This window comes from Cupriavidus sp. GW823-FHT06D04 (assembly GCF_058795055.1).
The window spans coordinates 43004-127397 of record NZ_JBXAHL010000020.1 but is presented as its reverse complement, the minus strand read 5'-3'; the positions used below and the strand labels follow the sequence as shown (position 1 = coordinate 127397).

Sequence of the window (84394 nt, the reverse complement as noted above, 5' to 3'; positions counted from 1 at the left end):
AAGTAGGTCATCGCCAGGCTCTTATACCGCAGAACCCCCAGCCCCAAAAGGCTGGGGGTTTTTGCTTTGGCGCGGCGGAATATCGCACCCGCGCCACCTCATGCCGTCATCCGCCGGTCCGCGACAGTCAGTGCAACGCCGGCCAGGCAGCAGCCTCCAACCAGCAATGCGGCTGGGACGGTGCCGTGCACTGCCAGTGAGCCGGCCGCGATCGGTATCAGCATCAGCACAGCCAGGTTGTTGATGCTTTCCGAGACGGCCAGGACCTGTCCCTTTGCCGTCGCAGCCCGCCGAGCCAGTATGGCGGTGCTCGATGGTGCCGCGATGCCGAGTGCCGCGCCCCATGCCAGCAGGCAGCCAAGCGACCCGGGCAACCCCAGGATGGCTGTCGTGAACAGGGTCATCGCCACGGCGACAAGCGCGGTGGCTACCATCAGAACACTTTCCTCGCGCACGAAGCACTGGCTGGCACGCCCTGCCAGCAGATTGCCGACGCCCAGGCCGAGGCCGAACACTGACAGTGCCGCGCCGACACCGGCCACGCCGAGCCCGTAACGCAGTCGCAGCACTTCCCCCGCCAGTACATAGCCCGCCACGGCGCTTCCATTCCAGGCGCCTTTCGCGATCAATGGCAGCAAGATGCCTGAAGATGTCGCGGTGTTCCTGAGTTTTTCCTGGGAATCGCCGCTGCGCGGCAGATTGCACGGAAGTACGTGGCAGCCGGCAAGAAATGCGGCCAGGCAACCACCGGCAGTGACAAGGAAAGGTGCGCGCCAGCCCAATCCATCGGCCAGCACCCCAGCCACTGCCGGGCCTGCGGCAATGCCAGCGGTCATGCCCAGCATGACGCTGCCCATGGCGCCGGCCTGTCGCGCCGGGGGAACCAGATCTGCGATCAATGCAAAGACTGTGGGAATCGTGGCCGCGGCGGCGAGTCCGCCGAGGATACGCAGTGCCATGGCGACATGCAGCGTAGGCGCGAGCGTAAGGACGATGCCATCCAGCGCGAACAGCAGCAATGCAGCCAGCAGCACGCGGCGCCGACCGGCACGATCGGAGAACCAGCCTATCAGCGGCGCGGCGACGGCATAGGAAAGGGCATAGGCAGATACCAGTCCCGATGCGCGAGCCGGGGTGGTGGCAAAGGCGCCTGCAAGTGGCGCCAGCATCGGTGACAGCATGAATTCGGCAGCGCCGACCATGCACACGGCGAGGGCAAGCACGGGCAGCAGGCAGGGAGATGGCATGGGGAAGCCTCCTCGGACTTCAACATTGAGGGGACGTGGCGATACCGGCCGAGACGCGCAAAACGCGACGCAACAAGACGGCATTACCGCCTAACAGTGGGTAAATCCGGAAAATGAATGCGCCGCTGAGTCGGGCGCGAAGAGGCGGTGCGAGCTGGCACCGGCTACTGCGAGAATGGGCAATTCAGAACGATCGCCGGAGAAGTCGGGGATGATTCTATAACGTAATGCCAGCAATTAGGGCCACCGGTGCCTGGCACCGGCGGCATGACCGACAAGAAGCTTAGTCGGCTTCGATCTGCATCGACTTCAGTAGCGGCTGCCACTTGTCGCTCTCGGCCTTGAGCAGCGTGCGCAGGCCTTCCGGCGTCTGCTTGTCGATCGGCACGATTTCCGCGCCCAGGCCATCGAGCTTCTTGATCACCACGGGATCTTGCAGCCCCTTCTGTAGGGCCTTGGTCAGCCGCGCCACCACAGCGGGCGACGTGCCCTTGGGCGCGTAGATGCCATGCCAGACCTTGACGTCAAAGCCCTTGAGACCGCCTTCCTGCAGCGTTGGCGCACTGGGCAGCGCCTTGATCCGCGCCGGCGTGGTCACGCCGAACAGGCGTACGCGGTCGGCCTGGATATGCGGCAGCGTGGCCGTGGTCTGGTCGCACAGCAGGTCGACCTGGCCGCCCAGCAGCGCGGTCAGCGCGGGGCCGGCGCCCTGGTAAGGGATCGCATTGAGCTTTACGTGGACCGATTGCTCGAACAGCACGCCGCATAGCTGCGATACGGCGCCCAACCCGGCATTGGCCAGCGACACCTTGTCCTTGTTCTGCGTCACGTAGCGGATCAGTTCCGGTACGGTCTTGGCTGGCAGGTCCTTGCGGCCCATCAGGGTCATCGGCACGTCCGCCACCTGGCCGACATACTCGAAATCCTTCAGCGGCGCGTAGGACAGCTTCTTGTACAGTGCCGGCGCGGTCGCCATGCCGTTATGGTGGATCAGCAGCGTATAGCCGTCCGCCTGTGCGCGGGCGACAAAGGCGGCAGCCACAGTGCCGCCGGCGCCGGTGCGGTTTTCCACCACCACGCTCTGGCCGAGATCCTGCGACATCGCCTGCGCCAGTGTGCGTGCCACGACATCGGTCGGGCCGCCGGCGGAGTAGGGGACGACCAGCGTGATCGGCTTGCCGGGGTAGGCGTCAGCCGCCGCCGCGCCGCTTGTGCCAGCTAGCGCCGAAGCCATCACCATCACGCCCGCCAGCCATCGTGGCGCGGCGTGCAAATCCTTCGCATCCTTCATGCTGTCTCCAGATTGGTGCCGCACCGTGAGTCCGGGGCGGCTTGTCGGGGGGGGCGCGGCTAGCATGGGGGCATGCCGCGGCGACCACAATCTGGTTCTCGTGAAGGGTGCCTAATCCCTGATGAAAGATCAGGCCGGCTGGCTGCTAACCCAGTTGCCTCGCTACCGCACCGCTCAGGCGACTTCGGCCACGCGCACTTCCACCAGCAGCTTTTTCAGTTCCGGCACGCACGAGCCGCAGTTGCCGCCGGCCTTGACGCAGGCGGTGATCTCCGCAGGCGTCTTCAGGTCGTGCTTGCGCACGGCGTCGCAGATGGTGTTGCGGCCCACGCCAAAGCACGAGCACACCGTCGGGCCGGTGTCGGCGCCTTTCTCCATCGGCTGGCCGAGCAGCAGGCCGATGCGGTCGGCGTCTTCCAGCTGCTCGCGGCCGAACAGGCCGGCGAGCCACGCGCGCGAGGGCAGCTCGGGCCGCGTCGACACGTAGACGCACGCTTCAAGCCGGTCGTTGACGACATAGCCCGCATGGTAGACGCCGGCGGTGCGGTCCTCGTACTCGAGCCAGTCGGCGTCCGGGTCGGTCACGCCGAGCAGCGCTCGGGCCCAGGCGGTGCGGTCGGCCACGGTGTCGCGGCCGGCGAATTCATAGCGCTGGAACTGTCGGCCCTGCACGCGCGTCCAGTAGGTCAGCGCTTCGGCGGGCAGCGCGCCGCGGCTCAGCACGAAGCCATGCCAGTTCACGCCGAATGGCTCCACGCGTACCGGCGTGTGCTTGAATTCGGGCTCGCCGGAAACGGGATCGACCACAGGATTGACCAGCGCGCCGACGCGTGCGTCGGAGCTGAACTGGCCGTTCCAGTGGATCGGCACGAACACGCTGCCGCGCGGGATGCCACCGCCATGGCGCACGCGTGCCACCATCGCGCCCCAGCGCGTGCTGACGCGCGCGAGCTTGCCTTCGCCCACGCCGGACAGCAGCGCGTCCTGCGGGTGCATGTCGACGAAGGGCTCGGGCAGGTGGTCGGCCAGCTTGGCCGACTTGCCGGTGCGCGTCATGGTGTGCCACTGGTCGCGCACGCGGCCGGTGTTGAGGATCAGCGGGAAATCGTCGTCGGGCGCGTGGGCCGGCGAGCGCGGCGGCGTGGCGACAAAGCGGGCCAGGCCGTCGGCATGGGCGTAGCGGCCATCGGCAAACAGGCGCTGCGTGCCGGCGCCGGCCGGAGCGCCCGCGGGCAGCGGCCATTGCACGGGCTCCAGCGCGTCATAGTGCGCCTGGTCCAGCCCGGCCAGCGCGCCGATGTCGAACACGCGCGGTGCGGCATCGTTGCGCCAGGCGCTCAGGCGCGCGTGCTCGTCGAAAATTTCATGCACGCCCGCATAGTCGAAGCCGTCAAAGCCCATGCGGCGCGCGACGTCGCACAGGATCCGCCAGTCGGCGCGCGCCTCGCCAGGCGCGGGCAGGAAGGCGCGTTGACGGGAAATGCGCCGTTCCGAGTTGGTAACGGTGCCGTCTTTCTCGCCCCACCCCAGCGCGGGCAGCAGCACGTGCGCAGCGGCGTTGGTGTCGGTGCGCTCGATGATGTCGCTGGTGACCACCAGTTCGCACCTGGCCAGCGCGCGGCGCACCTGGTCGGCGTCGGGCAGGCTCACCACGGGGTTGGTGGCGATCACCCAGACCGCCTTGACGCGGCCGGCTTCGATGGCCTCGAACAGTTCCACCGCCTTCAGGCCCGGGCGGTCGGCCACCATCGGCGATTGCCAGAAGCTTTGCACGACGTCGCGATGCAGCGGGTTGGCCAGTTCCATGTGTGCGGCCAGCATGTTGGCCAGGCCGCCGACCTCGCGCCCGCCCATTGCATTGGGCTGGCCGGTGAGCGAAAACGGGCCCATTCCCGGGGCGCCGATGCGGCCGGTCAGCAGGTGGCAGTTGATGATGCTGTTGACCTTGTCGGTGCCGGCCGACGACTGGTTGACGCCTTGCGAGAAGGCGGTCACGGTCTTTTCGGTCTGCGCGAACAGCTGGTAGAACGCCAGCACGTCCTGCACGTTCAGCTTGCAGGCGCGGGCCACGGCAGCGGGATCGGCGCAGGCCGCATCCGCGGCCTGCAGGGCTTCGTCCAGCCCCGCGGTGCTGGCGGCGACGAAGGCGGCGCTGGTGCGGCCTTCGCGCGCGAGGTAGCTCAGCAGCCCGTTGAACAGCCACACGTCGGTGCCCGGGCGGATCGCCAGGTGCAGGTCGGCCAGTTCGCAGGTGGCGGTGCGGCGCGGGTCGATCGCCACGATCTTCATCTCGGGGCGCGCTTCCTTGGCCTGGGACAGGCGCTGGAACAGGATCGGATGGCACCACGCGGTGTTGGAGCCCACCAGCACCACCAGGTCGGCCAGTTCCAGGTCTTCGTAGTTGCCCGGCACCAGGTCTTCGCCGAAGGCGCGCTTGTGGCCGGCCACGGCCGACGACATGCACAGGCGCGAGTTGGTGTCGATATTGGCGCTGCCGATGAAGCCCTTCATCAGCTTGTTGGCGATGTAGTAGTCCTCGGTCAGCAGCTGGCCCGAGACATAGAGCGCGACCGAATCCGGGCCGTGGCGGCGGACGATGTCCGAGAAGCCTTGCGCTACGGTGTCCAGCGCATGGTCCCAGGAGACTTGCTGCAGCGAGCCGTCGGTGCCGCGCACCTTGGGGTGGAGCAGGCGGCCTTCCAGGTCCACGGTTTCACCGAGCGCCGAGCCTTTCACGCACAGCCGGCCGTGATTGGACGGGTGCTGCGCGTCGCCCGCGATCTCGACCTGGCCGTCGGCACGCACGGTGGCGCGCACGCCGCAGCCGACGCCGCAGTACGGGCAGGTGGTGGCGGTGGTGGTGGTCAGTGTCGCCGAGACGACCGGGATGTCGGACAGGTTCACGCGTTCTCCGTGCGGGGGCGTTGTATAGCTTACTTACGGTGATGCTTATGCGGCGAGCGCTTCGCACTGCGCCTGACCGAACAACAGGCGCTGGCGCAGCGCGCCCACCGGCGTGCGGCGTTGGATCATGTCGAAGTACCAGGGGCCGTCCTGCACGTCGCCGTACAGCACGGCGCCGACCAGATAACCGTCCTGCAGCACCAGGCGCTTGTAGACGCCGCGGCGCGGATCGCGCAGCACCAGGTCTTCACTGCCTTCGGCGCCGATGAAGTCGCCGGCAGAATACAGGTCGACGCCGGTCACTTTCAGTTTAGTCGCGGTGGCCTGCTGCACGTAACGGCGATGGCCGGCACCGGCGAGGTGCGCGGCGCACACGCGCGCCTGGTCCCAGATCGGCGCCACCAGGCCGAAGGTGGCCTGGCGATGCTGCACGCACTCGCCCACGGCGTAGATGCGCGGATCATAGGTCTGCAGCGTGTCGTCGACGACGATGGCGCGCTCGCAGTGCAGGCCGGCGCCGGTGGCCAGTTCGATATTGGGGCGCACGCCGGCGGTCATCACCACCAGGTCGGCGGGGATCTCGCTGCCGTCCTTGAAGCGCACGCCGGTGACGCGGTCGGTGCCGAGGATCTCCGCGGTCTGCGCGCCCAGCAGGAAGCGCAGGCCTTTGCGTTCGAGCGCGCTCTGGAGCAGCGTGGCGGCGGGCTTGTCGAGCTGGCGCTCCATCAGGCTGTCGGGCAGGTGCACCACGGTCACGTCCATGCCCTGGCGCAGCAGCCCGTTGGCCGCCTCCAGCCCAAGCAGGCCGCCGCCGATCACCACCGCATGGCGGTGGTCGCGCGCGGCTTGCTGCATGGTCTCCACGTCCTGGATATCGCGGAAGGCGATCACGCCGTCGAGCTGGTGACCCGGCACCGGCAGGATGAAGGGCTTGGAGCCGGTAGCCAGCAGCAGGCGGTCGTAGCGCACTTCGCGCCCCGAGGCTGAACGCACGATGCGGCGCGGGCGGTCGATGGCCACCACCGGATCGCCGGCAAGCAGTTCGATGCCACGCTCGGTGTACCACTCGCGCGTATTCAGCATGATGTCCGCCACCGACTTTTCGCCGGCCAGCACCGGCGACAGCAGGATGCGGTTGTAGTTGCCGTGCGGCTCGGCCCCGAACACCGTGATGTCGTACAGGTCCGGGGCGAGCCTGAGCAGCTCCTCCACAGTGCGCATGCCGGCCATGCCGTTGCCGACGACGACCAGGCGCGGGCGGGCTTGGGGGTTGGCGGAAGGCGTCATGCCGGCATCTCCGTTGGCGTGGCTTGAGGACAGGGGGAACATCAAATGGGCGCCGGTGTCAGGCGGCGAGTTCTTCCTCGGCCTCGCTCACGGCCACGCCGGCGGCAATCCAGATCTTGCCGTCATAGACGCGTGCGGCGTAGGCATTGACCGAATGCTCGGGGGCTTCCAGGCACTCGCCGGTGCGCAGGTCGAAGTGATGCTTGTAGATCGGCGAAGCCACCACCAGGCGCTCGCCCAGGTTGCCGACCAGCCCGCGCGACAGCACCGCGGCCTGCGAGTTGGGATCGAAGTTGTCGATGGCGTAGACCTCGTCGCCACGGCCGATGCGGAACACGGCGACCTGCTTGTCGTCCACCAGCGCGCACACACCAGTGTTGGGCACGATATCGCGCACGGTGCAGACGGCGGTCCAGGTCTCAGGATGGTGGGGATGGCTCATCACGTTCTCCTTGTTTGCGGGCACGGTCAGGCTGCTTTCGCGGGCATGGACACCACGGGAATGTGGCTCAGGCGGGAACGATGCAATTTCCGTTCCTCCGGCGTGGCCGGGCGGATCTGCCCGCGCTCTTCGATGAAGGCGACGTTGTCGTCGCGGCGGTCGCTGTTGACGAAGTGGCGGAAGCGCTTGCGTGTCTCGGGATCGGTCACGGCCTTCTTCCACTCGTCTTCGTAGGTGTCGACCACGTGCTGCATCTCGGCTTCCAGTTCGGCGGCGAGGCCCAGCTTGTCGTCCAGCACCACGGCCTTGAGGTAGTCCAGGCCGCCTTCCAGGTTGTCGCGCCAGACGCTGGTGCGCTGCAGGCGGTCGGCGGTGCGCACGTAGAACATCAGGAAGCGGTCGATGTAGCGCACCAGGGTGTCGTGGTCGAGGTCGCTGGCCAGCAGCTCTGCATGGCGCGGCTTCATGCCGCCGTTGCCGCACACGTACAGGTTCCAGCCCTTGTCCGTGGCGATCACGCCAACATCCTTGCCTTGCGCCTCGGCGCATTCGCGGGTGCAGCCGGACACGCCGAACTTGATCTTGTGCGGCGCGCGCAGGCCCTTGTAGCGGTTCTCCAGTTCGATCGCCAGGCCCACCGAATCGCCCACGCCATAGCGGCACCACGTGGAGCCCACGCACGACTTCACCGTGCGCAGCGCCTTGCCGTAGGCATGGCCCGATTCAAAGCCGGCGGCGATCAGTTCTTCCCAGATGAAAGGCAGTTCCTCGGCACGTGCACCAAAAAGGTCCACGCGCTGGCCGCCGGTGATCTTGGTGTAGAGACCATATTTCTTTGCCACCTGGCCGACCGCGATCAGGCCCTCGGGCGTGACTTCGCCACCCGGCATGCGCGGCACCACCGAGTAGGTGCCGTCCTTCTGGATGTTGGCCAGGTAGTAGTCGTTAGAGTCCTGCAGGCTGGCGTGCTCTTCCTTGAGCACGAACTCGTTCCAGCACGAGGCCAGGATGCTGCCCACTGCCGGCTTGCAGATATCGCAGCCCATGCCCTTGCCGTGCGCTTCCAGCAGCGCATCGAAGGTCTTGAACTTGCCCACGCGCACCAGGTGATACAGCTCCTGGCGCGAGTACGGGAAGTGCTCGCAGAGATGGTTGTTGACGGCCATGCCCTGCTTCTTCATCTCGGCCTTCATGATCTGCGTGACCAGCGGCACGCAGCCGCCGCAGGCGGTGCCGGCCTTGGTGCAGGTCTTGAGCGCGCCGATGCTGGTGGCGCCGTCGCACACGGCCGAACAGATCTCGCTCTTGGAGACGTTGTTGCACGAGCAGATCTGGGCAGTGTCGGGCAGGGCGTCGGCGCCCAGCGCGGGCTTGGCCTTGCCGCTGCTGTCGGGCAGGATCAGGAATTCGGGCGACTCGGGCAGCTCGATCTTGTTCAGCATCATCTGCAGCAGCGTGCCGTACTCGCTGGCGTCGCCGATCAGCACGCCGCCCAGCAGGTACTTGCCGCAGTCGGACACCACCAGCTTCTTGTAGACCTCCTTGCGGTCGTCGCAGAACTGGTAGAAGCGCGCGCCCGGCACGGTGCCGTGCGGGTCGCCGATGCTGGCCACGTCCACGCCCATCAGCTTGAGCTTGGTGCTCATGTCGGCGCCGGCAAACTCGGCGGCTTCGCCCTGCAGGTGGCGCGCGGCGACGCGGGCCATGTCATAGCCCGGCGCCACCAGGCCGTAGATCTTGCCTTGCCACAGCGCGCATTCGCCGATGGCGTAGATGTCGGGGTCCGAGGTGAGGCACTGGTTGTCCACCACGATGCCGCCGCGCTCGCCCACCGCCAGGCCGCTGGTGCGCGCCAGTTCGTCGCGCGGGCGGATGCCGGCCGAGAACACGATCATGTCGGTGTCGAGGTGGGTGCCGTCGGCAAACACCATGCGGTGGGTGCCGTCTTCGCCGTCGATGATCTCCACCGTGTTCTTGCCGGTATGCGCGGTCACGCCCAGGCCATGGATCTTCTGGCGCAGCATGCGGCCGCCGCCTTCGTCGACCTGCACCGCCATCAGGCGCGGCGCAAACTCCACCACGTGCGTCTGCAGGTCCATGTCGCGCAGCGCCTTGGCGCACTCCAGGCCAAGCAAACCACCGCCGACCACCACGCCGGTCTTCGAGCGCGCACCGCATTCGCGCATCGCTTCCAGGTCTTCGATGGTGCGATAGACAAAGCAGTCCTTGCGGTCCTTGCCCGGCACCGGCGGCACGAAGGGGTAGGAGCCGGTGGCCAGGATCAGCTTGTCATAGGACAGGGTCTCGCCGGTCGATACCTTCACCGTGCGCGCGGCGCGGTCGATCTCTACCGCACGCGCATTCAGGCGCAGCAGCATGTTGTTGTGCTGCTCGAAGAAGCCGGCGGGCACCAGCGACAGGTCCTCGGCTGACTTGCCGGCGAAGAACTCGGACAGGTGCACGCGATCGTAGGCGGGACGCGGTTCTTCGCACAGCACGGTCACTTCCACGTTCTGCGCGCCGGCTTCCGCCAGGCATTCCAGGAACTTGTGACCCACCATGCCGTGGCCGACGATGATCAGTTTCATGATGCTTTCCTTGTCCGGTAGTCAGTCTTTGCTGCTTGTTGTGCTGTGGGAGCGATGCTTCAAAATCAGTTGGCCATTGCGCTGTCGTACAGCGCCTGCTCCTGGGCCTTGTGCTCGGCGCTGAAGCGGATGGCGATGGCGCAAAGGGCGGCGATGGTGGCCAGCACGCCCAGCACCGTCAGCGTGTGCTGCAGGTCGCCCAGGCCCTTGAGCAGGAAGCCCGCGGCGACGGCGCCCACGTTGCCGCCAGCGCCGATGATGCCGGCCACGCCGCCCAGCGCCTTGCGGTCGATAAAGGGCACCAGGGCGTAGGTCGCGCCGCAGGCCATGTGGGTGAACAGGCCGAACAGCAGCATCGCGACCACCGCCAGCGTCACGTTGCCGGCCTGCGCGAACCACAGCAGGCCCAGGCCTTCGCCCAGAATCAGCACGAACAGCAGCGTGGCGCGTGCGTCCAGGCCGCGGCGGCGCGCCGCCTTGTCCGACAACCAGCCACCCAGGGCGCGGGCAAACAGCGCCAGCAGGCCGAAGCTCGCGGCGGCCATGCCGGCGGCCTTCAGGCTCAGGCCGAAGCGGTCGACGTAGTACGAGGCGGCGATGTTGTGGATGAAGATCTCCACGCCGAAGCAGGCGCCGTAGGTGATGAACAGCAGCCACACGCGATAGTTGGCGCTGGCGGCGCGGAAGCTGGCCCAGCCGCCGCCCTTGCCGCCGTCCTTGCCGGTGATGGCGATGCCGCGGGCGCGCAGGTCCGAGTAGTTGCCTTCCGGGCAGTCCTGGGTGAAGCGCCAGTAGACGACGGCCATGATCAGCATCAGCACGCCCGGCACCAGCAGGGCGAAGCGCCAGCCGAACGCGTGGTCGGCGCCGAGCATCAGCACGGCGGCCAGCAGCAGCGGCATGATGGCTTGCGCGGCGCCGCCGCCGGCATTGCCCCAGCCGGCCGCGGCTGCGTTGGCGGTGCCGACTACGTTGGGCGCGAACATCACCGATGTGTGGTACTGCGTGATCACAAAGCTGGCGCCGACTGCGCCGATCAGCAGGCGGAAGGTCAGGAAGGTCTCGTAGTTCTGTGCCAGCGCCACGCCCAGCACCGGCAGCGCGCCCAGCGCCAGCAGGCCGGTATAGGTCTTGCGCGGGCCGAAGCGGTCGCACATCGGGCCGATCACCAGGCGCACCAGGATGGTCACCGCCACCGCCGCGATATTGATGTTGGCGATCTGGCCCGGGGTCAGGCCGAACTCGCCCTTGAGCACCGGCATCAGCGGCGCGCAGGCAAACCACGCAAAGAAGCAGACGAAGAACGCCATCCAGGTCAGGTGGAAGGCGCGCATCTGCGGGGTCTTAAAGCTCAGCAGCTCGATGCGGGTGGCTTTGGCGGTCATCGTCCTTGGCTCCAAAAACAAATGGCGTCCCGCAAACCAGGCCGTTCAGGCCAGTTCAGGGGACGCCGTTGTCCTGACAGCCACTACATGGAATAGAGGCTGCGTATGTGGGGTGGGCCGGTCGCCGTTGACGGGCCCGTACCCTGTTACGCAAGGGGTGTGCCAGGCCGGTATGTGACGGTGAGTGGGGGTTTGTTGCGCTGAGGTGCGGTGGAGTGATGCCGGGATGCGCTGTGGTGGGGCGGCCGCCGGGCTGGCGGCACACTCATGGTGCAGTGCGGTGGGCTGCGCTGGTGCGGTGCAATACCGCGCTCGGTGCTACTGGTCCGAAGCCGGGGACTGGGCGTTGACGGGGACGATCCGCATATCTCGCGGCGATACTTCCGCGCCGTCCTCGTCGACCAGTGCCGCGCGTACCAGCTTGCCGCTGGCGCGCGAGCGGATCTGCACCGGGCCTTCGCCGGACGGGGCCATGTGGCTGTCGCCCCACTGCATCAGGCCGACCAGCACCGGCAGCAACTCCACGGCGGCGCGGGTGGGGCGGTATTCGGAGCGTTCGCGCTCGCCGGGCTCGCGGTAGCCGACCTTGCGCAGCAGACCGGCGTCGGTCAGCGTCTTGAGGCGCGCGGACAGCACCGCGGGCGAGCATTCCAGCCGGCGCAGGAAGTCGTCGAAGCGCGTCACGCCGTGGAAGACGTCGCGCAGGATCAGCATTGTCCACTTTTCGCCGATCAGCGACAGCGTGGCGGCAATCGAGCAGTGGCGGAGGTCGGACGCATTGGGGGTCATGATGCGGGCAAGCATAGCATGCTGACTTCATTTGCAAAAGTCAGGTTATCTCCTATACTCTGACTACAAATTTTGAATCCAGATGGTGCCAGGATGGATGATCAAAGCGAAGCCCGCACGGGCAAGGCGGAAAGCTGGATGGTGGGACGGGGCGTGCAGGTCACGCTGCGCCGTACGCGGCCACAGGATGGTGGGGCGCTGCGCGCGCTGGTGGACGGGCTTTCGCGTGAGAGCCGTTACTTCCGCTTCCTGAGCGGCGGGCGCGTGGTGGACGCGATTGTCGACGGCCTGGCCGCGCCAGGCCCTGGCGGGGTGGCGCTGGTGGTGGAGGCGGCGCCCGACGCAGAGGGCGTATCAGCCATTGTCGCCAGTGCGGAATACGTGGTGTCCGGGCAGGTCGGGGAATTTGCCGTGGTCGTTGCCGACGGCTGGCAAGGGCAGGGACTGGGGCGGCGCCTGATCGCCAGGCTGTGCGAGCTGGCCCGCGCGGCCGGCCTGCGCACCCTGCGCGGCGACGTGCTCAGCGAGAACCGCCGCATGCTGGCCATCCTGCGCGGCCTCGGTTTTGCCAGCCGCCGCAATCCGGAGGACAGCTACCTGCATGAAGTCACGCTGGCGCTTGGCCAGCCGGCGTGCAGCGAGCTGCGGCTGCCGGCGGACTGGTTCAGCGCGTCCTGAGCCCAGCGGTCAACCGGCTTCGCGCTTGCCGCGCGAGGTCATGGTGCAGCCGACCGAGGCCGTGATGATGCTGGCGATCGCCAGCCATTGCAGCGCGTTCAGCTGTTCATGCAGGAACGCCAGCCCGGCCAGCGCGCCCATCGCCGGCTCCATGCTCAGCAGGATGCCGAAGGTGCGCCGGTGCAGCCGCTTGAGCGCCACCATCTCCAGCGAATAGGGAATCGCGCTCGACAGGATGCCCACCGCCAGCCCGAACAGCAGCAGCGTCGGGCTGAACATCGCGGTGCCCGCATGCGCCAGCCCGAACGGCAGCACCACCAGGGCCGCTATGGTCAGCCCCAGCGAGGTGGCCTGCCCGCCGTGGGCGTTGCCCGCCATCTGCCCGAACACGATATACAGCGCCCAGCCCACCCCCGCGGCAAGCGCATAGCCGATGCCCACAGGATCCAGCGTGCCGGCGGCATCGCCCACCGGCAGCAACAGCAGCAGCCCGGCCACGGCAAAGGCGATCCACAGGAAATCGATCGCGCGCCGCGACGACAGCACCGCGACCGTCAGCGGCCCGGTGAACTCGATCGCGATCGCCAGCCCCAGCGGGATGGTGCGCAGCGACATGTAGAACAGCAGGTTGGTCGCGCCCAGCGCCGCACCGTACAGCGCGATCGCGCGCGCGTTGGCCCGCGTCAGCGGGATGCGCCACGGGCGCCAGACGCACAGCAGGATCAGCGCCGAGAAACTCACCCGCAGCGCCGTGGTGCCCTGTGCCCCGAGCGCCGAGAACAGGCTCTTGGCAAACGAGGTGCCGATGCACAGCGAGGCCATCGAGCCGGTCAGGGCCAGCACGGCGATCAGGGTCGAGCGACGGTGGGCGGCGGTTTGCGGCAATTTGGAGATCCTGTTTGATGGCGTGGCCTGTGCAATGCTGCCGCATCATGCGGCAAGCACGGCGCAAGCGCCATATACAGGTGTGGACCAGCGGCTCAGTACAGTTGGCCGTGCCCCGAACACGCCGCTGTTCAGTGGTCCCGCGCCGCCGCCTTGCGCCGCTTGCCGGACTTGCTGGCGCAGTCCGGGCAACGCCCCAGCAGCGTCAGCTCGTGGTGCTCCACCTCGAAGCCCGGCGGCGTGATCTCTTCCATGTGCCCGGGACACCCTTCCAGCGGAAATACGCGATCGCACGTCAGGCACTGGAAGTAGTGGCGGTGCGTCACGGCGCCGGGTTCGCCCGCCAGTTCATAGCGGTCGGGCTGGCCCGGCAGTTCCACCGCATGCACCTGCGCATCGTCCAGCAGGGTGCGGATGTTGCGATAGACCGTGGCCAGACCCAGGGACGGCACCTGGCGCTGTGCCGCGGCCAGGATTTCGGCCGGGCTCAGGGGCCGGCCAGCTTCGCGCAGCGCGTCGATGACGGCGCCGCGTTGACGGGTCATGCGTTCCATGCCTAAAATCTTAATGAGAAATTATTATCATTAGTGAGTCGCTGCGGTTTGCCAGTCGGATGGCCGCCGCCGCGACTCGTTTTTATTGGGGTGTTCCTTATGCTGCTTGCGCAGCCCAGCCGTGCCCGGCACCGCATGCCGTTTTCGTTCCTGCCTGCTGTACCAGACTTGCGCCCGGTCCAGGCGCGCTCATTGCGGCCGGTGGCCGCCCTGATGCTGGCGATGTCCGGCCTGGCCGAGGCGGCGGATACCGCCGAGGCCTCCGATATTACGCTGCCGGCGGTGTCGGTGGTCGGCACGGCCTCCGCATCATACAACCCACCCGACGCCTCCGGCGCGACCCGCACCGACACGCCGCTGCGCGAGATTCCGCAGTCAGTGCGCGTGGTGCCGCGCGCCATGCTGGACGACATCGCCGCGACCCGTTTCGACCAGTCCTTCGACTATGTCAGCGGCATCGCGCGCCAGAACAACTTCGGCGGCCTGTGGGACAACTTCGCCATGCGCGGCTTCACCGGCCATGAGAACACCGGCGCGGGCTACCTGGTCAACGGCTTTGCCGCCAACCGCGGCTATACCGCGCCGATGGATGCGGCCACCATCGAGCGCGTGGAAGTGCTCAAGGGCCCCACGTCATCGCTGTACGGCACCAGCGAGCCGGGCGGCACCTTCAACGTGGTCACGCGCCAGCCGCAGTTCCGGCCCGCGCAGCGCTATGGCTTCGAGCTTGGCACGCGCGACGGCTATCGTGTCACGGCCGACGTCAGCGGCCCGCTCGGCGAGAACGTGGCCGGCCGGCTGATCGCCGTGGCCGACCACCAGGGCAGCACGCGCGACTACATCAACAGCCAGCGCTACCTGGTGGCGCCGTCGTTCACCTGGACGCTCGGTAACGACACCGTGCTGCAGTACGCGGCTGAATTCCAGCGCTACACCACGCCGATGGACCGCGGCGTGGTGGCCGTCAACGGCCAGCTGGGGCGCATCCCGCGCTCGCGCTTCCTGGGCGAGCCCGGCGACGGCGACATGCGGCTGGACAGCCAGTCGCACCAGCTCAGCGTGGAGCACCAGTTCAATCCAAACTGGAAGGGCAGGCTCGGCCTGTCGTATCGCGGCGGCGCACTGACGGGGCACAGCAGCGAGGCGACTTCACTGGCCGCCGATGGCCGCACGCTCTGGCGCCAGCGCCGCTACCGCGACTTCCAGTCGGACGATGTCTCGCTGCAGGCCAGCGTGACCGGCAAGTTCAGCACCGGCCCGGTCGGGCATGAACTGCTGATGGGGGTGGATGCCTACCGTTTCGGCAATACCATGGCGATCCTGCGCAAGAACCCCAGCGCCGCGGCGCCGTACGCGATCGACATCTACGAGCCGGCCTATGGCCAGCCGGCGCCGCCGATACCGTGGAACATGGACACGTACGAGCGCCAGCGCAATCTCGGCGCCTACTTGCAGGACCAGCTGAGCCTGGGCGAGCGCTGGCGCGTGCTGGCCGGCGTGCGCTTCGACGCCGTCGACCAGTCGCTGGACAACCACCTGCGCGGCACGCGCACCACGCAGCACCAGAACGCGGTGTCGCCGCGCGTGGGCGTGAGCTACCTGGCCAGCCAGAACGTGTCGCTGTTTGCCAATGCCAGCCAGTCATTCCGCCCCAATGCCGGCGCCGACGCCGCGGGCCAGCCGTTCGACCCCGAGCGCGGCCGCGCCGTGGAGGCCGGCATCAAGTTCGACAGCGAGGACCGCCGCACCGGCGCCACGCTGGCGATCTTTGAGATCCGCAAGCGCAATGTGCTGGCCGCCGACCCGTCCGATCCGTCCTTCTATATCGCCGCCGGCGAAGCGCGCAGCCGCGGCCTGGAGCTGGACGTGGCCGGGCAGCTTGGCACCCACTGGCGCGTGTCGGGCAGCTTTGCGCTGACCGATGCCGAGATCACGCAGGACACGCGACTTGCCGCCGGCACGCCGCTGTCCAACGTGCCGCGCACCAGCGGCAGCTTGCTGGCGGTGTACGAGGATGCCGCGCCGGTGGGCCAGCGCTATGGCGTTGGTGCCGGCCTGCGTTACGTGGGGCGGCGTCCGGGCGATGTGCAGGACAGCTTCTCGCTGCCAGCCTATGTGCTGGTGGATCTGCATGGCTACTGGCAATACAGCCGCAATGTGCGTGTGTCGCTCAATGTGGGCAACCTGTTCGACAAGACCTACTACGCCAGTTCGTACAGCAGCCTGTGGATTGCGCCGGGCGCGGGCCGCAGCGTGCGGCTGGGCGTGCAACTGAGCTATTGACGATGCTGCCAGCCAAGTCGCGCACTGCCGCGCCCCTGTCTTCTCCGACAGTCTTCCCTTCTGCCGCGGGCACGCGGCCGGCCGGCGGCCGGCTGCTGTCCATTGATGCTCTGCGCGGACTGGTGATCCTGACCATGCTGCTGGACCACGTGCGGGATATGTTCTTCCTGCACGTCCAGGTGGCCGATCCCATGGATGTCGCCACGACCTCTCCGGCACTTTTCTTCAGCCGGCTCGCCGCGCATCTGTGCGCACCGGTTTTCATCTGGCTGGCCGGCGTATCGGCGTGGCTCTACGGTGCCGCCGGCCACGACCGGCGTGCCGTCAGCGGCTTCCTGCTCAAGCGCGCTGTGTTCCTGGTGCTGCTGGAGGTGACGCTGGTCGGCTTTGCCTGGACCGGGACCTTGCCGCCGCAGGTGATCTACTTGCAGGTGATCTGGGCCATCGGCCTGAGCATGATGGCGCTGGCGGCACTGGTATGGCTGCCGCGGGCGGTGCTGATTGCCGCGGGCATTGCGCTGGTGGCTGGCCACAACCTTCTGAGCCCGCTGCATTTCCCGGTGGACAGCGCCTGGCACGTGCCCTGGGCCATCCTGCACGACCGCACCTGGATCGAGGTGGCTGACGGCTTCAGGGTGCGCACCTCATACCCGGTGCTGCCGTGGATCGGCGTGATTGCGCTGGGCTATGCGGCGGGGCCGTGGTTTGCCGCCACGGTGCCTGCCGGGGTGCGGCAGCGGCTGCTGGCTGGATGCGGGCTGGCGGCGCTGGCAGGCTTTGCGGTGCTGCGCGGGCTGAACGGCTACGGGCAGGAGCAGAAGTGGATCTCGGGCAGCGACGCCTTGCACACCGCGATGAGCTTCCTCAACGTCACCAAGTACCCGCCGTCGCTGCTGTTCCTGCTGCTGACGCTGGGAGTGGGCTGGTTGCTGCTGGCGTGGCTGGAGCGTGCGCAGGGCGGCTGGATCGCGCGGCGCATGGCCGTGTTCGGCGCCGTGCCGATGTTCTTCTACCTGCTGCACCTCTACGTGCTGCAGGGGCTGTACCAGGCCTGCGTGCACCGCTGGGGACTGAACCAGGGCAAGGTGTTCGGTCTCGACCACGTCTGGCAGCTGTGGCTGGGGGCGGCCGTGCTGGCCCTGGTGCTGTGGCCGACGGTGCGCTGGTTCGCGGCGCTGAAGGCAAGGCGGCGGGACTGGCGCTGGCTGAAGTACTTCTGACCAGCGCCTGGGTCCCGCACGCCCGGCTCAGCGCGGCGTAGCCGCGACGGGTGCCGGCTGTGCCGCCGCCGGGGATTGCGCCGGAGCCTGGGGTTGCGCTACGGCCTGGGGCTGGGCTGCGGCCTGAGCCGGTGTCACGGCTTGCGGCTGTGCGGCGGCTTGAGGCTGTGCGGCAGCTTGAGGCTGCGCCACGGCCTGGGACCGCGCTACGGCTTGAGGTTGCGTCACGGCTTGAGGCCGTGCTGCCGCCTGGGGCTGTGCCGCGGCTTGCGGCCGCGCGGCGGGTGCCTGGCGTGCACCGCCATTGGCCGCCGGGGCGGCCTCGGTCACCTCGCGCCAGCCGCCGCCCAGCGACTTGTACAGCGATACGCGGCTGGTCAGGCCGGCCAGCTTGTACGTGATCAGCGCCTGCTGCGCGGTGTAGAGCTGGCGCTGCGCGTCGAACACGCCGAAGTAGTCGTCCACGCCGTTCTTGAAACGCATTTCCGACAGCCGCCGGGTCTCGCTGCCTTCGCGCACCAGGGCTTCCTGCGCCTGCACCTGGCGCTCGTAGGTGGCGCGTGCCGCCATGCTGTCGGCCACTTCGCGGAACGCGGTCTGGATGGTCTTCTCGTAGTTGGCGACGTTGATGTCCTTGCGCACGTTGGCCGCATCCAGCCCGGCACGGTTACGCCCGGCGTCGAAGATCGGCACGGTCAGCTGCGGCGCGAACACCCACGCCATGCCGCCGGAGAACAGCCCCGCCAGGCTGCTGCTGGCCACGCCCAGCGCGCCGGTCAGCGAGATGCGCGGGAAGAAGGCCGCGCGCGCCGCGCCGATATTGGCGTTGGCCGCCTTGAGGCGGTGCTCGGCGTTGAGGATGTCGGGGCGGCGCACCAGCACGCTGGACGGCAACCCTTCGGGGAACTCGCTCACCAGGGTGCGCGCGTCCAGCGGATCTTGCGCGGCCGCGTTGGCGTTGGCAGTTGCCGCGCCGGCATCGGTCACGGATTTCGGCAACGGGCCGCCGATCAGCAAGGACAGCGCGTTCTCATCCTGCGCCACCTGCCGCGTGTATTGCTCAACGCCCACCTGCGAGGTCTGCACCTGGGTTTGCGCGCGATGCTGGTCCAGTTGCGCCATCGCACCGACCTGGCGCCCGCGCCGCACCATCTCTGCCGCGTCCTGCTGCGTCTTCAGCGTGTCCTGCGACAGCTTCAGCAGCGCGCGGTCGGCCAGCAGCGTCAGGTAGGCGTTGGCCACCTCGGACACCAGGCTGATCTGCGCGCTGCGGCGCGCTTCTTCCGTGGCCATGTATTCCTCGAGCGCGGCATGCTTGAGGCTGCGCACCCGGCCGAAGAAATCAAGCTCGAACGCGGTGAAGCCGATGCCTGCGTTATAGGTGGTGATCTGCGGCGACTGGCCCGCCGCGCGCAGCCGTTGCGGCAGCCGCTGCGAGACCATGCCGGCATTGCCCTCCACCGTGGGGAATTGCGCCGCGCGCTCGATCTGGTACAGCGCGCGCGCTTCGTCAATGGCAAGCGTGGCCATGCGCAGGTCGCGGTTGTTGGCCAGCGCCAGTTCGATCAGCTGCCGCAGTTGCGGGTCGATGAAAACATCGCGCCATCCCAGGTCCGCGGCCGAAGGGCCGGCGGGTTGGGCCGGCTGACCCGGCTGTGCCGCACTGGCCTGCGGGGTGCGGTAGGCAGCGCCCTCCGGCCACGCCGACGGGACCGGCGCGTCGGGGCGCTGGTATTGCGGTTCGAGCGAGCAGGCCGCAAGGGCCAGCACGAGCGCGGCGGGCAGCAGCAGGCGCGGCGGGGGCAGGGTACGGGGGCGTGGCAAGCTTCGCATGGATGGTTCCGGAGAGTGGGGATTGTTATCTGGCATGGTTCAGCCCAGCAGCGCGCGCCGCACAAAGCGCGACAGCGCCAGCTTGGGCCGCCCCTGCCGGGCGATGTTGTGTGCGGGATCGGTGAACAGCAGCCGGATCAGCGCGTGGCGCGCCGCCATGCCGGCGTTCAGGGCGATGCCCAGCAACTGCCCGTCGCGGCGCACCACGCGGCACGGGATCCAGCCGGTCTGCTCCAGCCACAGCGCGCCCTCGGTGCCGGCGGGGATGGCCGGCGCCAGCGGCGTGGTGACGGCAACGCCGTTGCAGGACAGGTCCCTGGTGGTCACGCGGTATTCCTTGCCATCCACGCGCAGCAGCGCTGCCGCGCGGTGCGGGAAGCGCTCTTCCTTGCGCGGGCGCGGCAGTTCCACGCAGACCAGCAGCGAGGCCAGGTACAGCATCAGCGCCACCCCGGTCCAGATCGTGTTGAAGGCGAGCCCTTGCGCATCGGGGTCCACCACCAGGGCGCGGCCCAGTCCCAGCGCGGAGAAACCCAGCAACCCCGCGTACAGCGCAACGAACTTGCCGTGGATCACCAGCTTGGAGCGGTCCAGCCCCTTGTTTGTCACCTTGAATGGCCGCCCGAATGGCTTGAACATCGCGCTCACCAGCGATGCGGTGACGGCCAGCGCCGCCACGATCTGCGTGACTTCGGTGAAGATCGGCAGCGCGCGCTGGCCGGTGATCCAGATGCTGTACGCCCAGTACGCCACCAGCGCCGGCAGGCCGTAGGCGAGGAACTGCAGCGGCTCGCCGTACAGCGTGGAGACGCCGAGGTACCAGTACAGCAGCGGCCCTGCCAGCAGCATCAGCGTGAACGGCCGCGACAGCCAGTGCAGCAGGCCGTGCACGTAGTGCAGCCGCTGCATCCCGGTGTAGCCGCGCCCGCGCAGTGGCCCGTCCGCGGTCAGCGCCACCTGGATCGTGCCCAGCCCCCAGCGGCTGCGCTGGCTGATGTACTCGGGCAGGCCTTCGGCGGACAGCCCCACGCTCAGGCGCTCATTGAGCCAGCGCGTGAGATAGCCGTGCGGCAGCAGCCGGTAGGTCAGGTGGATGTCCTCGGTCACCGTGCCGGTGGGAAAGCCGCCGATCAGGTCGATCAGATCGCGCCGCACCACGAACGAGGTGCCGATGCAGAACGCCGCGCCCCAGGCGTCCTTGGCTGGCTGCATCACGTCGAAGAAGGCGCGTTGCTCATCGACCCAGCATTCGGTGGCGCGCAGGTTGTACTGGATCGGATCCGCGTTGTAATAGAACTGGGGCGTCTGCACTACGCCCACGCGCGCATCGCTGAACAGGCCCACGGTTCGCAGCAGGATATTGCGATGCGGCGCGAAGTCGGCGTCCAGCACCAGGATGTAGGGCGCGCCGCCGGCCGCGGCGCTGTGGCGCAGGCCGTTGTTGAGATTGCCGGCCTTGGCGTGGGCATTGTCCGGGCGCGTCACGTAGTGCGCGCCGACGCGTTCGCAGAACTCGCGCAGCCAGTCGCGGCGGGTGTCGTCCAGCACCCAGACGCGGAAGTCCGGGTAGTCGATCGCCAGCGCCGAGACAATGGTCTTCTCCAGGATGTCCAGGCCTTCGTTGTAGGTGGCAATGAAGATGTCCACCGGCGGCACCTGCTTGGCGCGGCGCAAGGCGGCCTCGCCCGCGTCGGCGTCTGGGGTGTGGTTGCTGGTGCGCGCCAGCACCACGATCGACAGCAGCGTATAGGCCAGCGTCATGCATTCGAAGGTAAAGAACACATGGGCCCACACGCTGGCGAAGGTCATCTGCCAGTCCGGCAGTGTTTCGCGGATGCGCCAGGTCAGGTACACCGCCAGCAGCAAGGCGGCGACGCCGCCGAACAGCACGCGGTCCGCCGGCCGGTCATGCCGGCACAGTATCGAGAGCAGCACCATCGCCAGCAGCACGCCGCCGTTGATGACCAGCAGCGTCTGGTTTTCCAGGAAGAGGGCGAACATCGTCAGTCCTTGGTGGTGTTGGTGCTTGCATTGGCCGGCGCGGCCGCAATGGCCGGCGGCGGGCAGGATGGTTCCAGGCATCCGCCCGGACGGAAGGGGTTCCAGCGCGCCGCGGCCAGCACGGCCCATGCGGTGGCGCCCAGGTGGGGCAGGTGGAAGTAGTGGAAGTCCTCCGTGGTCGAGGTGGGCCCGATCGACAGCCCGGTGCTGATGCGTGCCTCGGGCGTGGCGTAGAGCATCCCGGACGGCGCCCGCTGCGACAGCAGCAGCTGCCACAGTGGCTGCGCCTGTTGCGCCTGCCCGGCGGCCTGCAGCACCAGCGCGGCCTGCCCGGTGCCTTCGGTCCAGATGCCGTCGGGGCCGCCCTTGAAGCCGTAGCCTGCGCCGGCGCGGTGCTTGGCCTCCACCCACGCCAGGTTGCGGCGCCAGTCCTGCGGCGGGTCCGGGATCGCGATCAGCGGCCACAGCACCGCATCCAGCGCGGACGGGCCGGAGTTTGGCGCGCGCCCATCGTCGCGCGTGCCGATGATGAAGCGGCCCTCGCGCGCCTGCCACATGGCGCCGACAAAGCCGCGCGAGCGCGCCGCGCCATCGCGCCAGCGCGGATCGTTGCGCTGGCTGGCGAGCCAACTGAAGGCGGCATAGGTATCGACGTTGTGCTCGGTCGATTTCCACCCCTGGCGGGTCTGCTTCGGCTCATGGCCGAAGAAGCCGCCGATATAGCCGGCGGGCGCGCCCGTGTCGGGCACGGTGGCATGCACCCAGCCCATCAGCGCGGCGGCGCCATCCAGGTAGCGTGGATCGCGCGTGGCGTCATGCACGGCCAGCAGCAGCAGCGCGGCCCAGGCCACGTTGCCGGTGGCGGTGCCGGCCTGGTAGGCATCTTCAAACCAGCGCTTGCTGGGTTCGTCCCACCAGCCTGGCAGCGGCACCGGGCCAGCCGGCAGCGGGCCGGCGCGGTAGGCGTTGCGCAGGCGCGCATCGCGGAAGTGGCGGTCCTGGCGGGTCGCCTGCAGCACGGCGTCGGCAATGCGGCGCGCTTCGGCGGGGCGCTTGCAGGCCACCAGCGCGATGCCGGCCAGCGCGTTGTCGTAGACGAAGGCGGCATTGCGCAGCGCCGGGGCCAGCGGCTCGCCGCCCGGCGCGGGTTCATAGCTGGCGAGGAAGACGGGGCCGTTGCCGCTTTCACGGCTGACGCGCTCGGCCAGCGTCTTGCAGCCGTCGGCCAGCAGTGTCTGCTGGGCAGGCTCGGCAGCGCGCGCCGCGCATGGCGCCAGCGCGAGCATGGCGGGAAGCAGCGCGCCGGCAACCAGGCGGGGCAGGCGTGCGGTCGGGATCGGCAGTCGCATCCGGGTCTCCTTTGCCTGCGTCGGCGGTTATATCAGCGATGCCCGCAGCTGGCCCAGCCAGCTCTGGTTCAGCGTCACGCGCGCCCAGCGGCCCATGCCGCAATGGCCGGATTGGCTTGGCCCTGCCGCTGCCCCTGCCGCTGCCCGTGTTGCTGTCCCTGAGGCAGCAGCCTTGCCCGGCACGTTGTCCAGCGGGCGGTCGAGCTTGGCGATCACATAGATCTCGTTCTTCTCGATCGGCGGGAATGGCACGAAGTAACGCGCCTGGTCGCCGTCCGGCGCGCGCGGCAGCACCTCTGCCACCGATGCCGGCAACGCCGTGGGCACGCCGTCGACATGCACGTTCAGCCGTGCGCCGGGCAGCAGGTTGTCGCTGAGGCTGCGCGGGAACACCGCCACCACGCGCGTCTGCGCGCAGTTGCTGGCGCGCGCCAGGGTGGCGCCGGCGGCCACGCGCATGCCAGGCTGCGCGATCAGGTCTTCGATGGTGCCGGGTTCGGTCGAGCGGATCTCCAGGTTCGAGAGCCGGTCGAGGCGTTCCTGTTCCGTGGCGATCATCTCGTCGACCGACTTGCCATAGGCCTCCAGTTGTTCCAGCTCTGCCGTCAGCTGTGCCGATTCCGCGCTCAGTACCTGGCGCCGCTGGGCCAGCGTGGCACTGGGGCCGTCGGTGGACGAGGCATAGACCTTGTTGCGCGCGGCCTCGCTCACGCCGACGGCGTTATCCAGCTCGGCCTTGGCCGCAGCTTTGGCATTGGAGAGCATCGACAGCTGGTAGCGCGAGGCATTGGTGTAGGCCTCGCTGACCGCGCCGGCCCACTGCATGCTCTGGTTGCGGTTGACCACTTCCTGCTGCTGGTCTTCCTGTGCCTTGGCCGATGCCAGGCGCGCCTCCAGCGCGCGTACGCGCGCCCCGTGCTCGCGTTGCGCAGCGCTGTTGTAGCGCTGCAGGTCCTGCTCGGTGGCGGCCATCAGCCGGCGGTTGCTTTCCAGCCGCGCCTTGGCAGAGTCATAGCGCTGCTGGTTGTCGAGCTTCTTGCCGGTCAGGTCGACCAGCAGCGAACGGTCGATGTTCGGGTTCTGCACGATCATCAGCGCCTGGTTGGCCGAGAACGGCTGGTCCGCGGCCACCATCTGCTTCATCACGATGCCTTCCACGGGAGACGTCACCAGGCTGACCGGGCTGTTCACCACGGCCCGCTCCGACGAGCGCGTAAACACATTTGGAAACATGATTGTCAGTACGGCCCAGATGATGAACAGCACCACGCCGTAGCCCGCCATGCGCGGCACGATGTGCCACAGCGGCACCGGAACGGGCTGCGGGCGTTGCACCAGGCCGTCGCCGTGGGGCTGGCGCAGCGGTGCCGGTGTCAGCGGGTGTTGTCTGGGTGGCGGATTATTGCGCTGGTCGGCCATGGTGTTGTTCTCCGGCAAGCAAAGTCAAAAAAGCGTCCCAGCCGGCATGCACAGGGTGCAGGTCGGATGAGCGAAATTCCAGGCAAGCAGGTAGCGTCGCGCAAGGGCTGTCGCGCGGTGCCCGGCTTGCATGTCCCCAATTCAGTTTGTTGTCTGCAGCACGCGCGATGTGGCCAGGCCGTATCGGCGCACCTTGCAATTGGGCCGACAAGCAGCCCGTGGATTAGCCCGGCTTCATCCGGGCAGAGTTGAACAATGGCCAGTCAATGACCACGAAGTGGCAGCCCGCTGACGCAAAGATTCATGCACTCAGGCCGCCGTGTGTGAGTTAAAGGCTAGTCAGTTGCCCCGTCCCTTGCTGTAAAAATGTGTAAGGGGAGGCTGTAGCACTGCTTAACACGGCGGTAACATGGCATGCGATGAACGACGAATGCAGCACACATTGACGGGGTTTTGACGCCGGTGTAGGCGTTGAGTCCGGCAGCGATGGCAGTTGACCAGCGCTGCGGTGACGCGGCTAATCGTCGGCAGCGAGCGGCGGCGCGATGTGCTCCAGCGGCCGGCGTTCGGCGTCGATGCCGAAGCGCAACGCCAGCAGCCCGGCAACGATCACCAGCACCGCGCCGAAGCCGTAGCCTGCCGCCACGGCTTCGCGGCTGCCGCTTTCAATCAGCGCGCCCAGCAGCACCGGCGCGATAAAGCCGCCGGTGCCGGTGCCCACGGCATAGAAGACCGAGATCGCCAGCGCGCGCATTTCCAGCGGGAATACTTCGCTGGCGGTCAGGTAGGCGGAACTGGCCGCGGCCGAGGCCAGGAAGAACACCGCTGACCAGCACAGCGCCTGGGCGCGCGCATCGAGCCAGCCTGCAACGAAGGCCCAGCCGGTCAGCGCCAGGCCGATGCCGGACAGCACGTAGGTGGCGCCAATCATGCGCCGGCGCCCGATGTGGTCGAACAGCGGGCCAAGCAGCAGCGGTCCCAGGGCGTTACCCAGCGCAAAGGGAAAGATATACAGCGCCACGCGCGCTTCCGGCACGGCATAGAAGCGCGTCAGCACCAGCGCATAGGTGAAGAAGATCGCGTTGTAGAAGAAGGCTTGCGCCACCATCAGCGCTAGCGTGATCACGCTGCGGCGGCGGAAGCGCCGCAACAGCAGGCGCATGACTTCGCCCACGCCCGGCGCGGCGCGCCGGCGCATGGTCATCGCCACGCAATCGGGTGCCACCGGCGGCAGCGGGCCGTGGCGGGCGCGCACCTCGGCCTCGATCGCGGCGATCACGCGCTCGGCCTCTTCCAGGCGGCCGTGAGTGGCAAGCCAGCGCGGGCTCTCCGGCACATGCCTGCGCACCAGCACGATTGCCACGGCCAGCACCGCGCCCAGCGCGAAGCAGACGCGCCAGCCCCAGACCGGGCCGAACACGCGCGCATCGAGCAGCACCAGGCTCAGCCCCGCGCCGAGCGCCGCGCCCAGCCAGAAGCTGCCGTTGATGGCCAGGTTGACGCGCCCGCGCACGCGCGCGGGGATCAGTTCGTCGATGGCGGAGTTGATGGCCGCGTATTCGCCGCCGATGCCAAGGCCGGTGAAGAAGCGGCAGGCCGCAAAGAAGGCAAAGCCGGGTGAGAACGCGGTGGCCAGCGTCGCCACCATGTAGACCGCGAGCGTGGCCAGGAACAGCCGCTTGCGCCCGAGGCGGTCGGCCATGCGCCCGAACACCAGCGCCCCGAGCACCGCGCCGGCGATATACAGCGACCCCGACCAGCCCACCTGCGTCGCGGTCAGGCCCAGCGTATCGGGGCGCTCCAGCACGGCGCCGACCGAGCCCACCAGCGTGACTTCCAGGCCATCGAGCACCCAGGCAACACCCAGCGCAATCGCCACGCGCCAGTGCCAGCGCGACCATGGCAGGCGGTCCAGCCGCCCGGGAATGTCGGTGCGGAATGCGGTGTCGACGGGAAGGCTGGCGAGGGCGGTTTCGGTTGGCATCGCCAAGCAGTATAGGAAACGGGTGCCGCCGCGCTCAGCGGTACAGCACCGTGGGCTGCCAGAGGCCGATGCCGGGGAAGACGTAGAGCAGCAACGGCCAGCACACCATGGCGCTGGTCTTTGCGCCCGCGCACGTTTTAGGCGGAACCGCCGATGCCGCGGATACGGGCCCGGGCGGCTCAGGGGCGGGCGATGCCGACCGTGAACTCGGCCTCCAGCAGCCCTGCTGCATCAGCGGCCTGGCGCACGCGCATCTGGTTCGGGTGGGATCCCGCGATCGGGTCCTGCGCGGTGGCGCGCGACGGCACGCCGTGCGCGCGGTAGGCCGGGTGGCTGCTCAGCACCTCGCGGTTTAGGGTATCGCTGAAGTACAGCTGGCTGGTCAGAGCTTCCGACTGCCCGAGCAGCACCTTGAAATGGATATGGATGGCGCGCGGCGCGTACCAGCCGGGATAGATCGACATGAACGTTGCCACGCCGTCCTGGCTGGTGGGCTGGACGCCGCGCAGGAACCGCGCCTGGCGGTTGCCGCGGCCTTCGCCGCTGTAGCTGCCGTCAGCATCGCAATGCCAGATGCTGACCAGCGCCCCCGGCACTGGCGTGCAGCCGCGCCCGGCATCCACTACCCGGATGCGCAGGCGCAAGGGTTGTCCGGGCCGGTCGTCGCGGATGTCGGCGCGTACCTGGGCGTCGTCAAGATAGAAGGGGCCTTCGGTGGCGGCGGGCGTCAGCAGGCAGGCGGCGGGGGGGGCTGCTGCCGCTGCCGCGCCGGGCGCGATGCCGGCCGCGGCAAGCAGGCCGCCCAGCTCATGCAGGAATCGGCGGCGCGCCGCGTCAGTGTCTGCCGTGCCGTCGGCGCCAACTGCTGGGCGCTCCGTCATCGTGGGCTCCGTGGTGTTCCGGGTGCGCCTTGCGGCGCGTGGTGCTGCCGGGCTGGCTTTGGGGGCGTCAGCGTCTCATCGCCTTGAGCATCGAGTAGCCGTGGCTGGTGATGCGCGGCTCCTGCCGGCTGCCGTGCAGGATGTCAAGTTGTACGAGTTGCTTTTCGACCAGTGCCTTCAGGTCGATGGGATCGATCTGGCGGGAATCGCTGGAATCGAGGGAATCCGGACCATCGCTCAACAATAGTAGTGTGGCAAGTTCATGCGGGCTCAGCACGTTCGTCTCCTTGGCTAGAGGGGGGCGTTTGCTGGGAGTCTGCGCGGCGCAGCGGCGCCGACGCGGGCGCGGGAAGAGGTCAAAAAGTCCTGGAGACGATGCAGCACATGCCGCGTGCATGTGCTGCGCCGCGGTGGAATGCTGCGGCGCCGCATCCTGTCTCTGGCGACTAATTTGTTTGACGAGGCCGGCAGCACGCGGTTCCGTGCAACGGCTCAACGTTACATGTGACCGGGCGTAGCACCGCCGGCATCGTGATTCACTATTAACCTGTCACGATGACAATGTGATGGCCATGCCGATGCTGTGCAATCGGGGCGGCAGCCTCCCGCCCTTTGCACCGGCTGCACCGCTTGCGCCGCATGGTGGCGTCTATTGGCCCTGCTGCTCGCGCCACGCCTCGTACAGGTCGATGCCCTCGTCGCGCGCCGGCACATAGGCCAGCGTCATCTCCCGTTGCTCCAGCGGCCGGGCCAGTTCGATATAGCCGCGCTCCGCGGACAGGTCGTAGGGTTCGCCGTCTTCATTGGAGTAGGCGTAGTAGACCGCCTTCACGCCGGCCAGGTACATCGCCGACAGGCACATCGGACAGGGGTAGCCGCTGGCGTACACCGTGCAGCCGCTCAGGTCCGGCTTGCCCAGCGCCCGGCTGGCGGCGCGCACCGCCTGCATTTCGGCGTGCGCGCTCGGGTCGCAGTTGGCCTCCACCTCGTTTACCGCGCGGGCCAGCACCTTGCCGTCCCTGACGACCACGGCGCCAAAGGGCCAGGTATTGCGTTCGCGCACGTTCTCCATGGCGAGGCGGATGGAATCAAGCAGATAGGCTTCTGTCGTGGACACGCGTTGTCTCCAGTGAGGCCTGGCCCGTGCAGGCGGACGATGGTTCGGGCCTCGGGAATATAGGCCAGCGCGCGCCGGCATGGTGGCGTGGGTTGTTATAGGGCGTATTTGGGCCGTGCGCGTGCAGTACCGGCTATTGGCGATGGCACTGGCGCGCATTCGAATCCATCACTTCGCGCGGCGTGGCCGGCATGACAGAATGCACCCGACCGCATCGATAGCCTGATACCCCTTGCACCTGACGCATCCGCACGGAGGAAAGAACATGCTGGCGGCGCGCCTGTCCATCTGCCTTGCCCTGGTCATTGCCATGCTGACACCCACCTTAGCCGCCGCCGGCGGCCCGCCCGAACAACAGCTGCGCGAGGCCGCGGCCAGCGGCAACGCCGCGCAGGTCACCGCATTGCTTGGCCAGGGCGCCAGCATCGATGACCGCGATGCGCAGGGACGTACGGCGCTGCTGCTGGCCACGCACCACAATCGCGTGCAGGCGGCCAGGGTCCTGATCGATGCCGGTGCCGACGTGAATGCGAAAGACGCCATCCACGACAGCCCCTACCTGTACGCCGGCGCGCGCGGCTACAACGAGATCCTGCGCCTGACGCTGGCCCATGGCGCGGACCTGCGCAGCACCAACCGCTACGGCGGCACCGCGCTGATTCCCGCCGCCGAGCGCGGCCATGTCGAGACCGTGCGCACGCTGATCGCTGCCGGCGTGGCCGTGAACCACGTCAACAAGCCCAAGTGGACGGCCTTGCTCGAGGCCATCATCCTCGGCAACGGCGGGCAGGCCCATACCGAGATCGTGCGCCTGCTGGTCAAGGCGGGCGCCGACGTGAACCTGGCCGACGGCGACGGCGTCACGCCGCTGCAGCATGCGCGCCAGCGCGGCTATACCCGGATCGAGCAGATTCTCAGCGCCGCCGGTGCACGCTGATCCTTGCGCCGCAAGGCGGCTCGCTCTCGTCTGCCTCATATATACTGTCAGTGTGCATACAAAATGGTGAGAGCGATGTCTGCGAGAGCGAAACGCAACGCAACGAGCGGCAGTAGTGAGGCGGCGGATGCCGTGCCGGAAGCCGATCCGGCAAAGGAGTTGCTCTGGGCACGTCCGGGGTTCCTGGTGCGGCGCTTGCACCAGATCCACGTCGCGATGTTCTTCGAGGAGTGCAAGTCGCCGAACATCACGCCCGTGCAATATGCCATCCTGACGGTGCTGTCGGTGCTGCCGGGGCTGGACCAGACCTCGCTCGGGCAGGAGGTCGGCCTGGACCGGACCACGACCGCCGATGTCGTGCGCCGGCTCGAAGAGCGCGGGCTGGTAGAGCGCCGCGACAACCCCGCCGACCGGCGCACCCGCCATGTCTACCTGACGCGGGAAGGCAAGAGCGTGGTCACGGCGCTGCGTGCCGACATGGCGCGTGCGCAGGAGCGCATGCTGGCGCCGCTGAAGCCCGCTCAGCGCGAAGTGTTCATGGACCTGCTGGCGACGCTGGTGGAAGCCAACAACCAGTACAGCCGCACCGTGCTGCGCAGCATGTAAGCCCGACGGCGGGCGCAAGGCCCGCCGTGCGCAGGCGCATCAGACCGGGTAGACCAGGTCGTTGGCGATGATGGTGGTGTCGTAGACGACCTGCCGCTCGCGCAGCAGCAGCCTGCCACCCTGGCGGCGGAACCGGTCGTAGTAGGTCCCCGCCAGGTGGATCGTGGTGGGGCCCTCCACCAGCGTTTGCAGCAGCATGTAGTTGGCCTGTGCCAGGATATCGCCGTCCGCGGTTTCGTCGCTGACGCGCGTGTTGGTCACCAGGTGCAGGTTGTAGCGCGGCGCGAACATCTGCGTATTGGCAATCGCAGCGGCGCGGTCGCGCATCATGCCCACGCCTTCGGCGTAGACCAGCCCCACCGGCAGGTTGCGCTCGGCATTCTCGCGCGCGGTGATCCGGTAGAGCGCGTCCTCGGTGAAGAAGCGGGGCCATTGCTCGACCAGGCCGGCGTCGAGCACCGCGCAGTATTCCGCGTGGAAGGCCTCGATCTCCAGCCGCAGTTCAATGGCGCGCGCGGTGCCGAGGGCGCTCTCGCAATAGAGGGAATAGTTCATCGGTTTCATATTCTGGGAATCCCGTTAGCCGCCGTTCAGAACCCCATCACGCCGCGGTAGTACTGGTACATCGCACGGATGGCGGATTCGGAGATCAGGGAGTTGGAGGTGCCGACCTGGTCCGGATCCAGCTTGAGCACATTGAGGTCGCTGCTGGAGCGGCGCACGCCTTCCTGCACGAACTTCATCGCCTCGTTGTCCTCCAACCCCAGGAAGCCTGCGGGGCCCATCAGGTTGCCCTGGCGCAGGCGGTGCTGCGTCATCTCCTCGGTATCGTCCTCGTAGCCGAACATGGTCCACAGCATCAGCATGCTGTCGGGGCCGTTGGGCACGATCTGGCGCACGCCGAGGGTGTTCATTTCGCGCTGCACGATCAGGTTCGGCCAGATCGTCTGCATCGTCACCGACCACGGCGAATCGAACTCTTTCACATACTCCAGGAAGCGTTCGTCTTCCAGGCGCATGCCCTCATGGTATGAGCGCATCTCCTTCTTGTTCTCGTCGCTGACGGCCGCGTACTTGTCTTCCTTTTTCGCCGACGCCATGGTGCCGTGCCGCCCGTGCACCGGATCGGCGATCATGGCACTTTCATTGCCCGCCACCAGCAGCCCGAACACCACCAGGAAGGAGTGCAGCAGCGTGGCGTGGTACGGGTCCTTGAGGTTCTCGTGGTACATCTTCCAGTTGCACGGGAGTTCGTTCTTGTAATACCCGAGCACCTTGAGCGGCTTGCCGTTGAAGACGATGTCGAAGTCCTTGAGGATCTCCGGCGTCAGATAGTCTTCCAGGCTTTCCATGTCCGCCGCGTACGAGGCGAAGACCACGCCGTTGCGCGTGGCCACGTTCAGCTTGACCAGGCCGTGGTCCTCGTTGCGGAAGTCCCTGGGCATGCCGCCCGCACGATTGACGCCGCGCTTGAACGGAACGCCCTGCAGGTTGCCCTTGAGGTCGTAGGACCATTGGTGATAGGGGCAGACGAATTCCTTCGCATTGCCCTGGCTGTGGCGGCAGAACTCGGCGCCGCGGTGCGCGCAGCGATTCTCGAAGACGTTGACCGAGCCGTCTTCGGCGCGCGACACCACCACCGGCGTCGCGCCGACATAGGAGCGCTTGTAGTCGCCGGCGTTGGGGATCTCCGCTTCGAGCGCGACGTAGTTCCAGGAGCGTCCGCGAAAGATCTTCTGCAGCTCGAGGTCATGCACCTCCTTGCTGGTGTAGACCCAGTCCGGAATGTAGTGCAGGCTGTCTTCGGGCCAACGGCAGTCGGCCAGGCCGGCGTCTTTCTTGCCCAGCGTGTGCTGGATCACCGCTTGTGTCTGGTACATGTGGGAGTCCTCAGAGTGTAGTGGGGCTGGCCGCTGCCGTCGGGAGGTCGCGCACCAGCTGTCGCAGCGGCAAGGCGTCATCGCACAGCCGTGGTAGCAGGTCTTCGACGGCATGGCCGAAGAGCGCGCGCAACGGCCGCAAGTCGCCGCCGGCATTGATGGCAATGGCGTGGCTGAGCCGGCCGTGCCGGGTGCCGAGCAGCATGAACCTGGGGGAGGGCGCGTCGCTGGCGGCGATGCCGCGCCAGGCGTAGCGGGTATCGGGAGTGGCCGCGCCGAGCATCTGCACGTTGCAGCCGAACTGGTCGGTCCAGAACCACGGCATCGCCGCGGGTTCGGCCTGCACGCCCAGCATGGCCGCGGCGGCGATGCGCGCCTGCTCGTTGGCGCTTTGCCAGGATTCCAGCCGCATGTGGGCGCCGAACAGGGGCTGGTACTGGCTGCAGCAGTCGCCCGCGGCATAGATGCCGGCCGCGCTGGTGCGGCCCTGCTGGTCGACCTGGATGCCGCCGTTGGCGGGATCCAGCGCCAGGCCGGCGGCGGCGCCGAGCGCCACCTCGGGCGTCAGCCCGATCGCGACCACCACCAGCGGCGCCTGCAACGCCGCGCCATCCGCCAGCCGGACCTGCACGCCATCGGCCTGCGACACCAGGGCCGCGATGCCGCAGCCGAGCCGCAGTTCAACGCCTTGCGCTAGCACGCGCTGCGCCAGCCAGCTGCCAAGCTCGGGCGGCAGTGCGCGGCCGAGCAGCCGGTCGGCGCTTTCGATCAGCGTGACCCGGAGGCCGATGCCGGCCGCGGTCGAAGCCGTTTCCAGGCCAAGGAAACCGCCGCCGATCACGATCACCTCGCGCGCACGCTGCATGGCATCGCGCAGGCGGGCGGCGTCGTCGAGTGTGCGCAGGTAGTGCACATGGGGCGTGCCTGGCGGCAGCGCGGGCAGGACGCGCGCATTGCCGCCGGTGGCGAGCAGGCAGGCGGCGTAGCGAATGGCCTCGCCATCTGCGCAGTGCGCCACGCTGTGCGCGGGGTCCAGCGCGGTGACCGTGGTGCCAAGCCGTAGCTCGATGTCCTGCCCGGCATAGAAGCCGGCGGGGTGCACGCCGATCTTGCCGTCCTGTGCGGCGTCGGCGAGCAAGGACTTGGACAGGGGCGGGCGTTCGTACGGTGCATGGCGCTCGCCGCCGGCCATGACGATGCGGCCACGATGGCCGAGCCTGCGCAGTTCGGCAGCGGCCATCGCGCCAGCCTGGCCGGCGCCGACAATCAGGATGGGCGTGTCTTGTGGCATGCTCGGCTCCTTCAAAGCTCGACCCACACCCGGCTGTCTTCGAACTTGACCGGGTAGGTGCGGATGTCGCTGGTGGCAGGCGCGCACATGGCCTTGCCGGAGCGGATGTCGAAGCGGGCCTGGTGCAGCGGGCACTCGATGCAGCCGTCTTCCAGGTAGCCGTCGGACAGCAGCGCGTACTGGTGCGTGCAGACGTTGTCGGTGACGAAGTACTGGTCGTCGCTGCGATAGACGGCGAGCTGGCGGTCCCCCAGCGTGAGCGGCATGACCTCGTCGTTCTGCAGGCCGTGCGCGGCGTCGATTTCAATCCATGCCATGGCGATCTCCGTGAATTGTATTTGTCAGTATGCTGAATATATAAGATCAGTGTACTGATGTTTTTCGCTCGCAGTATTCTGGTTAACCCTGGCCGGGGTTGGCCGCGCCGGATCTGGCTGGCCCCACCGCGGGCGCGCCGGCCTGCAGCGACGGGCGGGCCTGCCAGCGAGCCAGGATCTCGCCCATGATGCCGCGGCGGAACGTCAGCACGCACACCACGAAGATCAGCCCTGTCACCATGCTGACCGATTCGCCCAGCGCTTCGAACCAGCCGATGCCGGTCATGGCCGCGAGCGCGTTGCCGGCGTCGCCCAGCTTATTTTCCAGCGCCACGATCACCAGCGCGCCGACCAGCGGGCCCGACAACGTGCCCATGCCGCCGACCAGCGTCATCAGGATGACCGTGCCCGACATCATCCAGTGCACGTCGGTGAGCGTGGCAAAGCCCAGCACCAGGGTCTTGAGCGCGCCCGCCAGCCCGGCCAGTGCCGACGACAGCACGAACGCCAGCAGCTTGAAGCGGTCCGCGTCATAGCCCAGCGAGATGGCACGCGGCTCGTTCTCCTTGATCGCGCGCAGGATCTGCCCGAACGGCGAGTTGACGATGCGCATGATGCCGAGGAAGGCCGCGGCGGTGATCAGCAGCACGACGTAGTACATGGTGTGGTCCGACGCCAGCGGCAGCACGCCGAACAGGTCGCCCCGCGGCACCGCCTGGAGGCCGTCTTCGCCACCGGTCGCGGGCGTCTGCAGGCAGAAGAAGTAGAACATCTGCGCCAGCGCCAGCGTGATCATGGCGAAGTAGATACCCTGCCTGCGTATCGCCAGTGCACCAAACACCAGGCCGAGCAGGGCCCCGAACGCGGTGCCGGCCAGCAGGCCCAGCTCCGGCGTCAGCTGCAGGGACTTCATCGCATAGCCGCAGGCATAGGCGGCGCCGCCGAAGAAGGCCGCATGGCCGAACGACACTAGCCCGGTGTAGCCCAGCAGCAGGTTGAAGGCGCAGGCAAAGAGCGCGAAGCACAGCAGCTTCATCACCAGCACCGGGTAGGCGCCCAGCCAGGGCGCGAGTAGCAGGACCGCCAGCAGCAGTCCGTAGGCGAAGGTTGCACGCTTTCCGCTTGCCATCATTTTTCCTTTCCAAAGAGCCCGGCGGGGCGCACCAGCAACACGCACACCATGGCGACGAAGACCACCGTCGCGGAGGCTTCGGGGTAGTAGACCTTGGTGATGCCCTCGAAGACACCCAGCCCAAGTCCGGTGAAGATCGAGCCCAGGATCGAACCCATGCCGCCGATCACCACCACGGCGAAGACCGTGATGATCAGGTTCTGGCCCATCAGCGGCGAGACCTGCATCACCGGCGCGGCCAGCACGCCCGCCAGCGCGGCCAGGCCCACGCCGAAAGCGTAGGTCAGCGTCACCAGCAGCGGCACGTTGACGCCGAACGCCTCGACCATGCGCGGATTCTCGGTGCCGGCGCGCAGGTAGGCGCCCAGCCGGGTCTTCTCGATCATGAACCACGTGGCAAAGCACACCGCCAGCGACGCCAGCACCACCCATGCGCGGTAGTTGGGCAGCACCATGAAGCCCAGGTGGCTCACGCCAGACAAGGCTTCGGGCGTGGGGTAGGGCAGGCCGGAGACGCCGTAGACCGAGCGCAGCGCGCCTTCGATCAGCAGGCAGATGCCCAGCGTCAGCAGCAGCCCGTACAGGTGGTCGAAGCGGTAGAGGTGGCGCAGCATGGTGCGCTCAAGCACCACGCCGAGCGCGCCGGCCACCACCGGTGCCAGCACCAACATCAGCCAGTAGTTCAGCCCGAGGTAGTTCAGGCCCATCCAGGCCAGCACCGCGCCGAGCATGAACAGCGCGCCGTGCGCAAAGTTGATCACGTTGAGCAGGCCGAAGATCACCGCTAGCCCCAGGCTCAGGATCGCGTAGAACGAGCCGTTGACAAGCCCCAGCAGCAACTGGCTCAGCAGCGCGGGCAGGGGCACTCCAAACAATTCCATGCAAATCTCCTTAAACGCCCAGCAAGGCGCTGAGCGTGGGCATCTTTCGTTCGAGCTCATCGGCGCCGAACGCCTCGACGATGCGGCCGTGCTCCATCACGAAGAAGCGGTCCGCCAGTGGCGCGGCAAAGCGGAAGTTCTGCTCCACCATGACGATGGTGTAGCCGCGGCTGCGCAGCATGGCGATCATCTTCGCCAGCTTCTGCACGATCACGGGCGCCAGGCCTTCCGAGATCTCGTCGAGCAGCAGCACGCTGGCACCGGTGCGCAGGATGCGGGCTACCGCCAGCATCTGCTGCTCCCCGCCCGACATGCGCGTGCCCTGGCTCTTGCGCCGCTCATGCAGATTGGGGAACATCTCGTAGATCTCGCCCAGCGTCATCGGCTCGCGCAGTCCGACTGCGCCCGGGGTGCAGGCGAATTGCGGCGGCAGCAGCAGGTTCTCCTCGCAGGACAGGCTGGCGAAGATGGCGCGCTCTTCCGGGCAGTAGCTCAGCCCCAGCGGCGCGATGCGGTGCGTCTTCATGCCGATCGTTTCCTGGCCGTGCACGCACACCGAACCCTTGCGCATGCCGACCAGGCCCATGATGGCGCGCAGCGTGGTGGTGCGCCCGGCGCCGTTGCGGCCGAGCAGCGTCACCACCTCGCCCGGGTTGACGGTCAGGTCCACGCCGTGAAGGATGTGCGATTCACCGTACCAGGCGTGCAGGCCGCGCAGTTCGAGGGCAGGGGAGGCCGTCCTGGTCATGATGCCTCCGCGCTCAGGGCCGCCGCGGCTGCATGGCGGTCTTCGGGTTCGTCGGTGGTTCCCATATAGGCTTCCCTTACCTGCGGATTGCGTGAGATCTCGTCATAGGTGCCTTCTGCCAGCACCGCGCCGCGCTGCAGCACGGTGATGCGGTCCACGATGGACGACACCACGCTCATGTTGTGCTCCACCATCAGCACCGTCCGCCCTGCCGAAACGCGCTTGATCAGGGCGGTGACGGTCTCCACGTCTTCATGGCCCATGCCTTGCGTCGGTTCGTCCAGCAGCATCAGCTCCGGATCGGTCGCCAGCGTGGTGGCAAGCTCCAGCGCGCGCTTGCGCCCGTAGGCCAGCTCCGCCGTGCCCAGGTCCGCGAAGCCTGCCAGGCCGACCGCATCTAGCAGTTCCATGGCGCGGCCGTCCAGCCGCGACAGGGAGCGCTTGCCGCGCCAGAAATGCCAGGACGTCCCGAGCCGGCGCTGCAGCGCGATGCGCACGTTCTCCAGCACCGTCAGTTGCGGAAATACCGCCGAGATCTGGAACGACCGGATCACCCCCATGCGGGCGATCTGGGCCGGGCGCAGCGCGGTGATGTCCGTGCCGTTGAAATGGATCGAGCCGGACGAGGGGGCATGGAACTTCGTCAGCAGGTTGAAGCAGGTGGTCTTGCCGGCGCCGTTGGGCCCGATCAGCGCGTGGATCGAGCCCCGCCGCACGGACAGGCTGACATCGCTGACTGCGGTAAAGCCCTTGAACGCCTTGGTCAGTCCCTGCGTCTGCAGGATTACATCGGTGTCAGGCATGGCGCGCTCACTTCTTTACCAGGGGGCATTCGCTGGCCGACAGCGGTCGGAAGGCCTCGTCGCCGGGGATCGTGCCGATATACCTGACCAGGTCCCACGGGCCCTTGGACTCGGCCGGGGTCTTGGCCTGGGCCAGGTACATGTCATGCACCATGCGGCCGTCGACACGCACCTTGCCGTTGCGCACGAAGGCATCGTTGACGGGCAGCGCGCGCATCTTCTCCGCCACGGCCGGGCCTTCCACGGTCTTCGCTGCCTCCACCGCCTTCAGGTAATGCAGCACGCCGGAGTAGACGCCGATCTGGCCATGCGTGGGATAGGCCTTGTGGCGCTTGTAGTAGCGCTCGACGAAGTCCTTCGACTTGCCATCCAGGTCGAGCTTGAACGGGTCGACATAGGTCAGCCCCTGCGCGGCGTTCAGGCCCAGGCTCTTGAGATCGGTGATGAAGGTGGAGGGCGTGATCACGGTCTGGCCGGCCTTGATCAGGCCGAATTCGCCGGCTGCCTTGACGCCGTTGATCATGTCGTTGCCGGCGTTGGCCAGCACCACCACCTTGGCCTTGGAAGCCGAGGCGGCCACCACCGGGCTGCTGAAATCGCTGGCGTTGAGCGGATGCCGGGTAGCGCCCACGTTCTTGCCGCCGCCGGCGTCCACGGCCTTGCGGAAATCTGCTTCCAGCGACTGGCCGAAGGCGTAGTCCACGGTGATGTAGTACCAGCTGTTGCGGCCCTGTTCGATCATGCGGCGCACCAGCGGGTAAGACACCGAATACGTGTCCCAGGCCCAGTGAAAGCCGGTGGGCGAGCAGTTCTGGTTGGTCAGCGCCATGGCGCCACCGGTCGAGACGATGTCGATCTTCTGCTTCTGCCGCGCCACCTCCTGCACCGCCAGCGCGGTCGAAGAGTTGGGGAAGTCGATCACCATGTCGACGCCATCGGTATCGAACCAGCGGCGCGCCAGCGACGACGCGATATCGGCCTTGTTCTGGTGATCGGCGGAAAGCACCGTCACCGGTTTGCCGAGGGCCTTGCCGCCGAACTCTTCCACGGCCATCTGCGCGGCAAGCACGGAGCCCTTGCCGGAGAGGTCGGCATAGGAGCCGGACATATCGGTGATGACGCCGATCTTCACGCCATTGGTGTCGGCCAGTGCGGGCGTGGCGGCGGCCAGGCCCAGCAGGGCGGAGGACGCAGCGAGGGTGCGGAGGATGCGAAAGGTGGTCATCAGGGGCTCCAGGTTGTCTACGCGAAAGATTCGAATGGTTGCGATGGCTGCGTCGGCAGACCGCGGCGCCATCGCTGCGCCGCAGTAGCGCGGATAAACTCAGTATGCTGAATAGTTGGCCGGGAAAAAGGGCGGAGAGATCCGCCCTTCAGCTTCACCCGTAGTGCCGCTCAGGTGGCCAGGTCGCGGCCGCGCGTCTCCGGCACGAACAGCATGCCGATGACGAAGGCCAGGCCGGCGATGATCACCGGGTACCACAGGCCGAAGTAGACGTCGCCGCTGGCCACGTTCATGGCCGTGACCACGAAGGACAGCATGCCGCCGACCCAGCCCGCGCCGAGGTGGAAGGGCAGGGACAGCGAGGTGTAGCGCACCCGGGCCGGGAACAGTTCCACCATGAAGGCCGCCATCGGCCCATACACCATGGCCAGGAACAGGATCGGGACCAGCAGCAGCACGAATACCATCGGCGTGTTGATCTTCGAGAGATCGGCGCGCTCCGGCCAGCCGGCCGCCACCAGCGCGCCCTTGATGGCGTCGCGGTCAAAGCCCTGCAGCGTGCGATCCGCGATGCGCACTTCCGCCTGCGCCGGATTGCTGGCCGGCACGAAGGTGTAGCCCACGCCCAGGTCGGTCAGGTAGCCGCGGATCTTGTCGCAGGCGGATACCGGCTCGCCGAACAGGCGCGCCTTGCAGTCGCCGGCCGTCACCTGCACGGCGCCTTGCTGCTGGAATTGCTCGAGTGCCGGATTGGCATAGTGCGTCAGGCCCTTGAACACCGGCTGGATGCACACCGCCGCCAGCAGGCAGGCGGCCATCATGATGTACTTGCGGCCGATGCGGTCGGACAGCCAGCCGAACAGCAGGTAGCAGGGCGTGGCCACCACCAGCGCGATCCCGATCAGCTTGTGGACCGTTTCGAGCGGCACGTGCAGCGTCTTGTTGAGGAAGAACATCGAGTAGAAGTGGCCGGTGCCGAAGATGGCGCCCAGGCCCGCCGCCACCACGAACAGCAGCAGCACGGACCTGAGGTTCTTCCAGTTGGTGAAACTCTCGCGGATCGGCGCCCTGGAGGTGGTGTTGGCGGCCTTCATCCGGGCAAAGACCGGCGATTCATGCAGCTTGCCGCGGATGTAGACCGAGATCACCAGCATCACCAGCGACACGATAAAGGGAATGCGCCAGCCCCACTCACGGAATTCGGCCTCGGTCAGGAAGGTCTTGAGCAGGTAGACGACCAGCAACGAGGACAGCAGGCCCAGCGTTGCCGTGGTCTGCAGCGAACTGGTGTACAGCCCGCGCTTGTGCACGGGGGAGTGCTCGGCCACGTAGGTGACCGCGCCGCCGACCTCGCCGCCCAGCGCCAGGCCTTGCAGCAGCCGCAGCAACACCAGCAGCACGGTGGCGGTGATGCCGATCTGCTCATACGTGGGCAGCACGCCAACGCCGACGGTGGCAACACCCATCAGCAGGATGGTGACCAGGAAGGTGTACTTGCGCCCGATCAGGTCGCCCAGGCGGCCGAACAGCAGCGCGCCCACCGGCCGTATCAGGAAGCCTGCGCCGAAGGTAGCCAGGCTGGCCAGGAAAGCGGCAGTCTCATTGCCCTTGGGGAAGAACAGTGCGCCGAAGTACACCGCCAGTGCGGCGTAGATGTAGAAGTCGTACCACTCCATCAGGGCGCCGAAGGAAGAGGCAAGGATGACCTTGCGCTCCTCGGCTGTCATGCGGGAGGCGGGGGCGCGTGTCTCGCTGCGAGTCAGGCTGATCGTCATGGCGGGGGTCCTTTGGTGTAGCTATTGTCTCTATATGTCTGCTCGTCCCGGCGGTGCCGGCGCCGCTGGCCAGGGCCTGTCGGTCCCTCGCGCAGTGCAGCGCCGCATCCTTCCGGTGCATCAGTCAGTATGCTGATGAGAAACGCAGTATGCTGAGCAAAATGTGGGCCAGTCCACAATGTGCCGGAATGCCCGAAATCGCCTATTTAAATGGTCTTTTAATATCGTCAGCATACTGAGCATCTGGGCTCAGTGTACTGAGGGTGTATGGCCATCGTTATAGGTGTTAACCCTCCGCGCCGCTTCTAGACTTTTGGAATTTCGCTGACTAGAATCCGAAACTAATCAGTGTACTGAGCAATTGCATCGGCGCACGCCGCATGCCGTGCGGGACGCGCCCGCAGCGAAGCGATTTCACCAATCAGGAGCCCCACCAGCATGACCAAAGTGAAGAAGATCGCCCTCGAAGAGCATTTCATGACGCCGGGTTTCCAGGCCTATTCCAAGGCGTTCACGCAGCATATCGATCCAGCAGTTTTTGCCGAACTGGGCCGCCGCCTGGCCGATTTCGACGAGGACCGCCTCGCCGAGATGGACCGCGCCGGCATCGACATCACGGTGCTGTCGCAGACTGGTCCGGGCGTGCAGGGCGAGTCCGACTCCGGCCGTGCCGTGGCGCGGGCACGCGAGAGCAATGACTTCCTGGCCGCGCAGATCGCGCGCCACCCCACGCGCTTTGCCGGCTTTGCCGCGCTGCCCATGCACGACCCGGAGCAGGCCGCGCGCGAGCTGGAACGCGCCGTGCGCGAGCTTGGCTTCAAGGGCTCGCTGGTGAACGGCCATACCCACGGGCGCTACTACGACGACCCTGCATACGATGCTTTCTGGGAACGCATGCAGGCGCTGGACGTGCCCATGTACCTGCACCCGACCGATGCGCTGGTTCAGCCGCAGGTCCTGGCGGGCCACCCCGAGCTGACCGGCGCGGCGTGGGGCTGGGGCGTCGAGACCGCATCGCATGCGCTGCGGCTGCTGTTCGGCGGCGTGTTCGACCGCTTCCCGCGCCTGAAGATCATCCTCGGCCATATGGGCGAGGGCCTGCCGTACCAGCGCTGGCGCTTCGACAGCCGCTTTGCGGTCTATTCGCACGGGGTCCGGCTGGCGCGCGCGCCTTCGGAATATATCGGCACCAATATCGTCATCACCACCTCGGGGGTGTGCTCGCACGGTGCGCTGGCCGGTGCCATTGCCGAGCTCGGCGCGGAGGCCGTGATGTTCTCGGTCGACTATCCCTACGAATCCACCGAAGTCGCGGCGAAGTTCATCGAGGACGCGCCGCTCGACGACACCACGCGCGCGCTGGTCTGCCACGGCAACGCGCAACGCCTGCTCAAGCTGTAACCGTACAACCCGAGGACCCTCATGCAAAAAGTCTTTCGCATCGGCCAGATCGTTCCCAGCTCGAACACGACCATGGAAACCGAGATTCCCGCCATGCTGCTGGCGCGCCAGCAGCTCCGTCCGGAGCGCTTTACCTTCCACTCCAGCCGCATGCGCATGAAGAAGGTGGTCAAGGAAGAGCTGGCCGCCATGGATGCCGAATCCGACCGCTGCGCGGTGGAGCTCAGCGACGCCCGCGTCGACGTGCTCGGCTACGCCTGCCTGGTCGCCATCATGGCCATGGGCCACGGCTATCACCGCAAGTCGGAGCAGCGCCTGAAGGCCCACACCATCGAGAATGGCGGCGACGCGCCGGTCATCACCAGCGCCGGTGCGCTGGTGGATGCGCTGCGCGTGATCGGCGCGCGCCGCATCGCCGTGGTGGCGCCATACATGAAGCCGCTGACCGAGCTGGTGGTGGACTACATCCGCAACGAAGGCTATGAGGTGGTGGACTACCGTGCGCTGGAAATCCCGGACAACCTGGAGGTCGGCCGCCACGATCCGGCGCGGCTGCCCGGCATCGTGTCGCAGATGAACCTGGCGGATGTCGATGCCATCGTGCTGTCGGCCTGCGTGCAGATGCCGTCGCTCCCGGCCGTGGCAAAGGTGGAGGCGATGACGGGCAAGCCGGTCATCACCGCGGCCATCGCCACCACCTACGCCATGCTCAAGGCGCTGGACCTGGAGCCGGTCGTGCCGGGCGCCGGCGCGCTGCTGTCGGGCGCCTACTGAGGGTATGCCATGACCACCTTCCTTTATGGCGGCCACGTCCATGCCAACGGCATTCGCCAGCACTACCTGCGCTATGGCGGCAACGACGGTGCGCGTGCCGCGCGCGATCCCGTGATCATCGTGCCGGGCATCACCAGCCCGGCAATCACCTGGGGCTTCGTCGGCGAGCGCTTTGGCGCCAGCTTCGATACCTATGTGCTGGACGTGCGCGGGCGCGGCCTGTCGTCGGCTGAGGCCGGGCTGGACTACAGCCTCGACGCCCAGGCCCGCGACGTGGTGGCCTTTGCCGAGGCGCTCGGCCTGCGCCGCTACAGCGTGGTTGGCCATTCGATGGGCGCGCGCATCGGCGTGCGCGCCGCGGCGGGCCGGCCTGGCGGCCTGGCCAGACTGGTGCTGGTCGATCCGCCGGTGTCGGGGCCCGGGCGCCGCGCGTATCCCGCGCAACTGCCGTGGTATGTGGATTCCATCCGCCTGTCGCGCCAGGGCACCGACGTGGAAGGCATGCGCTGCTTCTGCCCGACCTGGACCGACGAACAGTTGCGCCTGCGCGCCGAATGGCTGCATACCTGCAACGAAGACGCCGTGATGCGCAGCTTCGAGGATTTCCATCGCGACGACATCCATGCCGACATGCCCAGGATCACGGTGCCGGCGCTGCTGGTGACTGCCGGGCGCGGCGACGTGGTGCGCGCCGAGGACGTGGCGGAGATCCGCACGCTGCTGCCGGGGGTGCTGGTCAGCCACGTTGCTGGTGCCGGCCACATGATCCCGTGGGATGACGAAGCGGGCTTTTACGCGGCGCTGGGGGACTTCCTCGGCGCGCCGCTGACGCAATGACCAGCAAGGAGCGGACATGCCGGTAAGTGACCACCAGATGATCGAGGCCTGGCGCAAGGTGCTGAAGCTGTCCCGGCTGGAGCCGGGGCAGACCGTCACCATCCTGACCAGCGCCGCGACCCACCCGCAGACCCTTTCCACCGCGCTGATCGCCACGCAGGCGATGGGTGCCATCGTCAACCGGCTCGACCTGCCGCCCGTCAACGGCGAGAAGGCGCTGAGCCGCGACGCGCTGGCCTACCTGGGAACGACCCCGCTCACGGGCAACCGAGCCGCGATTGCCGCGCTCAGGGAAAGCGACCTGGTGCTGGACCTGATGACGCTGCTGTTCTCCCCCGAGCAGCACAACATCCTGAAGGGCGGCACCAAAATCCTGCTGGCCGTCGAGCCGCCCGAGGTGCTGGCGCGCCTGGTGCCTTGCGAGGCCGACCGCGAGCGCGTCAAGGCCGCCTCCGAGCGGCTGGCCGGCGCAAAGGAAATGCATGTGGTGTCGCCGGCCGGCACCGACCTGCGCTGCCCGCTGGGCGAGTTCCCGGCCATCAGCGAGTATGGCTTTGTCGACGAGCCCGGGCGCTGGGACCACTGGCCCAGCGGCTTCGCGCTGACCTGGCCCAACGAGGGCTCGGCCAACGGTACCATCGTGCTGGAGCGCGGCGACATCCTGCTGCCGCAGAAGACCTACGTCACCGAGCCGGTCATGCTGACGGTGGAGGGCGGCTTTGCCACGCGCATCGAAGGCGGCCTGCACGCCGAGTTGCTGAGCGAGTACATGGCCTCCTTCAACGATCCGCAGGCCTATGCCATCTCGCATATCGGCTGGGGGCTGCAGCCGCGCGCCCACTGGTCCACGCTGGGGCTGTACGATCGCGAGGCCACCATCGGCATGGACGCGCGCGCCTTCGAGGGCAACTTCCTGTTCTCGCTCGGCCCCAATAACGAAGCCGGCGGCAGCCGCACCACGGCTTGCCATATCGATATTCCCGTGCGCAACTGCACCGTCCGCCTGGACGGCGTGGATGTGGTGACCCGCGGCAAGGTCACGGACGGGTTCCGCTACCCGGAGGAGAAGTAGCCATGCACAAGGAGATCGGCGCGTACCAGCGCCAGGGCTTCGGCAACGACCTGGAACTGGCGGGCCCGTTCGGGCTGCTGGTGGTCGATTTCGTCAACGGCTTTGCCGATCCGGAGGTGTTCGGCGGCGGCAATATCCGCGAGGCCATCGCCAACACCGTGCCGCTGCTGGCCGTGGCACGGCGCGAAGGCTGGGCGATCGCGCACAGCCGCATCGTCTTTGCGGACGATGGGTCGGACCACAACATCTTCTCCATGAAGGTGCCGAACATGCTGTCGCTGAAGGAGCGCGAGCGCAACAGTGCCATCGTCGAAGAACTGGCGCCACGGGCGGGCGAGCTGGTGGTGCGCAAGACCGTGCCGTCGGCATTCTTCGGTACGTCGCTGGCCGCGTGGCTGACGCAGCGCGGCGTGCGCACGCTGGTGGTGGCCGGCGCCGTGACCAGCGGCTGCGTGCGCGCCAGCGTGGTGGACGCCATGCAGTACGGCTTCCGGCCGCTGGTGCTGTCGGATTGCGTCGGCGACAGGGCGCTCGGCCCGCATGAGGCCAACCTGTTCGACATGGGGCAGAAGTATGCGACGGTGGCCTCGCGCGCAGAGGGGCTGGCTGCTATCGGGGTGCGCGAATGAGCGCTTGCATGAATCATCGGGACGGATAAGACAATGACATCGTCGATGGAACCGGATCATTCGGAAGAAGGACGCGGCCAGGGCGTGGGAGCCCGGGTGGCGCGAAAGGAAGACGCCAGGCACCTGCATGGCAAGGGGCGCTTTGTCGCGGACATTGCCATGCCGGACCTGCAGGAGGTGGCTTTCCTGCGCAGCCCCGTGGCGCATGCCAGGCTGTTGTCCGTGAGCAAGCCCGCGCGCCACGCGCAAGCGGTGATCGTGCGCGAGGACATGGCGGCGGCGAGCGACATCGTCGCGGATTCGGCGTTCCCGTCCTACCAGCCGTCGGCGCAGGCGCCGCTGGCCAGCGGCAAGGTGCGCTTTGTCGGCGAGCCCGTTGCCATGGCCTTTGCCCCGACGCGCGCCGAAGCCGAGGACATCGCCGAGCAGGTGGTGGCCGAGTTCGACGAGCTGCCCGCGCTGACCGACGTCGCGCAGGCCCGCCAGCTCGCCGGCGAGGTGCGCGTGCACGAACACTGGCGCGACAACACCTTCCTGACGCTGAATATCGACAAGAACTTCGAGGCGCGCCAGCGCGAGGCCTCCGTCGTCGTCCACCGCAAGGTCAACCTGGCGCGCCAGTGCATGGTGCCGATGGAAGGCAAGGCGGTGCTGGCCTACTGGGACCACCAGTTCGACCAGCTGGTGGTGTACAGCGCCACCCAGGTGCCGCATATGATCCGGACCATCCTGAGCCATTGCCTGGACCTGGACCAGGCGCGCGTGCGCGTGATCTCGCCGGACGTGGGCGGCGCCTTCGGCTACAAGTGCGTGCTGCAGCAGGAAGAGCTCTGTATCGCCTGGCTGGCGCTGACCTACAAGCGGCCGTTCCGTTTTGTCGAGGACCGGCGCGAGCACCTGACCGCCGGGGCCAACTCGCGTGAGCATCACTACGAGCTTACCGCCTATGCCGACCAACGCGGCCGGCTGCTGGCGCTGGACGCGAAGATCGCCATCGATGGCGGTGCCTATTCGGTCTGGCCATTCACCGTCGGGCTGGAGCCGGGACAGGCGATCGGCAACCTGCCCGGCCCTTATGCCTTTGACGGGTACCGCTGCGAAACTACTTGCGTGGCCACCAACAAGCCAGGTTTCGTGCCGTATCGCGGCGTGGCCCGGACCGGCGTCTGCTTCGCCATGGAACTGATGATGGACGCGATCGCGCGCGAGGTGGGGCGCGAGCCGTGGGAAGTGCGCTGCGAAAACCTGGTGCCGCCGCAGGCCATGCCTTACGTCAACGTGACCAACAAGCACTTCGACGGCGGCGACTACCCGGCCAGCGTGCGCCAGGCGATGGAGATGATCGACCTGCCCGCGATCCGCGCGCGGCAGCAGGCGGGTCCGCAGGGCAGCCGCTATGTCGGCGTGGGCTTTGGCACCTACACCGAGCAGTCGGCCCACGGCACTTCCGTGTTCGCGGCCTGGGGCACGCCGGTGATCCCCGGCTTCGACTCGGCCACGGTGCGCATCACGCCGGATGGCGGGCTCGAAGTGCGGGTCGGCGTGCATTCGCACGGGCAGGGCATGGAGACCACGTTCGCGCAGATTGCCCACGAGATCCTGGGCATCGACATCGGACGGATCAAGCTGGTGCACGGCGATACCGGGCTCACGCCGTTCTCGACCGGCACCTATGCCTCGCGCTCGCTGGTGATGTCGGGCGGCGCGGTGTCGCGGGCATGCAAGGCGCTGCTGCCGCGGCTGCAGAAGATTGGCGCGCATATGCTGGGGCAGCCGGTGGAGGCGGTAACGCTCGAAGCCGGCGCGGTTCGTGCAGGCGATGCCACCGTCATCGATATCGGCCGCATTGCCGACGCCTGGTACATCAATCCCCACCTGTTGCCGCACGACGTGGATGCGCAAGGGCTGGAGGTCACCATGGGCTTCAAGCCCGCGGTCGATACCGGCAGCTTCACCTACGCCACGCATGCGGTCGCGGTGGAAGTCGACATCGATTCTGGCCATGTCGAGATCCTGGACTATGTGGTGGTGGAAGACTGCGGCACCATGATCAATCCGATGGTGGTCGAGGGCCAGACCTACGGTGGTGTGGCGCAGGGTATCGGCACAGCGATGTTCGAAGAGATGCGCTATGACGGCAACGGGCAGCCGCTGGCCTCCACGCTGGCGGACTACATGCTGCCCGGGCCGACCGAGATTCCATCGATCCGCATCCATCATTTCGAGACGCCGTCGCCGCACACGGAATTCGGCGCCAAGGGGATGGGCGAGGGCGGCGCCATTGCACCGCCGGCGGCGATCTTCAACGCGGTGAACGACGCCTTGCGCGACTTCAGTGTCGAACTGCAGGAAACGCCGCTGACCCCGAGAAAGATCCTTGAAGCGCTGGATGCGGCAGTGGCCGGCGCACAAAGCAAGAAGGCAGCCTGACCCATGAAAGCCGTCGCTTTTTCCTATCATGCGCCCGGCTCGCTGCCGGAGGCGCTGGCCCGCCTTGGCGCGGGCATAGATGTGGCCAAGACCATGGGCGGAGGCCAGTCGCTCGGCCCGATGCTGAACCTGCGGCTGACCCGTCCCGACACGGTGGTCGATGTGTCGGGGCTGGCCGAACTGCGGCAAGTCGCGCCCACCCCCGATGACATCCGCATCGGCGCCTGCGTGACCCATGCGCAGATCGAGGACGGCGTGTTCGCGCCGCTGCAGGGCACCATGCTGCAGGCCGTGGCGGGCGGCATTGCCTACCGCGCGATCCGCAACCGCGGCACCGTGGGCGGCAGCCTGGCCCATGCGGACCCGGCCGCGGACTGGGTGGTGGTGATGACCGCGCTGGGTGCGCGCATCGAGATTGCATCCGGCATCGGCACGCGCGATGTGCCCATGGAAGCATTCATGATCGGCGCCTACACCACGGTGCTGGCCGACGGCGAGCTGATCGCCGCCGTGCGCGTGCCGCATGCCACCGCGCACAGCCGCTGGGGCTACCAGAAGCTGTGCCGCAAGACCGGCGAGTTCGCCGAAGCCAGCTGCGCCGCGTACTTCGATGCCAGCCGCCGCTTTGCACGCATCGTGCTCGGCGCGCTGGACGGGCCACCGGTGGTGCTGCCTGGACTCACGCGCGCGGTCGCCGCGCAAGGCGCCGCGGCGCTCACGGCCAGTGCCGTGGACGAAGCGGTGGCGCAGGCCGCGCCGGGCAAGGACGCCATCGACCGCAAGCTTTACCGTACCGTCGTGATGCGCTGCGTCACGCAAATGCTGAACTGAGGAGCGCCCGTGCAGACCATCGAATTCAATGTCAACGGCCGCCGGGTTTCTGGCGCGTGCGCGGACCGGACGCACCTGGGCGACTTCCTGCGCGACACGCACAGCCTGACCGGCACCCACCTCGGCTGCGAACACGGCGTGTGCGGCGCCTGCACCGTGCTGCTCGACGACAAGCCGGTGCGGTCGTGCATCACCTTCGCGGCTGCCTGCCAGGGCGCTGACATTGTCACCGTCGAAGGCTACCAGGACGATGCCGTGATGGCCGACCTGCGCGCGGCGTTCAACCAGCATCATGCCCTGCAATGCGGCTTCTGCACGCCGGGTATGCTGGCGACCGCACGCGACATCGTGCTGCGCCTGCCCGATGCGGACGACGCCGCCATCCGTCACGAGTTGTCGGGAAACCTGTGCCGCTGCACCGGCTATATGGGAATCGTCGCCGCCATCCGCTCGGTACTGGACGCACGCCGCGACGCAGCCGGCGTGATTGCGCGGCACGTCGCGGGCGCGGCGCCGGCCGAAGCGCCGTTCACCGGTTTTGCCGTTGCCGACGAAGCGCTCGGCACGCTGCCGCACCTGGCCGCCGGCACCGGCGCCGAGGCGGAACGGTCAGCCGACCGCAAGGGCTGGTCGCGCATCGAAGGCAGCTTCACCGTCCCCTACGCGCTCGACTCGGTTTGGGCCTTCATGGCCGACCTGCCAGCCGTCGCGGGCTGCCTGCCGGGCGCGGTGCTCACTGAAATTGCGGGGGAGAAGGTCAAGGGTCATATCGCCATCAAGTTCGGCCCGATGTCCGCCAGGTTCGACGGCGCCGCGCGCCTGCAGCGCGACGACGCGCTCAAGCGTGGCGTGCTGAAGGGCGCAGGCCAGGATTCGCTCAGCAACTCCAAGGCCGCCGGCGACGTCGCCTACCAGCTGAAGGCGCTCTCCGCGCACGAGACCGAAGTCGCGGTCGACCTGCAGTACTCGCTGCAAGGGCCGCTGGCGCAGTTCTCGCGGTCGGGGCTGGTGCGGGATTTCGTGCGGCGCATGATTGCCGATTTCGGCAAGTCGGTGGCGCGCCGGATGGACCCGACGCTGAGCGATGCCGAACGCAACCAGCCGGTACGCCTCAATCCGGTGGCGATGTTCTTCGGCGTTCTGTGGGAGCGGGTCAAACGATGGTTCGGCGCCCGCTGAACCCGCCCGCCGGGCTGTCGCAACCCTTGCCCGCGTCAGCCCGGATGCACTACAACCAGTAGTGCGGTGGCAGTGGTCTTGCCGCCATTGGAGATCGCATGTGCGACATCGGCCGCATAGCGCGCGGTCTCGCCGTGCCTCAGCTTCTTCTCATCGACGCCCGCGCGCACCGTCATCGATCCGCTCAGCACCGACAGGTGTTCCTGGGTGCCGGCTTCGTGCGGCTCGGAGGCCAGCACGCCGCCGGCCTGGATGGTCAGCTCATACCACTCGAAGCGGCCGGCCAGGTCGATCGGGCCCAGGATGCGCAGGTCGCAGCGGGTATCGGGGCTTTTCAGCGATGGCGTGGCATGTGGCTGGATCACGGTGATGCCGCCGCCCGGCCGCTCTGCCGCGCCGCCGGCCAGGAAATCCGTCAGGCTGACGCCAAGCGCATTGGCCAGGCGCCACAGCACCGCCACGGTGGGGTTGGCCAGGTTGCGTTCGATCTGCGACAGCATCGACTTGGATACGCCGGCACGGCGCGACAGTTCATCGAGCGACAGGCGCTGCTGCTGGCGCAGCGCCTGCAGCGCCATGCCGACGGCGGGCGGCCCGTCGGCCTGCGGCATTTGGGCAAGGGCTTGCGTCATGGGGGAATGTTCGTTATATTGCGCAAAACGTTCGATATAGAGAACGCGTTCGATTTATCGATCGAATCCTAGCATATCCCTCGCACACCAACGGGAGCCAAGCCATGTCGAATGCCGAGGCATTCTATGCATCCATCCGTACCGAACTCGAAAGCATCCGCGCGGCGGGGCTGTTCAAGAATGAGCGCGTGATCGCCACGCCGCAGGGTGCGCGGGTGCGCACCACCGACGGCCGCGAGGTCATCAACCTGTGCGCCAATAACTACCTTGGCTTGTCGTCGCACCCGCAGGTGATCGAGGCCGCGCACGAGGCGCTGCGCACGCATGGCTTCGGGCTGAGCTCGGTGCGCTTTATCTGCGGCACGCAGGACCTGCATAAGACGCTGGAGGCGCGGCTGTCGGCCTTCCTCGGCACTGAGGACACCATCCTCTATGGCTCGGCCTTCGATGCCAATGGCGGTTTGTTCGAAACGCTGCTGGGCGCGGAAGACGCGGTCATCAGCGATGCGCTCAACCATGCCTCGATCATCGACGGCATCCGCCTGTCCAAGGCACGCCGCTACCGCTACCAGCACAACGACATGGACGACCTGCGCGTGCAGCTGGAGCAGGCGCGGGCCGACGGTGCGCGCTACACGCTGGTGTTTTCCGACGGCGTGTTCTCGATGGACGGCACCGTGGCGCGGCTGGACCAGATGCGCACGATCTGCGATGAGTACGACGCGCTGCTGGGCATCGACGAATGCCATGCCACCGGTTTCATGGGCCAGCGCGGGCGCGGCACGCATGAGGCGCGCGGCGTGTTCGGCAAGATCGACATCATCACCGGCACGCTGGGCAAGGCGCTGGGCGGCGCCTCGGGCGGCTTCACCAGCGCGCGCAAGGAAGTGGTGGCGCTGCTGCGCCAGCGCTCGCGGCCCTATCTGTTCTCCAACACGGTGGCGCCGGCCATCGTGGGCGCGTCGATCGCGGTGCTCGATATCCTGGAAGCCAGTACCGAGCTGCGTGACCGGCTGGAGGGCAATACCAGGTTCTTCCGCGCGGGACTGGACCAGCTGGGATTCGACGTCAAGGCGGGCGACCACCCCATCATCCCGATCATGGTCTACGACGCCGACAAGGCGCAGCAACTCGCGCAGCGCCTGCTGGAGCTGGGCGTGTACGTGGTCGGCTTCTTCTACCCGGTGGTGCCCAAGGGGCAGGCGCGCATCCGCGTGCAGATGAGCGCGCTGCATGACGAAGCCGCGCTGCAAGAGGCGCTGGAAGCCTTTGGCCAGGCTGGCCGCGAACTGGGGCTGATCTGATGGAAGATGGCAAACCGAAGATCCTGATCGTCGGCGCCAACGGCCAGATCGGGTCTGAACTGGCACTGGCGCTGGCCGAGCGCTACGGGCGCACCAACGTGATCACCTCCGACGTGGTGCCCACCGGCCGGCACGTGCACCTGACGCACGAGATGCTCAACGCGACCGACCGGGGCGAGCTGGCCGCCGTGGTCGAGCGCCATGGCATCACCCAGGTCTACCTGCTGGCCGCCGCGCTGTCCGCCACCGGCGAAAAGGCGCCGCAGTGGGCCTGGAACCTCAATATGACCAGCCTGCTCAACGTGCTGGAGCTGGCACGGCAGACCGGGCTGGAGCGGGTGTTCTGGCCAAGCTCGATTGCAGCCTTTGGCCCGACCACGCCTGCCGGACAGACACCGCAGAAGACCGTGATGGAGCCCACCACCGTCTACGGCATCTCCAAGCAGGCGGGCGAGGGCTGGTGCCGCTGGTATCACGCCAACCACGGCGTGGATGTACGCAGCGTGCGCTATCCGGGCCTGATCTCTCACAAGACCCCGCCCGGCGGCGGCACCACTGACTATGCGGTCGACATCTTCCATGCGGCGGTGAAGGGCGAGCCCTACACCTGCTTCCTGAAGGAAGACGAGGCCCTGCCGATGATGTACATGCCCGATGCCATCCGCGCCACCATCGAACTGATGGAAGCGCCGGCGGACAAGCTCGGCGAGCGCGGCAGCTACAACATTGCCGGGATGAGCTTCACGCCCGCGCAGACTGCAGCGGCCATCCGCGAGCAGGTGCCGGGCTTCCAGATCCGCTATGAACCCGACTATCGCCAGGCGATTGCGCAGGGCTGGCCGGATTCGATCGACGATTCGGTCGCACGCGCGGACTGGGGCTGGAAGGCCGAGTACGGCTTGAAGGAGATGGTGGCGGACATGCTGGCCAACCTGAAGGCGACGCTGCCCGCCTGAGCCACTATGGCGCGATCGTGCCGTCGATAGCGATGCGGATGCCCTCGGTGCCGACTGCCACCGGTCCGGTGCGCCCTACCAGGTCCCCGGCCTTCGGCAAGGCGCTGCCGCTGGCCGAGATCCGCGCTTCAAGCATGACCTGTTGCTGTCCGGACAGCCGGTGATCGGGCCGCATCGCCATCGCATCCTCCAGCGTGAACGACAGCGGCAAATCGCGCGCCTGCCGGCGCAGTACTGCCAGCGGCATGCGTGAGCCGTCAGCGGGCAACGCGTAGACAAAGAGCGTGTCGCCCGGTTGCGGCGTGCGCCCGGCCTTTTCGCTGAGCGTGACCATGCCGGTGATCTTCGGGGTTTGCGCCGCGGCAGCCGTGCCGCGCGCGGCCGCAAGGTTGGCGGCGATGCGCGCCGCTGTCTGCGAATCCGCGGGCAGCAGCCGGTACAGGTGCTCCCAATATCCGATCGCCGCCTGCTTATCGCCGCGTTCGGCCGCGGCGCTGGCCGCAAGCGCCAGCGCTTTGGGGTCGTCCCGGTCCAGCGCCAGGGCCTGGCGCACTTGCGCCATGGGCGGGCCTTCCAGCGAGCCGCCGTGCAGGCTGGCCAGCACATCGGCGTAGTCGGAGCGCAGCGCGGCCACGTCCGGCGCCAGTTCAACGGCCCGCGCGTAGGCCGCGGCGGCGTCGGCATGGCGTTCCATCACGCTGTATGAGCGCGCCAACATGGCCCAGCCCTGCGCGTCGCCGGGCGACTCGCGCAGGCGCTGCGCGAGCTGGTTCACCATGCCCTCGACCTGCGCGCCGCTCAGCTGGTGCTGGTTGCCGGTGCTTTCGGGCAGGTCGTCGGCGCGCCAGAGCGCGACCGGGTTGCCAAGGTGCAGGTAGAGCAGGATGGCGGCGCTGGGCAGTACTGCGAGCAGCAGCGCGGCGAGCAGCGGCGAGGTGCCGGCCCGTCCCGTGCCGGTGGCGGCGCCGGCGGCGTCATCGAGCAGCCGGCGGCCGAGTTCGTCGCGGGCTTCGGCGTGGCGCGCCGCGGTGAGGGTGCCGCCGCGCAGGTCGGTGTCCAGCTCGCGCAACTGGTCGTGGTACAGGTCAACCAGCAAGGTGCGTTCCGGCGTGCCCGGGTCTGGCACCGCCCGGCGGCGCAGCAGCGGCCACAGCAGGCAGGCCGTGGTGGCGGCGATCAGGGCGGCGGCGAGCAGCCAGAAGGTGGTCATGGCTGGCGGTGCTCCACGGATGTTGTGGCCGATTCGTCCAGCAAGTCCGCAAGCTGGCGCTGCGCGCTGGCGTCCAGCGTCGCATCCGCCTGGCGATTGCGCGAGCGCGCACGCACGATCGCGGCCGCCACGCCGGCCACCAGCAACAGCGGGCCGAACCACAGCAGCCACGTCAGCGGCCGCAACGGCGGCTTGTACAGCACGAAGTCGCCATAGCGCTGCACCAGGTAGTCCTTCACCGCCTCGTCGCTGGCGCCGCCGCGCAACTGCGCGCGGATCTGGCGTCGCAGGTCGACGGCAAGGTCGGCGTTGGAGTCGGCCAGGGTCTGGTTCTGGCAGACCAGGCAGCGCAACTCGTTGGACAGCGCGTGCACGCGGGCATCGAGTTCCGCTTCCGTCAGCGCCGTCGCCTGCAGCGAAACGCAGCAAAGCCACACGGCAAGCATCGTGCGGATCCGGCTACGCATGGCTGCCTCCCTGCCGTTCCAGCTGCTCGATCAGCGGGATCAGCTTGCGCTCCAGCACCTCGCGCGTGACCGGGCCCACCTGGCGGTAGCGCACCACGCCGTGCTGGTCGATGACAAAGGTCTCGGGCACGCCGTAGACGCCGTAGTCGATGCCGACGCGGCCGTCGGCATCGACCAGCGAAGCCGCATAGGGGTTGCCCAGCCGCTGCAGCCAGTCGCGCGCGGCGCCGGTCTCGTCCTTGTAGTTGAGGCCATACAGCGGCACCGGCGAGCGCGCGGCAAAATCCACCAGCAGCGGATGCTCGGTGCGGCAGGCCGCGCACCACGACGCCCACACATTCAGCAGCCAGACCTTGCCGCGCATGTCGGCGCTGGCCAGCGTGCGGCCTTCGGGTTCGAGCAGCGGCAGGCGGAACGCCGGCGCGGCCTTGCCGACCAGCGGCGAGGGCAGTTCGCGCGGGTCGTGGCGCAGCCCGGCGGCCAGCGCGACCGCAAGGGCGAGGAAGGCGGCCAGCGGCAGCAGGAAGCGCGTCATGCGGGCGTCTCCTCATGGGCGGAGGCCAATGCCGGCACTGCGGGCACATCCGGTGCGGCTGGCGCGGTGGCAGGATTGGCGGCACGGCGGCGAAGCCGGTAACGCTTGTCGCAGACGGCCAGCAGCCCGCCCAGCGCCATCAGCACGCAGCCGGCCCAGATCCAGTCGACAAAGGGCTTGACGTGGATGCGCACGGCCCAGGCGCTGCCATCGACGTTCTCGCCCAGCGCCACGTAGAGGTCGCGCGCCACGCCGCTGTCGATCGCGGCCTCGGTGGTGGGCATGTCCTGGCTGCGGTAGATGCGGCGCTCGGGGTGGAGCAGTGCTACTCGCTTGCCATCGCGCGCGGCCACCAGCGTGCCGCGCAGCGCGTCGTAGTTGGGCCCGCCGGCCTGGGTCACGCCGGCAAAGCGGAAGTCATAGCCGCCCACGCTGACGCTCTCGCCGGCGCGCATCGGCAGTTCGCGCAGGCTTTCCTGGCCGGATACCAGCGTCACGCCGGCGATGAAGACGCCCACGCCGGCGTGGGCGAGCAGCATGCCCCAGTAGCTGGGTGTGAACTGGCGCAGCGCGGCCAGGCGGCGCCCCTGTTGTTGGCGCAGCCGCGCCGCCAGGCTGGTCACGGCGCTCAGCACGCACCAGGCCGCCAGCAGCAGCCCCAGCCCGCTTAGCGCCGAGGCATTGCGCAGCACCAGCAGCAGCCCCAGCCCGATGGCCGCGCTGGCCACGGCGCCCCAGCGCAGGCGGCGCGCCATGTCGGGCAGGCTGCCGTGGCGCCAGCGCGCCAGCGGCGCGGCGCCCATCAACAGCACCGCGGGGGCCATCAAGGGCACGAAGACCTGCTCGAAGTAGGCCGGGCCGACCGAGATCTTGCCCAGCCCCAGCACATCGACCAGCAGCGGGTAGAGCGTGCCCAGCAGCACCGTGGCGGCGGCCACCGCCAGCAGCACGTTGTTTGCCAGCAGCATCGACTCGCGCGAGACCGCCGCGAACGCCACGCGCCGCGCCAGTCGCGGCGCGCGCAACGCATACAGTGCCAGGGCCAGCCCGGTAACCAGCCCCAGCAGCGCCAGGATGAAGATGCCGCGCTTCGGGTCCACGGCGAAGGCGTGGACGGAGGTCAGCACGCCGGAACGGACCAGGAAGGTGCCCAGCAGGCTCAGCGAGAAGGTGAAGATGGCGAGCAGCACGGTCCAGGCGCGCAAGGCGCCGCGCTTCTCGGTGACCGCCAGCGAATGCATCAGCGCGGTGCCGGCCAGCCACGGCATGAACGAGGCGTTCTCGACCGGGTCCCAGAACCACCAGCCGCCCCAGCCCAGCTCGTAGTAGGCCCAGGCGCTGCCCAGCATGATTCCCAGCGTCAGGAAGGCCCACGCCACCGTGGTGCACGGCCGCGACCAGCGTGCCCAGGCCGCATCGACGCGCCCGGCCAGCAGCGCCGCCACGGCAAAGGCAAAGGTCACCGAGAAGCCCACGTAGCCCATGTAGAGCAGGGGCGGGTGGAACACCATGCCCGGGTCCTGCAGCAACGGGTTGAGGTCGCGGCCTTCCATTGCGGGCGGCAGCAGCCGCACGAAGGGGTTGGAGGCGAACAGCAGGAACGCCAGGAAGCCGGCGCTGATCGCGCCCATCACGGCCAGCACGCGGGCCACGGCGGCCAGCGGCAGCTGCCGGCTGCACGCGGACACCGCGAGCGACCACAGGCCCAGCATCAGCGTCCACAGCAGCATCGAGCCCTCGTGCCCGCCCCAGACCGCGGCGATGCGGTACGCCAGCGGCAGCGCACTGTTGGCGTTGGCGGCGACATAGCGCACGCTGAAGTCGTTGCTGACGAAGGACCAGGTCAGTGCGGCGAAGGACAGCGCCACCAGCAGGCACTGCACGCGCGCGGCGGGGCGCGCCAGCGCCATCCACGCCAGCTGGCCGCGCGCGGCCCCGGCCAGCGGCACCACGGCCTGCACCAGCGCGACCAGCAGCGCCACGATCAGCGCGAAATGGCCGAGTTCCGCGATCACTGGCGTACTCCCTGTGCCGGCGCGGCTTCGGCCATGCGGCGGTTCACCTGCGCGGCCTGCTTGAGCGCGTCGGCGGCTTCAGGCGGCATGTAGTTTTCATCGTGCTTGGCCAGCACCTCGCTGGCGATGAAGGTGCCGTCCGCCTGCAGCTGGCCGCGCGCGACCACGCCCTTGCCTTCGCGGAACAGGTCGGGCAGCAGGCCGCGGTAGCGCACCGGCACCTGGCGCGCCGTGTCGGTGACGACGAAGCGCACCGTCATGCCGTCGCCCTCGCGCCGGATCGAGCCGGGCGCCACCAGCCCGCCCAGCCGGAAGCTGCGTGCCACCGGCGCTTCCTGCGCGGCGACCTGGCTGGGACTGAAGAAGAACACCAGGTTGGAGCGGAAGGCATTGAGCACCAGCGCCGCCGCGATGCCGCAGCAGGCCAGCGCCGCGGCCAGCAGCCCGAAGCGGCGCTGGCGCGGCGTCATTGGCCGGCTTCCTGGCGCGTGGCACGGCAGCGGCGGGCCAGCAGCACCAGCTCCAGCGCCAGCAGCAGCGCGCTCACGCCGAAGGCGCCGGCGATGAAGATGCCGTGATGCCCGTAGGGCAGCAGCGAGGACAGCGTCATGAGGTCTCTCCGGGAACCATGGCAGGGCCGTGCGGCACCTCGCCGCGCTCGCGCAGGATGCAGCGCACGCGCACCAGCGCCACCGCCACCGTGTACATCCAGCACGCCATCGTCATCAGCAGCATGCCAGCCAGCATGGTGGCCGCCATCGACGGCGCCGCGGTCAGGCTGACCGATGCGCCCTGGTGCAGCGTGTTCCACCACTGCACCGAGAAATAGATCACCGGGATATTGACCACCCCCACCAGCGCCAGCACCGCGCAGGCGCGCTCGGCCCGGCGCGGCTCGTCGATGGCCGCTTCCAGCGCGATAAAGCCGAGGTACAGGAACAGCAGGATCAGCTCGGAGGTGAGCCGCGCATCCCAGACCCACCAGGTGCCCCAGGTGGGCTGCCCCCACAGCGCACCGGTCCACAGCGCCAGCGCGGTGAAGAGCGCGCCGGTGGGCGCCAGCGCCGAGGCCATCATCGACGACAGCCGCGTGCGCAGCACCAGTGCCAGCGCGCAGTAGCCGGCCATGACCAGGTAGATGAACATCGACATCCACGCCGCCGGCACGTGGATGAAAATGATGCGGTAGACCTCGCCCTGCTGCGCATCGGTGGGGGCCACGCCAAAGCCGAGCCACAGTCCCGCCAGCGCGAACAGCGCCGCCGCGGCAAAGAACCATGAGGCCATGCGCCCGGCCAGCGGATAGAAGCGCACCGGCGCGGCATAGGCCAGCCAGCCGCCGCGGACCGGGGGCCGCGGCGCGGCAGCGGGGTGGACGGATGGCAGCGGCTGGCTCATGCCGGCGTCTCCATGGCAATGCGCAGCCCGGCGGCGGCGGCCAGCGGGCACAGGAACAGCGACAGCGCCAGGCAGGCGCCCAGCAGCGAGAACTGCGGCATCACGTCAAGCCCGGCATCGGCAGCGGCCGCGGCGCTGGCGCCGAACACCAGCACCGGCACGCACAGCGGGAGCACCAGGATGCACAGCAGCACCGCGCCGCCGCGCACGCCCAGCGTCAGCGCCGCGCCGACCGCGCCGATCAGGCTCAGCGCCGGCGTGCCCACCAGCAGCGACGCCGCCAGCAGCAGCGATGCGCCCAGGGGCAGCCCATACTGCTGTGCCAGCAGCGGTGTCAGCAACAGCAGCGGCAGGCCGCTGGTGAGCCAGTGCGCGGCGATCTTGGCCAGCACCAGCAGCGCCAGCGGATGCGGCGACAGCAGCAGCTGGTCCAGGCTGCCGTCGGCATGCTCCTGCGCGAACAGCCGCGACAGCGACAGCATCGACGCCAGCAGTGCCGTCACCCACAGGATGCCGGGAGCCAGCGCGCGCAGCTGCTGCGGCTCGGGGCCGATTGCCAGCGGGAACAGGCTGGCGGCGATGACAAAGAACACCACGCCGCCGAGCAGGCTGCCGCGCCGCCGCCAGGACAGCGAGACATCGTGCGCGACGATGGCGGCGAGCATGCGCATCATGCCGGCGCCCCCAGTTGCAGCACCGCGCCGCCCGCGGGCAGCAGCTGGTGCGTGGCGATCACGGCCATGCCGCCGGCGGCGAGGTGCGTGCCGAGCTGCGCATCGAAGCGCGCGCAGGCATCGGCATCCAGCGCGGTCACTGGTTCATCCAGCAGCCACAAGGCGCGCTGCGCCAGCGACAGGCGCGCCAGTGCGACGCGCCGCCGCTGCCCTTGCGAGAGCGTGCGCACCGGCGCGTTTGCGAGCCGCTCCAGCCCTTGCGCGGCGAGGGCGCGCGCGACGCCATCGGCACTGTCGTCCGATCCGGCGAGGCGCGCGGCAAAGCGCAGGTTTTCCGCCGGGCTCAGGTCAGGGTCGATGCCATTGGTGTGGCCGACATACGCCAGCGCCAGCTGATAGTCAGGGTCGGCGGCGCGCACCGGGCGGCCGCGCCAGTGCAGCGTGCCGGCATCGGCCATGGCCAGCCCGCACAGCACGCGCAGCAGACTGGTCTTGCCGCTGCCGTTGGGGCCGAGTACCTGCAGCAGGCCGCCGGGGGCGAGGTCGAGGTCGATGCCGCGCAACACCGGGCGTCCGGCGCGCGAGATGGCCAGCCCGCTCGCGCTCAGCACGGGGGCGGCGCAACGTGGGGATTCAGGCGGAAGCTCGGATGGCGGCGCGGGCGAGCGGACTGGCACGCGTCATTTCTCCTCGGCCTTGGAGATGTCGGGAAGATGGTGCGCGATGCCCTTGTGGCAGTCGATGCAGGTCTTCTCCTTGTTGGCCAGGTGGGTGGAATGCATGGCCTGCGCGCGCGGGCTCTGCCGCGTGAAGTCCATCGACTGGTAGTCGTGGCAGTTGCGGCATTCCAGTGAATCATTGGCCTTGAAGCGCGCCCACTCGTGCTGCGCCAGCGTGAGCCGGTGTGCCTGGAACTTTTCGCGGGTGTCGACGGTACCGAAGATCTTGGCCCAGACCTCCTTGGACGCCTGCATCTTGCGCGCCATCTTGGTGGTCCAGTTGTGCGGCACGTGGCAGTCCGAGCATTTGGCGCGCACGCCGCTGCGGTTGGTGAAGTGGATGGTGCCCTGCAGCTCCTGGTAGACGTTGTCGCGCATCTCGTGGCAGCCGGTGCAGAACTGCTCGGTATTGGTCAGCTCCAGCGCGGTGTTGAACGCGCCCCAGAACACCACGCCGGCGACAAAGCCGCCGAGCGTCAGGAAGCCCAGGCTGAAATACGCGCTGGGCCGGTTGATGGTTCGCCAGTAACGCTTGATCAGGTCGAGCATGGCGCGCATCCGCTAGTTGGATGAGCCCTTGACGCCGGGCTTGCGCTTGAGCATCTGCTCGACGTCAACGAAGGTGTTGCCCACCAGCGGCTTGGCGTCGGCCTGCGGCACATGGCATTGCGTGCAGAAGTAACGGCGCGGCGAGACGTCGGCCAGCACGTTGTTGTCGCGGTCCATGTAGTGCGTGATGCTGACTGGGATCGCCTGGGTTTCCTCGGTGCGCGTGCGGGCGTGGCAGAACATGCAGCGGTTGAAGTCCTTGTCGACCTGGTAGCCGTCGATCTTGTGTGGGATCGTCGGCGGCTGCATGGTGTAGTTGCGGGTGCGGCGGATGTCCTTGTTCTCGGTCGGGTACATGATGGGTGCCTTGGTCTCGCTGGCGATGGGTGTGGGCCCGCGCATCGCGTCGACCAGGCCCTGGGCGTGCGCCGGCATTGCCAGCACGGCCAGCAGCAGCGCACACAGGGCCAGCAGGGGCTTCCAGGATCGGCTTGGTTTCATGGCGTCTCCCTGTTCGATTCCGGGCTAGACCTTGACGATCTTGACCGCGCACTTCTTGAAGTCCGTCTGCAGCGAGATTGGGCAGGTGGCGTCCAGCGTCACCTTGTTGATCAGCTGGCTGGCATCGAACCACGGCACGAACACCAGCCCGCGCGGCGGCGCGTCACGCCCGCGGGTCTCCACGCGCGAGCGCATGCGCCCGCGCCGCGACACCACTTCCACCTCAACGCCGCGGCGCAGCCCCATTGCCTTGGCGTCTTCCGGATGCATGAACACCACCGCGTTGGGGAAGGCGCGGTACAGCTCCGGCACGCGCCGCGTCATCGAGCCGGAATGCCAGTGCTCCAGCACACGGCCGGTGGCCAGCCAGAACGGATATTCCTTGTCGGGCGATTCGGCTGCCGGCTCGTAGGGCAGGGCGAAGATCACCGCCTTGCCGTCGGGGTTGCCGTAGAACTGGTAGCCGGTGCCGGCCTTGACGTAAGGGTCGCTGCCCTCGCGGTAGCGCCAGCGGGTCTCCTTGCCGTTGACCACCGGCCAGCGCAGCCCGCGCGCCTCATGGTAGGCGTCGAACGGGGCCAGGTCGTGGCCGTGGCCGCGGCCGAAGCTGGCGTACTCTTCAAACAGGCCTTTCTGCACATAGAAGCCGAAGGCCTTGGCCTCGGCGTTGTGGTACTCGGCGTTGACTTCCTTGAGCGGGAACTTGTCGACCTGGCCATTGCGGTAGAGCACGTCGAACAGGGTCTTGCCGCGGTACTCCGGCTTCTTCGCGATCAGCTCGGCGGGCCAGACGTCCTCGACCTTGAAGCGCTTGGAGAATTCCATCAGCTGCCACAGGTCAGAGCGCGCGTCGCCCGGCGCATCGACCAGCTGGTGCCAGAACTGCGTGCGGCGCTCGGCATTGCCATAGGCGCCTTCCTTTTCCACCCACATCGCGCTGGGCAGGATCAGGTCGGCGGCCAGCGCGGTCACGGTGGGATAGGCATCGGACACCACCACGAAGTTCTGCGGGTTGCGGTAGCCCGGCAGGCCTTCTTCCATCAGGTTGGCGGCGGCCTGCATATTGTTGTTGACCTGCACCCAGTAGGCATTGAGCTTGCCGTCCTTGAGCATGCGGTTCTGCAGCACGGCGTGGTAGCCCGGCTTTTCGGGGATGGTGCCAGCCGGCAGCTTCCAGATGCGCTCGGCCTCTTCGCGGTGCTTGGGGTTGGTTACCACCATGTCGGCCGGCAGCCGGTGCGAGAAGGTGCCAACCTCGCGCGCAGTGCCGCACGCCGACGGCTGCCCCGTCAGCGAGAACGGGCTGTTGCCCGGCGTGGCGATCTTGCCGGTCAGCAGGTGCAGGTTGTAGACCATGTTGTTGGCCCAGCTGCCGCGCGTATGCTGGTTGAAGCCCATGGTCCACAGCGACATCACCTTGACGTTGGGGTCGGCATACAGTTCTGCCAGCTGGTCCAGCTTGGCCTTGGGCACGCCCGACAGCTTGCTGACGTAGTCGGCGTCGTACTTGGCCACGAAGCGTGCGAAGTCATCGAAGGTGATCGGGCGCGAGGCACCGGGATCGGCAGCGTTCTTGGCCGCCTTCTGCAGCGGATGTTCCGGGCGCAGGCCATAGCCGATGTCGGTCACGCCTTCCTTGAAGACCGTATGCTTGTTGACGAAGTCCTTGTTGACCTTGTTGTTCTTGATGATGTAGTGGGCGATGTAGTTCATCATCGCCAGGTCCGTCTGCGGCTTGAAGATGACCGGGATGTCGGCCAGGTCGAAGGAACGGTGCGTGAAGGTGGACAGCACCGCCACGCGCGTCTTGGGGTAGCTCAGGCGCCGGTCGGTGATGCGGGTCCACAGGATCGGGTGCATCTCGGCCATGTTCGAGCCCCACAGCACGAAGGCATCGGCGGCCTCGAAATCGTCGTAGCAGCCCATCGGCTCGTCCATGCCGAAGGTACGCATGAAGCCCTGCACTGCCGATGCCATGCAGTGGCGCGCGTTTGGGTCGATATTGTTGGAGCGGAAGCCCGCCTTGTAGAGCTTGGACGCGGCATAGCCTTCCCACACCGTCCACTGGCCGGAACCGAACATCCCCACCGCGGTCGGCCCTTTTTCCTTCAGCACGCGCTTGAACTGGCGTTCCATCTCGTCGAAGGCGCGCTCCCACGTGACCGGGGCGAATTCGCCGTTCTTGTCGTACTTGCCGTTCTTCATGCGCAAGAGCGGCTTGGTCAGCCGGTCCTGCCCGTACATGATCTTCGACAGGAAATAGCCCTTGACGCAGTTCAGACCCTTGTTGACCTCGGCCAGCGGATCGCCCTGCGTGGCCACTACCTTGTTGTCCTTGACCGCCACGGTCACGCCGCAGCCGGTGCCGCAGAAGCGGCAGGGCGCCTTGGACCACTTCAGCTTGGTCATGTCGCTGTCAGTGACAAAGTTGGCGGCCCCGGCCGGCAGCGTCACGCCGGCGACCGATGCGGTCGCGGCGACAGCGGTCTGCTTGATGAAATCACGACGAGAGATGGTCATGTGCCTGCCTCCTCGTTCATTGCCGGGTCCATCGCTTCGTGCATTGCCTCGGCGTCTTCGTTGTGCTGGTAGACGAGCGCGGCCGACAGCACGCCCTCGAGCTGGTGCAGGTACGTCAGGTGCGCGGCAATGGCGCGCGAGGTGGGCGCTTCGATGGTGACCACGAGCTTGCCGGCATCGCTGGCAGCGTGGACTTCGGCGCCGGTAATGGCTTCGATCGCGGCGCGCACCTGCGCCAGGCTGTCGGGAATGGCATGCACGACGATGCCGGCGATATGCCACTCTTCGCTCGCGGGCAGCGGCTGGATGGGGATGGCACGTCTTGCTGCGGGCATGCGCAAGCTCCGGTTCGATGCCGTTTCAGTCTGTGCTGCAGCTTGTTTTTATTTGTCAAATGCCGCCCCGGTCGCGGCAGTATTGCGCACCGGGCTTGCCGGGCCGCTCAATGCGACGGCGGACCGCTGATCAGTTGGGTCATCCAGACAATGAACCCATAGCCCGCCACGATGATGACGGAGAGTACCGGCACCATCACGGCGGTCAGGAAAAGGAAGCTGCGCAGTTCTTCTTGCTTGCGCTGCGGATCGTGGGCTTCACCGGTTTCCATCATGGCTTGAAGTAATCGGCAAAAGTGATCGGGCAAGACACCTGATGCGTTACACCATTAAAGGAAGCAGGAGCCAAGGTGTCAAGACTGCACTCGCTTATCCGTGCCCACGGCTCACGGGATCAGGCCGCGCGCGCGGCCCAGTGCCACCGCTTCTGTGCGGCTTTGCGTCGCACAGCGGTGCGCTCAGCTGGCCCAGCACGCTGGTTTCCAGCAGGAAGGCGCGGCACGCGTCGGACTGCCGCGCCAGGATGTCCCAGTTCCAGGTGGGTGCCGGAAAACGCGGTGACAAAGGCGGCGTGGTCGCTGCGCTGCTGCAGCGACAGCGCGGCGAGGTAGATCGCGGTGGCCCAGCCTTCGGTGCGGCGGTGCAGCGCGACAATGTCGCTGTCGCGCAGCGGCAGGCCGCAGCTTCCGCGCAGCAGTTGCGTAGCCTCGTCGACGGAAAAATGCAGGGCGGCGGGCGGGATCTCCAGCAACTGTCCGCGCGCACGCAGCCGGCCCGGGCCGATTTCCGGCGCGGTGCGGGAGCCGATCACCAGCGTGCCGCAGCGCGGCCAGGCCGGCGTCCAGGTGGACCAGCAGCCGTTCCAGGTCATTGTCGCCCGCATCCAGGCGCAGCCATACCGTGGCGTGCTGCTGCGCTGCGCAGGACTCCGCGTATTGCTGCATCAGCGTGGTCTTGCCAAAGCCGGCCGCGGCCCGCACCAGGATCACGCGGGCCGCGCGGTCCTGCGCCATGCGCGCGACCAGGTGCGGCCGGCCGATCGTGGCGGGGTGCGCCACGGGGGGCGCGAGCTTGGAAGCGAGCACCGTCGGCAGCGGGCCGCCGCTCACGGCGTGGTTGGCAAAGGGATGCAATGCACTCTCCTTGGGGGCGATGCCCGTCACCGCCACCCTTGCCCGCCTGCGGCGGACAGGATCATAAGTGCTGTATCGGCAATATTTCTGCGGAAGGGCGTCAGGTCGGGGCGATCTTCTTAAGGGTTATGACACTTTTGTGACAATTGACCTTGGGGGCGGCCGCTGTCCTATCGCAGGATCAGCCGCGAGCGGGCAAAGCCTGCGTGAGTGCGCAGCGCCTGCATCAACTGGTCTGACGGCACGCGGTCGAGGTCGGTGACCACATAGCCGGTGTGGCCGCGCGTCTGCAGGTGCTGGCCGGTGATATTCACGCTCTCCTGCGCCAGCAGCGTGTTCAGTGCCGCCAGGGCGCCCGGCGCATTGCCGTGCACGTTGAGCAGCCGCGCCGGCGCGTGCAGCGGGCCGGGATCGACCTCGGGGAAATTGACGGCGCCGATGGTGCCGCCGGTGGCCAGGAAGTGCGCCAGCTTGGCCGCCACTTCGGTGCCGATATTCTCCTGCGCCTCTTCGGTGCTGCCGCCCACGTGCGGGGTCAGCAGTACGTTGGGCAGGTTCTGCAGTTCGCTGACGAAGGGGTCGTTGTTGGTCTTCGGCTCCTCCGGGAACACGTCGATGGCCGCACCGCCCAGGCGCTTCTCGCGCAGCGCCGCGGCCAGCGCGGCGATGTCCACCACGCTGCCGCGCGAGGCATTGATCAGGATCGCGCCCGGCTTGCAGGCGGCCAGGATGCGCGCATCGATCATATTGCGCGTGCGCGGCGTGGCTGGCACATGCAGGGTCACCACTTCGGCCTGCGACACCGCTTCTTCCAGCGATCCCGCAGCGCGCGCAGAGCCGTGCGAGAGCCGCGCCAGCACGTCGTAGTACACCACGCGCATGCCCATCGATTCGGCCAGCACGCCCACCTGCGAGCCGATATTGCCGTAGCCGACGATGGCAATGGTCTTGCCGCGCGCCTCGAACGCGCCGGCGGCGCCCTTGGCCCACTTGCCGGCGTGTGCCAGGGTGTTCTTCTCCGGGATCCGGCGCAGCAGCATCACCGCTTCGGACACCACCAGTTCGGCCACCGAGCGGGTGTTGGAGAAGGGCGCGTTGAACACCGGGATGCCGGCGGCGGTGGCGGCTTCCAGGTCCACCTGCGAGGTGCCGATGCAAAAGCAGCCAACCGAGAGCAGCCCGGGCGCGCTGCGGATGTCGTCGGCGCGCAGGTGGGTGGCAGAGCGGATGCCGACCACGTCGTGGCTGGCCAGCACCTGGCGCAGTTCGGCACCGGCCAGGGCGCCGGTGCGGCGCTCGACCTGTAGGCCGGCTTCAGTCAGCCGGGCGTTGGCGCTCTGGTGGATGTTCTCGAGCAGGATCGCAGTGGTCACGTTCGTTTTCCGCATGGAGGGTTGGCGGCGGTTGCCGCATCGCCACCATTCTGCGCGCAAAAAGGCCCGTGGGCCGGGGAGCCCCTGCTGCCGGCAATGGCACCGGCTGCCTCGCCGGCCTCGCTTCAGCGCGAGTGGCGCGAGTCGCCGCCGAGCGGGTCGACGATGATCATGGTCTGGCGCAGCACGCCGGCGTCATCGAAGTAGCAACTGAAATGCGCGGTCTGCAAGCCAGTCTTGTACATGCGCCAGGACCAGGCTTCACGCTTCATCAGGGGGTAGTACTGGATGGGCTCGCGCGGCAGGCCAAAGCGCTCCTGCACATCCTTCTTGGTCCAGGTCCCGACCTGGGCGCGGTAGATCTCCGTCTCGGTCAGCATCTGGCGATAGTCGGTGAGCTTGCCGCCGGCGTCGAAATCAGCGGCATAGACCTCATGGCCGAGGGGCTGGCGCGACCAGATCCAGCGGGTGGTGCCGTCGGCGAGGCGGTAGGTCTCGGTGGGGGATCCGAATGTACTGCGTACGGCACTTTCAGGGCTGCCGATCATTTGCTTGCCGGTCTGTTCCGGCTGCAAGGTCGCACAGGCCCCAAGCGAGCCGAGCACGACAGCGGCAACGCACAGTTTGCCGATATACCAGAATGGCGTGCGGGATTGCATGGCGCTCTCCTGCGGGCGAGATGCCCGCATCTCGCCATTCTCCGTCCGTCAGGCCGGCCCGTGCAACACCGGCTGGCGCCAGGCGGCGCCAGCCTGGACCGGCCGCTCGGTGCGGGGCCGGCGCTGGCTCAGCAGCGGCCTTTCTTGGCCTGGCCCGGCGGGCAGAAGGACTCGTTGCCGTACGTGTCGACACGGCAGTTGCCCTTCTTTGCCTGCCCCGGCGGGCAGCCCTGGTGGCCGCTGCCGTAGTCGTCGTAGGGGGCTACCACGCAGCCGCCTAGCAGTGCGCTGCAGGCGACCAGAAGGGCCAGAGCGGATTTCATCGCATTCTCCTTGTTGTGGGGGATTCCGTTTGCGACAGGAGAATAGATGGTGGCAGCGCCTTTGTCTGTAAGGAATAGTGAACGTTGTCCGCTCGGCGTGAATGCCGGCTACTTGCCCGCGGCGTCGGCGGGGCGCTTCCCGGCTGGCCTGGGCCGGCGCACCGCGCGGATCTTGCCGCTGTTGCCGCCGCCGCAGAAGAACTGGTCGCCGCCGTCGGACTCCAGCCCCGACACGCCCGCGCCGGCCGGCATGGTGACCGATTCCAGCACCGCGCCCGATTGCGGGTCGATGTGCCGCAGCTCGCTCTGGTCGCCTTCCCAGGTGCCGTGCCAGAGCTCGGCATCGACCCAGGTGACGCCGGTGACAAAGCGGTCGGACGTGATGGTGCGCAGGATCGCCCCCGTCTGCGGATCGACCTGGTGGATCTTCCGCTCCCGGTACTGGCCCACCCACAACGTGCCTTCGGCCCAGGCAAGCCCCGAGTCGCCGCCGCCGCCCGGAGCAGGGACCGTGGCCAGCACGCGGCCGCTTTGCGGATCGATCTTCTGGATGCGGTCTTCGGCAATCTGGTACAGGTGCTGGCCGTCGAAAGCCGTTCCGGCATGGGCGGCGACATCGAGCGAGCGCAAGGTCCTGCCGGTGAGCGGGTCCAGGGCATTGAGCTTGTCTCCGCTGGCAAACCAGACCCGCTGGCCGTCATAGCTGACACCATGGACGTTCTCGACCCCGGGGAAGGGACCATACTCGCGAAGCACTTCGGCTTGTGATCGTTTCATGCTGTCATCCTGGTGGCTTGGGGATGGCTACATGCTAGTCAATCGGCAGCGGCGAGGGGAGTAACAAGGCCGTCGTGAATCCCGGCACCGGCGGCGTCATCCAGCGGCGCGCGCGCCCGTGGCCAAGGGACTGGATCTTGCCCGCGGCCGCCAGCGTTTCCAGTGCCCGTTGCACCGAGCGCTGGCTGGCACCCAGCGCCAGCGCGAGGGCAGAGCTGGACCATGACTCGCCATCGGCCAGCAAGGCGAGCACCGCCGCGTGCTTCTCTTCCACCGGCCGCGCCAGCACCACCACCTCGCGCGCGCGGTCCGGCACCAGCGCGAAGCCGCGCCCGGTTGCGGTGACGCCGGCAAATGCGCCAAGCACCGCGCGCAGCCGCCCGATCTCGACACGCAGCCGCGCGCGGTGCGAAGCATCGGCATGCCTGGTGCGGAAGGCGTGCGCAATCAGCGTGTCCCGGGGCACGTCGGCGGGCCAGGCTTCGGCCAGCGCGCGCGCCAGCGTGAACAACACCGGCCGCCTGGCGAGCGAGACCGTGGTGCCAGCGCAGCGCACGGCATAGCGACACGCATCCACGACCAGCGCTTTCGACGCCAGCAGCGCTTCGACTTCCTCGAGCAGCAGCGGCCGTTCCTCGCCGCGCGCGATGCGGCGTGCCGCGGGGCTGTGCAGCGCCTGGGCCGCGCTTTCGACCTCGGCGCGCAAGGATGGGATGCCGGCGCGCTGCGCCGCGCGCGCGGCCTGTGCCAGTGCGGTGCGCGCCGGCCGGGTCTGCACGCGCCGTATCGCAATGCCCGCCACGATCAGGGCATGGGTTGTGCGCAACGCGGGCGGGAAGGGGGCGGGGTCAAGCCCGGCAAGCGCCTGCTCGGCTTCGTCGATGCGGCCGATCAGCAGCAGCCGGCGGATCGCCAGATAGCGCGCATGGGCGGCGTTGACCCAGTCGCCGTGCGCTTCAAGGGTGGCGCGCGCGCTGTCCAGCGTCTTTGCGGGCCAGCCCAGGTCACGCGAGATAAAGGCGATCTCCGTTTCGGCCACCACGCACCTGGCGCGCGCTACGGCTTCGCGCGGACCGAAGGCGCGCGCCGCGCTGCGCAACAGTGCCCGGGCGCGGATGAAGTCGCCAAGCTGCGCCATGGCGATGCCGCGCAGCGCCAGCGCCGGCGGATCATCGCGCAGCGCAACCCGGTTCAGCGCGCCAAGCGGATCACCCGCGGCGAGCGCGAGCGCCGCGGCGGCAATGCGTGAGTCCATCCGAATCCCGCCAGAAATCCCGCCACACTTGTCACTCCCACCGTTGGAAGCCGGCGCCTAATCTAGCACACGAACACCAACCAACGGAGGGATGCGCGATGACCACACACAGCACCGGAACCCGTGAAGCATGGCTGGCCGCGCGGCGTAAACTGCTCGAGGCCGAGAAGGATCTCACCCGACGCAGCGATGAACTGGCACGGCAGCGCCAGGCGTTGCCGTGGGTTCGAATCGACAAGCCCTACCGGTTCGAGACCGCGGCCGGCAGCACCTCGCTGGCAGACTTGTTCCAGGGACGTTCGCAACTGCTGGTCTACCACTTCATGTTCGGCCCGGACTACCAGGCCGGGTGCCCGTCCTGCTCCGCGATTGCGGACGGGTTTGACGGCTTTGCCGTCCATCTGGCGCATCACGATGTCACGCTGGCCGCGGTGTCGCGGGCACCGTTGGCGAAATTGCTGGCGTACCAGCGGCGCATGGGCTGGACCTTCCCGTGGGCGTCTTCGCAGGGCAGCGACTTCAACACGGACTTCAACGTCTGGTTCAGCGAAGCGCAACAACGCCAGGGCGATATCGACTACAACTACCGGCGCGAGGCGGCATTCGCCTGGCGCCCCGAGCTGGAGGCCGGCGGCGCTGCGGCCGAGGCCCGCTTTGCTGCCATGTGCGGCACCGATGCCGCGACGTACCAGCGCGACCGGCCGGGTATGAGCGCCTTCGCACTGGAAGATGGCGTTGTGTACCACACCTATTCCACCTATGCGCGCGGGCTGGATGGCCTGTGGGGCATGTACCAGTGGCTGGATCGCGCGCCGCGCGGACGCAACGAGGCCGGGGTCTGGTGGCGCCGCCACGATGAGTACGAGCCGGGCTGAGGCAGGTCGTGTCCAGCGTACTCACCGCGCACAGGCCGGCGCGCTCACGCAGCGCCGGCCCGCGCCTTGCCTTCTTTGGCATCCTTGCCGTGCTATTCATCGCCGGCGTGGCGGCGACACTCGCCTGGCATGCGTCCATGCCCGCAATGCGCGCGATGCCGATGCCAGGCGGCTGGACCATGTCAATGGCGTGGATGCGGATGTGCGGCCAGACCTGGGGCCGCACGGCGATGGCCTTCCTCGGCATGTGGATCGCCATGATGGTGCCGATGATGCTGCCCTCGCTGGCACCGATGCTGTGGCGCTACCGCCAGGCGCTGGCGGCGGCAGGGCAGGTGCGCCCGGGCATGTCGACGGTATTGGCGGGCGCCGGCTACTTCTTCGTGTGGGGCATGGTGGGCCTCGCCGTTTTCCCGGTTGGCGCTGCGCTGGCAGCAATCGCCACGCAGGCGCAGGGCCTGGCGCGCGCGGCGCCGCTCGCTGCTGCGGTGGTCTTGATGATGGCAGGCGTGCTGCAGTTCGCCGCGTGGAAAGCACGGCAGCTTGCCTACTGCACCAGCGCAGCGGGCCGCACGCGCGCACTGCCGGCGGATGCCGGCTCGGCGTGGCGCCATGGCCTGCGGCTGGGCCTGCACTGCATCCGGTGCTGTGCGGGCCTGACCGCGGCATGGCTCGTCATGGGCGTGATGGACCTGCGCGTGATGGCAGCGGTGACATTGGCGATGACGCTCGAACGATGGATGCCCGCGGGTGCGCGCGTGACCAGGCTTGCGGTACGGCTTACCGGGGCCGTCCTGGTCGGCGTGGGCGTGGCTACGCTGGTACAGGCAGGTTGGGGCGGATGACGGGGTGGTGCTAGCCCAGCGCGACCGCGAACAGCGCCGCAATCAGCGGCCGCTCCTTGCGCACCTCCAGGCAGCACAGCGAATAGTCGATCGACAGCAGCGGCTCGTCGACCGGCACCACCTGCAGGCCCGGCAGCGGGATGCATTCGATCTGCGTGACGAAGCTGATGCCCATGCCATTGGCCACCGCATGCAGGATGGCCTCGCGGCTGTTGATCTCCATCACGCAGTTCAGCGCTACGCCATGCTGTGCGCACGCGCGTTCAACCCGGAGCCGGGTCTTCGATCCCGGCTCGCGCACGATCACAGCTTCGCCGGCGACGTCTTGCACCGTGATCGAAGGGCGCGCGGCCAGCGGATGGCCGGCCGGCATCACGGCAACGATGCGCTCGCGGCGATAGGGCGTGATGTGCAGGCCCTCGACGGGATCGGGTTCCGCCAGGATGCCGACGTCGATGTCGAAATCCTGCAACCCGTGCAGCACCGATGCCTCTGAGCCGATGGTGACCGTCAGTTCCAGCGAAGCATGCGCGGTGCGGAAGCTTCGCGCCAGCCCCAGCGCGATCGGCGGCGACACCGCGCCCACGCGCACCAGCCCGGTCTTGAGCTTGTGCGCGCTGTGCAGGAACTGCATGGCCTCTTCTTCCTGCCCGAACAATCCCTGGGTGATGGCGTAGAGCCGCTCGCCGGTGTCAGTCAGGCGCACGGTGCGGCCCGCGCGCAGGAACAGCTCCACGCCGAAACGCGTCTCCAGCGCCTTGACCTGGTCGGTCACGGTCGGCTGCCCAATATGCAGGTATTGCGCCGCGGCAGTGAAGCCGCCCGTCCGGGCGACCGCGTGGAAGCAGCGGATCGACTTGTAGTACTGGTGGAACATGGGGTCTCGATGGGGGCTGACGCCATTCAGCGCGGCGTGTGCGGCGAGTCTCCCACAGACGCGTGCCGATGCGTACAGGGTTTCCCCGAGGCCGGCAGCGTCCCGGCGATCCATCGGTTTTGGCGCACCTCGCCGTCAAAGATGCGATTGGACCGGGGGGTTGGCGTCTCCCACACTTCAGGCACCAGGGAACGCGGCACAAGCCGCCGTCCAGGCTACCCAGGAATGAAGTGAGGAGACCCCATGATCCATGCCTACCACAACCCCGTGTCGATCCATTGCGGGGCTGGCAGTCTTGACCAGCTTCCGGCCTTGCTGCACGGCCGGCGCGTCGTCGTCGTGACCTTTCCCGAAGCGCGCGCGCTGGGACTGGTGGCGCGGCTTGAAGCCCTGCTGGGCGCAGACCTTGTCGGGATGATCGAAGACGTGCGGCCGAACCCGGATGTCGCCCAGTTGTCCGGCCTGTACGACCGCTTCTGGGAACATGCCGACGCTTGCGACGCCATCGTTGCAGTCGGCGGCGGCAGCGCCATCGATACCGCCAAGGCGCTGATGGTAGGGACCAGGACGGGGCGGTTCGATTCGCTGATCAGCCTGCTGGCAGCGGGAAAGCCGTTCACGCCGGCGCAGGTCAAGCCGCTGATCGCGGTGCCGACCACGGCCGGCACGGGCAGCGAAGTGACGCCCTGGGCGACTATCTGGGACGCCGCGAAGCAGAAGAAGTACTCGCTTCACCTGGAGGCAACCTGGCCCGAAGCGGCCATCGTGGACGCGGAGCTGATGATGTCCGTGCCGCGGGGCACCACGATCTCCACCGGGCTTGATGCCCTGTCGCACGCGCTGGAATCGATCTGGAACGTCAACGCCAACCCGATTTCCGATACCTTCGCGATTTCGGCGGTGGAGGACATCTTCGACACCTTGCCGGAACTGGTGCGCAACCTGGACGACATTGCCTTGCGTGAGCGCATGGCGCTGGCCGCCCTCAAGGCCGGACTGGCGTTCTCCAATACCAAGACGGCCCTTGCGCACTCCATCTCCTACGAAATGACGCTGCGCCATGGCCTGCCGCACGGCATCGCGTGCTCGTTCACGCTGCCGATGGTGCTGGAAAAAGCCTGGGCACGCCGCCCCGACCGCGACCGCACGCTGCAACGCTTGTTCGGGCCGGTGCTGGACCACGGGCAGCAACGGCTGCGCGCCTTCCTGCAGGGCCTGGGCGTGAAGACCGAGTTTGCCGACTACGGCGTCACCGACGACGAGGCCGGCGCCATGATCACACGTGCGCTGGACGGCGCCCGGGGCAAGAACTTTATCGGCGCCGTGTCTGCCTAGCGGCACGACCCCGGCCGACGGTACCGCCGGCCAACACGAGCCCGCAATACGGGCCGACAATACAAGAGGAGACAAAAATGGAAACTGCCGATCGCATCCAGGTAGGGGCGTTCGTCGCCCCGGCCGAGCTATCGTTCCGGCGAGCACAGTGGCGCATGCTGCTGGCCGCGATGTTCTGCTACTTCTTCTTCTACACGGGGCGGCAGACCTTTGGCTTCGCCATTCCCGGCATCCAGCAGGAATTCGGGCTTTCCAAGGAGACGCTGGGATGGGCCTCGACCTGCCTGCTGTGGTGCTACGCCATCGGGCAGGCCATCAACGGCAACCTGGGCGACAAGTTCGGCGGCCGCCGCGTGATGACCGCCGGCGCGATCCTGTCGTGCGCGGCCAACTGGGTGGTCAGCTTTGCCGTGGGCTTCAAGACCCTGGCGATTCCATGGGGCATCAACGGCTACTTCCAGGCGCTCGGCTGGGCGCCCGGCAGCCGGCTGCTGTCGAACTGGTGGGGCGCCGGCGAACGCGGCAAGGTCTACGGCTTCTATGTGTTCGCGGCTGGCTGCGCTTCGGTACTGTCGTTCGTCACCTCGATCGTGGTTGTGAATATCCTGCACCTGGACTGGCGCTGGATCTTCCGCCTGCCGGTGCTGCTGATGCTGGTGGGTGGCATCACCTTCTTCCTGATCGTGCGCGAGCGTCCGGAAGACCTGGGCTTCAGGTCGCCCGACACCGGCGCCGCCAAGGCCGACGATGCGGACAAGGCCGCGGCGGTCGAAACCGACGCCAATGAAAGCTCCTGGTCACGCTACAAGGCCGTGCTGTGCAACCCGCGCCTGCTGATCGCGGGCCTGTCGATCGGCTTCCAGAACGCCGCGCGCTATGGCCTGATCGTCTGGGTACCGGTCCACTTCCTGGGCAAGAACTGGAAGAGCGCCGAGACGCTGATCGACCCGGCGTGGATCTCGGTGGCACTGCCGGTAGGCATGGCGTTCGGCGCGCTGAGCAACGGCTGGATTTCCGACCGCCTGTTCGGCTCCAGCCGCAGCAAGGCCATCATGCTGTACATGGTGCTGGGTGCGGTGGCGTCAATGGTCATGTACAAGCTGCCCACGGGCATGGGCGCCATCGTCGCGCTATTCCTTGCCGGCTTCTTCGTCTACGGCCCCGCGTCGTCGTTCTGGGCGCTGTGCCCGGACCTGGTTGGCGCCAAGCGGGCCGGCACCGCTACCGGCATCCTCAATTTCTTCTCCTACCTGCTCGCCGGCCTGGGCGAACCCCTGATCGGCCGCATGCTGGATCACTCGGGCAATACCTCGCTGGTGTTCCCGATCGTGGCAACCAGCTGCATCATCAGCGCCGTGATCGCGGCCTTCATTCGCCGCTGAGTGCGCCGGGCCGGCACGATGCCGGCCCGCCCGCCACGGCTGCAACCCGTTTCCCCACACTGCACAAGACCCGAGAGGGCAAGCCCATGACCGCATTGCATGCCATCCCCGAAATCCGCCACGAAGCGCTGCGCATCGCCGGCGAGAAGATCTACCGCGAAGACGTGATCGAGGTGACCTATCCGTACACCGGCGAAGTCATCGCCACCGTGCCGAAGGCCACGCTCGACGACGTGCGCCGCGCCTACCGCATCGCGCGCGACTACCAGCCCACGCTGACGCGCTATGACCGCTACAAGATCCTGATGCGCGCCGGCGAGATCATCGCCTCGCGCCTGGATGAGATCTCGCGCACGATCACGCTGGAATCCGGCCTGTGCCGCAAGGATTCGCTGTACGAGGTGGGCCGCGCCTCCGACGTGCTGCTGTTTGCCGCCAACCAGGCGCTGGTCGACGACGGCCAGGTGTTCTCGTGCGACCTGACCCACCACGGCAAGAGCCGCAAGGTCTATACGCTGCGCGAGCCGCTGCTGGGGGTGATCACCGCGATCACGCCGTTCAACCACCCGCTCAACCAGGTGATCCACAAGGTGGCGCCGTCGGTGGCCACCAACAACCGCATGGTGCTCAAGCCCAGCGAGAAGACCCCGCTGGCAGCCTGCCTGCTGGCCGATATCCTGTATGAGGCCGGACTGCCGCCGCAGATGCTGTCGGTCATCACCGGCGACCCGCGCGAGATTGCCGACGAGATGCTGACGCACCCGGACGTGGACCTGGTGACCTTCACCGGCGGCGTGCCGATCGGCAAGTACATTGCCGCCACTGCCACCTACAAGCGCCAGGTGCTGGAGCTGGGGGGCAACGACCCGATCATCGTGATGGAAGACGCGGATCTGGAAGAGGCCGCCACGCTGGCCGCCAGCGGCTCCTACAAGAACTCCGGGCAGCGCTGCACGGCGATCAAGCGCATGCTGGTGCATGAGTCGGTGGCGGACCGCTTTGTCGACCTGCTGGTGGCGAAGACCGAAGCGCTCAGCTATGGCGATCCCATGGACCCGAAGGTGGACATGGGCACCGTCATCGACGAAGCCGCCGCGATCCAGTTCGAAGCCGTGGTCAATGAAGCGATTGCCGCCGGGGCCACGCTGCGCTACGGCAATATCCGGCGCGGCGCGCTGTATTCGCCGACGGTGCTCGATCATGTCGATCCCGGAATGACGGTGGCCAGGCACGAGACCTTCGGGCCGGTGTCGCCGGTGATCCGCTTCAGGGACATTGAAGAGGCGATCCGCATTTCCAACGGCACCGCCTACGGGCTCTCGTCGTCGGTCTGCACCAACCGGCTCGACTACATCACGCGCTTTGTGCGGGAGCTGAAGGTTGGCAGCGTCAACGTGCGGGAGGTGCCGGGGTATAGGCTGGAACTGACGCCGTTCGGCGGCATCAAGGACTCTGGCCTGGGCTACAAGGAAGGCGTGCTGGAGGCGATGAAGAGCTTTACCAATACCAAGACGTATTCATTGCCCTGGTGAGCGGCCCGGCGCGTAGTTTCTGCTGGTGTCTCTGGTAGCCAGGACCAGGTGGGTTCTCCCGCACTGCCATCCCGGATTTGGCCGCCTGCGCAGGCGGCTGCTTTATTTTCAGGCGGCGCTGGAGACCCCGGCGGTTCTGGAGCAGCTTGGGCAGGCACGCGGAAGCTGCGGCGCGCACCATCCGTGCGCGCCGTGGCACGGCTAATCTGCCTTGACATTGGCGCTGCGCACCACCTCGCCCCAGCGCTTGAGCTCGGACGCGGTGAAGACCTGGAACTGCTTGCCGGGCATATAGCTGGGCAGCGCGCCGTCGGCTTCCATGGCGGATTTCAGCCTGGGCACGGCGAGGGCCTTGCCTACGGCAGCCTGCAGTTTCTCAAGGGCGTCCGGCGGTGTCTTTGCCGGCGCCACGACGCCGGCCCACGACGTGACCTCAAAGCCGGCAAGGCCCGATTCAGACAATGTCGGCAGTTGCGGCAGCGCCGCCGAGCGCTGGCCCGAGGTAACGGCAAGGCCCTTGAGCTTGCCGGACTTGACGTGCGGGATCATGGCCGGAATGGTCTCGATCGTCAGGGTGACCTCGCCGCCCATCGCGGCCAGCATGGCCGGGCCGCCGCCCTTGTAGGCGACATGGGTCATGTCGACCTTGGCCTGGGACTTGACCAGTTCACCGCTGAGGTGGCCTGGCGACCCGGATCCCGCGGACGAGAAGAAGACCTTGCCGGGATTGGCGCGCATATAAGCCAGCAACTCGGCGGAGGTTTGCGTCGGCATCGCCGGGTTGACCGCTACCACCAGCGGATAGCGCGCCACCAGCGCCACCGGCTCGAAGCTCTTGAGCGGGTCGAATCCCGGCTTTGCATAGAGCCATGGATTGATGGCCTGGCTGCTCAGGGTCGCCATGAACAGGGTGTAGCCGTCGGGCGCGGCCTGCGCGACATACTGGGCAGCGATGTTGCCGGCGGCACCCGGGCGATTCTCGATCACCACTTGCTGGCCCAGCGCTTCCTGCATCTCCCTGGCCAGCAAGCGGGCCAGCTTGTCGGTCGAGCCGCCGGCGGCGAAGCCAACCACGAGGCTGACCGGCCTGGCCGGATAACCGCCCTGGGCGTAGGCCGTGCAGCACGAGGTCGCGGCCAGGCCGATCAGTGTCAGGGTGGCCCGGATGCGCCCGGGCCGGTGCGGCTTGCGTTGGTTTGCCTGCATGAGTGTCTCCTGTGGGGATTGTCGTTGTCGGTTCACGCCTTGTGGCCGTGTCCGGCCGCCTGCCTGCTTGCTGCTTGTGGCGTCACGGATTCAGCAGGCGTTCCTGTGCGTGCGGCGCGCCGGCATTGTCGGCGGGGAGGAACGAAGTGTCTTCAGGGAGGGCGCCGCGCATGCCTGCCGGCGCGGCGCACAGCAGCGCGTTCATCTGGGAAAGCTCGCGCAGGGTGTCGAGGTGCAAGGCGCTGGTTTCCACGCTCGCGGTGCGGCGCTGTGCCACCCGGGCAATGTGGCGGGCGGTGAGGCGCCCGGCGCGTGCCTGGAAGTCGCCAGCGCACTCGATCAGCAATGCCGACGCTGCGCGGTCGTTGGCAACGAAGAGCGACATGCTGGTGCGCAGGTTGGCCACCAGCATGTCGCAAAGCTCGAGCAGTTCGGCACTGCCCTCATCCGAGAAGCAGTAGTTGCGGCTCAGTTTGCGCTGGTCCAGATCGACCAGGATGCGTTCGACGATATCGCCGACATACTCCAGGTTGATATTGACCAGCATGATTTCGTCCCAGCGGGTGGCATCCTCACCGTCGAGGCTGCCGGCGTCGACGTCGGTCAGGTACATCTTGACCGACGAATAGAGTGCGTCGATGCGGTCGTCCAGCGCCCGGCAGCGGGCGTTCACGGCGCGGTCGTTGCCCACGATCGAGAGCTTCATGCCATTGAGCATCTCCTCGATCACGTCGCCGATGCGCACGACTTCGCGCGTGGCATTGCCAAGGGCGACGGAAGGATGCCGCAGGTCGCCCTGGCTCAGGTAGCGCGCGCCGCTGGGCGCTGCGTCGTCGTGCGCATCAGGCAGCCATCGGGTGCACAGGGACGCTACCGGGTTGACGAACCAGACCAGGGTTGCGGCCAGCGTCAGGTTGAATGCCATGTGGAAGTCAATGGCCATGGTGCCGGCACTGCTGCCCAGGCGGTCCAGCAGCCAGGGCATGGCGTCCAGCATCGGCAGGAATGCCAGTATCCCCACGAACCGGAAAATCAGGTTCGCGAGCGATACCCGCCGCGCGGCGGGCGAACTGCCGGAATTGGCCAGGCAGGCTATCAGTCCACTGCCCAGATTGGCGCCAAGTACCAGCGGCAAGGCGGTGGCAGGGCCGATGACGCCGCCCATGGCCAGCGTTGCAGTCAGCAGTACCGCGGCCAGGCTGGAGTACGCGAGCAACGTCACGAGGGCGCCGATCACCAGCGCCAGCAGTGCGTCATGGCCAAGCGAGGTGAAGACGGCGCGCACGATCTCGGCGTGCAGCAGCGGCGCGGCGTATAGGCGGATCAGCTGCAAGGCCAGCGTGATCAGCCCCAGTCCCACGATGACTTCGCCAGTCTGTCCGCGCAAGCTGGCCTTGCCGGACAGACGCAGTGCGATGCCGATCACCAGCAGCAGTGGCGAGAGCCAGGAGATGTCGACCGACAGCAGGCGCGCCATCAGGCTGGTGCCGACGTCGGCACCCAGCACGATCGGCAGTGCCGCCGGCAACGACACCAGGCCGCCTGCGACAAAGGCGCTGGTCATCAAGGCCGTGGCGCTGCTGCTCTGGATCAGCGCGGTCACGCCAAGCCCGGCCAGGAAGCCTCGCGCGGGACTGGCCGTGCCCGCGGCCAGCACCAGCCGCAGGCGCGGCCCCAGTACCTCCAGCATGCCGTGGCGGGTCACATGCGCGCCCCAGATCAGTAGTGCGACCCCGGACATCAGGGAAAGCAGGATTTGCATGGCGCCGCCCCCTGGTGGTGGCCGTCTTGGCGGCCACCTTTAGCTATTGACTGATGACGCGTGCCGGCCTGGCCGGCACGCACTGGCTTTAGTCCGCGTGGTTCAGCGCCAGCCGCAGGATGTCGAAGTTGCGCAGCCGCTGGCCGGCGGGCGCTGCAACCTTGCGGTTGAACAGCAACGGCACCTTCTGCTCGGACAGGCCGCCGTGCGAGCGCAGCGGAGCATCCAGGCCGCTCAGGTCATGGCGTGCCGGCGTGGTGCCGAGCACGGTCAGGCGTTCGCTGACCACCACCAGGTCGCCGATGCGGTCGGGCGGCAGCTCGAAGCGTTCGCTTGCGGCGTGCTTGTCCAGCACCAGCTCGATGCCGGGCAGCGCGGCGATGGCCTCATGCACGGCGCGCTGGTCGGTACCGGCGGGCAGGTACACGGTCGCGTAGGAGCCCAGTGCGCCGTGGTGGGCGACATAGGGATCGGTGATCGGCAGCAGCACGCGCGTGGCGTCCGCGCCGAAGCGCTCGTTCAGCACCTGCTGCAGGAACAGGATGTTGGCCTTGCCCAGCGAGTCGGTCTTGGCATTCATGCCGTGGTCGGCGGTCACGCCGATGACCGCGCCGAGCGCGTCCAGGCGCTGCAGGTAGCTGTCGATCATGGCATAGAAGGCATTGGCCTGCGGCGTGCCCGGGGCATGCTTGTGCTGGATGTAGTCCGTCGTGGACAGGTACATCAGGTCGGGCCGCATGGTTTCCAGCAAGGCCACGCCGGCGGCGAACACGAACTCTGACAGGTCGGCGCTGTAGACCGAGGGCAGGGGCATGCCGACCTTGCGCAGCACGTCGTCGATGCCGTTGTCTTCGATGGTGGCCTGGTCGGCCTTCTCCGCCGAGAAGCAGATGCCCTTGAGGCCGTGGCCGAGCAGCGCGCGCAGCTTGTCCTTGGCCGTGACCACCGCCACCGATGCGCCGGCCTGCGCTGCCGCGGCCAGCACGGTGGGGGCGCGCAGGTAGCGGGCGTCGTTCATCAGCACTTCGGCGCCGGCTTCGGTGTCGTAGAAGAAGTTGCCGCAGATGCCGTGCACCGACGGCGGCACGCCGGTCACGATCGACAGGTTGTTGGGATTGGTGAACGACGGCACCACGCAATCGCCGGTCAGCACCGTTCCGCGTTTGGCCAGGCTGGCGAAGAAGGGGGTCGCGCCCGCCTGCACGGCAAGGTTGATGTATTCCTGCTCGCAGCCATCGATGCAGACGATGACGGTGGGGCGGGCGGGAAGCTGGTAGTGGTGGCCGTTGACCTGGATCTGGGTGCTCATGGCGTCTCGTGCGGAAGGATTGTCGATGGGATTTGCCTGAGACCCATGCTAATTTAGGCGATAAACTCTCACAATCGAGTTTACTTTCCAGATTCTGTCAGGAAATCTCACAATGCCGCACAAGCTGCCGCCGCTCAACGCCTTGCGCATCTTCGAGGTTGCCGCCCGCGCCGGCAGCTATTCCGCGGCCGCGCGTGAGCTGCACCTGACCCATGGCGCGGTCAGCCGGCAGATCGAGATCCTGGAGCAATGGCTGGGGCAGCCGCTGTTTATCCGCCAGGGCCAGCGCATGGTGCCGACTGTCCACGCGCAGGCGTTCGCGCGCGAGATCAGCACGGCGTTCGACCAGATCAGCGCCGCTTCCGAGCGCTATGGTCGCATTGCCACGCGCAAGGTGGTGCGCGTCAATGCCCCGGCAACCTTTGCCATGCGCTGGCTGATTCCGCGGCTGGATGACTTCCGGCGCCAGCAGCCCGAGGTCGACGTGCGTGTGTCCACCGCCTTCAGCAACGAGGCCGGATTCAACGGCACCTTTGACGTGGCGATACGGCGCACCCTCGAACGTGGCGAACAGTTCGAGTCAGTGCCGATCTTTTCGGAGTACCAGACGGTGATCGCCAGCCCGGCGATGCTGGAGCAGGTGCCGTTGCAAGGTGTAGAGGACCTGGTAGAGGGCGTCTTCCTCTATACGGAGACACGGCCGGGAAGCTGGGAATCGTGGCTGCAGCAGGCGGGACATGCCTCGCTGCTGCCTGTTCGCACGCTGCGCTTCGACCATTTTTTTGTCACGCTGCAGGCGGTGGTGGACAGCCTTGGCTTTGCCATCGGCACCTTTCCGACCCTGGAAACGGACCGCGCGGGCGGTCGCATTGCGACGCCGTTTGCCGCCATCCGCGCACCGGGCAATACCTATCATGCGCTGGTGCCGCGCGATGCCGACAAGCCGCTGCATCTGCGCGCGTTCCTGGAGTGGTTGCAGCAGCAGGGGGAGGCGGCCGCGGAGACCTGAAGCGGCGCGCGCCCGGGAAGCGGGGTGAGGGTGGCGCGCGGCCCGCGCGATGCGGGCCTGCGCTGACGGGCGCTCAGGCCCCGTCGAGGAACGCGCTGCGCTGGCCCAGGCGCGTGCCGAGCGCATCGGGGGCCAGGCTCATGCTGGCGGGGTCCACGGCCGAGGCGGGGCTGCTTGCCATGGTCGGGTCGGCGGCTGCCGGCGCCATGCCCGGCTGGGCCGCCTGTACGGGCGCCTGGGCATAGCTGCCGCCCGCTGCGGGTGCCATCTGGGCCGACGGCGCTGCCGACGGCATGGCTTGCACGGGCTGGGCGGATTGCACCGGCTGAGTGGATTGCATCGGCTGCATCGGCTGCGTCATCGGCATGGGCTGGCTCGGCTGCAGGGGCTGGGCCTGCTGGGCAAACAGCGGGTAGGACGCGATCATCGCGCCAGCCACGACCAGGGATTTCGCCAGATGTTGCTTCATTCGTGTACCTCCTAGAACGCCTACAGGCAAGGGAACAGTCACTGTAGCGCCGAGGCACCTGACATTCTGTTTGATTTTGCAACGGTCGTTAACCAGCCTTGCCATCGGGGCCAGGGCAGGTTAGTTACGCGCGCGGCCTGCAAACCTTGCGGGCCGTCAACGCCTGGCCAATCGCTTGAGCGCCGCCGGGTCCAGCAGTTCGATCTGCCGGTACTCGCGGCGGATCAGGCCCGCTTCCTCCCACGCCTGCAGGTACTTGGCCACGGTCTGGCGAGAGCGGTTGACCATGTCGCCAAGGTCCTCCGCGCTGATGCGCACGACATGGTCGGTGCGGTCGGCCAGTTCCAGCAGGCGTGCTGCCATGCGCGCGTCGATGGGCGCCTGCGCCGCGCTTTGCGCGTGGTCGAACGCTACGCGCAGGCGCGCGCAGATCTGCTGCACGATCAGCTGCATGCCTTCCGGATGCGCGCCCAGGATGCGGTGGAAGTCGCGCTGGCTCAGCACCATCAGTTCCGTGTTGCCGACGGCGAAGGCGTCGTGCGTGCGCGGCTTGCCGTCCAGCAGCGAGATCTCGCCGAACCAGCGGCCACGCCCGATCACCGAATACACCGACTCGCGCCCGCCCGTGCTGACGCGGCTCATGCACACCCGGCCCGACAGCACCATGCAGAAGTAGGTGGGCGGATCGCCGCGCGCGAAGATCATCTCGCCGTCGCCAAAGCGCAGGCGGCGTGCGGCGTTCGCCACGGCATCGAGCACGCCCGGCGGCGCATTGCGCAGCCAGCCGCTGGCCAGCACGCTGCGCGGCAGCGTGCGCACCGGTTCCACCGCTGCCCTCGATCCACGCTTCACATCACCCTTCACATCGCTCTCCTGCTGGAGCCGAGATTGTCTAATACTTAACAGACTTTGGCGCGGTGCGCCCGGACAATGCATCGATTCAATGACTCACATGCCCCCGGGGAGGTACGCATATGGCGCAAATCCAGCTTGTCGATTCAATCAGGGACCGCGTCTCCGACGCCGAATGGCAGATGCGCGTGGACCTGGCGGCCGCGTACCGCCTGGTCGCCCACTTCGGCTGGGACGACCTGATCTTCACCCATATCTCGGCACGCGTGCCCGATGCGCCGGACCAGTTCCTGATCAACCCGTACGGGATGATGTTCGACGAGATCACGGCATCGAGCCTGGTCAAGGTCGACCACGAAGGGCAGCCGGTGCTGGAAACGCCGTATGACGTCAACCCGGCCGGCTTCATCATCCACAGCGCCGTGCATGAGGCGCGCCCCGAAGTCGGTTGCGTGATGCACACGCATACCTCGCACGGCGTCGCCGTTTCGGCGCAGCAGGCGGGCCTGCTGCCGATCTCGCAGCAATCGATGTTCGCGCTGACCGGGCTGGCGTACCACGACTATGAAGGCGTGGCGCTGCGCGAGGACGAGAAGGCGCGGCTGGTGGCGGACCTGGGCCGCTGCAAGCAGATGATCCTGCGCAACCATGGCCTGCTGACGTGCGGGCGCACGGTATCCGATGCATTCCTGACCATGTACACGCTTGAGTCCGCCTGCCGCATCCAGATCCTCGCGCAAAGCGGCGGCACGCCGCTGACCATGGTGCCCGAAGCCGCCAGCGCCAACATGGGCCAGCAGGCGCGCCAGGCCACCAAGGGCAAGGGCTCCGGCCTGGCCTGGCCGGGCCTGCTGCGTCGCCTTGACCGCATCAACCCTGACTACCGCAACTGACCATGGCCATCCTCGTTCACCTGCCGTCGTTCATGGCGGTTCCCATCACTGCCGCGCTGCGCGAAGCCGCGCCGGATATCACCGTGTGGAACGGCCGCGAGGCCGCCGTCGCGGAAGAGGTCGAAGCCATCATCGCCTGGGGCCTGAATCCCGGCGTGCTGCCGGCCTACCCGAAGCTGCGGCTGGTCTGCGCCGCCACCGCGGGCGTCGACAAGCTGCTGGCCGCGCCGGACCTGCCGCCTGGCATGCCGGTCACGCGCATAGTCGATCCCGGCCAGCAGACCGGCATTGCCCACTACGTGCTGGCGATGGCGCTGCGCCATATCCGCGCCCTCGGCCTGTACGCCGAACAGCAGCGCCGCGGTGAATGGAAGCGCCACCCGGGGCGCGATGTGTCGCGCTGCCGCGTGGGCGTGCTGGGGCTGGGCGAGATCGGCAGCGAGGTCGCGCGCATGTTTGCCGCCATCGGCTACCCGGTCAGCGGCTGGAGCCGCAGCGCCAAGCATCTGCCCGGCGTGACCGACTTCACCGGCGACGACGGGCTGGAGGCCATGCTGGCGCAGAGCGACATCCTGGTCTGCACGCTGCCGCTGACGCCGCGCACCGAGAGCATGCTGAACCGCCAGACGCTGTCGCGGCTGCCCAAGGGGGCGTTCCTGATCAACGTCGGGCGTGGCGAGCATGTGGTCGAGCCCGATCTGGTCGCACTGATCGACGATGGCCACCTTGCCGGCGCGGCGCTCGACGTGTTCGCCAAGGAGCCGCCCGCGGCGGACGATCCGGTCTGGAACCATCCCCGCATCGAGGCCACGCCGCATATCGCGGCCGACCCCTCGTACGAACTGGTGGCGCGGCAATGCATCGACAACCTGCGGCGCGCGCGCGACGGGCGTGAGCTGCTGAACCAGGTGGACCGGCAAGCGGGCTACTGAGGGCCCGGCGGGCCGGTCCGTCCGCGTGACTATGTCACGCTCACATCGGCGGTGCCCGCCGCCACCTCCAGCAGCCGCGTGCTGGCCGTGGCCGGCTGGGCCGGGGCCGTGCTGCCCTCGAGCAGCTTGAACGTATGGAAGGTGCAGCTCAGCTTCTGGGGCGTCAGGGTGACCAGCGCGTAGCCCTCGACGTTGGAGTCGGCGTGGCGCAGCCACGCGTTGAAGGCGCGCAAGGTGGCGTCGAAGGTGTTCACCACCGTGCCGCCCACGTTGCTGTAGACCAGTTCACGCAGTGCGGCGAAGGCCTGGTCGTTGTCGACGATCGAGCGGAATGAACTGAGCAGGGTGTTGCTCGACAGGCCGGCCGTGACCAGGTCCACCATCACCGGCGCTGGCGTTGCGGCATCGTAGTCGTCCATCACCTGGCCGGCAAAGAATGCGTGGATATCGCCGCTCAGTGCCACCACATTGCGCACGCTGTTGTTCTTCAGGAACGCCATCAGGTTCTTGCGCTCGGCGTTGTAGCCATCCCACTGGTCGGCATTGAGGATAAAACGGTCGAGCAGCGCGATGGCCGGCAGCCGGCTTTCGATCAGCGGCTTGATATTGGCATCGAACGCGGCGCTGCCGATGCCGACCTGCGCCAGCACATTGCGCAGCGCCGTGTAGGCCAGGTTGGCATAAGTGCCGGCGGCCTTGGCCGCTCGCAGGTCGTCGGCCAGCGCGTTGGCAATGGCGTTCTCCAGCGAGGACAGGGCATTGTTGGCCAGCACCAGCGCCCTGGCGATCAGCCGCGCCACCGCCTGGATCACATCCACCTGCATGCGCAACAGCGACACCTGGTTGGCCCACAGCTTCCACGTGGTGGCGGCGGCGGCGGCGAGGGTCCGCCACCC

79 protein-coding genes are annotated in these 84394 nt (G+C 67.8%); 23 read left to right on the top strand and 56 right to left on the bottom strand.

All coding sequences use genetic code 11. The features are described from left to right. Positions 1-98: 98 nt before the first annotated feature. From AC1Q7H_RS23440 to AC1Q7H_RS23405, 8 genes are all read right to left on the bottom strand, one after another. Entirely contained in the window at positions 99-1247 is a 1149-nt protein-coding gene (locus AC1Q7H_RS23440) for an MFS transporter (RefSeq protein WP_492381786.1), read from the bottom strand. A gap of 283 nt (positions 1248-1530) precedes the next feature. Then, entirely contained in the window at positions 1531-2538 is a 1008-nt protein-coding gene (locus AC1Q7H_RS23435) for a tripartite tricarboxylate transporter substrate-binding protein (protein WP_492380001.1), read from the bottom strand. Positions 2539-2712: 174 nt separating this feature from the next. Continuing rightward, positions 2713-5442: a nitrate reductase gene (locus tag AC1Q7H_RS23430; RefSeq protein ID WP_013952406.1), complete on the bottom strand. Its 2730-nt coding sequence runs from the start codon at positions 5440-5442 to the stop codon at positions 2713-2715. 45 nt (positions 5443-5487) lie between these two features. Further along, positions 5488-6729: an NAD(P)/FAD-dependent oxidoreductase gene (locus tag AC1Q7H_RS23425; protein WP_013952407.1), complete on the bottom strand. Its 1242-nt coding sequence runs from the start codon at positions 6727-6729 to the stop codon at positions 5488-5490. A 58-nt stretch (positions 6730-6787) separates the two neighbouring features. Then, entirely contained in the window at positions 6788-7171 is a 384-nt protein-coding gene (gene nirD, locus AC1Q7H_RS23420) for a nitrite reductase small subunit NirD (RefSeq protein ID WP_041228566.1), read from the bottom strand. A gap of 26 nt (positions 7172-7197) precedes the next feature. Then, entirely contained in the window at positions 7198-9759 is a 2562-nt protein-coding gene (nirB, locus tag AC1Q7H_RS23415; protein WP_153956619.1) for a nitrite reductase large subunit NirB, read from the bottom strand. Positions 9760-9824: 65 nt separating this feature from the next. After that, positions 9825-11144 carry an MFS transporter gene (locus AC1Q7H_RS23410; protein ID WP_013952410.1) on the bottom strand — a complete coding sequence of 440 codons (1320 nt, stop codon included), beginning with the start codon at positions 11142-11144 and terminating at the stop codon, positions 9825-9827. A 318-nt stretch (positions 11145-11462) separates the two neighbouring features. Continuing rightward, entirely contained in the window at positions 11463-11948 is a 486-nt protein-coding gene (locus AC1Q7H_RS23405; RefSeq protein ID WP_211981009.1) for a winged helix-turn-helix transcriptional regulator, read from the bottom strand. Positions 11949-12026: 78 nt separating this feature from the next. Between AC1Q7H_RS23405 and AC1Q7H_RS23400 the strand changes: the two genes are divergently transcribed. Further along, positions 12027-12611, top strand: coding sequence for a GNAT family N-acetyltransferase (locus AC1Q7H_RS23400; protein ID WP_492381785.1), 585 nt, complete (start codon positions 12027-12029; stop codon positions 12609-12611). A 9-nt stretch (positions 12612-12620) separates the two neighbouring features. On the opposite strand, the gene AC1Q7H_RS23395 is transcribed toward AC1Q7H_RS23400, so the two are convergent. Both AC1Q7H_RS23395 and AC1Q7H_RS23390 read right to left on the bottom strand, forming a co-directional pair. Further along, complete coding sequence (locus AC1Q7H_RS23395; RefSeq protein ID WP_211981010.1) at positions 12621-13496, bottom strand: EamA family transporter; 876 nt, start codon at positions 13494-13496, stop codon at positions 12621-12623. Positions 13497-13627: 131 nt separating this feature from the next. Beyond that, complete coding sequence (locus AC1Q7H_RS23390; RefSeq protein WP_153956622.1) at positions 13628-14050, bottom strand: Fur family transcriptional regulator; 423 nt, start codon at positions 14048-14050, stop codon at positions 13628-13630. 99 nt (positions 14051-14149) lie between these two features. On the opposite strand from AC1Q7H_RS23390, the gene AC1Q7H_RS23385 reads away from it, so the two are divergent. Then, entirely contained in the window at positions 14150-16333 is a 2184-nt protein-coding gene (locus AC1Q7H_RS23385; RefSeq protein ID WP_492381784.1) for a TonB-dependent siderophore receptor, read from the top strand. Positions 16334-16335: 2 nt separating this feature from the next. After that, entirely contained in the window at positions 16336-17553 is a 1218-nt protein-coding gene (locus tag AC1Q7H_RS23380; protein WP_492381783.1) for an acetyltransferase domain-containing protein, read from the top strand. A 27-nt stretch (positions 17554-17580) separates the two neighbouring features. Here AC1Q7H_RS23380 and AC1Q7H_RS23375 read toward each other — a convergent pair whose 3' ends face one another. From AC1Q7H_RS23375 to AC1Q7H_RS23340, 8 genes are all read right to left on the bottom strand, one after another. Continuing rightward, the gene (locus tag AC1Q7H_RS23375; RefSeq protein WP_492381782.1) at positions 17581-19386 is read right to left on the bottom strand and encodes an efflux transporter outer membrane subunit; all 1806 of its coding nucleotides are present in this window, start codon (positions 19384-19386) and stop codon (positions 17581-17583) included. A 39-nt stretch (positions 19387-19425) separates the two neighbouring features. After that, positions 19426-21387, bottom strand: a complete 1962-nt coding sequence (locus AC1Q7H_RS23370; RefSeq protein WP_492381781.1) for a glycosyltransferase — start codon at positions 21385-21387, stop codon at positions 19426-19428. Positions 21388-21389: 2 nt separating this feature from the next. Beyond that, entirely contained in the window at positions 21390-22736 is a 1347-nt protein-coding gene (locus AC1Q7H_RS23365) for a hypothetical protein (RefSeq protein WP_492381780.1), read from the bottom strand. A 27-nt stretch (positions 22737-22763) separates the two neighbouring features. Beyond that, positions 22764-24155 (bottom strand): HlyD family secretion protein, encoded by a 1392-nt coding sequence (locus tag AC1Q7H_RS23360; RefSeq protein WP_013952420.1) that lies wholly within the window; start codon positions 24153-24155, stop codon positions 22764-22766. A gap of 517 nt (positions 24156-24672) precedes the next feature. After that, a complete protein-coding gene (locus AC1Q7H_RS23355; RefSeq protein ID WP_013952425.1) occupies positions 24673-26139 on the bottom strand; it encodes an MFS transporter in 1467 nt (488 codons plus the stop codon). A gap of 179 nt (positions 26140-26318) precedes the next feature. Further along, entirely contained in the window at positions 26319-27020 is a 702-nt protein-coding gene (locus AC1Q7H_RS23350) for an intradiol ring-cleavage dioxygenase (RefSeq protein WP_492381779.1), read from the bottom strand. Positions 27021-27087: 67 nt separating this feature from the next. After that, positions 27088-27297, bottom strand: coding sequence for a hypothetical protein (locus AC1Q7H_RS23345; protein ID WP_041228569.1), 210 nt, complete (start codon positions 27295-27297; stop codon positions 27088-27090). Positions 27298-27669: 372 nt separating this feature from the next. Beyond that, on the bottom strand, positions 27670-28137 hold the full coding sequence (locus AC1Q7H_RS23340; protein ID WP_041228570.1) for a nucleoside deaminase: 468 nt from the start codon (positions 28135-28137) through the stop codon (positions 27670-27672). Positions 28138-28402: 265 nt separating this feature from the next. On the opposite strand from AC1Q7H_RS23340, the gene AC1Q7H_RS23335 reads away from it, so the two are divergent. Next, positions 28403-29074: an ankyrin repeat domain-containing protein gene (locus AC1Q7H_RS23335; protein ID WP_492381778.1), complete on the top strand. Its 672-nt coding sequence runs from the start codon at positions 28403-28405 to the stop codon at positions 29072-29074. Positions 29075-29149: 75 nt separating this feature from the next. After that, the gene (locus AC1Q7H_RS23330) at positions 29150-29680 is read left to right on the top strand and encodes a MarR family winged helix-turn-helix transcriptional regulator (RefSeq protein ID WP_013952430.1); all 531 of its coding nucleotides are present in this window, start codon (positions 29150-29152) and stop codon (positions 29678-29680) included. A 39-nt stretch (positions 29681-29719) separates the two neighbouring features. Here AC1Q7H_RS23330 and AC1Q7H_RS23325 read toward each other — a convergent pair whose 3' ends face one another. The 10 genes from AC1Q7H_RS23325 to AC1Q7H_RS23280 form a co-directional block, all read right to left on the bottom strand. Beyond that, on the bottom strand, positions 29720-30235 hold the full coding sequence (locus AC1Q7H_RS23325; protein WP_228772516.1) for an aromatic-ring-hydroxylating dioxygenase subunit beta: 516 nt from the start codon (positions 30233-30235) through the stop codon (positions 29720-29722). Between the two features lie 35 nt (positions 30236-30270). Beyond that, a complete protein-coding gene (locus AC1Q7H_RS23320; RefSeq protein WP_013952432.1) occupies positions 30271-31560 on the bottom strand; it encodes an aromatic ring-hydroxylating dioxygenase subunit alpha in 1290 nt (429 codons plus the stop codon). 10 nt (positions 31561-31570) lie between these two features. Further along, the gene (locus tag AC1Q7H_RS23315; RefSeq protein WP_211981015.1) at positions 31571-32851 is read right to left on the bottom strand and encodes an NAD(P)/FAD-dependent oxidoreductase; all 1281 of its coding nucleotides are present in this window, start codon (positions 32849-32851) and stop codon (positions 31571-31573) included. Between the two features lie 11 nt (positions 32852-32862). Further along, complete coding sequence (locus AC1Q7H_RS23310; protein ID WP_013952434.1) at positions 32863-33168, bottom strand: non-heme iron oxygenase ferredoxin subunit; 306 nt, start codon at positions 33166-33168, stop codon at positions 32863-32865. 82 nt (positions 33169-33250) lie between these two features. Continuing rightward, complete coding sequence (locus tag AC1Q7H_RS23305) at positions 33251-34297, bottom strand: branched-chain amino acid ABC transporter permease (protein ID WP_211982149.1); 1047 nt, start codon at positions 34295-34297, stop codon at positions 33251-33253. Next, positions 34297-35181: a branched-chain amino acid ABC transporter permease gene (locus AC1Q7H_RS23300; protein ID WP_013952436.1), complete on the bottom strand. Its 885-nt coding sequence runs from the start codon at positions 35179-35181 to the stop codon at positions 34297-34299. Before AC1Q7H_RS23300 ends, AC1Q7H_RS23305 begins: the two co-directional genes overlap by 1 nt. Before the next feature lie 10 nt (positions 35182-35191). After that, positions 35192-35929 carry an ABC transporter ATP-binding protein gene (locus tag AC1Q7H_RS23295; protein ID WP_153955057.1) on the bottom strand — a complete coding sequence of 246 codons (738 nt, stop codon included), beginning with the start codon at positions 35927-35929 and terminating at the stop codon, positions 35192-35194. Then, positions 35926-36732 (bottom strand): ABC transporter ATP-binding protein, encoded by an 807-nt coding sequence (locus AC1Q7H_RS23290; RefSeq protein WP_013952438.1) that lies wholly within the window; start codon positions 36730-36732, stop codon positions 35926-35928. The genes AC1Q7H_RS23295 and AC1Q7H_RS23290 overlap by 4 nt, the downstream gene beginning before the upstream one ends. 7 nt (positions 36733-36739) lie before the next feature. Continuing rightward, positions 36740-37957 carry an ABC transporter substrate-binding protein gene (locus AC1Q7H_RS23285; RefSeq protein WP_492381777.1) on the bottom strand — a complete coding sequence of 406 codons (1218 nt, stop codon included), beginning with the start codon at positions 37955-37957 and terminating at the stop codon, positions 36740-36742. Between the two features lie 170 nt (positions 37958-38127). Continuing rightward, positions 38128-39732, bottom strand: a complete 1605-nt coding sequence (locus tag AC1Q7H_RS23280) for an MFS transporter (RefSeq protein WP_013952440.1) — start codon at positions 39730-39732, stop codon at positions 38128-38130. Between the two features lie 438 nt (positions 39733-40170). On the opposite strand from AC1Q7H_RS23280, the gene AC1Q7H_RS23275 reads away from it, so the two are divergent. Genes AC1Q7H_RS23275 through AC1Q7H_RS23240 form a run of 8 tightly spaced genes read left to right on the top strand, consistent with a single transcriptional unit; the run spans position 40171 to position 48885 of the window. After that, entirely contained in the window at positions 40171-41133 is a 963-nt protein-coding gene (locus AC1Q7H_RS23275; RefSeq protein ID WP_492381776.1) for an amidohydrolase family protein, read from the top strand. A 21-nt stretch (positions 41134-41154) separates the two neighbouring features. Further along, the gene (locus AC1Q7H_RS23270) at positions 41155-41907 is read left to right on the top strand and encodes a maleate cis-trans isomerase family protein (RefSeq protein WP_013952442.1); all 753 of its coding nucleotides are present in this window, start codon (positions 41155-41157) and stop codon (positions 41905-41907) included. Between the two features lie 9 nt (positions 41908-41916). Continuing rightward, entirely contained in the window at positions 41917-42744 is an 828-nt protein-coding gene (locus tag AC1Q7H_RS23265) for an alpha/beta fold hydrolase (RefSeq protein ID WP_013952443.1), read from the top strand. A 16-nt stretch (positions 42745-42760) separates the two neighbouring features. Next, a complete protein-coding gene (locus AC1Q7H_RS23260; protein WP_492381775.1) occupies positions 42761-43816 on the top strand; it encodes a 2,5-dihydroxypyridine 5,6-dioxygenase NicX family protein in 1056 nt (351 codons plus the stop codon). A 2-nt stretch (positions 43817-43818) separates the two neighbouring features. After that, positions 43819-44445: an N-carbamoylsarcosine amidohydrolase gene (locus AC1Q7H_RS23255; protein WP_153955060.1), complete on the top strand. Its 627-nt coding sequence runs from the start codon at positions 43819-43821 to the stop codon at positions 44443-44445. A 33-nt stretch (positions 44446-44478) separates the two neighbouring features. Beyond that, positions 44479-46875 carry a xanthine dehydrogenase family protein molybdopterin-binding subunit gene (locus AC1Q7H_RS23250; RefSeq protein WP_492379339.1) on the top strand — a complete coding sequence of 799 codons (2397 nt, stop codon included), beginning with the start codon at positions 44479-44481 and terminating at the stop codon, positions 46873-46875. Positions 46876-46878: 3 nt separating this feature from the next. Then, complete coding sequence (locus AC1Q7H_RS23245; protein WP_211981021.1) at positions 46879-47706, top strand: FAD binding domain-containing protein; 828 nt, start codon at positions 46879-46881, stop codon at positions 47704-47706. 9 nt (positions 47707-47715) lie between these two features. After that, entirely contained in the window at positions 47716-48885 is a 1170-nt protein-coding gene (locus AC1Q7H_RS23240; protein ID WP_211981022.1) for a xanthine dehydrogenase family Fe-S subunit, read from the top strand. Between the two features lie 35 nt (positions 48886-48920). Here AC1Q7H_RS23240 and AC1Q7H_RS23235 read toward each other — a convergent pair whose 3' ends face one another. After that, complete coding sequence (locus tag AC1Q7H_RS23235; RefSeq protein WP_013952449.1) at positions 48921-49517, bottom strand: helix-turn-helix domain-containing protein; 597 nt, start codon at positions 49515-49517, stop codon at positions 48921-48923. Positions 49518-49621: 104 nt separating this feature from the next. On the opposite strand from AC1Q7H_RS23235, the gene kbl reads away from it, so the two are divergent. Both kbl and AC1Q7H_RS23225 read left to right on the top strand, forming a co-directional pair. Continuing rightward, positions 49622-50821, top strand: coding sequence for a glycine C-acetyltransferase (kbl, locus tag AC1Q7H_RS23230; protein ID WP_013952450.1), 1200 nt, complete (start codon positions 49622-49624; stop codon positions 50819-50821). Then, positions 50821-51777 carry an L-threonine 3-dehydrogenase gene (locus tag AC1Q7H_RS23225; protein WP_211981023.1) on the top strand — a complete coding sequence of 319 codons (957 nt, stop codon included), beginning with the start codon at positions 50821-50823 and terminating at the stop codon, positions 51775-51777. Before kbl ends, AC1Q7H_RS23225 begins: the two co-directional genes overlap by 1 nt. A 4-nt stretch (positions 51778-51781) precedes the next feature. Here the strand turns inward: AC1Q7H_RS23225 and ccmI are convergent, their stop codons facing one another. The 20 genes from ccmI to AC1Q7H_RS23125 form a co-directional block, all read right to left on the bottom strand. Then, positions 51782-52987: a c-type cytochrome biogenesis protein CcmI gene (ccmI, locus tag AC1Q7H_RS23220; protein WP_211981024.1), complete on the bottom strand. Its 1206-nt coding sequence runs from the start codon at positions 52985-52987 to the stop codon at positions 51782-51784. Then, positions 52984-53454, bottom strand: coding sequence for a cytochrome c-type biogenesis protein (locus AC1Q7H_RS23215; RefSeq protein WP_013952453.1), 471 nt, complete (start codon positions 53452-53454; stop codon positions 52984-52986). The genes ccmI and AC1Q7H_RS23215 overlap by 4 nt, the downstream gene beginning before the upstream one ends. Beyond that, entirely contained in the window at positions 53447-53989 is a 543-nt protein-coding gene (locus tag AC1Q7H_RS23210; RefSeq protein ID WP_013952454.1) for a DsbE family thiol:disulfide interchange protein, read from the bottom strand. The genes AC1Q7H_RS23215 and AC1Q7H_RS23210 overlap by 8 nt, the downstream gene beginning before the upstream one ends. Further along, on the bottom strand, positions 53986-56004 hold the full coding sequence (locus AC1Q7H_RS23205) for a heme lyase CcmF/NrfE family subunit (protein WP_492379336.1): 2019 nt from the start codon (positions 56002-56004) through the stop codon (positions 53986-53988). Before AC1Q7H_RS23205 ends, AC1Q7H_RS23210 begins: the two co-directional genes overlap by 4 nt. Then, on the bottom strand, positions 56001-56474 hold the full coding sequence (gene ccmE, locus AC1Q7H_RS23200; protein ID WP_013952456.1) for a cytochrome c maturation protein CcmE: 474 nt from the start codon (positions 56472-56474) through the stop codon (positions 56001-56003). The genes AC1Q7H_RS23205 and ccmE overlap by 4 nt, the downstream gene beginning before the upstream one ends. After that, entirely contained in the window at positions 56471-56614 is a 144-nt protein-coding gene (gene ccmD, locus AC1Q7H_RS23195) for a heme exporter protein CcmD (protein ID WP_013952457.1), read from the bottom strand. The genes ccmE and ccmD overlap by 4 nt, the downstream gene beginning before the upstream one ends. After that, positions 56611-57402, bottom strand: a complete 792-nt coding sequence (locus AC1Q7H_RS23190) for a heme ABC transporter permease (protein ID WP_013952458.1) — start codon at positions 57400-57402, stop codon at positions 56611-56613. The genes ccmD and AC1Q7H_RS23190 overlap by 4 nt, the downstream gene beginning before the upstream one ends. Then, positions 57399-58076: a heme exporter protein CcmB gene (ccmB, locus tag AC1Q7H_RS23185; RefSeq protein WP_492379335.1), complete on the bottom strand. Its 678-nt coding sequence runs from the start codon at positions 58074-58076 to the stop codon at positions 57399-57401. Before ccmB ends, AC1Q7H_RS23190 begins: the two co-directional genes overlap by 4 nt. After that, positions 58073-58753, bottom strand: a complete 681-nt coding sequence (ccmA, locus tag AC1Q7H_RS23180; RefSeq protein ID WP_013952460.1) for a cytochrome c biogenesis heme-transporting ATPase CcmA — start codon at positions 58751-58753, stop codon at positions 58073-58075. The genes ccmB and ccmA overlap by 4 nt, the downstream gene beginning before the upstream one ends. A gap of 3 nt (positions 58754-58756) precedes the next feature. Continuing rightward, the gene (locus AC1Q7H_RS23175; protein WP_041228817.1) at positions 58757-59344 is read right to left on the bottom strand and encodes a NapC/NirT family cytochrome c; all 588 of its coding nucleotides are present in this window, start codon (positions 59342-59344) and stop codon (positions 58757-58759) included. 12 nt (positions 59345-59356) lie between these two features. After that, a complete protein-coding gene (locus tag AC1Q7H_RS23170; protein WP_013952462.1) occupies positions 59357-59845 on the bottom strand; it encodes a nitrate reductase cytochrome c-type subunit in 489 nt (162 codons plus the stop codon). 24 nt (positions 59846-59869) lie between these two features. After that, a complete protein-coding gene (napA, locus tag AC1Q7H_RS23165; protein ID WP_013952463.1) occupies positions 59870-62365 on the bottom strand; it encodes a periplasmic nitrate reductase subunit alpha in 2496 nt (831 codons plus the stop codon). Further along, on the bottom strand, positions 62362-62700 hold the full coding sequence (locus AC1Q7H_RS23160) for a chaperone NapD (RefSeq protein WP_013952464.1): 339 nt from the start codon (positions 62698-62700) through the stop codon (positions 62362-62364). Before AC1Q7H_RS23160 ends, napA begins: the two co-directional genes overlap by 4 nt. Positions 62701-62807: 107 nt before the next feature. Then, the gene (napE, locus tag AC1Q7H_RS23155) at positions 62808-62975 is read right to left on the bottom strand and encodes a periplasmic nitrate reductase, NapE protein (RefSeq protein WP_013952465.1); all 168 of its coding nucleotides are present in this window, start codon (positions 62973-62975) and stop codon (positions 62808-62810) included. 94 nt (positions 62976-63069) lie between these two features. Then, entirely contained in the window at positions 63070-63465 is a 396-nt protein-coding gene (locus AC1Q7H_RS23150) for a winged helix-turn-helix domain-containing protein (protein ID WP_492379345.1), read from the bottom strand. Between the two features lie 538 nt (positions 63466-64003). Next, positions 64004-65221: a phosphoglycerate dehydrogenase gene (gene serA / locus AC1Q7H_RS23145; protein ID WP_013952468.1), complete on the bottom strand. Its 1218-nt coding sequence runs from the start codon at positions 65219-65221 to the stop codon at positions 64004-64006. Positions 65222-65331: 110 nt separating this feature from the next. Continuing rightward, positions 65332-65865 carry a hypothetical protein gene (locus AC1Q7H_RS23140; protein WP_211981027.1) on the bottom strand — a complete coding sequence of 178 codons (534 nt, stop codon included), beginning with the start codon at positions 65863-65865 and terminating at the stop codon, positions 65332-65334. Positions 65866-65993: 128 nt separating this feature from the next. Then, a complete protein-coding gene (locus AC1Q7H_RS23135; RefSeq protein WP_013952470.1) occupies positions 65994-66188 on the bottom strand; it encodes a hypothetical protein in 195 nt (64 codons plus the stop codon). Positions 66189-66296: 108 nt separating this feature from the next. Next, positions 66297-66965, bottom strand: a complete 669-nt coding sequence (locus tag AC1Q7H_RS23130) for a Vgb family protein (RefSeq protein ID WP_492381774.1) — start codon at positions 66963-66965, stop codon at positions 66297-66299. 34 nt (positions 66966-66999) lie between these two features. After that, complete coding sequence (locus AC1Q7H_RS23125; RefSeq protein ID WP_211981028.1) at positions 67000-68220, bottom strand: helix-turn-helix domain-containing protein; 1221 nt, start codon at positions 68218-68220, stop codon at positions 67000-67002. 98 nt (positions 68221-68318) lie between these two features. On the opposite strand from AC1Q7H_RS23125, the gene AC1Q7H_RS23120 reads away from it, so the two are divergent. Continuing rightward, positions 68319-69095 (top strand): DUF899 domain-containing protein, encoded by a 777-nt coding sequence (locus tag AC1Q7H_RS23120; protein ID WP_492381773.1) that lies wholly within the window; start codon positions 68319-68321, stop codon positions 69093-69095. Positions 69096-69103: 8 nt separating this feature from the next. Beyond that, on the top strand, positions 69104-69940 hold the full coding sequence (locus tag AC1Q7H_RS23115; RefSeq protein ID WP_211981029.1) for a DUF2182 domain-containing protein: 837 nt from the start codon (positions 69104-69106) through the stop codon (positions 69938-69940). A 10-nt stretch (positions 69941-69950) separates the two neighbouring features. Here the strand turns inward: AC1Q7H_RS23115 and AC1Q7H_RS23110 are convergent, their stop codons facing one another. After that, a complete protein-coding gene (locus AC1Q7H_RS23110) occupies positions 69951-70817 on the bottom strand; it encodes a LysR substrate-binding domain-containing protein (protein WP_041228576.1) in 867 nt (288 codons plus the stop codon). A gap of 243 nt (positions 70818-71060) precedes the next feature. Between AC1Q7H_RS23110 and psrA the strand changes: the two genes are divergently transcribed. The 3 genes from psrA (at position 71061) to phnY (ending at position 75066) form a co-directional block, all read left to right on the top strand. Beyond that, positions 71061-72152 (top strand): iron-containing alcohol dehydrogenase PsrA, encoded by a 1092-nt coding sequence (gene psrA / locus AC1Q7H_RS23105; protein WP_013952476.1) that lies wholly within the window; start codon positions 71061-71063, stop codon positions 72150-72152. A 77-nt stretch (positions 72153-72229) separates the two neighbouring features. Then, the gene (locus AC1Q7H_RS23100) at positions 72230-73534 is read left to right on the top strand and encodes an MFS transporter (RefSeq protein WP_153955064.1); all 1305 of its coding nucleotides are present in this window, start codon (positions 72230-72232) and stop codon (positions 73532-73534) included. A gap of 86 nt (positions 73535-73620) precedes the next feature. After that, positions 73621-75066: a phosphonoacetaldehyde dehydrogenase gene (phnY, locus tag AC1Q7H_RS23095; RefSeq protein ID WP_153955065.1), complete on the top strand. Its 1446-nt coding sequence runs from the start codon at positions 73621-73623 to the stop codon at positions 75064-75066. A 201-nt stretch (positions 75067-75267) separates the two neighbouring features. On the opposite strand, the gene AC1Q7H_RS23090 is transcribed toward phnY, so the two are convergent. From AC1Q7H_RS23090 to phnA, 3 genes are all read right to left on the bottom strand, one after another. Beyond that, a complete protein-coding gene (locus AC1Q7H_RS23090) occupies positions 75268-76272 on the bottom strand; it encodes a Bug family tripartite tricarboxylate transporter substrate binding protein (RefSeq protein ID WP_211981030.1) in 1005 nt (334 codons plus the stop codon). Positions 76273-76354: 82 nt separating this feature from the next. Beyond that, entirely contained in the window at positions 76355-78034 is a 1680-nt protein-coding gene (locus AC1Q7H_RS23085) for a Na/Pi cotransporter family protein (protein ID WP_153955067.1), read from the bottom strand. Positions 78035-78122: 88 nt separating this feature from the next. Further along, positions 78123-79343 (bottom strand): phosphonoacetate hydrolase, encoded by a 1221-nt coding sequence (phnA, locus tag AC1Q7H_RS23080; RefSeq protein WP_492381772.1) that lies wholly within the window; start codon positions 79341-79343, stop codon positions 78123-78125. Between the two features lie 112 nt (positions 79344-79455). On the opposite strand from phnA, the gene AC1Q7H_RS23075 reads away from it, so the two are divergent. Continuing rightward, a complete protein-coding gene (locus tag AC1Q7H_RS23075; RefSeq protein ID WP_013952482.1) occupies positions 79456-80352 on the top strand; it encodes a LysR substrate-binding domain-containing protein in 897 nt (298 codons plus the stop codon). Positions 80353-80425: 73 nt separating this feature from the next. Here AC1Q7H_RS23075 and AC1Q7H_RS23070 read toward each other — a convergent pair whose 3' ends face one another. Continuing rightward, the gene (locus AC1Q7H_RS23070; RefSeq protein ID WP_013952483.1) at positions 80426-80821 is read right to left on the bottom strand and encodes a hypothetical protein; all 396 of its coding nucleotides are present in this window, start codon (positions 80819-80821) and stop codon (positions 80426-80428) included. 156 nt (positions 80822-80977) lie between these two features. Continuing rightward, entirely contained in the window at positions 80978-81685 is a 708-nt protein-coding gene (locus AC1Q7H_RS23065) for a Crp/Fnr family transcriptional regulator (protein WP_492381771.1), read from the bottom strand. A gap of 110 nt (positions 81686-81795) precedes the next feature. On the opposite strand from AC1Q7H_RS23065, the gene AC1Q7H_RS23060 reads away from it, so the two are divergent. Continuing rightward, positions 81796-82566 (top strand): class II aldolase/adducin family protein, encoded by a 771-nt coding sequence (locus AC1Q7H_RS23060; RefSeq protein ID WP_013952485.1) that lies wholly within the window; start codon positions 81796-81798, stop codon positions 82564-82566. A gap of 2 nt (positions 82567-82568) precedes the next feature. After that, complete coding sequence (locus AC1Q7H_RS23055) at positions 82569-83498, top strand: 2-hydroxyacid dehydrogenase (protein ID WP_492381770.1); 930 nt, start codon at positions 82569-82571, stop codon at positions 83496-83498. Positions 83499-83527: 29 nt separating this feature from the next. Here AC1Q7H_RS23055 and AC1Q7H_RS23050 read toward each other — a convergent pair. Then, positions 83528-84394 (bottom strand): alkaline phosphatase D family protein (locus tag AC1Q7H_RS23050; protein WP_492381769.1); only part of this gene is annotated, 867 nt, incomplete at its 5' end.

Excerpts from the sequence above, each read along its gene's own strand:
- AC1Q7H_RS23440 (WP_492381786.1), bottom strand. The coding sequence starts at position 1,247 with ATGCCATCTCCCTGCCTGCTGCCCGTGCTTGCCCTCGCCGTGTGCATG.
- AC1Q7H_RS23435 (WP_492380001.1), bottom strand. The coding sequence starts at position 2,538 with ATGAAGGATGCGAAGGATTTGCACGCCGCGCCACGATGGCTGGCGGGC.
- AC1Q7H_RS23425 (WP_013952407.1), bottom strand. The coding sequence starts at position 6,729 with ATGACGCCTTCCGCCAACCCCCAAGCCCGCCCGCGCCTGGTCGTCGTC.
- nirD (WP_041228566.1), bottom strand. The coding sequence starts at position 7,171 with ATGAGCCATCCCCACCATCCTGAGACCTGGACCGCCGTCTGCACCGTG.
- nirB (WP_153956619.1), bottom strand. The coding sequence starts at position 9,759 with ATGAAACTGATCATCGTCGGCCACGGCATGGTGGGTCACAAGTTCCTG.
- AC1Q7H_RS23410 (WP_013952410.1), bottom strand. The coding sequence starts at position 11,144 with ATGACCGCCAAAGCCACCCGCATCGAGCTGCTGAGCTTTAAGACCCCG.
- AC1Q7H_RS23405 (WP_211981009.1), bottom strand. The coding sequence starts at position 11,948 with ATGCTTGCCCGCATCATGACCCCCAATGCGTCCGACCTCCGCCACTGC.
- AC1Q7H_RS23400 (WP_492381785.1), top strand. The coding sequence starts at position 12,027 with ATGGATGATCAAAGCGAAGCCCGCACGGGCAAGGCGGAAAGCTGGATG.
- AC1Q7H_RS23390 (WP_153956622.1), bottom strand. The coding sequence starts at position 14,050 with ATGGAACGCATGACCCGTCAACGCGGCGCCGTCATCGACGCGCTGCGC.
- AC1Q7H_RS23385 (WP_492381784.1), top strand. The coding sequence starts at position 14,150 with ATGCTGCTTGCGCAGCCCAGCCGTGCCCGGCACCGCATGCCGTTTTCG.
- AC1Q7H_RS23380 (WP_492381783.1), top strand. The coding sequence starts at position 16,336 with ATGCTGCCAGCCAAGTCGCGCACTGCCGCGCCCCTGTCTTCTCCGACA.
- AC1Q7H_RS23375 (WP_492381782.1), bottom strand. The coding sequence starts at position 19,386 with ATGCGAAGCTTGCCACGCCCCCGTACCCTGCCCCCGCCGCGCCTGCTG.
- AC1Q7H_RS23370 (WP_492381781.1), bottom strand. The coding sequence starts at position 21,387 with ATGTTCGCCCTCTTCCTGGAAAACCAGACGCTGCTGGTCATCAACGGC.
- AC1Q7H_RS23365 (WP_492381780.1), bottom strand. The coding sequence starts at position 22,736 with ATGCGACTGCCGATCCCGACCGCACGCCTGCCCCGCCTGGTTGCCGGC.
- AC1Q7H_RS23360 (WP_013952420.1), bottom strand. The coding sequence starts at position 24,155 with ATGGCCGACCAGCGCAATAATCCGCCACCCAGACAACACCCGCTGACA.
- AC1Q7H_RS23355 (WP_013952425.1), bottom strand. The coding sequence starts at position 26,139 with ATGCCAACCGAAACCGCCCTCGCCAGCCTTCCCGTCGACACCGCATTC.
- AC1Q7H_RS23350 (WP_492381779.1), bottom strand. The coding sequence starts at position 27,020 with ATGACGGAGCGCCCAGCAGTTGGCGCCGACGGCACGGCAGACACTGAC.
- AC1Q7H_RS23335 (WP_492381778.1), top strand. The coding sequence starts at position 28,403 with ATGCTGGCGGCGCGCCTGTCCATCTGCCTTGCCCTGGTCATTGCCATG.
- AC1Q7H_RS23330 (WP_013952430.1), top strand. The coding sequence starts at position 29,150 with ATGTCTGCGAGAGCGAAACGCAACGCAACGAGCGGCAGTAGTGAGGCG.
- AC1Q7H_RS23325 (WP_228772516.1), bottom strand. The coding sequence starts at position 30,235 with ATGAACTATTCCCTCTATTGCGAGAGCGCCCTCGGCACCGCGCGCGCC.
- AC1Q7H_RS23320 (WP_013952432.1), bottom strand. The coding sequence starts at position 31,560 with ATGTACCAGACACAAGCGGTGATCCAGCACACGCTGGGCAAGAAAGAC.
- AC1Q7H_RS23315 (WP_211981015.1), bottom strand. The coding sequence starts at position 32,851 with ATGCCACAAGACACGCCCATCCTGATTGTCGGCGCCGGCCAGGCTGGC.
- AC1Q7H_RS23310 (WP_013952434.1), bottom strand. The coding sequence starts at position 33,168 with ATGGCATGGATTGAAATCGACGCCGCGCACGGCCTGCAGAACGACGAG.
- AC1Q7H_RS23305 (WP_211982149.1), bottom strand. The coding sequence starts at position 34,297 with ATGGCAAGCGGAAAGCGTGCAACCTTCGCCTACGGACTGCTGCTGGCG.
- AC1Q7H_RS23300 (WP_013952436.1), bottom strand. The coding sequence starts at position 35,181 with ATGGAATTGTTTGGAGTGCCCCTGCCCGCGCTGCTGAGCCAGTTGCTG.
- AC1Q7H_RS23295 (WP_153955057.1), bottom strand. The coding sequence starts at position 35,929 with ATGACCAGGACGGCCTCCCCTGCCCTCGAACTGCGCGGCCTGCACGCC.
- AC1Q7H_RS23290 (WP_013952438.1), bottom strand. The coding sequence starts at position 36,732 with ATGCCTGACACCGATGTAATCCTGCAGACGCAGGGACTGACCAAGGCG.
- AC1Q7H_RS23285 (WP_492381777.1), bottom strand. The coding sequence starts at position 37,957 with ATGACCACCTTTCGCATCCTCCGCACCCTCGCTGCGTCCTCCGCCCTG.
- AC1Q7H_RS23280 (WP_013952440.1), bottom strand. The coding sequence starts at position 39,732 with ATGACGATCAGCCTGACTCGCAGCGAGACACGCGCCCCCGCCTCCCGC.
- AC1Q7H_RS23275 (WP_492381776.1), top strand. The coding sequence starts at position 40,171 with ATGACCAAAGTGAAGAAGATCGCCCTCGAAGAGCATTTCATGACGCCG.
- AC1Q7H_RS23270 (WP_013952442.1), top strand. The coding sequence starts at position 41,155 with ATGCAAAAAGTCTTTCGCATCGGCCAGATCGTTCCCAGCTCGAACACG.
- AC1Q7H_RS23265 (WP_013952443.1), top strand. The coding sequence starts at position 41,917 with ATGACCACCTTCCTTTATGGCGGCCACGTCCATGCCAACGGCATTCGC.
- AC1Q7H_RS23260 (WP_492381775.1), top strand. The coding sequence starts at position 42,761 with ATGCCGGTAAGTGACCACCAGATGATCGAGGCCTGGCGCAAGGTGCTG.
- AC1Q7H_RS23255 (WP_153955060.1), top strand. The coding sequence starts at position 43,819 with ATGCACAAGGAGATCGGCGCGTACCAGCGCCAGGGCTTCGGCAACGAC.
- AC1Q7H_RS23250 (WP_492379339.1), top strand. The coding sequence starts at position 44,479 with ATGACATCGTCGATGGAACCGGATCATTCGGAAGAAGGACGCGGCCAG.
- AC1Q7H_RS23245 (WP_211981021.1), top strand. The coding sequence starts at position 46,879 with ATGAAAGCCGTCGCTTTTTCCTATCATGCGCCCGGCTCGCTGCCGGAG.
- AC1Q7H_RS23235 (WP_013952449.1), bottom strand. The coding sequence starts at position 49,517 with ATGACGCAAGCCCTTGCCCAAATGCCGCAGGCCGACGGGCCGCCCGCC.
- kbl (WP_013952450.1), top strand. The coding sequence starts at position 49,622 with ATGTCGAATGCCGAGGCATTCTATGCATCCATCCGTACCGAACTCGAA.
- AC1Q7H_RS23225 (WP_211981023.1), top strand. The coding sequence starts at position 50,821 with ATGGAAGATGGCAAACCGAAGATCCTGATCGTCGGCGCCAACGGCCAG.
- ccmI (WP_211981024.1), bottom strand. The coding sequence starts at position 52,987 with ATGACCACCTTCTGGCTGCTCGCCGCCGCCCTGATCGCCGCCACCACG.
- AC1Q7H_RS23215 (WP_013952453.1), bottom strand. The coding sequence starts at position 53,454 with ATGCGTAGCCGGATCCGCACGATGCTTGCCGTGTGGCTTTGCTGCGTT.
- AC1Q7H_RS23210 (WP_013952454.1), bottom strand. The coding sequence starts at position 53,989 with ATGACGCGCTTCCTGCTGCCGCTGGCCGCCTTCCTCGCCCTTGCGGTC.
- ccmE (WP_013952456.1), bottom strand. The coding sequence starts at position 56,474 with ATGACGCCGCGCCAGCGCCGCTTCGGGCTGCTGGCCGCGGCGCTGGCC.
- ccmD (WP_013952457.1), bottom strand. The coding sequence starts at position 56,614 with ATGACGCTGTCCTCGCTGCTGCCCTACGGGCATCACGGCATCTTCATC.
- AC1Q7H_RS23190 (WP_013952458.1), bottom strand. The coding sequence starts at position 57,402 with ATGAGCCAGCCGCTGCCATCCGTCCACCCCGCTGCCGCGCCGCGGCCC.
- ccmB (WP_492379335.1), bottom strand. The coding sequence starts at position 58,076 with ATGATGCGCATGCTCGCCGCCATCGTCGCGCACGATGTCTCGCTGTCC.
- AC1Q7H_RS23175 (WP_041228817.1), bottom strand. The coding sequence starts at position 59,344 with ATGCTCGACCTGATCAAGCGTTACTGGCGAACCATCAACCGGCCCAGC.
- AC1Q7H_RS23170 (WP_013952462.1), bottom strand. The coding sequence starts at position 59,845 with ATGAAACCAAGCCGATCCTGGAAGCCCCTGCTGGCCCTGTGTGCGCTG.
- napA (WP_013952463.1), bottom strand. The coding sequence starts at position 62,365 with ATGACCATCTCTCGTCGTGATTTCATCAAGCAGACCGCTGTCGCCGCG.
- AC1Q7H_RS23160 (WP_013952464.1), bottom strand. The coding sequence starts at position 62,700 with ATGCCCGCAGCAAGACGTGCCATCCCCATCCAGCCGCTGCCCGCGAGC.
- napE (WP_013952465.1), bottom strand. The coding sequence starts at position 62,975 with ATGATGGAAACCGGTGAAGCCCACGATCCGCAGCGCAAGCAAGAAGAA.
- serA (WP_013952468.1), bottom strand. The coding sequence starts at position 65,221 with ATGCGGAAAACGAACGTGACCACTGCGATCCTGCTCGAGAACATCCAC.
- AC1Q7H_RS23140 (WP_211981027.1), bottom strand. The coding sequence starts at position 65,865 with ATGCAATCCCGCACGCCATTCTGGTATATCGGCAAACTGTGCGTTGCC.
- AC1Q7H_RS23135 (WP_013952470.1), bottom strand. The coding sequence starts at position 66,188 with ATGAAATCCGCTCTGGCCCTTCTGGTCGCCTGCAGCGCACTGCTAGGC.
- AC1Q7H_RS23130 (WP_492381774.1), bottom strand. The coding sequence starts at position 66,965 with ATGAAACGATCACAAGCCGAAGTGCTTCGCGAGTATGGTCCCTTCCCC.
- AC1Q7H_RS23125 (WP_211981028.1), bottom strand. The coding sequence starts at position 68,220 with ATGGACTCACGCATTGCCGCCGCGGCGCTCGCGCTCGCCGCGGGTGAT.
- AC1Q7H_RS23120 (WP_492381773.1), top strand. The coding sequence starts at position 68,319 with ATGACCACACACAGCACCGGAACCCGTGAAGCATGGCTGGCCGCGCGG.
- AC1Q7H_RS23110 (WP_041228576.1), bottom strand. The coding sequence starts at position 70,817 with ATGTTCCACCAGTACTACAAGTCGATCCGCTGCTTCCACGCGGTCGCC.
- psrA (WP_013952476.1), top strand. The coding sequence starts at position 71,061 with ATGATCCATGCCTACCACAACCCCGTGTCGATCCATTGCGGGGCTGGC.
- AC1Q7H_RS23100 (WP_153955064.1), top strand. The coding sequence starts at position 72,230 with ATGGAAACTGCCGATCGCATCCAGGTAGGGGCGTTCGTCGCCCCGGCC.
- phnY (WP_153955065.1), top strand. The coding sequence starts at position 73,621 with ATGACCGCATTGCATGCCATCCCCGAAATCCGCCACGAAGCGCTGCGC.
- AC1Q7H_RS23090 (WP_211981030.1), bottom strand. The coding sequence starts at position 76,272 with ATGCAGGCAAACCAACGCAAGCCGCACCGGCCCGGGCGCATCCGGGCC.
- AC1Q7H_RS23085 (WP_153955067.1), bottom strand. The coding sequence starts at position 78,034 with ATGCAAATCCTGCTTTCCCTGATGTCCGGGGTCGCACTACTGATCTGG.
- phnA (WP_492381772.1), bottom strand. The coding sequence starts at position 79,343 with ATGAGCACCCAGATCCAGGTCAACGGCCACCACTACCAGCTTCCCGCC.
- AC1Q7H_RS23075 (WP_013952482.1), top strand. The coding sequence starts at position 79,456 with ATGCCGCACAAGCTGCCGCCGCTCAACGCCTTGCGCATCTTCGAGGTT.
- AC1Q7H_RS23070 (WP_013952483.1), bottom strand. The coding sequence starts at position 80,821 with ATGAAGCAACATCTGGCGAAATCCCTGGTCGTGGCTGGCGCGATGATC.
- AC1Q7H_RS23060 (WP_013952485.1), top strand. The coding sequence starts at position 81,796 with ATGGCGCAAATCCAGCTTGTCGATTCAATCAGGGACCGCGTCTCCGAC.
- AC1Q7H_RS23055 (WP_492381770.1), top strand. The coding sequence starts at position 82,569 with ATGGCCATCCTCGTTCACCTGCCGTCGTTCATGGCGGTTCCCATCACT.